Here is a 113,304-nt window from a genome sequence, read left to right as displayed (position 1 = left end):
GAAGACCTTGTGCCACGCGGAGAACACCTGCTTGGGGAGCGGCCCGGTGACGTACTCCAGCTCGTACTTCTCGAACAGCGCGCGCACCTTCACCGCGACCTCGGCGTACCGGTTGCTCGGCAGGTCCGGGAACAGGTGGTGCTCGATCTGGTGCGACAGGTTGCCGGTCATGAAGTGCATGGCCTTGCTGCCGCTGATGTTCGCCGAGCCCATCATCTGGCGCAGGTACCACTGGCCGCGCGTTTCGTTCTTGATCGACCGGCGTTCGAAGACCTGTACGCCTTCGGGGAAGTGCCCGCACATGATCACCGAGTGGGACCAGATGTTGCGGACGAGGTTCGCGGTGAACGTGGCGGCGAGCGTGGTGAGGAACGACGGGCCCGACAGCAGCGGGTGGATCACGTAGTCCTTGAGCACCTGCTTGCGGATCTTGCGGCCCACGGCCTTGGCCCGCGCGCGGAACTCCGGGTTCTTGCGGCGGCGTTTGTGCAGGTTCTTGCCGAGCTCCAGGTCGTACGCTGCGATGCCGTACTCGAAGAAGCAGGCGTTGAGGAAGTTCCACAGCGGCTGGCCGAGGTGGAACGGGTGCCACTTCTGGTCCTCGTCGACGCGCATGATGCCGTAGCCGAGGTCGTTGTCCTTGCCGATCACGTTGGTGTACGTGTGGTGCAGCTCGTTGTGCGAGTGCCTCCACTGCTCGGACGGCGAGACGTGATCCCACTCCCAGGTGGTGGAGTGGATCTTCGGGTCCCGCATCCAGTCCCACTGGCCGTGCAGGATGTTGTGGCCGATCTCCATGTTGTCCATGATCTTCGCCACGGACAGACCGGCGGTGCCGAGCAGCCACGCGGGCGGGAAGAACGAGAACAGCAGCACGCCCCTGCTGACGAGCTCGAGCTTGCGCTGCGCCGAGATGACCTTGCGGATGTAGGCGGCGTCCTTCTCGCCGCGGCCGGCGATCACCTCGTCGCGGATCGCGTCCAGCTCGCGGCCGAGCTCCTCGATCTGCTCCGCGGTCAGGTGGGCGGTGGGGTCGATGGCGGTCAAGGTGCTCCTACCGTTCGATGTCGCAGGGGCCCGCCGCGGCGGACACACAGGTCTGGATGAGGACGCCCGGCTCGGCCTCGGTGATCTCGCCGGTGCGCAGGTCGCGGACGGCGCCCGCCTTGAGCGGCGTGACGCAGCCGAAGCAGATGCCCATGCGGCACCCGGAGGGCATGAGCACGCCGGCCTCCTCGCCGACGTCCAGCAGCGGCGTGGCGCCGTCCGCGTCGACGGTCTTGCCGGTGGCGCTGAACGTGACCTCGCCGCCGTCGCCGGTGACGACGATGCCGGGGCGGAAACGTTCGGTGTGCAGGCGCTCCTGTACGCCGTGCCCGGTCCAGTGCTCTTCGGCGGCGTCCAGCAGGCCCCCGGGCCCGCAGGCCCAGGTCTCGCGCTCGGCCCAGTCGGGCACGAGCTCGTCGAGACGGGCGATGTCGAGCATGCCGTCCGTGTCGGTGTGCACCTCGGTGAGCCGCAGCTTCTTGTCCGCGACCAGGTCGTGCAGCTCGTTGCGGAAGATCACGTCCTGCGGCTGTGGCGCGCAGTGGACCATGACGACGTCGTCGAACTCGCTGTCGCGCAGCATGCCCATCACGGGCGTGATGCCGCTGCCGGCCGTCAGGTAGAGCACCTTGGCGGGCTTGGCCTGCGGCAGCACGAAGTCACCGGTCGGCTGGTCGAGCTGCACCAGCGTGCCCGGTTTCGCCCTGCGGACCAGATGGTTGCTGACCTTGCCGTCCGGGATCGCCTTCACGGTGATCGTGACGCGGCCGTCCCCCCGGTTCGTCGGCGAGGTGATGGAGTAGGCACGCCACAGGCGCACCCCGTCGACATCGACGCCGATCCGCACGTACTGGCCGGCTGTGTGGCCGCGCCAGCCCCGTCCCGGCCTGATCACGACCGTCGCGGCGTCGCCCGTCTCGGGGTGCACTGCCTCGATGCGCCCGCGCAGGTCAGCGCCCGCACGCAGCGGGCTGACCAGGTCCAGGTAGTCCGACGGCAGCAGCGGCGTCGTGACCATCTCCAGCAGTTTCCAGGCCCTGCTGCGAAGGGCTGCACTCGTCATGACTCCAGCTTGCTGCGCCGCGAGGCGTAAAGTCCTGACCACAGGACGTAAATTTGATCGACCGAATTGTTCGCAGGGAACAAAAACGTGAGCCATGCAATCCGGAGGGCCAGCGAACTGGCCCTCGATGAGACGACGGTCACCGCGCTTCGGGCCGTGCTGAAGACCACCGCCGACGAGGTGGTCCAGGCGATCATCGACGAGGTCCCTCCCTATGCGAACGCCCTTTCGGGCCGCATGGGCGCCACCATCCGCCGGGCCGTCCGTACTGCCCTGGGGCACTACCTGGACCTCGCCAGCGGGAAGGCCACAGGCGGCGACGCCGGTGACGCGGCCTACGAGCTGGGCCGCGGCGAGGTGCGCGACGGCCGTTCGATGGACGCCCTGCTCAGCGCCTACCGCGTCGGCGCCCGCGTGGCCTGGCGATGCCTGGCAGCGGGTGCCGTCCCCGTAGGTCTGCCCGCCGCCGAGGTCGCCAAGTTCGCCGAGCTGACCTTCGCCTACATCGACGAGCTGTCTGCCGCGAGCGCCGCGGGCCACGCCGACGAACTGGGCGCCCGGGGCAGGGCCCACGAGCGCCACCTGGAACACCTGGCCCGCGACCTCCTCGCCGGCGCGAGCCCGGAGGTGCTGCTGGCCTCCGTTCAACGGGCCGGGTGGCAGCCTCCGGTTTCGCTGACCGCGGTCCTACTGCCCGCCGCCCAGGCCCGGCCTGCCTACCGCGCGCTCGACCCGAGCACCCTCGTCCTCGACGATCTGCCGGACGCCACCGGTGTGCTGCTCGTCCCCGATGCCGACCGATCACATCTGTTGCGGCAGCTGACCGAACGCACCGCCGTGGTCGGCCCGGCCCGGCCATGGACCCGTGCGTCCGCCTCGTACGCACGAGCCGTACGGGCGCGCTCCCTCTCCTCCGATATCCGCGACACCGAGGACCACCTGCCCGAGCTGGTGCTGAGCGCCGACGTGGACGCGTTCGCAGACCTGCGTGCGCGAGCGCTCGCACCGCTGCGGGCCTTGCCTGTCGCCACGGCACGGCGGCTGGAGGAGACGTTGCGGGCGTGGCTGCTGCACCAGGGCAGGCGGGACGAGGTGGCGGCGGCGTTGTTCGTCCATCCCCAGACGGTCCGGTACCGGATGACGCAGCTGCGGGAGCTGTTTCCGGACCTCGCATCGCCACAGCGAGTCCTTGAACTGACACTGGCGGTCGGTCTTCGGGCCGGCTGACGCGTACGTCGACTGTCGCCTGTCGACTGCCCACGACCGCGTCCGCGAGCGTGTTCTCGGACGGGGCCCACGAGCTGTTCGCCGCGGTGATCGTTTCGCGGTCACTGGGGGAGCGGTGGGTCGTCACTGGTGGTGGGCGTGGATGTGAACCGGCCGTGGGCCGCCAGACGTACGCCCGTGCGGAGAGCGCCGAGGCGGCGCGTGACGCGGCCACAACGATGCTGGCAGGTGACGTCCTCGACATCACGGCGGCCGTCCTCGCGGTGCTTTTCGTTCGCAGGCTGACGGCCATGCAGCACGCCCGGGCCTTGCAGGGGCCCGTCGTCGCAGCGGTATGGCCCGGCACGGGACAGGCCAATGGTGAGGAAGTTGTTCCATTTGTATGGCCCAGGGCCGACCCGGCAGTCACCGGGTCGGCCTTACGACCCGTCCGTGTCAGTCCGCGAGCCTGAGGCCGAACCTTTCGAAGATGTCGCCCACTTCGATCCAGCCCACCTCGTAGCGGCAGACCCTGTCGTTGCCGAGGCCCTCGCAGCCCCACGCGTTGACGACCATGCCGTTCAGCTGCCGGGAGTCCTGGTCGTTGATGGTGATCACGGGGCCGCCGCTGTCGCCGGGCCGGGCGACGATGCCGCCGTTGTGCGGGACGCCGGCGCTTCCCCAGATGTACGCGCCTTCGGTCACCCAGGTGCCGCTGCCCGCGTACGTGGTGCGGATGTTGCAGACGACCTTGGAGTTGTAGCCGAGTTGGCAGGTGAAGTCGCCCACCGCCGCGTTGCGTACGCCGTTGAGGCGCCGGGTGTACCCCTGCGCGTCGAGGCCGTCCCACGTGTAGCGGCTCGTCGACGCCGCGATGAACGCCGAGTCGAGGTCGGGGATTTCGGCTTCGATCTGGCCGACGCGGAAGCCGCCGGCGGTGAAGACGGTCGCGCCGGGGCCGTAGCAGTGGCCCGCGGTGACGAGCCACGGGCGGTTGTCCACGGTGCTCACGGCAGGGATACCGCTGGTGCACGTGGCGAAAGAGCCGACCGCGGGTCCGAGCGCGGCCCCCGCGTAGAACGGCGCCCGGTCGTCCCAACGGCTCAGCGGCACCGAGGGAGCGGACTCGCGGATGCGGAGGGGAGTGGCCCGGGCTGCCGCGAGCTGCTGGGCGACGGCGGGCCCGGCGAGGTACTTCTGTGCGGCCTGCGCGTCGTCCACTGCGAGCTCGATCGCTCCGCCGTCGACGGTGCTGCCCGCCATCTCGATCTTGAAGGGCAGGTCCTTGCGGCTGCGGAAGTCCGTGATCTCCTTCCTGAGCTGCTGCAGCGTCTTCGCGCTCTTGCGTACGTTCAGCAGCTTCGTGTCGGCCTGCGGGTTGGCCTTGCGCACCGCGTCGAGGAAGGCCGGGCCCCGGTTCGGGTCGGTGAGGTAGACGTTGACCGAGCGGTAGTCGGCGGCCATCTCGACCTGCGTGTACACGTCCGCGTGCGGGCCCCGGCCGACCCGCGCGGCGGCGTCGGCCACGACCCGCAGGGGTTCCAGCACCTCGCCCTGCTGTTGTGGCGTCATGGCCGCCACGGCATCTGCGGACAGGGGCCCGGGCGGCTCCGCTTCGGCGGCGGTCGCTCCGAGCGGAAGGACGGCGAGCGCGGTCGCGAGCGCGAGCGAACGCCAAGCAGCCTTGTTCATGGATCCCCTTGCGGTAACTGTGTGTGCACGATGTGTACTCTGCGTGACCGTAGTGAGGGTCAGAAATGCCCGGCAAGGGCGTGCGGCTGCCCTTGGAGGCGAATTGGGGGCGTGCGGATGCTCATGCGCGCCCTGCGTTCGGCTGCCGCCAGCCCGCCGGTATGGGCGGGGGAGTCACAGACCTGCCGGTCCGGCCGGCGGCGCCCGAGTGCTGGCACTGGGCGCGGCGGGTCGTGGGGCAGTACGTCCCACCTCACGCCCGGCACCCCGTACTCGCCCTCGCGTCAAAGGAGTTCGGCTTCGCAGGCTCTCAGTCCCCCCGTGGCTGACGGCCGTGACCGCCTGGGCGCGTTCTGGTGGTTCCCGGCTCTCCCGGGACTGGCCATCGCCACCTCGGTCCCCGCCCTGCGTCATATCGCAAGGGCCTTCAGCCGGGGCCGGGTCGGGGGTGGGGGTGGGGGTGAGCTCGGCAACGGCGAGCGGGCCCAGGCATGCCTGGGCCCGACGCCGACGGTTCTCGTTCCCCGTCCGGGCACGGGGGTCGGGATCAGGTGGTGGCTCCGGCCGGTAGGTCGGGGAGTGCCTGCGGTGTCCCTTCCTTCAGGGGCAGGGTGAGGACCATCGTCAGGCCGCCGCCCGGGGTGTCCTCGGCGGTCAGCGTGCCGTCCATGGCTTCCAGGAAGCCCCTCGCCACGGCGAGGCCGAGGCCCACCCCCGCGCCGCCGGGGGCGTCCCCGTACCGCTGGAACGGCTCGAAGATCCGTTCCTTGGCCTCGTCGGGGACGCCGGGTCCGCGGTCGACGACGCGGACTTCGAGCCGGGTGGCGACGGCGCTGGCGGCCACCAGGACGCTCTCGCCGGCAGGGCTGTACTTGACGGCGTTCTCCACGATGTTGGCGACGGCCCGCTCCAGCAGACCGCGGTCGACGGCGACCATGGGCAGCGTCTCGGGGATGTCGAGGACCACGCTGTCGTCGGGTACGCCGGCCAGGGCCATCGGTACGACCTCGTCGAGGTCGGTCTCCCGGACGATCGGGACGACGGTCCGGGTCTGCAGGCGGGACATGTCGAGGAGGTTCCCGATCAGGTGGTCGAGGCGGTCGGCGCCGTCCTCGATGCCCTCCAGCAGCTCGGCCCGGTCCTCCTCGGACCACTCCACGTCGGTGGAACGGAGCGAGGTGACGGCGACCTTGACGGAGGCGAGCGGGGTGCGCAGGTCATGGCTGACGGCGGCCAGCAGCGCCGTGCGGATCTGGTTGCCCTCGATCAGGCGCCGTGCCTCCTCGGCCTCGTCGACCAGCCGCTGGCGGTCGAGCACGACGGCGGCCTGCGCGGCGAAGGCGCCGAGCACCCGGCGGTCCTCCGCGGGCAGGACCCGGCCGGTCAGGGCGAGCGCCATGTTCTCGCCGATGGGCATGTCGACGTCGGCGTCCTCGGGGCGGGTGACCGGACTGCGGCCGGTGCTGCCCGCACAGGTCCACGGATCGACCTCGCTCCCGCGCTCCAGCAGGGCGACGGACTCCATGGCGAAGGTCTCGCGGACCCGCTCCAGCAGGGCGTCGAGGGCGGTCTCGCCGCGCAGGATGCTGCCGGCGAGGAAGGAGAGGATCTCGGACTCGGCGCGGAGCCGGGCGGCCTGGTGGGTGCGGCGGGCGGCCAGGTCGACGACGGAGGCCACCGACACGGCCACGCCCACGAAGATCGCGATGGCGACGATGTTCTTGGGGTCGGAGATGGTGAGCCGGTGGAGCGGGGGCGTGAACCAGTAGTTCAGCAGCAGGGAGCCGAAGGCCGCCGAGGCGAGCGCGGGGAGCAGCCCGCCGAGGAGCGCGGCCGCCACGGTGCACGTGAGGAAGAGCAGCATGTCGTTGGCGAGCCCGAGCTCGGGGACGACCTGGCTCAGCAGCAGAGTGAGCAGCGCCGGGCCTCCGATGCCGGTCAGCCAGCCCCACACGATGCGGGGTCTGGCGAGTCGTCCGCCGCGTGCGACGGGCAGGGTGCGGCGGCCCTTGGCGGCCTCGTCGTGCGTGACGATGTGCACGTCGAGGTCGGGGCCGGACTCGCGTGCGACGGTGGCGCTGACGCCCGGGCTGAACACGGACTGCCAGGAGCGTCTGCGGCTGACACCGAGGACGATCTGGGTGGCGTTCACCCCGCGGGCGAACTCCAGCAGCGCGTCGGGGACATGGTCGCCTATGACGTGGTGGAACGTACCGCCGAGGTCCTCGACCAGGGTCCGCTGGAGGGCGAGCTCCTTCGGGGACGCGGCCGTCAGACCGTCGCTGCGGGCGATGTAGACGGCGAGCACCTCGCCGCCCGAGCCCTTCTCGGCGAGGCGGGCCGCCCGGCGGATGAGGGTACGGCCCTCCGGCCCGCCGGTGATGCCCACGACGATGCGTTCGCGTGCCTGCCAGGTGGTGCGGATGTTGTGCTCGCCGCGGTACTCGCGGAGGTACTCGTCCACGCGGTCGGCGACCCAGAGCAGGGCGAGCTCGCGCAGTGCGGTGAGGTTTCCGGGCCGGAAGTAGTTGGACAGGGCCGCGTCGACCTTGTCGGGCTTGTATATGTTCCCGTGGGCCATGCGGCGGCGCAGGGCCTGCGGGGACATGTCGACGAGCTCGATCTGGTCGGCCCGGCGGACCACTTCGTCCGGCACGGTCTCCCGCTGCCGCACTCCGGTGATCGTCTCGACGACGTCGCCGAGGGACTCCAGGTGCTGGATGTTGACGGTCGAGACGACGTCGATGCCGGCCTGGAGGAGCTCCTCCACGTCCTGCCAGCGCTTGGCGTTGCGCGAGCCCGGCACGTTGGAGTGCGCGAGTTCGTCCACGAGGGCGACGGAGGGACGGCGGGCGAGGACCGCGTCCACGTCCATCTCGGTGAACGTGGAACCGCGGTACTCCAGCTCGCGCCGGGAGATCTGCTCCAGCCCGTGGAGCATCACCTCGGTGCGCGGACGGTGGTGGTGCTCGACGAAGGCGACCACGGCATCGGTGCCCCGCTCCACCCGGCGGTGGCCCTCCGACAGCATCGCGTACGTCTTGCCGACGCCGGGGGCCGAGCCCAGGTAGATACGAAACGTGCCGCGTGCCATGACGTCATCCCTCGAAGCGGTAGCCCATGCCGGGCTCGGTGATCAGGTATCTGGGGTGCGAGGGGTCCGCTTCCAGTTTGCGCCGGAGCTGGGCCATGTAGACCCGCAGGTAGTTGGTGTGCTCGGAGTACGTCGGCCCCCAGACGTCGAGCAGCAGTTTGCGCTGGCTGATCAGCCGGCCCGGATGGGTGATGAGGATCTCCAGGAGATGCCACTCGGTGGGGGTCAGCCGCACACTGCGGTCGTTGCGCCGGACCTTCTTCGCGACCAGGTCGACGGTGAAGTCCTCGGTCGTGACCACGGCGATCTCGGGGGAGGCCACCGAAACCTCGCGGCGCCGGACGGCGGCCCGCAGCCGGGCCAGGAGCTCGTCCATGCTGAACGGCTTGGTGACGTAGTCGTCGGCCCCCGCGTCGAGGGCCCGGATCTTCTCCTCGGATGTGTGACGTGCGGAGAGGACGAGGATCGGCACCCCGCTCGTCTCCCGTACCTCCTTGATGACGTCGACGCCGTCCATGTCGGGCAGACCCAGGTCCAGCAGGATGACGTCCGGCGTGCGGACGGCCGCCAGGAGCAGGGCCCTGTGCCCGTCGGAAGCCGTTTCCACCTCGAACTTCCGCGCCTCAAGGTTGATCCTGAGTGCGCGGACGAGCTGGGCGTCGTCCTCCACCACCAGCACCTTGATCATCGGTGTGGGGCCCTTCCTCTCTCGGTGGATACGGGTCGGAGCCGGCGGGGCGCGGTGGGCACCTCCCAGCCGTGGCTGGGGGAGCTTCGCGCCACGCCGGCTCCAGGACCCCTGTTCGGGGGGAACGTCATCCCTTGGTCAGTGCCTTGAGCGCGGTGTTCAGCTCAAGGACGTTCACGCGGGGCTCGCCCATGAAGCCGAGGGCGCGTCCGTCCGTGTGGTCGGCGACGAGCTTCTCCACCTGCTTGACGTCGAGATGGTTCTGCTCGGCGACCCGGTGGACCTGGATCCCGGCGTACTCGGGGGAGATGTGCGGGTCGAGGCCGGAGCCGGAGGAGGTGACGGCGTCGGCCGGCACGTCCTCGGGCCTGACCTTGTAGGAGGCCGTGGAGTTGTCGGTGATGACCGAGTCCTTCGCGGCGACGACCTGGGCACACAGGGTGCCCTCCTCAGCGCCCGCCGTGCACAGGCCGCCCACGGCGCCGTTGTCGGCGGAGCGGTTGGTGGCGCCGGAGAGGATCAGCGCGTACTGGGTGTTCACGCTGTTGCTGCCGAGGCCGTTGGAGGGGCGCGGCTGGAACCACTTGAGGTCCGGCCGGGCGGCTTCCTCGGGGTCGTCGGGGTTCTGCTTCGGCAGGTTGTAGCTCTGCCCGATGAGGGAGGAGCCGACGACCCGGCCGCTCCCGTCCTTGATCTCGGAGCCGTTGGCCTTGTCGTTGAACAGGGCCTGGGCGATGCCGGTGACGGCGAGCGGGTAGATCACGCCGCAGATGACCGTCAGGACCAGCAGGGCCCGCAGGCCCGCGCCGATCAGGCGCGCGGTGTTGCCCACAGAGTTGTTCATGGCAGATCAGCACGTTCCTAGTTCAGGAGAGCCCGGGGATGAGGGAGATGAGGAGGTCGATGACCTTGATGCCGATGAACGGGGCGATCAGACCGCCCACGCCGTACAGGCCGAGGTTGCGCCGGAGCATCTTGTCGGCGCTCGTCGGCCGGTACTGCACGCCCTTGAGGGCGAGCGGCACGAGGGCGATGATGATCAGCGCGTTGAAGATGACGGCGGAGAGGATCGCCGACTCGGGCGAGGCCAGGCCCATGATGTTGAGCTTGTCCAGGCCCGGATAGACCACGGCGAACATCGCGGGGATGATCGCGAAGTACTTGGCGACGTCGTTGGCGATGGAGAACGTCGTCAGCGCGCCGCGCGTGATCAGCAACTGCTTGCCGATTTCGACGATTTCGATGAGCTTGGTGGGGTTGGAGTCCAGGTCCACCATGTTCCCGGCCTCCTTGGCGGCCGAGGTGCCCGTGTTCATCGCGACGCCGACGTCCGCCTGGGCGAGGGCCGGGGCGTCGTTGGTGCCGTCGCCGGTCATCGCGACGAGCTTGCCGCCCGCCTGCTCCCGCTTGATGAGGGCCATCTTGTCCTCGGGCGTCGCCTCCGCGAGGAAGTCGTCGACGCCCGCCTCCTCGGCGATGGCCTTGGCGGTCAGCGGGTTGTCGCCCGTGATCATGACGGTCTTGATGCCCATGCGGCGCAGCTCGTCGAACCGCTCGCGCATGCCTTCCTTGACCACGTCCTTGAGGTGGATGACGCCGAGGACGCGGGCCCCGCGCTCGTCCTTGACGGCCACGAGGAGCGGGGTGCCGCCGGCCTCGGAGATGCGGTTGGCCAGGGTGTCGGCATCATCGGAGACTCGGCCGCCCTGCTCCGTCACCCAGCTGATGACCGAACCGGCGGCGCCCTTGCGGGTCTGCTTGCCGTCCACATCCACACCGGACATGCGGGTCTGCGCGGTGAAGGTGATCCACTCGGCGCCGGTGAGCTCGCCCTGACTGCGCTCGCGCAGCCCGTACTTCTCCTTCGCCAGGACCACGATCGAGCGGCCCTCGGGGGTCTCGTCCGCGAGGGACGACAGCTGGGCGGCGTCGGCCAGCTCGGCGGCCGTCGTGCCCTTGACCGGCACGAACTCGGACGCCTGGCGGTTGCCCAGCGTGATGGTGCCCGTCTTGTCGAGCAGGAGGGTCGACACGTCGCCCGCGGCCTCGACGGCCCGGCCCGACATGGCCAGCACGTTGCGCTGGACCAGGCGGTCCATGCCCGCGATGCCGATGGCGGACAGGAGCGCACCGATCGTGGTCGGGATCAGGCAGACGAGCAGCGCCGTGAGGACGATCATGGACTGCTCGGCGCCCGCGTAGATGGCGAACGGCTGCAGGGTGACGACGGCCAGCAGGAAGACGATGGTCAGCGAGGCGAGCAGGATGTTGAGCGCGATCTCGTTGGGCGTCTTCTGCCTGGCCGCGCCCTCGACGAGCGCGATCATGCGGTCGATGAAGGTCTCGCCCGGCTTGGTCGTGATCTTGACGACGATCCGGTCGGAGAGCACCTTCGTGCCGCCGGTCACGGCCGAGCGGTCGCCGCCCGACTCGCGGATGACCGGGGCGGATTCGCCGGTGATGGCCGACTCGTCGACCGACGCGACGCCCTCGACGACGTCACCGTCGCCGGGGATGATGTCGCCGGCCTCGCAGACCACCAGGTCGCCGATCCGCAGCTCCGTGCCGGGGACCTGCTCCTCCACCGAGCCGTCGATGCGGCGGGCGACCGTGTCGGTCTTGGCCTTGCGGAGCGTGTCGGCCTGGGCCTTGCCGCGGCCCTCTGCGACGGCCTCGGCCAGGTTGGCGAAGATCGTGGTCAGCCACAGCCAGGCGGTGATCGCCCAGCCGAACCAGTCCGTCGGGTCCTTGACCGCCAGGACGGTGGTGACGACCGAGCCGATCAGGACCACGAACATGACGGGGGACTTGATCATGATGCGGGGGTCGAGCTTGCGCACCGCGTCCGGGAAGGACTTCAGCAGTGCCCTGGGATCGAACAACCCCCCGCCGACGCGGCCGGCCGCGGGCTTGTGCGCGGTGGGAATGTCCTCGTGCGGAGCACGGGTAGGAGTGATGGTGCTCATGAGGCGAGCCCTTCAGCGAGCGGACCCAGCGCGAGGGCGGGGAAGTAGGTCAGGCCGGTGATGATGACGATCGTGCCGACGAGCAGGCCGGCGTAGAGCGGCTTGTCGGTGCGCAGCGTGCCCGCGGTCTCGGGAACGGGCTTCTGCTCGGCGAGCGCACCGGCGAGCGCGAGGACGAACACCATGGGCAGGAAGCGGCCCAGCAGCATCGCTATGCCGATGGTCGAGTTGAACCATTGCGTGTCGGCGTTCAGACCCGCGAAGGCTGAGCCGTTGTTGTTGGCGCCCGACGTGTAGGCGTAGAGGATCTCCGAGAAGCCGTGCGCGCCGGAGTTCGTCATCGAGTTGCCCGGCGTGGGCAGGGCCATCGCCGCGGCGGTGAAGCACAGCACCAGGGCCGGGGTGACCAGGATGTAGCAGGCCGCCAGCTTGATCTCGCGGGTGCCGATTTTCTTGCCCAGGTACTCCGGGGTGCGGCCGACCATCAGACCCGCGATGAACACCGCGATGATCGCCATGATCAGCATGCCGTAGAGGCCGGAGCCCACACCGCCGGGCGCGATCTCACCGAGCTGCATGCCCAGCATCGTGATGCCGCCGCCGAAGCCCGTGTACGAGGAGTGGAAGGAGTTGACCGCGCCGGTCGACGTCAGCGTCGTGGCCACGGCGAAGATCGACGAACCGCCGATCCCGAAGCGCGTCTCCTTGCCCTCCATCGCGCCACCCGCGACGTCCGGCACCGGGCCGTGGTGGGCGAACTCGGTCCACATCATCAGGCCGGTGAACGCGATCCAGATGATGCCCATCGTGGCCAGGATCGCGTAGCCCTGGCGCAGGTTGCCGACCATCCGGCCGAAGGTCCGGGTCAGCGCGAACGGGATGACGAGGATGAGGAAGATCTCGAAGAGGTTCGAGAAGGGGGTCGGGTTCTCGAAGGGGTGCGCGGAATTGGCGTTGAAGTAACCGCCGCCGTTCGTGCCCAGCTCCTTGATGACCTCCTGCGAGGCGACCGCCCCGCCGCTCCACTGCTGGGTGCCGCCCATGAACTGGCCGACCTCGTGGATGCCCGCGAAGTTCTGGACGACACCGCAGGCGACCAGGACGACCGCGCCGATCACGGAGATCGGGAGCAGGATGCGGACGGTGCCGCGCACCAGGTCCGACCAGAAGTTGCCGAGTTCACCGGTGCGCGAGCGCGCGAAGCCCCGTACGAGGGCGACCGCGACGGCCATGCCCACGGCGGCGGAGACGAAGTTCTGCACCGCGAGGCCGCCGGTCTGCACGACGTGGCCCATGGCCTGCTCGCCGTAGTACGACTGCCAGTTGGTGTTGGCGACGAAGGACGCGGCGGTGTTGAAGGCCTGGTCCGGGTCGATCGACACGAAGCCGAGCGAACCGGGCAGGCTGCCCTGAAGGCGCTGCATGCCGTAGAGGAACAGGACGCTCACAGCGGAGAAGGCGAGGACGGCGCGCAGGTAGGCGGGCCAGCGCATCTCGGCCGACGGGTTGGCGCCGATGACCTTGTAGATCCACTTCTCCGGCTTGTAGTGCTTCTCGGAGGAGTAGACCCGGGCCATGTAGTCGCCGAGGGGACGGTAGGCCAGCGCGAGCGCGGCGATCAGCGCGAGCAGCTGGAGCACACCAGCGGTTACGGGGCTCATATCTGCTCAGAACCTCTCCGGGTACACAAGGGCGAGGACGAGGTATCCGAGCAGTGAGACGGCCACGACGAGGCCGACAACGTTCTCGACAGTCACAGCTTGGTCACCCCCCGGGCGATGAGAGCCACCAGCGCGAACACCGCGACCGTGGTGACGACGAAGGCCAGATCGGCCATCGCGAGCTCCTGAGTGAAGTGGGAAGAGATGAATCAGCCAGTTGGCCGATGACGAGACAACCGTGTCTTCACCCCGGTGTTAAGACGCCTTGACGGGGTCCATACGGGCGCCGGGGAACCCTTAACGCCGTCCTGACGGGAGGGCTGCCGACGACCGGTCCGGCCCCGGTGGGCAGGCCGGCCATGAGCGGATCAGAGCCGGTGGGGCAGGCCGGCCGTGTCCAGGGCGGCGCCGGCCCGCGCTACCAGCGTGACGGCCACCGAGCGCGCCTCCTCGGGGGCGTGCCGCGCGTGCGACCGGCAGATGGGTGACTGCGTCGTGTGCGGCCGTCGACGGCGCGGCGCCGGGCTCGGCCGAAGCGGCCGGTTCCACTGTGCCTCGTGCCGACCACGGCCCGTACGGCGACGCGGTGTCTGCGAGAACGCCCGGCCCGTCCACGTCACCTGGCCGCTCGGGCCGGTCTGCGGTCCCTGCTACGCCCACCGCCGCACCCATCCGGCTGCGTGCACCTCGTGCGGGCGGCCCGGCACCCTGGTCGGCCGCGCCGAGACTGGAGGCGAGGTGTGCGGGACCTGCTGCGGCATCGGCCCAGTCTTCACCCGCACCGGCTGCGGGAGCATCGAGGAGCCCTACGCGGACGGCCACTGCACCCGGTGCGTCCTCCAGGCCCGCGTGCTGGGCCTGCTATCCGAAGAGTCCGGCCTTCTACACCCGCGCCTGCAGCCGGTGGCCGACTGCGTGGCCGGCGCGGCACGCCCGAAATCGGTGATTCACTGGCTCAACGCCAGCGCCGCCGCCCGCCCTGACCCAGCTCGCCGCCACCCCCGCCGATGTGACGCATGAGCTCTTGTTGCGCGGCGACGGTGGTGAACTCCTTCACGAGCACGATCGGCACCCTCCCCTGCCACGAGGGTCACGAGTACGTCCACACACGGGCCGGTACCCACGGGGGCCCGCGCATGCCTTCCTCACCACCGCACGCACGCCGCAGTGCCTGGACGTCCACCGAGCGTGTCCAGCTGCTTGAGGGCCGCGCTTCGGGCAGAAGCGCAGCACGAAGGACACGAAGGACCTGGATCGAGCCTGGAAGGAGCCGATTCAGATGACGCGCACCCCACCCACCGAGCCCGGAAGGCAACCCAGCGCCCGAGTGGTGGTCGTCGGTGCCACCGGAAACGTCGGCACCAGCGTGGTGGAGGCCCTGACGGGCGACCCGGCCACGGGTTCACGCACGGGCCTGGCCCGCAGGATCCCACGATGGCGACCGCCGAAGACCACCTGGCACGCGGTGGACATCGAGCCCGGCGGCCCGGACCTGGTGGCGTACTTCGAGGGCGCCGCAGCCGTGGTCCACCTCGCCTGGAAGTTCCAGCCGACCCGCCACCCCGCCGAGACATGGCGGACCCAACGTCCTCGGCAGCATCCGCGTCTTCGAAGCGGCCGCAGCAGCCGGTGTACCCGCGCTGGTGTACGCCTCTTCGGTGGGCGCGTTTTCACCCGGACCTGAGGACGACCGCCTGATGGTGGACGAGTCCTGGCCGACGCACGGCTGGCCGCAGGCCTCCTACACCCGCGAGAAGGCGTACGTGGAACGCGTATTGGACTCCTACGAGCAGGCCCACCGGCCATCAGGGTCGTCCGGGTGCGCCCCGCGTTCCTCTTCAAACGGGCTTCCGCATCCGAACGGCGCCGCATCTTCGCCGGCCGGCTGCTTCCGGGCAGGCTCGTACGGCCGGCAGTCGTACCCGTCGCACCCGACCTGGCCGGCCTGCGCTTCCAGGCACCGCACACCGACGACGCCGCGGGCGCCCACCGCGAGGCTGTGCGCCGCCCGGTCCGGGGTTCCTTCAACCTTGCCGCCGGCCCGGTGCTCGACGCCGCCGCGCTGGCCGTGCTGTTGGAGGCACGGCCCCGGCGGGTACCCATCGCGCCCGTGCGCGCCGCGGCGTGGCGGATGCACCTGGTGCCCGCCTCCCCCGACCTGTTCGACGCCGTGCTGCGGATTCCCCTGCTCGACTGTGCACGAGCCAGGTCTGAACTCGCCTGGGAGCCCCGGCATACGGCGCTCGAGGCCGTCGGAGAATTCCTCGACGGCGTGAGGGAGGACGCCGGCCCGGCCACCGCGCCCCTGGCCGCCTGAGGCAACCCGATCGACAGTGGTGCTTTCGATGGGGCACGCCTCGACCCATTGAAGCGAGGTCCCGCTCGGTGCGGTCCACCGCGCGTGTTGCCGCCCGCGAACTCCGTTCGGCGTGTCAGCCGGTCTTCAGGAGGTCGTCGACGGCGTTCTTGGACAGTTCGGCCCTCACCAGGGCGGCTGCCAGCCGCGGCAGGGCTTCGGTGTCCACCAGGCGCGCCAAGCCATCGGGCGAAGACGGGAGGCCGAGCTCGGCGGCGGCTTCGCGGGCACGGTCGTCGAACGACGGGCACAGCTCCGGCCACACGCCTTGGGCTTCGCGGCAGAAGATGTCCGCTCCCACCGGTCCGATCCGCGGGACCTGTTGCAGCAGCTCGCGGATTCGGTCGGCGTCCCCCTCGGCTGCGTCGCGGAGCCGGCGCAGGTCTCCTCGGTAGCGGTCGAGGACGAGTTCCGCGCCGTCGCCCAGCGCGGTGGCCGTGCTCTCGTCGTAGCGGCGGTAGTGGGCGCGGCCGAGTGCGTCCACCCGCTCCTGCCAGGAAGCGTTGGCCATGGCCCTTGGTGTGCGCATTCCGGCGCCGAACAGCTCGCGGGCGGCGGCCACCGCGATGTCGGCCTTGATGCGTACCGAGAAGAGCACGCACAGCGCGAGCAGCTGATACAGGGGCGCGGGTGTGTTCCGCAGCTTGATGCCGGCTTCCTCGGCGTGGGTCTGCCCGTATGCGTCCATCAGCCGTCGTACGGTCGTGCGCTGCTGCTGTGTCATGGCGTCTGGCCTGCCTCGTCACGGATGAGTGCGGTGAGCACGCCGCGGCCATCGCGAGGGAGCGAGGCCGAGGCGGGGCCTGCCCTGGCTTGTCCCTTGAGCAGTCCGTCGACGGTGGCGAGGGTCCAGCGGCGGGCCGTGAGGTCCGGATCGTCGAGGTCGCTCCAGGCCGGCGGGGCCGTGACGGGGGCGCCGGGGCGGGCGCGGACGGCGTAGGGGGCGACGGCTGTCTGCGCGCACCCCCGCATCCCCGTCCACCGCATCCCGACCCGGCCGCGCAGCGGCGTGATGCTGCGGGTCCCCTCCATGTCAACGATCCGTGCACCCGGGCGACAGCCCCGAGCCGTCGCGGACAGCGCGAGCCGCTGGGCGACCTCGAGCGGGTGTCAGTCGGTCGGCTCCTGAGGCTTGGCGTTGCCCGGGCCGGCAGCGGGTTGCTCGCCCTCCTCGCGCGTGCCCTCGTGGCTGCGGCGCCGGGGTCTTTCGGCCGCGGCGTCCGGGAGGTCGGGGGCGGACGGGCCCACGGGCGGAAGGTCGGGAGTGACGGCGTCGCGCTTCTCCGGCACACGATCCGGAAGTTCAGGCTCCGGCGGGGCACTGTGCATGACAGGACTCCTTGGACACGGGCCCGGAGGAGCAGGGCACGACAGCGGGTAGCTACCTGTTGTCCTGCTCTCGTGGCCGGGCTCTGCCAGGTCCGCACTGGGGTGGTCCATGCCCGCAACCACGAAGTCCTGCAGACCCGGTTGTGCCCCGATCGAGAGCGGGTGTCTCCATTACCAGTAGTGCTTGCGTCCGCCGACGGAGTGCCCGACGGCGCCCAGGATCCAGAGGATGACTCCGATGACGACGAGGATGGCGCCGATGGTCCACAGGATGCTGATTCCCGCGACGAAGCCGATGACCAGGAGAATGATGCCGAGGATGATCATGGCCACCTCCGATTTCTGTGACTCTCTTTCCAGCCTAGGCGCGTTTGGCAGTGTCGGCGTGTTGTGCCTGGTAGGTGCCGCGCCGGTTCCGGCGCGCCGTTCGGCACGCAGTGGGAGCAGCGTGCCCGGGTACCGACCGGGACCGGGTTCGAGGCCTCCGGCGGCTTACGGGGCTCGGGCCCGGAGGACGACGCGGATGCCGGGGGGCCACCGTGCCGAGCCCCACCGTCCGGGCATCGGCCGTGAGGAGCAGATCCACCCCGACGACGAGTTGCGGAAGAATTCCGAGGACCGCTGACGTCAGCGTGAACAGGCACCACCCGGGCGGGCAGGGCCCCACCCCAGAGCACCCTCACCGACGAACGGCATGACGGCAGCGGCCGAGGGTTCTGTGAGCGTGCGGCACGATGCATCCGAGCATGGCTTGTTTCACGAGAACGGGCTCTGCACAACGTGGCCGAGCACCACGAGGGCGACGTCCTTCGCGCTGGAGCCGGGCGCTTGCGCCCAGAACCTCTTACGCCGTTCGCACCTGCGCGTATGGAACGCGTGAAGAGTGGCGGGGCGGGCGTATGGAACGCGCCAAGGGTGCTGGTGGCCGGATCGTGCGGCTCCGACGCTGTCCTCACTTTGCCCATTCGGAGGGACCGGCGACATGGCCATTCACGTAGGAAAACCGACCGAAGCCGCTCAGGGGCCGGACCAGGAACAGCCTCCCGACACCCGCGCGGACGGAGCGGGGGACCGGCACCGGCTGACCGCCCTCCAGGGCCTGGCCGCACTGTCGCTCGACGCGATGGCGTCGGTGGCGTACGGACCCGAGTCGATCGTGCTGGTCCTCGCGGCGGCCGGTGCCTACGGGATGGGCTTCACCCTCCCGGTCACCCTCGCCATCGCCGCGCTGCTGGCCGTGCTGGTGGCCTCCTACCGGCAGGTGATCGCGGCGTTCCCTGACGGCGGAGGCTCGTACGCGGTCGCCAAGCGGCATCTGGGCCGGCGTACGAGCCTCGTCGCGGCGGCCTCACTGATCCTCGACTACGTCCTGAACGTCGCCGTGTCCGTCACCGCCGGTGTCGCCGCGCTGACCTCGGCCTTCCCCGGCCTGCACGGCGAGCGCGTGTGGATCTGCCTCGGGGTCCTGGTCCTCGTCACCGCCGTGAACCTGCGCGGGGTCGTGGACTCGGCCAAGGCGTTCCTGGTCCCGACCGCGCTCTTCGTCGGGTCCATCCTGGCGATGATCGCCGTCGGGCTGTTCCGCGACGGCCCGGCCAGTACGGCGTCCGCCGCCGGGCACGCCTCCGCGCTCGGGGAAGGCGCCACCGCAGTGGGTGCGCTCCTGCTGCTGAAGGCCTTCGCGGCCGGCTGCTCCGCGCTGACCGGCGTCGAGGCCGTCGCCAACGCCGTACCGTCCTTCCGGGCGCCGGCCGCCCGCCGCGCCCAGCGCACCGAGGTGGCCCTCGGCGCCCTGCTCGGCGTGATGCTGATCGGGCTGTCGGTGCTGATCGGCCGTTTCCACCTCCAGCCGGTGGAGGGCGTGACCGTCCTCGCCCAGCTCGCGGACGCCTCCTTCGGGCACAACGCGGCCTTCTACATCGTCCAGTTCGCCACCATGGTGCTGCTGGCGCTCGCCGCGAACACCTCCTTCGGCGGGCTGCCGGTGCTGATGAGCCTGCTGGCCCGCGACAACCACCTGCCGCACTTCTTCGCCCTCAAGGCCGACCGCCAGGTCCACCGCCACGGCGTGGTCTGGCTGGCCCTCGTCTCCGCCCTCCTGCTCGGCCTCTCCGGCGGCGACACCAACACCCTCGTCCCGCTCTTCGCCATCGGCGTCTTCGTCGGCTTCACCATCTGCCAGGTCGGCATGGTCCGGCACTGGTACGGCGAACGCCCGCAGGGCTGGCAGGCCAAGGCCGCCCTCAACGCCTTCGGCGCCCTGCTGACGGGCATCTCAGCCGTCGTGGTCACCGCGACCAAGTTCACCGAAGGCGCCTGGCTGATCGTCCTGGCCCTGCCGCTGATCGTCCTCGGCTTCGAGAAGGTCAACCGGGCCTACGCGCAGATCGGCGATCGCCTCGAACTGGGCCGCGTACCGCAGCCCCCGCACCGCGCCCGCTCGCTCGTCGTCGTCCCCGTCTCCGGTCTGTCCCGCCTGACCTGCCAGGCCCTCACCGCCGCCCGCTCGCTGGGCGACGAGGTCCTCGCGGTCACCGTCACCCACCCCGCGGCCGAGGACCGGGCCGCCGCCGAAGCCCTGCGCCGGGACTGGGAGTTGTGGAACCCGGGCGTGGACCTCGTCGAAGTCGCCTCCGAGACGCGCTCCCTGGGCCGCCCGGTCTCCGGCTACGTACGGAAGCTGGCGCAGACCCACCCGGACACCCAGATCACCGTCCTCGTCCCGGAGGCCGAACCCGCACACCTCTGGCAGCGGATCCTCCAGAACCAGCGCGGCTCCGTCGTCGCCCACGCCGTCCGCCGCGACACCGACGCCGTCATCTGCCGCCTCCGCTTCCGACTCGGCGCCCCGACCGGACCCCAGGTCCCTGACGCATCCTTCACGAGGCCTTGACGGGATCAGGTGCACAGCCGTCAGGAAGGTGCAAACAGCTTGCCGGGTAGGGCCGTTGGGTGTGCACGACCCGGTAGGTTTCTGCCCGTTCCACCGCCGGGGACCCCAACGTCACACGACGAGCCGGAGGGGGTCCCACAGGGGACGGGTCCCCGGCGGTGCATCCCCCGTTCCGGCTGCGCCGATCCCACCAGAAGGTCTCTCCATGCTTCCCGCTGCCACCCGGCAGACACCTCCCGTCCCGTCGCCGTCACAGGCACCGTCACAGGCACCGGTCAACCGGCCGCCCAGAAGGCGCCCGGCGCCGCGCCCCCTGCTGGAGTCGATCCGGCCGGCGGCCTCCCTCCGCGAGGCCGTGCGTCAGCTCCGTCCCCGTGAACTCGTCCGCAAGCCAGTGCTGTTCGTGGTAGCGGTGGGTTCCGTACTGACCACCCTCTCGGCGCTCATCCACCCGTCGGTCTTCACCTGGGTGATCAGCGTCCGGCTCTGGCTGACGGTGATCTTCGCGAACTTCGCCGAGGCCGTCGCGGAAGGCCGCGGCCGGGCCCAGGCCGAGTCGCTGTGCAGGGCGCCGCCCGTGGGGGGTCGGGCCGGTGCGACCGCGTGCCGGTCAGCCGTCGCACACCACATGAGCCGTCCGGTCCCGGTTCCCGGCGGGGAACACCGGGGCCGGGCGGCTCGCGTGGTGGGGGCGGCCGGGTGGGCCCGGCTGCCGGAACCCGGTCGGACCTCCCGCCGCGAACCTGCCTTCTCGGACGGCTCCCCTGTGGGGGCGGCCTCCGTCCGGGCCGCCCCCGCGCTTCGTCTTCCATCCTGCGAGGAGGCACACCGGGTGATCGAGCTCGACCCTTCCGGCCTTCCTGCCCTCGCCCGCTGGTTTCCCGTCGGGCAGCCGGGTGTCGCGGCCCTCGCCGAGCACGTCCTGGCCACCGGGAACGGCCGCTGGTGGGCCGACCGGCCCGACGCGCCCCGGGTGGTCGCCGTCTCGTGCGGGAACCGTGCCGTCCTGCGGGGGGACGCGCAGGGGCTCCCCCCGGCAGCGAGTCGTGCCGTCTTCTCCCGGGTCGAGGCCCGGCACTGGATGGTCTACGTCAAGGGGAGCCCCCGCTGCCGGTGCGTGTGCCGCGAGGTGTGGCCGTACGGAGGCTGACGGCCGAGGACGCGCCCGCGCTGGCCGGTGTCGCGCCCGAGGCGTCATGGATCCACGCGACGTGGGGCGGGCCCCACGGGCTCGCGGAGTCGGGGGCCGCGTGGGGCGCCTTTCGGCGCGGGCGTCTGCTCGCGGTGGCGTGTACGTACCTCCTGGGCAGCCGGTACGAGGACGTGGCCGTCCACGCCGAGCCCGGCCACCGCGGTGAGCACCTGGCCCTGGCCTGCGTGGGCGCCCTGTGCGGGGACATCGCGTTCCGGACTCGGCACTCGCCGCTGGGTCAAGCTCGCCCCGTGCCTCAGCCGTTGCTGTGCAGGTGGAAGCCGCGGTCCTCGATCACCGGGAACGTTTCCTCCGCAGCGGCGAGCCACGCATCGATCTCGTCGTGGGAGGACTGGACGGCGCTGATCAGTGCCATGACGGCGTCGAGCTTCTGCCTGCCGACGTTCAGGCGCAGCTCCTCAAGCGAAACTTCCTGGTACGGCATGCACAGCTGCCAGAAGAAGCGCATCAGGTAGCGGCACTCCTGCGGATCCCGGTCATCCGCGAGGCGACTGTGAACGACTGCTTGGACGCACTTCCGCTGGCCATCATCGCGAAAGCCGTCCCTCAGGTCAGTCAAAGTCACGGTCGGACACTACCAACTGCGCGCACGCACCGGCTCTGTGGTGTTCCCGGTGAGGTCGGCGCCGGGCATCGCAGCCGGCCGTGGCGGGGGTGGTGGTGCACAGGCGGCTTGCCACGGTCCGCCGGTGGTGCGGCGGTTCGCTCGCGGGGTGCGGCGTGGCGGGCCGGTCGGCCGACAGCCGGGCGGTGAAGCGGGGCCAGGCGATCAGGACGATGGGGTAGATGGCGTAGCCGATACGGGTGGCCGGGGACAGCGCTATCGCCAGGAGCAGCCCCAGGGCCAGCCTGTCGGCGGCGGCGACGGTGCTCCGCGGCGGGCGGACCAGCAGCGACACCCCCACACCCACCGCGCTCAACGCGATCAGCGCCGTGGTCACCGCCTTGCCGTGAGGAAGCAGCAGAACGATCAGGTGCCCAAGCAGCGGACTCTGGGCGGAGGACGCCGTGGGGCCGAGGCCCAGCGGGTAGAGGACGACATTCTGGTAGAAGGCGCTGGTGTCGACCAGCACCGCGGGCACGATGGCCAGTGCGGCCGGCCCGGCGGCCGCTGCCGTGCACCTGAACGCGGCGCGCTTCCCGCCCCGCACCGCGAGTACGGCGACGATCACCGGGATGGCCGGCCAGGCCGTCCACTTCAGAACGGCGGCTACGCCCACGACCAGGCCCGCGCGCCCGGCACGACCCCGCTGTGTGAAGGCCAGGGCCAGGCAGAGCAGTCCGATGACCGGCGGGTCCACGCCGCCGATGCTCAGGGGCAGTGCGACGACAGGACAGGCGATCAGCCACAGGGCGCCCGTCAGCCCGGCGGTGGCGCCGCGCGCGGTGCCGCTCGACCCCGTGGCGAGGCCCCCGCGCCCGGTCAGCACCCGCACCGCTCCCGCCACGGCCGCGAGGAACCCGACGAGGAACCACACGCGGGCGCCGGCGAACGGGGTGTCTCCGAACAACAGGTGCGGTATCCCGAAGATCGCCATGCCGGGAAGGTAGGGATTGAAGTCCTGTACGGCGTGCGGCGCGGGGTTGTACGGAGTTCCGGTGGAGAACAGCAGGTCGGCCGCCCGTTCCACGACGCCGACCTCCATCTGCGCCCTGCCGATCACCGACAGGTACAGCAGCGGTACGGCCGCCGCACCGGTGACGGCGACCACGGCGGGAGTGCGGGCCCACGGCGTGGACGACCGCGCCGCGACCAGGGCCGCGCAGGCGTATCCCGCCGCGCCGACCAGGCCCCACACCTTCTGCGAGGTGTGGTCGGGAGACGCCAGCCCCACCACGAGTGCCGACACCGCGCACGCCAGCAGTACCAGCCGGTCCCACCTTCGTCCGCCGGCGAAAGGCTTGGCTGCGGACCGGGACCGGGACCGGGGCTCCTGTTTCCGAGCAGCTTGCGACATCAGGCATCAACCTTTGAAGAAGAGGCGAGGACATGAGGGCATGACGAAGTGAGGGTGGGGTGAGGGTGAGGGTTCCGGAGGGGTTCGCATCACGGCTTCGAGAGGCGTGGCAGGGGCCAGCGACAGCGACAGCGACGGTGACTGGCGGGAGCCGGGTTGCGGTGGACCGGCCCGTGACGGGGGTGCGCGTCCCCCGGTGTGGAGGACGCGCACCGCACCGCACGTAAGGGTCGTACTCCGGAGCCGGATACATGCCGCACGGGCCCCGCCTGGACCGGGAGTTCGTACCGGCCGCCGGTGCGCCGGTGCGTGGCGCGCCAGGGCGGGTGGGGACGGCGTGGACCGGCACTCATACGGCGCGGTGCTTACGAGGCAGCGCCTACGAGCCGCAGGGCGGCGGTCAGCCGGTGGTGCTTGCGCCGCGCGGGGTGCCGCCCGTACGGCTCTTCAGCACGCGGTACGAGGCGAAGACCAGTACGGCGACGATGGCGCAGGTGAGGGCCGTCGCCGTGAGCTGGAGGGGCCAGTAGTGGGCGAGGGGGTGGAAGTCGCGGTAGTAGCCGACGGCGTCGAGCTTGTCGTACGCGGCGCGGCAGTCGGGGAAGATGTCGCCGCCGCAGTAGGGGTTCGGCAGTCGGGCGCCGGTGGAGGTGAGGATGCCGTCGTCGACGGCGATCCCCGCGCCCGACGGAGCGTCCTGCGCCCGGCTGCGTACCTGGGTCACGCTGGGCCACAGGTAGGGCAGTGCCGTGTGGACGATGGCGAACACACCGGTCGTGGCGACGACGGAGGTGCCGAGGGCGGGCAGGGAGCGGCGCCAGAGCAGACCGACCAGGACTCCGACGGCGAGGCCCAGGAGGGCCAGGGCGACCGTGAGCGGCCCGCCCGAGTAGAAGGTCGTGAAGTCGGACCAGGACTTCGCGGTGTCTATGCGGCCCTTCCCGGCCGACCAGGCGAGGTGGTGCAGCGCGACCACCAGTGCGGTGCCTGCGACGACGAGGGTGGCCGGGAGGGCGAGTTTGGCGGTGAGCCAGCGCACCGGGGAGACCGACTGGGCCCAGGTGAGTTGAGCGGTGCCGGTCTCCAGTTCCCTGCTGGTCAGGGTGGCCCCGGCCCAGGCCGCTACGAGGAAGGGGAGGGCGAGGACGGCGAAGGTGGTGGCGGAGTAGACCTCCTTGTAGCGGATGATCGCGGGCTGGTCGTAGGCGCACTTCGATGCCCCGGCGCACGCGTTGTACTGCTCCCACGCCGCCGCGGAGGCGTCGGTGAGCGGGCCGCCCAGCCACAGCAGTGCGGCCGAGAGTACGACCACGATGCCGACCCAGACGCGCAGCGCCGGCCGGTGCAGGCGCAGCAGCCACCGGGCCAGACGGGGCGCGGGGGACGGATGCCGGGTGGCCGGGGGAGCGGTGGGGGCAACGGCGGTCATGCGGGCTCCTCCTGGGGCATGGCGGAGGCGGAAGTCGCTTCCTGGGGTGTGGGGGAAGCGGAGGCAGAGGCGGACGCGGGGCCGAGAGTGAGCGGGGGCGCCGCCGGGTTGCGCAGGTGGGCGAGGACCAGCGCCTCCAGGGACAGGTCGTTCGTCTGCCAGCCGACGGGCAGCGGGCCTGCGGGGCGGACGAGGGCGGTGACCTGGCGGCCGGTGATACGGGATTCCACCGTGGTGTGCGGGGCCAGGTCGAAGTCGGCGCCGGTGGCGGCCTCCCGTGCGGGCCCGGTGATCAGGGAGTGCACGGCGAGCAAGTCGTCGATGTCACCCGCCAGACGCACCCGGCCGTCGCCGATCAGCAGCAAGTGGTCGCAGGAATCTTCCAGTTCGGCTATGACGTGCGAGGACATCACGATGGTGGTGCCGTACCGCGCGGCCGTGGCCATGAGCGTGCCCATCAGCTCGTGCCGGGCCAGCGGGTCGAGGTCGGCCACCGGCTCGTCCAGCAGAAGCAGTTCCGGCCGCTTGGCGAGGGCGAGGGCGAGCGCCACGCGGGTGCGCTGGCCGCCGGACAGCGAGCGGACACGGGCGCCGAGGTCCAGGCCACCGCCCGCCGCGACCCGCTCCGCGGTGTCCGCGTCCCAGCTGTCGGGGTTGAGATCGGCGCCCATGCGGAGCGTCTCGGCGACGGTGAGCTGCGGGTACAGCGGCTTGTCCTGGGAGACGAAGCCGATCCGCGGCCGCACGTGGGCCGGGTGCCCGCCGAGCACCGTGATCGAGCCCTCGCCGGGGGCGATCAGCCCCGCCGCCAGGGCGAGCAGCGTCGACTTGCCCGCGCCGTTGGGCCCCACGAGCGCACTGACACGTCCGGCCGGCAGCTGAAACGTGCAGTCACGCAGGGCCCACCCGCCGCGCCGCGGGAACGCCTTCCCCAGCCCGGTTGCCTCGATGGCACTGCTCGTCATCGGTGATCCTGTTCCTTCTCGGTGGTATCGAAGTGCTCGTCCAGCACGGCAGCGAAGAGTGCCGCCACGTCATCCCGCTCCAGGCCGGCGGTCCGGGCGCGCGACGCCCACTCGGACAGCTCGCCCCGCAGCGGTGAGTCACTCGGTGTGGCACCGAGCGACCTGCGCACGAAGGTGCCGAGGCCTCGCCGGGCCTCGACCAGGCCCTCGCGTTCCAGTTCTCGGTAGGCCTTGAGCACAGTGTTCGGGTTGACTGCCGTGGCCTCCACGACCTCTCGGGCAGCCGGAAGCTTGTCGCCCGGCTCCAGCAGGCCCAGGCGCAAGGCCTGCTTGGTCTGCTGGACGATCTGCACGTAGGTGGCAACCCCGCTGCGCCGGTCGATCCGGTATTCGATCATCCCGGCAAACACCCTTTCACTATTTGAGTAGTGAATAGTGGATCGAGGGGGGTGCGGATGTCAAGGAGAGCGCCGTCCACCCCGTGCATACGACCCATGCACACGACCCATGCAGGCGTCCTCGGCAGGACGAACGAATTTGCTTCCTTCCGCGACCCGTAGGACGCTCAGCAGCAGCCGGACCGCCCGTAGCCCTCGCCGCAAGGGCCGCGGCTTGCCTCGCAAAGCCGCGCCGAGCCCGGTACGGGGCGGGGGGCCGCCGACGCCATGGGCCGCCGGCGCCGTGGCCCCGGTCGTGACCCGTTGGAGGAGCACATGGAAAACGCTGAGCCCCAGCGGCGATCGCACCCCGATGCGGGAGGGCCGGGGGAGGGCACGGACGGTCTGCGCGAGCGCGGGTTCGTCCGCTACGGCGCTGAGCAGCTCGGTATCCCGGCCGGGTCCGCCGCGGACGACTTGGCCAGGATCAAGGAGGTCTTCGCGGCTCTGCCGCCCGACCCGTACGCTCCGGGAACGAACCGGTTCCGCCGGTACTCCCATGCCGTGTACCTGCCGTGGAAGGACGAACTGTCCTGGATCCCCGGAACCCCCGACCCCGTGCACGGTACGGTCACCGACTTCTCCCAGGGCGACGGAGACCCCGAGCACCCGCGGACGCGGCGCGTGCTGCCCGACATCCCCGGGGAACTGTGCGGCAACGCCCTGCTGTTGCGACTCCTGCGCTGGGACATCGAGCAGGTCCTGTCCATGAGGGACCTGGGGAGACGGCCGCTGTGGGCCGGAGTCCACCTGATCAGACTCGGCGTCGACCGTCCCGGCCAGCTCGCCGTTTCCTCCCCGAACTGCTTGCACCAGGACGGAGGCTCGGCCAGCACGTTCACCTTCGCCCACCTGATCAGCCGTACCAACGTCACCGGCGGGCAGAACGTCATCGCGACACCGGGCAGCGCAGGCCTCCAGCCCGAGGACCCGTGGGCGGACATCCACGCCGACTTCACCCTCACCGACCCACTGGATGGCTACGCCGTCCACGACCACAGGGTCAGCCACTACGTCGGCCCGGTCCGCGCGGGCTCCGAGCCAGGTCCGGGCGAACGGTCCATCGTCATCGTCGGCCTCGCCCCGTACGTCCCCCAGCTGTGACACCGGCACCCGCCGAGCCCGCCGCCCGCGCGCCCAACGCCCGTACGGCACAACGGTCGTCGGGATACCGCCCGCCGATTTCTTGATCATTCCGGGCAACCGATCAGGCCCCCCGTCGGTCGTACAGGAGTCGGGCGTACTCGAACGTCCGACCCATGCGACACGAGGGGGACCATCTTGATGCGGTTGAACCGCACGCACAGCACTGCAGCGCAGCGGATCGGAGCGGCTCTGGCCGTGGGAACGGTGGTGTTGGGCGCCGCGACCAGTGCCCAGGCCGCGCCGGTGCCGAGCCCGGTGGCGCCGGCCACCGAGGTCGGCAAGCAGGGCCCGAACCAGCCCGAGGGCGACCCGGACCCGTTCGGCGGACTCGTCACCTCCGAGGAGCTCCTCGACACCACGGTCGAGAACGGCCAGAAGCAGAGCCTCCGGCTGGGCTTCAAAGTCACCGGCGACAAGCCCGTCCAGGGGGCGGAGCTGGGCGTCCACCTGCCGCCGGGCCTGGAACTGAATGCTCAGGAACGGCCGTCGAACTGCGAACACTTCAAGGTCGACCCGGTGCGGGAGTACCGTGACGAGTACCTGTTCTGCAGTTTCACCGGCACCTTCGAGCCGGGTAAGTACTACCGCCTCGACACGGGGCTGAACATCACCGCGACCCCGGAGCTCTGGCGGGACCTCTTCTACGTCACCTGGACCCCGGGCGGCAAGCCGGTCTACAAGCCGCAGCAGGGCGGGGTCAAGGGAACCGCCGCCGCTGTCAAGGTCATACCGTCCGAGGCGTTCAAGGAGTGGCGCTTCTGGGGTCGCGAGGTGCCGGTCGGAAACCCGGCGAACCAGGTCGACTTCACCGTGGACGGGGCGACCGGCAGCGGCCCGGCCGGCGGCCAGGTGCTGCTCAACCCGGGCTGGCAGATCAAGGGCACCGCTTCGGTCGCCACCACGGCCCTCGACGACACCGTGGTGGAAGCAGAGTTCGTGCTGCCGCCCGGCATCAGCTTCGTCGGTGGCCGCCCGGGCCCGGAGGGCCGCCGGGTGTTCGGCGGGACCGGCCGCTCGGTCAAGGGAACCTTCAAGATCGAGCCGTGGGTCAAGCCGGGCACCTACCACGGCGAGTACCGGTACAAGACCGACCGAGGTCCCGGCCGTCTCAACATCGCCGACATCGACCGTGACCTCGGCAACAACTCGGCCGGGCTCACCATCACCGTGACGCCGGCCGACGGGGCGCAGCCCGGCCCGTCGACGTCCGCCACGGCCTCGGCCTCCCCGAGCCCGTCCGCCTCGACCGCGCCCTCGGCCTCCGCCTCCGCGAGCACCGCCCCGGGCACCGGCAACACCCCGGCCCCGAACGGCGGTACCGGCGGCAACCTGGCCAACACCGGATCCGCCGCGCTGGCCGCGGGCGGACTCGCCGCCGCGGCCGTGACGCTCGGCGGAGCCCTGTACGCCATGGCCCGGCGGCGCCGTTCGGCGTAACGGCACACGCCGTACACGGCCCACACGCCGTGCACGGCGCCACGCCCGCGAGGGACGCCGGCGAGTCCCGTGCGGGGGCACTTCAACGCCCCCGCACGGGACGACTCGACACCGCTCACCGGTCCGGGGCCACGGCGGCAGCCGGTCGTTCCGCCGCTGGCTCGATCCGCTGGACGGCCCCTAGAGCAGGGAGAGTTCCCGCATCGCATCGCGCTCGATACGCGCGAGTTCACGAAGGACGGAGCCGGCCTCCACGAGATGGTTCGCGTCGCCGGATTCGCCTGCCGTCGCGATGAGCGCGGCCACCTGTGTCCAGAGGGCGGCGGCCTCGGCATACAGGCTGTGACCCGTGCGCAGGTGCCTGCTGTCGATGAGCTGGGCGCACTCGGCGAGGAAGTCCCGGTAGAGATTGCGGAACAGGGCGCCGCCGGTGCCGGCCCTCTCCATGAGGACGGCGGCCTGCGCCAGGTCCTGGCGCGGGTTGTCGCTGCGCTGAAGCCATTTCGGCACGTGCGCCGCGGTCTTCTCGATGCCGCGGTGGCCCAGGTTCGCGATGGGCGGGTGCAAGAAGGCGTCGGCGCAGGCCTTGATCGCGGGGATGATCCGGTCGTGCGGTGGCGTCAGGCCGATGGGTGCCGTGATGGTGAAGGAGCGGTTCTTGGCGGTCATGGGGCCGCGCTCGGCCCTGGCTCTGGCCAGGCTGGCGAGACTGGTCGAGACGGCTCCCCCCTGTGGGGCGGTGTCCACGAGGTGGGCGTCCTGCTCGTCGTAGCCGTACATGGCCACGACGTGCCCGCCGAAATGGACCTTGGTGCTGAAGTAGTCCAGGTGGTAGCTGTCGAGCTGAAGGCCGACCGGCCGACCGGCATCGATGGGCGCCGCCACGTTCTGCCACGCCTTGCGCGGGGAGGTGGTCTCCGCGACCAGAAGCTCGAGTCCGAGTACGCCGGTCAGGTTCTTGGTGAGCTCGAACGGCTTGACCCGGCCTCCCAGGAAGGGAAAGCCCATGCTTTTGCTGTCCCAGTAGATGAAGGACAACCCGGAGCCGAGCCCGAACAGCATGGGCTCGGACAGGTCGAGTCCCTCGTGCCGCAGCAGCACGCCCAGCGCCGTCGTCTCACAGTGCTGCATACCGCGGACATCAGTGTCCTTCACCATGGCCATGCCGTGCATTCTCCTCTTCACCGGAGACGACACGCAGGCAGTCGTGTCGGATCCCCGCCTGCCGAGCGGCCCGACCGGAGGATTCCGATGGGGCGGAGACCGTTGATCGACTGAAACGCCCACTGCTGGTTGGTCTGTCCGGAGCCGAGGCAGGACCACTGGAAGACGTTGACGCCGTCGCCGGTGGCGCCGGTACCGCCCTCGACGTCCAGGCACTTGCCGCTGTGCACGGCCCGGATGAAGTAGGGCCCGTACGTGACCTGCGCCCTGTTCTTGTCCACATCGTCGAAGGTGGTGAGCGGCCTCAGGCCCGGGGCCGGTACGCCCGCGGCGCCGGCCGTCGGTGCGAGCAGGAGACCGCTGAACAGCACAGCCGCCACAGCGGCTGACGCGCGTCGAAAGAACGTCATCTCGATCCCTACCGTGGCTGGCGGTGGAACGGGTTTGCCCGATCGCGCCCGGATGGTGGGCAACCGTCCGCCCCAGGGTCAACAGCGCCTCCCGGTGCGCTGGCCGGATCACCGCCCGCCCCCTTTTGCCCGTCACCTTCCGCTTGGTGCCCCGGCCGACGAAGGCGGGTCAGGGGGAGCGGAGCCCGCTCACGCAGCCGGCGATGAACGCCTTCTTCTCGGGGCCCTCGTCGTAGTCGGTCCGGGCGGCGAATTCGCACAGGACTTCAGCCCTGGCCTCGCCGACGTTCGGCCAGGCACCCTCCTCGTGGAGCAGGACCCCGGACTCCCGTCCGTCCCGGTACTCGGCCGTTTCCTCCGGCTGAGTGTGAGTGCTGGAGGAGCAGTTCACCAGGGCCGCGGCCAGTGCGGCCAGGACCCCGGCGCGCGCCAGGCAGCGTGCTGCGCCTGTGTCCCGTTGGTTCCACGACACGATTCCCCCACCCCACGAACTCTTTGAGTTTTCGCAGGTCAAGCTACAGGCCGCAGGGCCTGGGGCTGTCGGCGCCGGTTGGGGCGGTGGTGCCGGCCCGCCCGGACGGCGGGGCGTGCGGCCCGGCCGGGGTCAGCCGCCACCCTGGAAGGCCCACAGCACGATCGCCACCGTGTACAGCACGAAGGTGGCCAGGTGTGCGTAGACCAGGGAGATCAAGGCGCCGACCCCGCCCAGGACCAGGCCGCGGGTTCTCGTGTCCCGGTGGGCCGAAGGCCGCCAGGAAGCCGCCACCAGGGCCAGCGGAACGAGGTACGGCAGGGCCAGCCACGACGGGGCGTGGATGAGCGGGGAGGAGTGGTAGCCCCACGCACCGCCCAGCATCGCCGCCAGGGTGAACAGGGCCGGGGCCAGCCACCACGGCGAGTCCAGAGGGCGCTCGGCCGGAGGTACCAGGGCAGGAGTCTCTTTCACACCCCCATTGCACCGCCCGCCCCGCGGTCTCGGCATGGGGTCACGTACTCAGTTCGCCCGGTCCGCGTACCCAGCGGCCACTTGAGGGCGGCGCCGTGTACCCGACGAAACCAGCTGCTGCCAGAAGAGCGCGGCGTCGTGGAAGACGTGGACCGGTCCCGACGGGGTGTCGTGATGTGGCGTGCAGCGCCTGCGCCACTGGATGCGAGGCCCGGCGGCGTCAGGGGCGCGTCATGAAGTCCGGGGGCCGCGTCAGAAAGGCATCAGCATTCCGCCGCAGGTGCCGCCCCGGCCCTTTCATGGAGTCGGAGTCGGAGTCGGAGTCGTAGGAACCCTGGGGCTCGGGAGAGAGGAATGCGGCCGTGCGCAGAGTCGTGGTCGGTGTGAGCGGAACTCCGGGAAGCCTGTCCGCGCTGCACCGGGCTGCCGCGGAAGCGCGGGTGCGGGGCGCCGAGTTGTGGGCCGTCATGGCCTGGCAGGCTCCCGGAGGTGAGCTCGGAAGCCGCAGCTCCTGCAACGTCACGGCCCTGACGGACTGCCGGGCCGCGGCCGTGGAACGGCTGCGCGAGGTACTCGACGGCGCGTTCGGCGCTGCGGGACCCGGCGTCACCCTGGCGGGCCTCACCGTACGGGCGACACCCGGCGCAGCCCTCGTGGACACCGCGCGCCGCTCCGAAGACCTCCTGGTGGTGGGCACCGGCTCCCGCACCCCGCTCCGCCGCCTCGTCCGCCCCTCGGTGGCGCGCTACTGCCTCGCGCACGCCGCCTGCCCGGTCCTGACCGTTCCGCCGTCCCCGCTCCAGGCCGAGCTGGAGGCGGTACACCGCCGCAACTTCTGGCGGCTTCCGCTGGATGCGCGGGAACTGACGCCATGAGCTGCGGACTTCACGGCCGACTCGGCGCCTTGACCTGCGACGTATGCGTTGGTCGGCGCCGGATCGGCATCAGGCTGCGGGCGGACCCACCGCGGATGGTCCGAAGAGGCCGTCGACGGGAACCGTCCACACCGCGGAGGGGTCGAATGGTGCGCCCGGCATCCCTGACGGACCTCCGCGTAGGCGCGGTGGCCCATGCCCTCGGCCCCTACGAGTGGCGAGGGCTCACCCCCCACATGGTCAGCCGCCGCGCGCTCGCCGCGAGGGACGCCCCCGGGACGACGGACCCGGTTCCGGTGTCCCGCCACGACGCGCGGATCGAGCTGCGCCGGGTGTCGGACGGGGACGGCTGAGACGCGGTGTCCGGGCCGGCGTCAGCGGCGGACCGTGCCCGTGATCCGGGCGTACCCGATGATGTGGCGGGACATCATGAACGCGGCAATGGTCGGCGGCGTGGACGCGGGCAGGCCGAGGGTGGGTACGTCGAGTGCGTACACGGTGATCTCGTAGTGGTGGGTGAGGTCGCCGATGGGCGGGCAGGGCCCCAGATAGCCCGCATTTCCTGAGTCGTTGACGCCGCTCACCGCGCCGGCCGGCAGCCCGGTGTCCAGGCCGGTGTGGCCGGCGGGGACGTCCCGGACGAGCCAGTGCCAGAATCCGGCTCCGGTGGGCGCGTCGGGGTCGAACATGGTGATCGCGTAGCTGCGGGTGGCCTGCGGAGCGCCACTCCACGACAGCCGGGGCTGTCGGTTCTCGCCGGTGCAGCCGAAGGCGTCGGCCCAAGTCTCGGCCGGGAGCGCCTCGCCGTCGCGCACATCGGGGCTGGTCACCGTGAAGCGTTCCGCCGAGGCGGGCACACCGCTGCGGACCTTGCCGTATCCGTACTCCGAAGGGTCGATCGGGGGAGTGGCGGGCGCGGCTGCCTCGGGCACGGCCACGGCCACGGCTACCCCGGTGGTGGTGAGCGGGGACTTCTTCATCGGATCCTCCTGAAGATCGGTGGTGAACCGATGTTCCCGAGCGCGCGGGCAGGCGGGAAGGCCCTCCGGATGCTGGTACCCGCCGTACCACCTTCCGCAGTGGACAGGGAGCTGCGGTACGGGGCGATGATGGGGCGTGGTGCATATACGAACAGGGCGAAACGAGGAGCTGGCGCAGTTCCTGCGGGCCATGCGGGAGCGGCTGCGGCCGGAGCAGGTGGGACTGGCGGACCAGGGACGTCGCCGTACGCCGGGTCTGCGGCGGCAGGAGGTCGCCCAGCTCGCTGCCGTCAGCGTCGAGTGGTACATCCGGCTGGAGCAGGGGCGGGCGAGCGCGCCCGGCGCCGCGGTGCTCGACGGCCTCGCCCGGGCGCTGCGGCTGTCGCCCGCCGAACACCGGCACCTGCACGTGATCGCCCGGGGCGAGGCGCCGGTGGCCCGCCCCGAGTGCCTGCCGGTGAGCGAGTCGCTGCGCGTACTGATGGACGGAATGCCGCTCCTGCCCGCCTACCTCGTCGACTTCAGGTTCGACGTCCTGGCTCACAACAGCGCCGCGGCCGCGCTGTTCGGCGAGGGCTTCGGCTCCGGCGTCGCCGACAACACGGCCCGGATGCTGTTCCTGTCGCCCCGCATGCGGGAGATGCAATTGGACTGGGCCCGGGTCGCCCGCGAGACCGTGGGCAACCTGCGCGCCACGCTCGCACGCCACCCCGACGAACCACGGCTGCTCGAAGTGATCGGGGAACTGCGCTCGACGGTGGCGGAGTTCGCCCTCTGGTGGGACGACCACACGGTCAGGCAGCGCGCTCACGGCACCAAGCGCATCAGCCATCCCGCAGTCGGCGAGCTGACCGTCCACTACGACACACTGGCCACCCTGGACGGGGCCGGACAGTCCCTGATCGTCCTCACGCCGGCCGACACGGCGGCCGAGGCGTGTCTGCGCGCACTGATGGCCGATCGCGCCGGCACCCTCGGCGGCCCCGGTCTGCACGCTCTGCCTGCTGCCCGGGCCCGGCACCCCGAGGTGCCCGGTGGCAGCGCGCAGCCCGCCCCGGCTCCCCGCCGCCGACCAAGCCGGCGGTGACCGCCCCCGCGCCACCGTGGCGGGATCACGCACCATGGGGGCGCTGCACACGGCGGTGGGCTCCGGTAGGGCGCTGTACGCCGCAATCTCCAACTACCCGGCCGAGCAGCATCGTGAGGCGGTGGCGATCCTGCGCGAGCTCGGCGTACCGGTACTGCTGAACCAGGCCCGCTACTCGATCCTCGACCGCACGCCCGAGGACGGACTGCTGGACGCGGTGGGCGACACCGGAACCGGCCTGATCGCCTACTCGCCGCTCGCCCAGGGCCTTCTGACGGATCGCTACCTCGCCGGCGAGGTGCCCGCCGGTTCACGGATGTCGGTCGGGCACTTCCTCAAGGAAGAGGCGCTGACCGGCGCCAAACTTGCGCAACTGCGGGGCCTGGGCGAACTGGCCGAGCGGCGCGGACAGAGCCTTTCGCACCTGGCGATCTCGTGGGTGCTGCGCGACCCCCGAGTGGTGTCGGTGATCATCGGCGCGAGCAGCGTGGACCAACTGGACCAGAACCTCGACGCGCTGCACGGGGGACCGCTGTCCGAGGAGGACCTCGCGGAGATCGATGCGCTGAGCCGCTGAACCGAACGATCCACAGGGGTTCAAAAGGCGGCGCCGGCGCCCCCGGGCGGTCCCGGAGGCATACAGTGGGCCCGTTCGCAGCCGGTCAATTGTGGATGGGTTTCGGTCAACCCGGAGTGCGGTTTTCGGCCCCGTGGTCGGATGTTGCCCTCTGCGGGATCCGGCGAGTGCGAGGCGCAGCATGGCAGCGACGACCGAAGAGCCCTTCAGGGCCCTGTTGGAAGCGGCACCGGACGCGATGGTGATCGTGGACGACGCCGGGGTGATCCGCCTGGTCAATGCCCAGACCGAGGCCCTGTTCGGCTACCCGCGCCAGGAACTCCTGGGGCGCCCCATCGACGTGCTGGTGCCCGAGCGGTTCCGCGGTCAGCACCCGAGCCACCGGCTCGGCTACGCGGCCAGCCGCCAGGTCCGCCCGATGGGGGCGGGACTGGAGCTGTACGGCCTGCGCCGCGACGGGCGAGAGTTCCCCGTGGAGATCAGCCTGAGCCCGCTGGAGACCCCCGAAGGGCTGCTGATCTCGGCCGCCGTCCGGGACGTCAGCGAGCGCCGGGCGGCTGAGGAGCGCTTCCGGGCCCTGCTGGAGGCGGCCCCCGACGCGATGGTGATCGTCGACGAGAGGGGCATCATCCAGCTGGTCAACGCCCAGACCGAGGCACTCTTCGCGTACGCGCGCGAGGACCTGCTGGGGCGGCCCGTCGAGGTGCTCGTACCCCACCGGTTCCGCGGCAACCACTCCGACTTCCGCGCCGGCTACTTCGTCAACCGGCAGGTCAGACCCATGGGGGCGGGGCTGGAGCTGTACGGGCTGTGCCGGGACGGGCGCGAGTTCCCCGTGGAGATCAGCCTGAGTCCCCTGGAGACCCCCGACGGGACGCTCGTCTCCGCGGCCATCCGCGACGTCACCGAACGCAAGGCCGCCGAGGAGATGCTCGCCCGGCTCTACGAGCAGCAGCGCCACGTCGCTCTCACCCTCCAGCGCAGCCTCATGGGTTCACCGCCGGACGTGCCGGGAATGCCGACTGCGAGCCGCTACTTCCCGGCCCGCCAGGGCGCCGGGGTGGGCGGGGACTGGTTCGACCTGATCCCGCTGGGCGGCGGCCGGGTCGGCGTGATGATCGGCGACGTGATGGGGCGCGGACTGGACGCCGCCGCCGTCATGGGACAACTGCGCTCCGCCTCCCACGCGCTGGCGAAGACCGGGATGCCGCCCTGGCAGCTGATGCGTGCCCTCGACGCGGTGGTGAGTGAACTCCCGGACCAGTTCGTCACCTGCTGCTACCTCGTCGTGGACGCGGACGCGGCCGAGATCACGGTGTGTTCGGCCGGACACCTGCCGGTCCTGCTGGCCGATCCCGGCGGCGAGGTGAGCCGGTTGCCGGTCGAGGTGAGCGTGCCGCTCGGCGTCGGTGAGGTTCCCCACCACGAGAGCCGCCACGCGGTCGCACCGGGCTCGGTACTGGCGCTCTACACGGACGGGCTGGTGGAGACACCGGGCAGCGACATCGAACGGCAGGTCGACGGGCTCGCCGCGGCGCTGGAGAAGGCCCTCGCGTCGACCGGATCCCTGGAAGCCGCCGCGGACCGGTTGCTGACGGACCTGCTGCCGGACGCCGACGACAATGCGGACGACGTCACCCTGCTCCTCGTGCGCATCCCCTCGACCCCTGCCACCGCGCGGACCCTCGTCCTGGACGCCGCCCCGAGCAGCGTGGCCGCGGGCCGGCGCTTCCTGCGCGCCACCCTGGAGGAGTGGGGCAAGGACGACGAGCAGCTGCGCGAGACGGCCTGTCTGCTGGCCTCCGAGCTGCTCTCCAACGCGGTGCGCCACGGCAGCGGACCCGTACGGCTGCGGATGCGGCAGGCCGGCCGGGAGCTGGGTGTCGAGGTCTGTGACGCGAGCCCGGTGCTTCCGCAGGCCCGCTTCGCCGCCCCGGACGCGGAATCGGGCCGAGGCCTGCTCCTCGTCGACTCCCTCGCCAGTTCCTGGGGCACGCTACCGACGGCGGACGGCAAGGCGGTCTGGTTCTCCCTGCCGCTACCCGCCCCGCGCCGCTCACAGCCGGCGGGGTGAGGCGAGGTGCGGCCACTGCTGCGCGCGGCGCCGTCGCGACGGGGGTCAGTGCCAGGCGGGATGCCCCTCGGTGGCGGCGCCGGTGGTGAGCGTCCGTTCGCCGGTCTTGTCCGCGCGCACGGCCCAGATCGCGGGCTTCTCGTACGGGCCGCGGACGAAGGCCACCCAGGTGCCGTCGGCGGACCAGGAGGGGTCCATCTCATGGGCGTCGGTGGCGACCAGTTCACGATCGTCACTGCCGTCGGCGTCCACGAGGCGGATGTCGCCCTGAGTCTTCGTGCCGTAGGTCCCTGCCGTGTAGGCGAAGGTGGTGCCGTCGGGTGACCACACCGGGTCGAGTGCCGGATGGGGCAGCCGGGTCACCTGCTGCGGGGCCCGGTTCGGGTCGGCGGGGTCGACCAGGTGGATCTGCCAGTTCTCGGGCCCCGTCTGCAGGCAGACCGCGATGCTCTTGCCGTCCGGCGACCACGCGGGATCCTCGACCTGGCCCCCGCCGGAGGTGAGCTGGCGGGCCGAGCCGTCGGCGACGCCGACCACGAACAGCTGCTGTACGCCGTCCTTCATGCGCAGTACGGCCAGCCGGCTGCCGTCCGGCGACCAGGACACCCGGCCGCCGGCGACGGAGGTGATCCGCCGGGCGTTGGAGCCGTCGGCGTTGGCGGTCCAGACGGCCGTGCCCTCGGAGGTGCTGCGGGTGAACGCGAACGACCTGCGGTCGGGGGACCACTGGGGCAGGGTGTCGCATGCGCCCCCGGCGATGAGCTGCACGGGCTTCTCCGTGGCGGCGTCCCGACACCGCCTCGGGCAGCCAGGAGTCACCGTCCGGGTGGCGGACGGTGAGGGTACCGAGGAAGGCGGTCGGGGTGGGCCGTGCCGCCGGGTCCTTGGACAGGCAGGCACCGATGGCTGCGCGGAGTTCCTCGGGCACCGCGGTGAGGTCCGGCTCCTCGTACACCACCTTGAAGTGCCTGGCCGCGGACGGGCCGTCGCCGAAGGGGGCGCCGCCCGCCGCCTGGGTGAGCACCACCCCCAGAGCGAACATGTCGACCGCGGGGGTGAGCACGCCACCGCCGGTGAGCTGCTCGGGTGCCAGGAATCCCGGCGTGCCGACCTGGAGGCCGGTCTGTGTCAGCGACGTTCCGTCCAGGGCGCGCGCGATGCCGAAGTCGATGACGCGCGGTCCGTCCTCCGCGACGATGATGTTCGCGGGCTTGAGATCGCGGTGGATGACCCCTGCGCGGTGGATCGCCTCCAGGGCCTCGGCAAGGCCGGCGGCCAGTACGGTGAGCGTGTCCAGGGGCAGCGCTCCGACGCGCGCCAGTACCGCTTGCAGGGTGGGACCGGGCACGAAGGCCGTCACCAGCCAGGCCGGCTCCCCGTCCGGGTCGGCGTCGACCACCGGCGCGGTGTGGAAGCCGCCGACCCGCCGCGCGGCCGCGACCTCGTCGGCGAACCTGCGCCTGAACCCGGGCTCGGTGCTCAGCTCGGGGCGTACGACCTTGACGGCGACCGCACGGCCGGACTGGGAGCGCCCCAGGTAGACCACGCCCATGCCCCCCTGGCCGAGCCGTCCCACCAGCCGGTAGCGGCCGTCGCCGAGCGAGGTGGGATCGCCCGTTTCGAGCGGCTTCATATGTCCCCCATATTTCACACCTTGCGCAATGAACAGCCTCTCCCTACCTGTCGCGCCGACCACCAGTCAAGCGAGGCCCTTGCGGAGACCCGACAAGGGTGCCTCCGGCAACCTGTCCCCCCGGCCCGACGCGGTCCTGTCGCCCTTCACGTACCGGGCCGCCGAGGTCTCGTAGGATGATCGGCTGACATGATCACGATCAAGGAAACCCAATGACTCGCACCAGCGAAGTGACCCCCCTTCCGCAGCCGTTCGGGCAGGATTTCGAGGCCGATCCCCACGCCGTATACGCACGGCTCCGCGAGGAAGGGTCCGTGCACCGGGTCGCGCTCCCCGACGGCTCGCCCGTGTGGCTGGTCACCCGTGAGGCCGATGTCCGCAGCGGGCTTGCCGACTCCCGGCTGTCGGTCAACAAGCGCCATTCCGGGGCCGGTTTCAAGGGTTTCTCCCTTCCTCCGGCGCTCGATGAGAACCTCCTGAACATGGACGCGGAGGATCACCTGCGGCTTCGCCGGCTCGTCTCCCAGGGGTTCACCCCCCGACATGTCGAGGGACTGCGGGACAGCCTCCAGAGCGCGATCGATGCCCTCCTCGACCGGGTGGTGGAGCAGATCGACCGCGACGGCCGTGCCGATGTGGTCGCGGAATTCGCCAAGCCGTTGCCGCTGCAGGTCATCGGGGACCTCTTCGTCGTCCCGCAGGTCGAACAGGAGCGGTTCTCCGGCTGGGTCGCCACCATGCTGGCCCCGTCCGGCCACGAGAGCCTCAGGGATGCGATCGGGCACATCCACCGCTACCTCGTTGACCTCGTCGCCCGCCGGCGCGGCGATCCGGGCGACGACATCCTCTCCGGCCTGATCGCGGCGCGCGACGCGGAGGACCGGCTGACGGAGAACGAGCTGGTCTCCCTGGCCTTCCTCACCCTGATGGCCGGCAGCGAGAACGTCCAGCACATGATCAGCAACGGCCTGTTCACCCTCTTGACGCACCCCGACCAGCTGGCCGCTCTGCGAAGCCGCCCCGAGCTGCTCCCGCAGGCGGTCGAGGAACTGTTCCGGTACGCCCATCCCAACCAGACCGCCATCCGCCGTTTCGCCACGGAGGAGATGGAGATCGGCGGGGTGGGGATTCCGGCGGGGGACACCGTGCTCTTCCTGCTGGCCTCCGCCCACCGGGACCCCGCCCGGTACGCCGTCGCCGAGGAATTCGACATCACCCGTCCGGATCAGGGCCACCTCGCCCTCGGTCACGGGCTCCACTACTGTCTCGGCGCGCCCTTGGCCCGTATGCAGATCACCCTCGCCCTCGCCGCCCTGCTGCGCAGGCTTCCCGGACTCCGGCTTGCGGCTCCCGCCGAGCAGCTCGTGTGGACCACCACCTTCCGATTTCACGCCCTGCGTGAGCTCCCCGTCATGGCGGGTCCGGAGGGTCCGGGTCGACTCGGGAGCGCGGCGGATGCGTAGCCGGCGCTGACGGCCGCAGCCGGGAGCTGTGTGATCGGAAAAGTGGGAGATTCCCGATTCGGACAGTGAACGTCTGTTTCGCGCCGGTTGGGGCGATCCGGGTGTCGGGTTGTCCGGTAAGTGCTGTGCTGGAGGGGCTGTGCCCGTCGGGGGCAAGCGTCGGACAGCGCACACAGGGGGTCTTCAGCGATGGCTTCTCTGCACTACGAAATACTCACCGATCCGGCTCCGCTCCAGGTGCCGGTCGCGGGCGAGGAACGCCAGGGATCGGTCTGCATCGTCGTCTCCAATCCGACCATGGACGAGGTGATCTGGTACTCCATCGAGGTCCGCGTGCCCTGCGGCCAGGCGGACGGTGACCTGACCGCGAATCCGAAGACGATCAGCGCGCGGGTCGAGCGGAACACCGCGACGAAGCAGGGCGAGGAGCCGATCGTCGCCTGGGACGACAACACGGGTGTCCTCACCGTGACCGCCCGCCCGAACGCGCTGTTCCGGGAGGCCGGCTCCATGGCCCTGGTCCTGGACGGCTTCCCCGTCTCCGGCGCAGCGGGACTGGTGCTGCTGCACGTGCTGGAGCGGGCGGCCAACGGCGCCAGGGTGCAGAAGAACCCCGTGACCCTGAGCCTGCTGAAGCAGCTGCCCAAGGTTCCGCGCAACTTCCGCGCGAAGCAGTCCCTGGTGGCCACGGGCCAGGACGTGGTCCTGCAGTGGGACGGGCCCGACACCCTCGTCTACCGGATCCAGGGCCCGGACGGCCCTCCGGAGACGGTCGCGCCGACGCCGGGCGCAACCGGCTGGCAGTGGTCGCCGGCGGCGGGCCAGGAGCCGAAGCGGGACGCCACGTACACCCTGATCGCCACCTCCCCGGGTGGGCAGCAGTCCGGGTACTTCCTCACCACCACCGTCCACCTGCGCAGCCCCGAGTTCGAGGGCGTCACCGCGACGGACGGTATCCACAGCCCGTGGGTCGAGGGCACGACGGACCGGGGCCGGATCGTCTTCACCACGCAGGGTGCCCGGATCCGCGACGCCGCCGACGGCCTCGGCACCCTCTTCGCCGCCACGACCGACGTCGAGACCGTGACCGCGGCGTGGGTCCGCGGGCGCGGGAGCGACGCCGGGTGGATCGGCTTCCCGTCCGACGGAATCAGGGTCGGCCGCGGTGGTGGAAGCGACTTGGGAACCGTGACGGCCGACAGGATCAGCGTGACCGGCATCAACACCCAGTGGGTGGGGGACCGGGACGCGGGCAAGGGATGGGTCGAGTTCCCGCAGTCGGGAGTGAACGTCCGCAAGGACGGAAAGCAGGACTGGGGAACCGTCGCCGCCGACCTGGCGGACCTGAACGGCATCAACACCAAGTGGGTGCAGGGCCGCACGGCCGCCGACGGATGGATCGAGTTCCCGGCCTCCGGGATGAATGTGTTCCAGGGCGCCGGAAGCCGCCAGTGGGGGACCGTCGCCGCCGACAAGGCGGACCTCAACGACGTCGTCACCCACCGGGCCCAGGTCAAGGAACGTCTCACCCTCCAGGGCGGGCTGAGCGTCGACAACGTGCTGGAGACCCAGGACGGCCCGCCGCGGCTGATCGTCCACGGCCGCCTGGATGCCGAGGGCGAGGTGAAGGCCGACCACACGGTCACGGTCACCGGGGACCTCACCACCCTCGGCATGCTGCGCGTACAAGGAGAGTCGCGCTTGCAGGGGAAGGTGAACGCCGGCGCGCATCTGTCGGTCCGCAACGCAGGCGACTGGATCATGCACACGAACGACGGGAAGGTGGCGATCAACGGCGACCTCCGCGTCCACGGGGCCTTCCGCTCCGATTCCTGACCGGGTGTACTGCGCGCAGCGCCAACCCGTGTACGGATTCCCGCAGGGCGGGGGCACGGGTTGGCGCGGCAGGGTGGAGTCGGCGCGATCGGACGCGCCGAGGGGCTCAGGCCGTGGCCGGTGCAGGGGTCTCGGGGGCCTCCGGGGCCTCGGGCTCGGCCTCGGTCTCGGCCTCGGTCTCGGGGTGGGGGATGCGGTGCAGTCCCCTGCGGTCGTAGAGGTGGGTGATGGCGAAGCCGAAGGCCAGCGCTGCGGCGAGGGCGACGCCCATCGAGGCCCACGCCCGGGTCAGGCCCGCGTCGGCCTGGGCCCCGTAGTAGAGCAGCGAGCGGAGCCCCTCGGTGATCTGGCGCAGCGGCTCGAACTCGGCGAGGGCGCGGAAGAACCCGGGCAGTGCCTGGACGGGCACGGTGGCGCCGGAGGAGGGGACGGCCATCGCGACGAAGACGATGGTGGCGAGCAGCATGCCGGGGGTGCCGAAGGCGGCGAACAGGGCCAGGCTGCCGATGCCGACCACCGCGATGGTGGCGACCGAATAGAGCCACAGCAGGCCCAGGTGGGAGGCGTCCATGTCGAGGATGCCGACCGTCGCGACCTCGACCAGGGTGCCCATGACCAGTGACAGGCCGAGCATGAGCGCCATGCCGATGGCCAGGGTGCGGACGCGGCTGGTGTGCTGGACGGGTTCGCGCTTGCGGAAGGGACCGAAGTCGGTGTGCAGGTAGCCGAGCGCGGTGTCGACCTGGGAGTTGACCACGTTGGCGCCGAGCATGCCGCAGACGACCAGGACCAGCGCGTAGTAGAAGGCGCTCAGGCCCATGGCGCTGCGGGGTCCGACGGGGTGGCCGTCGGCGACGGTCACGGTCACCGGGTCGGCCAGCTTGAGCTGGGCGGCCGGCGGGAGGGGGCTCTTCTGGGCGCCGGCCTGCTTGAGGAGTTCCTGGCCGAGCTGGGCGGAGGCGGCGTGGGCGGCCTTCTGTACGGCCTGCGAGGCCATGGAGGAACCGATGCTGCCGGCGGCCTGGTTGGTCAGCACGGTCAGGGTCGGCGCGGCGGCCTTGCCCTGGGGTGCGGGCTGCGGGGCGGCGAGCCCGGTCACCGTGGCCGAGAAGTCGTCGGGTATGACGAGGGCGCCGAAGACCTTGCCCTTGCCCAGCCGCTTGTCGGCTTCCTCGCGGCTCACGAAATGCCAGTCGATGCTCTTGTCGCCCTTGGCCGCCTGCTGGATCCCGGAGACGACCTGCTCGCCCATGTTGACGTGGCGGCCGCCCGCGTCGGCGCCGCGGTCGGCGTTGACCACGGCCACGGGCAGGTCGCGCAGGTTCCCCCTGGGGTTGACGTTGCCGCCGACGTAGAGCAGGGCGAACAGCATCGAGACCACTGCGGCGATGAGCCCCGTACCGATCCACAGCTGGGGTCGGCGGAGCACGGAGGGGGGCGGCGTGGGCTGAGGCATCGATTCTCCGGTACGCGGCTGCATTCCTGGACTGGATACTTGAAGTATCCAGCTACTGGATACTGGCAGTATCTTGTTGTGGTGTCCAATCGCCGAAGCCGAGTACCGGGCCGTACGACCGGGAGGGGAGCCGCATGAAGATCTCGGAGCTCAGCCGGCGGACCGGCGTGCCGGTCGCCAGCATCAAGTACTTCCTGCGGCAGGGTCTGCTGCCCGCGGGGCGGGCGACGGCCGCGACCCTGGCCGAGTACGGGGAGGAGCACGCGCAGCGGCTGCGGCTCATCAAGGCGCTGACCACGCTCGGCGGCCTGTCCATCGCCGCCACACGTGACGTGCTCGGAGCCGTCGACCAGGCCCACAGCGCCGAGGGCGCCCTCGGCGCGGTCAGCTACGCCCTCCCGGTGCCGGTCGCGGCCCTGCACGACGCGGACCCCGCCGAGGAGGCCGACGGCGAGGCGGCCGCCGGCGCCGAGGTGGCGGAGCTGCTCGCGGCCCTGGACTGGCAGGCGCCGGGGACGTCACCGCACGTGAAGGGGCTGACGGCAGCGCTGAAGGAATTGCGGAGGCTGGACGCGCAGTACGCCCCGGGAGAGCTCGCCGCCTACGCGCGGCTGGCGGAGCGGGTGGCCGTGCTGGACCTGGAGCGCGCGGCCGGCATCGACGACCCGGTGTCGCTGGCCGAGCGGGCGGTCGTCGTCCTCGCGATCTGCGCCCCGGTGTTCGAACTGCTGCGGCGTCTCGCCCAGGAGGACCAGGTCAGGCGCCGGGTGGCGGGCGGTGGCGACGGCGGCGCTGGTGGCGGCGGTGGCGGTCGCGGTGGCGAGGAGTGCGCGGCGCCGCGTTGACGCCATGGCGGGCAGGTCGTGGCGGGGGTTCAGCGGCGATCGGCAGGGTAGGCGACGGCCACTTGTTCGATCTGGCGAAAGGCAATCACCCATGTTGATGGCTCACCCGGCCGTACTCCCCGGCCTCGTCGACCGCTACTGGGCCCTGTCCGTGCTCGACGCGGCGGACGGCGACTCGCCGGTACGCAGGGAGATCGAGGCCGTCGAGCGGGCCCTGTGCGTGGCCACCGGCACGACGGACGTGCACGCCGCCCTGATCGCCGCCCGCCACCACCTGCCCGGAACGGGCGCCCTCGACGACTCCGTACTCGCCTCGGGCTGATCGGCGGCGGGGCGGACAGGGGGCGTGACGACGCCGGTCCCGGCACCCGGGGTGGGTGTCGGGACCGGCGTCGTCGTGTGGGGGTGGGGTCAGGCGGGTCGGCCGCCGAAGGGGGCGCCGGTGCCGTAGTAGGTGCCCAGTTCCTCGCGGTAGCCGGTGTCGCCGAGGTGCTTGTCGCGGTGGAACTCGGGTGCGTTCTTGATCTGTTCCTTGGTGCCGGCGACGTAGATCTTCTGGTCGTCGGGGTCGATCCTGACGACCGTGCTGGCCGGCAGGAGGACCTCCTTGCCGAAGATCCAGGGGCCGGTGTCGACGACCAGGTAGGCGTCACCGACCTCGTCGGAGTGCTTGTCGACCTTGCCGATGCTGCCGTCGGTCGCCTCGACCTTGTATCCGGTCAGGTCGGTACCGGCGAGGTGGCCGGAGGTCGGCTGGTAGCTCCACACATGTTCAGTCACGCGAAAACAACTCCTCGGTCAATGGAGGGCGGCGGGGAAATGCTTCTCCGCCGCCCCTCCTTGTTCCGTTCCGTACGTCGTGCATGGCGGGGGTGCTGCGTTCCGCCTGGACTTCGCCTGCCCCGCATTCACCGCTTCACGCACCCGGGATCGATAGGGGGGCCGGGATGGTTCGTCGATTCGGCTACCAGCGGTACCAGCGGCCGCTACCGCCCTTCGGACGGGCGACGAAGCCGATGAGCCAAAGGATCAGGACGGCCAGAGCCACCCACCAGAGAATCTTCACCGCGAAACCCGCGCCGAAGAGAAGAAGGACCAGCAGAAGAACGAGAAGCAGGGGAACCATAGTTATCAACCTCCGCAGCACCGCCTGCCCGACCACATCCGGGACATGTATTCGATTTTTATTTGTTTCCTACCTGTGCGGCCGGGCAGGAGAGTCCGATTTTCGTGGAACCGGTGGCCGGACGGGATGTGTGGAGGAGGAAGGGGAAGACGCCTGATGTGAAAGGAGTGGCGATGTCAGGTACACCACGTCGAATGGCCGGTCTGCGGTGTGAGGACGCCCGGTTGATCGCCCGCGATGTCCTGGCGGCCCATGGCGTGGCGGAGCGTCTGGTGGACGACGTGCTGTTGGTGGTGTCGGAGCTGGTCTCCAATGCGGTCCGTCATGCCGGCGGTGTGACCGACTTCCAGGTCCGGCACCTTCGGGACTGCGTGGCGGTCGACGTGTCGGACGCGACTTCCCAGTGCCCCCGCATGCCCGGGACGCCGGTCGAGGTGCCGGGAGGGTTCGGCTGGCTGCTGGTCAACCGGATCGCCGACCGCACGGAGATCCGCTGCGGCCTCGGCGGTAAGACCATCACGGCGCTGATCCCGATCCCCGCCGTCGCCTGAGGGGATGGTGCTGCGCCCGGGATTCTGTTCCTGGGGCGGGTGTTGAGGCGATGACGGGGTAAGCGCGTCACGACCGCGGCACGCACATCCCAGGAGGAGGACCGGCCATGCAGGACTCGGTGAGCGTCTCGGTCCCGTACGGTTCCCGGCGGATCGCGGAGCCGGTCCGTACGGAGACGCAGCCGGCTCGCGCAGCGATGGACCGCAGGCGCTACCGCGTCGGCACAGCCGGTGTCCTCGGTCTCTTCGCGGCCCAGGTGCTGATGGCCACGTGCATAGCCGCGGTCGCGCTGTTCCTGCCGGTCGGGGTGGCAGCCCTGACCATCACCGGCGTGCTCGCCGCGGCGGCCGCCGCAGCGGGGCTGGCAGGACGGCAGCAGGTGGCCGACCTGGCCGAGCTCCACGACAGGGCGCACCGATGACCCCCCAGGGTTGCGCGAGAGCGTCGAACGGACCCGCGACGAACCCGGCCGGACCGTCGGGGCCCATGGCCGCCAAGGCCGACATCAAGACCCGAACCAAGGAGAGGACTGCCGTCATGAAGCAGGAAACCGCCGAGAAGGCCTCCCTGATCGCCGATCAGATCCGCGAGAAGGCCGGGCAGGCCGCCCAGTTGGTGCGGGACAGGACGCCCGACCCCGTCCTGGACAAGACGGCCCATGCAGCGGCGCAGGTGTGGGACAGCGCGACACGCGCCGGAAAGTACGCGGCGGACAAGACCCCCGACCCGCTGCTGGAACAGGCCGGCCGGGCCGCGACGGTCGCGCGCGTCAACCGCACCCCGCTCCTCGTGGCGGGCGCCGTGATCATCGCGCTCGTGCTGGTCCGTCGCAGCCGCGGTCGTCGCCGATGAAGGCTTCCAAGCTCGCCTACAAGCCCGTCGGCCTCGCTCTCGGCGCCGCGAGCGGCCTGGTCGCGAGTGCCGTGTTCAAACAGGCGTGGAAGATCGTCGAGGGTGAGGGCGACGCCCCGGACGCCACGGACGAGGACCGCTCCTGGCAGCAGATCCTGCTCGCGGCGGCCATCCAGGGCGCGATCTTCGCCGTGGTCAAGGCGTCCGTCGATCGATCGGGCGCCGTGGCCGTACGCCGCTTGACGGGTACCTGGCCGGGCTGACGCACGGCGGCGGAGACCGCAGGGGCGGTCTCCGCCGCGCGTACGGGTGCCCGCAGCGCGGATCCGCGCGCACGGAGCAGGAGCGTCGCCCATCCGGGTCGATCCCTCGTTGCGGACGAGCAACGCGATCGGCCGCCGGGTAGAGGGGCGTGGGGCGGCGGGCCGCGCCGCCCCGGTATCACGAAGCACAGGAGGCGTTGATGGACGGAATCGTCCTGCTGAAGGAAGACCACAAGACGGTCGAGAAGCTGTTCAAGCAGTTCGAGAAGGCCGGTGACAACGCCCACGCCGAGAAGCGGAAGATCGCCGACCGGGTGATCGACGAGTTGACCACGCACACGTGGATCGAGGAGAAGATCTTCTACCCGGCCGCGCGCGAGGCCGCCCCCGACACCAAGGACCACGTCCTGGAGAGCATCGAGGAGCACCACGTCGTGCTGTGGATGCTTTCCGAGCTGAAGGATCTGGACGCGGCCGACGAGCGGTTCGACGCCAAGATGAGCGTGCTGATGGAGAACGTCCGCCATCACGTCGAGGAGGAGGAGAAGGAGTGGTTCCCCGACGTTCGCAAGGCCATGGGCCGCAACCGCCTCACTGAACTCGGCGAACAGATGGAGGCGGCGAAGAAGAAGGCTCCGGGCGAACCCCTGGCCGTCCCCAGCGCCAAGCACTGACGACGACCCGTCCGCCGTGCCTGTCCACCCGCGGCCTGCGGGTGGACAGGCACGGCGGACGACTTGGAACCCGGCGCAGATGAATTCCTGATTGCTCCCTCAACCACTTCATTCGGGAATAGCCGCTCAGGGTCGTGGACGAATTCAGGAACGGCACCGAATTTTTGGTCTGATCCTCCGAAGATCGACCCTTTTCCGTATAGGGCGCGTCGCCCGGGGCAGGCGCAGTACGTCGTCCATTGCCGTCACTCGCTCGGCGGGTCGCGGTGAAACCGGAGGTACGGTGCCCAGTACTGCTTCTGCCCTGTCCTCGGCCACGCTGCCCGGCGGCCTCGTGGCTCTCCCGGGCGTCTACCAGCCGCAGGCGGACACCCGAATGCTCGCGGCGGCACTCGCCCACGAGGACCTCGGCCCCCGCACGGAGCTCCTGGAGATCGGTACGGGCACCGGCGCCCTGGCCCTGCACGCCGCGACCAGGGGAGCCCGGGTCACGGCCGTCGACGTGGCATGGCCCGCGGTGGTGACGGCCCGGCTGAACGCCTGGATCCACCGGCTGCCGTTGCGCGTCCTGCACGGGGATTTCGAGGCACGCACCACGGGACGGCGCTTCGACGTGGTCGTCTCGAACCCCCCGTACGTCCCCGCCCCCGACGGCCGCCTGCCGTCCCGGGGGCCGGAACGGGCCTGGGACGCCGGTCTCGACGGGCGCGCGGTCATCGACCGGATCTGCGGGGGCGCCCCCGCCCTGCTGCGGCCCGGCGGAATCCTGCTCATGGTGCACTCGGGGATGTGCGGTGCCGAGGAGACCCTCGACCGGCTGGCAGGGGCAGGGCTTGCCGCGCGGGTCACGGCGACGGCCTCCGTGCCCTGGGGCCCGGTCCTGCGGTCGCGGCGGTCCTGGCTGGAACAGCGGGGCCTGGCGGCCGAAGCCGAAGAACGGGAAGAGCTGGTGGTCATCCGTGCCCAGCGCACCTGAGCCGACCGCGAGCCCGGTTCCTGCCGTCCCCGGCAGGGCGGGCGCGGACGCCCGCCGGGTGACCCTGGAGTGCCAGGGCCCCGTCCTGATGGAGGGTCCCGTCGAAATCGTTCTCGACGACGGGACGGTCGCCCGGTCCGACCGCTTCATGGTCGCCGTGTGCACCTGCCGCCGCAGCCGTACGTATCCGTGGTGCGACACCAGCCACCGCCGCCGCGAACGAGCCGCATCGCCCACCGAGAACAGGAACCCGGAATGACCCCTCCCAGCCCGACCAGCACCATGACCGCCGCCGGCCCCCGCCTCGTCGAGGGACGGGGCGACCTGTCCGACGCCGTCGTCCGGGCCCTGCGGAAGGGCACCCCGCCCGTGTACGCGCCCGGCGCCGTACTCAAGGCCGACCCGTGGGGCGACGACCTCCAGCTCGCCCTCTACCTGATGTACGAGCTGCACTACCGCGGCTTCGAGGAGGTGGACGACGCACGGGAATGGGATCCGGACCTGCTGCGCCTGCGCCAGGCCGTCGAAGCCCGTTTCCTGCACGCCCTGCGCACCGAGCTGCCCGACGCGCCCCGGTCGGTCGAGGACGCCTTCGCCCCGCTGCTCGTCGAACCCGTCGACCTCTCCGACAGCCTCAGCCACCACCTCGAAACCGAGGGTGAGCTCTGGCAGTTGCGCGAGTACGCGGCCCTGCGCTCCCTCTACCACCTCAAGGAGGCCGACCCGCACATCTGGGTCGTCCCCCGCCTGACCGGCCGCGCGAAGGCGGCGATGGTGGCCATCGAGTACGACGAGTTCGGTGCCGGCCGCGCCGAACGCATCCACGCACGGCTCTTCGCCGACCTCATGACCGACCTCGGCCTGGATCCCGCCTACGGCCGCTACCTGGAGCAGGCACCGGCGCCGCTGCTCGCCACCGTGAACCTGATGTCCCTCTTCGGGCTGCACCGGGCCCTGCGCGGAGCGCTCGTCGGACACTTCGCGTGCGTCGAGGTCACCTCGTCACCCGGCTCCCGCCGCCTGGCCAAGGCCATGCGGCGTTGCGGGGCCGGTCCGGCCGCGGAGCACTTCTACGCCGAGCACGTCGAGGCCGACGCCGTCCACGAGCAGGTCGTACGCCACGAAGTGATCGGCGGCCTCCTCGCCGACGCACCGGACCTCGAGGAGGACATCGCGTTCGGCTGCGCCGCGACCGTCCTGCTCGAAGACCGTCTCGCCAGCCACATCCGCGAAGCCTGGGACCGCCAGGGCAGCGCACTGCGCACACCCCTGGCCTAGGGAGCGTCTCGCCCCTCAGGGGCGTGGGGTCATGCCTGGAAGTCCCAGTCGAGGCGGAGGACGGCGAGGTCGTCGGTGTGTCTTCCGGCGTTGAGCGCCCGGGTCTGGTGGATGAGGCTGTCCAGATGCGCCGCGGGGTCCTCGGAGGGTGTGGTGTTGATCAGGGGCAGGAGTCCCTCGATGCCGAGCCGGCCGGCGGCGTCACCGTTGTGGCCTTCGGTGAGGCCGTCGGTGTAGAGGGTGAGCGCCCCGGCGTCCGGGAGCGGGATGACCGTGGCGGGCCAGTCGTGGTGGCCGGGGACGATGCCGAGCGCGATGCCGTGCTCGGCGGCCACCTCCAGGGTCTTCTCCGAGGCGGTGAGCAGGGGTTCGTGGTGGCCCGCCAGGTAGAGGGTGGCGGTGGCGGCCTTCTGGTCGAGGGTGAGCAGCGTGCAGGTGGCGAACAGCGGCTGGGTGCCGCGCTCCGCCACCAGCAGGCGTTCCATGAGGTGCAGCAGTTCGGTGCCGTGGTGTCCGGCCAGGACGAGCGAGCGCCATGCGATGCGCAGGCAGACGCCGAGGGCGGCGGCGTCGGGGCCGTGTCCGCTGACGTCACCGACGACGGCGTGCAGCAGTCCGCCGTCCCCCTCCACGACGTCGAGGAAGTCGCCGCCGAGGAGGGCCTGTTCGGCGCCGGGCAGGTAGCGGGTGGTCACCGTCACGGTGGAGGTGTCCAGGAGGGGCCGGGGCAGCAGTCCGCGTTCCAGCCGGGCGTTCTCCTCCGCCCGCTGGCGGGCCGACTGGGCTTCGGCCGCCGCGCGTTCGGTGTGGCTGCGGTAGACGGCGTAGCGGACCGTGCGGCGCAGCAGGTCGGCTTCGACCTTGCCCTTGACGAGGTAGTCCTGGGCCCCGGCGGCCATCGCCTCGGAGCCCGCCTGCTTCTCGGACAGGCCGGTCAGGACGATCACGGCGGTGTGCGGGGCCATCGCGCGGACGGTGGTGACCGCATCGGTGCCCGACACGTCCGGCAGGTGCAGGTCGAGGAGGATGCAGTCGACGGTGCGGGTCGCGAGTTCCGAGCGGGCATCGGCCAGCGAGACGCTCGTGGTGAGCTCGAAGCGCAGCTCGGTGTCGTGGAGGAGCTCCTCGACGAGCAGGGCGTCGGCGGCGTCGTCCTCTATGAGCAGGATGCGGTAGACCGGTTCGTCCGCGCCGATGCCGCCCGTGTGGGTGAGGGTCGCGGTCATGGCGCCGGCTCCGCGGTGGCCCGGGTCGCTTCCGCGATGGTCGACGGGGCCGGGGGAGGTACGGGGGCGAGGGTGAAGCTGATGCGCGTCCCGTCCCGGTGGTCGGGGTCGACGGCGATGGTGCCGCCGTGGAACTCGACGATCTTCTTGCACATGGCCAGGCCGATTCCGCTTCCGGGATAGGCGTCCTTGGTGTGGAGCCGCTGGAAGATCACGAACACCTTGTCGGCGTACTCGGGTGCGATCCCGATGCCGTTGTCGGTCACGGTGAACCGCCACAGCTCGCCTTCCCGGGCGGCCGTGACACGGATTTCCGGTGCCCGGTCCGGACGGCGGAACTTGACCGCGTTGCCGATCAGGTTCTGCCAGAGCATGCCCATCTGCGTGGCATCGGCGACGAGGGTGGGCAGCGGATCGTGCGTGATCGACGCGCCCGCCTCCTCGATGCCGACGCTCATCGCGGACAGGGTCCGTTCCATGACCGAGTCGAGGTCGACCTCCACGGGATCGTGGTGGACGCGTCCCACCCGGGAGAAGTCGAGGAGGTCGTTGATGAGGCTCTGCATCCGGTTGGCGCCGTCGACCGCGATGCCGATGTACTGGTCCGCCTTGGCGTCGAGCTGCCCTCCGTAGCGCCGCTGCAGGAGCTGCGTGAAGCTGGACACCTTGCGCAACGGTTCCTGGAGGTCGTGGGAGGCGACGTACGCGAACTGCTCCAGCTCGGCGTTGGAACGCTGGAGGTCGGCGGTCTGTGCGTCCAGGCGCCGCCGCGCCTCCTCGCTGACGGCCAGCTCGCGCACCAGCCGGCGGCGCATGAAGTCGATCTCGCCGCTCAGGCGCCGCAGGTCCGCCGGACCGGCCGCGGAGATGGGGTGGTCGAAGTCACCACCGGCGACCGTGCGGGCGTCCGCCGCGAGCTGCTCCAGCGGCCGGTTGATGCCGCGGCGCAGGCCTTCGAACACCAGGCCGGCCAGGACGGCGATCACGGCCGCGATCGCCGCGAACACCCAGTTCCGAAGCCTCATGGTTTCGACAAGGTCGGCCCGGGTCCCGGCCCGCTCCGCGCGCAGCCGTTCCTGCTGGTCCGTCATGGCCCGGCGCAGGGCGTCGAATGCCGTCTTGGACTCGGCGGCGCGTTCGCCGGCCAGGGGAGAGGCCGACCCGGGGGGTGAGTCGGCGACGGGGCGGGCGATCCTCTCCTGCCACGTGGACAGTGCGTCCTGGACGGTCCTCAGGTCGTCGAGCGCGCGGGCGTTGCCGGCCAGGAGCTGCGTGAGCTGCGCCGTGTACGTCTTCTCGTCCGCGAGCCCCCGCCGGTACGGCTCCAGGAATTCCGGGGTCCCGGTGAGCCCGTAGCCGCGGATGCCGGTTTCCTGGTTGAGGAGGGCGGCCTCCAGGCGGAACGAGGTGGACAGTGCGGGGGACCGCACGTCCACGAGCTCGTCGCTGATCGTCGCCGTACGCCCCAGCACCCATGCCCCGGTCACACCGAGCACGGCCAGCACCACCAGGGACACGGCGACACCGACGCGGAGCCACCGCCGGGTCGTCCACGCGGAAAGGCTCCGCGCACGCGGCCTCATCATGCCGGTCATCCTCTGCTTTCCCCTCCCGAGACAGCCGCTTCGAACAGCAGGCGCAGCGCACACTGTAGAGGGCATCGGACAACCTTTGTTGTCGCAGGTCGGTTCGGGGGCCTAAGGTGCGGGGTATGCCAGGCAAGAACTTCCACCTGCGGACCACCTCGAAGGAGACGGCCTCCGTCGCCGACGCAGCTGTCGCCGACCTCGCCCGGCGCCTGGCTCTCCACCTGCAGACCGACCTCTCCCGCCCGACGTCGGACGACCGCGCCCAGGCCCTGGCACGCCTGCACGTACTGGACCACCTCCAACAGGCCGCAGAGCGGCTGCAACGCGCAGCGGCCATCGATGCCGCGCGTGCCGGAGCCGGATACCCCCAGATCGGCCGCGCATGCGGCATGACCCGCCAGGGCGCCCGGCGCCGCTGGCCGGGGCTTTTCAACCACACCGACGAAGCACCCACGGAGCAGCTGACGATGAACGCCCCCGCCCGCCCGTTCGATGTCCTGCTCGTGGAGGACGACATCGCCGACGCCATGCTCATCGAGGAGGCACTCGCCGAGCGCGGGGCCCGCAACCTGGTCCAGGCCACCGACGGTGTCGCCGCCCTGGAGCACCTGCGCAACCCCGACAGCCCGCGCCCCGACCTGATCGTGCTCGACCTGAACATGCCCCGCATGAACGGCCGCGACCTGCTCCGCATCCTGAAGAACGACGCCGACCTCCAGAGCATTCCGGTCGTCGTCCTCACCACGTCCTCCGCCCCGGACGACGTCGCCGGCGCCTACACCAGCCACGCCAACGCCTACGTGACGAAGCCCGTGAACCTGGAAGAGTTCGAGCAGGCCGTCCAGAGCATCGATTCCTTCTACCTGGACACCGCGACGCGCCCGCCCCGCGCCTGACCGTCGACGGGACTACTGGACCAGCTCCGCGTGGACGGTCTTGCCGTCGTGGCAGGGGACGACACGGACCCGGTGGGCGAGGGCCTGGACGATGGTCCACCCGCGTCCGCCGGTCCGGTCGGGGGTCCGGGAGTGCGGGGGACGCGGGCTCGTGTCCCGCACGGTGACCTCGATCCCGCCGGGAACCAGACCGAGCCCCAGGACGAAGGGGCCGGGAGCGTGGCGGACGGCGTTGGTCACCAGCTCGGAGACGACCAGCAGGACGTCATCGTGAAAGGTTCCGTGGGTGGGCGCGCAGTGGTGGCGGAGAAAGGCGTCGGCGGTGTCCCGTGCTTCGGCGATGCAGCCGGGTGCGCCGTCGAAATTCACGCGTTCCTGCGCGTGACGGGCGTCGTGCGAAATGGCCGACGAGAGCTCCATCCCCACGCCCCTTCCACTCCACTGCGCACCTCGCTGCTCGGGTGCCCCACTGGTGCCCCGGTCCCGCAGCCTTGTCGGGGCCCCGTCCCTCGGTGTGTTTCCCCCACAGCAGGGTACCCAGCCCGTTTGAAATGTTCACGGGTTCGCGCTCCCTGCTATCGTGCGATTTCGGGCCGATCCGCCCATCCAGTGGTGACCCGTCAGGAGAACGGGTTCTTTTCTGGTGCAGATTCACTACTCTTGACTGGTGCCCATTGCCCAGGCTTGGGGTTGCCGCATGAGAGAAGGCGCGACGTGACCGGCCCGGCGTTCCGGGTCAGCACCGAACCCGACGCGGCCGGGGCCGGTCTGCGGCTCGTCGGCGCGCTGGACCTGGACGGCACCGCGCAGCTGCTCGCCGCGGTCACCGAATGCTTCGCGCGACGGCCCGACCGTGTCGTGCTCGACCTGCGGGACCTGCGGTTCTGCGACTGCGCGGGGCTCAACGTGCTGGTGGAGGCCAAGGCCGCAGCGGATAGGATCGGCACCGAGCTGTGCGTCGAGGGCGCCCGCACGCAGGTGGCCCGACTGCTGACCCTCACCGGCGTCGACGAACTGTTCGCCGACGGCGTGCCGCGTCTACCACCGAGGACCCTGTGATGCCGTCGACACCGCGGACCGCACCGGACACGGTGCCGCGCACCGCCGGGGGACGCATCACCATCCTGCTCGTCGAGGACCACGACATGGTGGCCGAGGCGATCCGGCTCGCCCTGGACCGTACCGACGACCTGGAAGTGGTCGGCCGCAGCCTGTGCGTGAAGGACGCGCTGGCCGATGCGGCCCGGCTGCGCCCCGCCGTGGTGGTGCTGGATCGGCGGCTGCCCGACGGCGACGGCATCGCCGCCATCGCCGCGCTCAAGGCCGCCGCACCCGGCGCCCGGGTGCTGGTGCTGACCGGCGAAGGCACCCCGGCGGTGGCCGCCGACGTCGCCGAGGCCGGCGGCTCGGGACTGATCCTCAAGGTCGGCAACCTGCGTGAGCTCCAGGACGGCGTACGCCTGGTGGCGGCGGGGGAAGTGGCCTTCAGCAGGGGACTGCTCGGCGGAGCGCTGGACCGGCTGGCCGGCAGGACCGCCGGCGCGGGTACGACCCTCACCCCGCGCGAGCGCGAGACCCTCTCCCTGCTCGGCGACGGCCTGGGTACGGCCGAGATCAGCCGGCGGCTCGGCATCGCCCTCAACACCGCCAGGAACCACATCCAGCGGGTCCTGGTGAAACTCGGTGCCCGCTCCCAACTGGAGGCCGTCGCCGTGGCCCGCCGTGAGGGCCTCCTGCGATGACCGGAGACAGCCGCGCCGAACAGGGCACCGCCCTCGCCCCGACCGAGACGGCGTTCACCCTGCTGGTCTCGAGCGTCCTCGACTACGGCATCTTCATGCTCGACCCCCAGGGCCACGTGTCCAGCTGGAACGCCGGCGCCGAGCGGATCAAGGGCTTCCGTGCCGCGGACATCATCGGCCAGCACTTCTCGGTCTTCTACCCGCCCGAGGACATCGCCGCCCGCAAGCCCCACCGGGAGCTCGAAACGGCCATCGCCGAAGGCCGGCTGGAGGACGAGGGCTGGCGCATCCGCAAGGACGGCTCCCGATTCTGGGCCAATGTCGTGATCACCCCCCTCTTCGACGAGACCGGCGCACTGCGCGGCTTCGGCAAGGTGACGCGGGACATGACCGAGCGCCGCGCCGCCGAGCAGGCACTCACCGAGCGCCGCCGTCTGTTCACCCACCTCGTCCAGGCACAGGAGCTGGAACGCCGGCGCATCGCCTGGGACGTGCACGACGACTCCATCCAGGCCATGGTCGCTGTCGGCATGCGGCTCCAGCTTCTGGCCGACCGGACCGGCGAGCCCTACGCGCATGAAATCTCCCTGCTGGACGCCTCGGTGCGCGAGGCGGTGGGACGCCTGCGCAACCTCACCTTCCGGCTCCAGCCGCCCGGCATCGACCGGCACGGCCTGGTCGAGGCGCTCTCCCAGCACCTGCACGAAGTGGTGTCCGGGAGCTGGGGACTTGAACCGACCCTGGAACACGACCTGGAGAAGGAACCGGCCCCCGAGACCGCGATCACCGTCTTCCGCATCGTGCAGGAGGCGCTGCTGAACGTGCGCAAGCATGCCCGGGCGCGCACCGTACGGGTCGGCGTCACCGCCGAGAACGGGGGCCTGCGGGTCCACGTGGCCGACGACGGCACCGGCCACGTGGCCGTCGCCCGCAGGTCGCAGGAGCACTTCGGGCTGATGGAGATGCGGGAACGCGCCGAGACCGCCGGCGGCTGGTGGACGCTGAGCAGTGCACCCGGTGCCGGCACGACGGTGGAGTTCTGGGTGCCCGACCTGCCGGCCGGCGAGCTGGACGAACCGCTGCCCGGTGCACCCCTCGCGCGCTTCGACTCCCTGACCGCCCCGCAGGGGCCGTCGTGACCCCGCCCGCCACGGCCCGTAGCCCGCTGCAGGTGCTGATCTGCGACGACAACGACATGCTGCGCGCGGCGCTGGCAGACGTCGTCGGGGCCCAGCCCGACCTCACCGTGGCCGGCAGCGCCGCCGACGCCGACGAGGCGATCCGGCTCGCCGGCGCCCGAAGGCCGCACGTCGTGGTCCTCGACGTGCGTTTCCCGGGCGGTGGCCCGTACACCGCCGAGCAGATCCTGCGCGCCGTCCCCGGCGTCCGCATCCTGGCGTTCTCCGCCTACGGCGACCAGGGACCGCGCACCGCGATGGCGGCGGTCGGCGTCACCGGCTACCTCGTCAAGGGCGTCGCCAACGCACAGCTGCTGACCGAGATCCGGGCCCTGGGAGCCGAAGCCCGCCAGGCCACTGCATGCGCCGCCGGAGGGCGATCCGGCGCCTGACAGCTGTGCGGGCCGGCGGTCAGGCACACGTGCGCAGCCGGGGACCGCGGCCGAGCCCTCTGCGCGCCCGCCGCCCGCCCCTTCGGCGCGTCAGCCGCCGGGGCGGACGGAGGACTGCGGCGCGTCCTCGAGGAGTTCCCGTACGAGTGAGCCGACCTGGTCCGTCTCCAACAGGAAGCCGTCGTGCCCGTACGGAGAGCGGATGACCCGGACCCCGTCCGCGGACGGGATTCCGTCGGCCAGTTCCTCCTGCTGCGCGAGCGGGTAGAGGCGGTCGGAGTCCACCCCGGCGACGACCGTCCGGGCCCGTACCCGGGCGAGGGCCGTGCGCCGACCGTCACGGGCCCGCCCGATGTCGTGGGTGTTCATGGCCTCGACCAGGGTGACGTAGCTGGCCGCGTCGAACCGCCTCAGGAGCTTGGCGGCCTGGTGGTCGAGATAGGACTCGACCCGGTACCGGCCGCCGAGCCGGGGCTGCTCCCCCTCCTGGGCCTCGTGCCCGAAGCGGGCCTGCAACTCCGCGGCCGACCGGTAGGTGATGTGCGCGATGCGGCGGGCGATGCCCAGCCCCGCGCCCGGCCCCCGCCCCGGCCCGGCGTCGTGGTAGTCGCCGCCCCGCCAATGGGGGTCCGCACGGATCGCGTGCACCTGCGCGGTGGCCCAGGCGATCTGGTCCGCGCTCGCCGCCGCCGGGCAGGCGAGCAGCAACAGCGCGGCCACGCGGCGGGGTTCACCGACCGCCCACTCCAACGCCCGCATCCCGCCCATGGAGCCCCCGATCACCAGCGCCCAGCGCCCGATGCCGAGCGCGTCGGCGAGCCCGCTCTCGGCCCGCACCTGGTCGCGCTGGGTCAGCCGGGGGAACGCACCGCCCCAGGGACGCCCGCCGGGGCCCGCCGAGGCCGGCCCCGTGCTTCCCTGACAGCCGCCCAGTACGTTCGGCGCCACCACGAACCACCGGTCGGTGTCGAGCGCCCGGCCCGGGCCGACCAGCGCGTCCCACCATCCCGGGGTCGGGTGGCCGGGACCCGGGGCACCCGCGACGTGGCTGTCACCGGTCAGTGCGTGCAGGACGAGGACCGCGTTCGAACGGTCGGGTGCGAGCCGCCCCCAGGTCTCGAACGCCAGCCGCACCCCCGGCAGCACACCGCCCGCCTCCAGCGCCAGCGGCAGCGCCCGCCGGTGCCACTGACGGCGGCCGGGCGGGTCCCCTTCCCGCCACGCACCGGTGGCGGGAAGGGGGACCTCCGTGGCCGGGGCCGCTGTGGCGGGGTTCAGGACGCCTCCTTCGCCGCGCGGAAGCCGGCCTCCAGGTCGGCCTTCAGATCGGCCGGGTTCTCGATCCCGACCGACAGGCGCACCAGTCCGGGGGTGGTGCCGGTGGCGGCGAGCTGTGCCTCGTCGAGCTGGCTGTGGGTGGTGGATGCGGGGTGGATGACGAGGCTGCGCACGTCGCCGATGTTGGCGAGGTGGCTGAACAGCTCCAGCCCGTCCACGAACCGGCGCCCCGCCTCCACACCGCCCCGCAGCTCGAACGAGAGCACGGCCCCGGCGCCGCGCGGCAGGTACCGGCGCCCGGCCTCGTACCAGCGGTTGGACGGCAGGCCGGGGTAGTGAACCGCCGACACCTCGTCGCGCTGTTCGAGCCACTCCGCCAGTGCCTGAGCGTTCGACGAGTGCCGCTCCAGCCGCAGGCTCAGCGTCTCCACGCCCTGCAGGAGCAGGAACGCCGAGTGCGGTGCGATGGCGGGGCCGAGGTCGCGCAGCAGCTGCACGCGCAGCTTCACCGCGTACGCGCCCGCGCCGAGGGCGGGCCAGTAGCGCAGGCCGTGGTAGCTGGGGTCGGGTTCGGTGAAGTCGGGGAAGCGCTCGGGGTGCGCGCCGAAGTCGAAGGTGCCGGCGTCGACGACCACGCCGCCGAGTGTGGTGCCGTGCCCGCCGAGGAACTTGGTGGCCGAGTGGACGACGACGTCCGCCCCGTGCTCGATGGGGCGCAGCAGGTACGGCGTGGGCACGGTGTTGTCGACGATGAGCGGCAGACCCGCCGCGTGCGCGACGTCGGCCACGCCCCGGACGTCGAGGACGTTGCCGCGCGGGTTGCCGAGGGTCTCCGCGAACAGGGCCTTGGTGTGCGGCCGTACGGCGGCCCGCCAGGCGTCGAGGTCGTCGGGGTCCTCGACGAACGACACCTCGATGCCGAACTTGGGCAGGGTGTGGCGGAACAGGTTGTACGTGCCGCCGTAGAGGGAGGCGCTGGAGACGATGTGGTCGCCCGCCGAGGCCAGGTTCAGGATCGCCAGGGTCTCCGCGGCCTGCCCGGAGGCGAGTGCGACGGCGGCGACACCGCCCTCGAGGGCGGCGATGCGCTGCTCCAGGGCGTCCTGGGTGGGGTTGTGGATGCGGGTGTAGATATTGCCGGGTTCGGCGAGGGAGAAGAGATCGGAGGCGTGCTGGGTGTCGCGGAAGACGAACGAGGTGGTCTGGTAGATCGGGACCGCGCGGGCGCCGGTGGCCGGATCTGGGGCGGTGCCGGCGTGGAGCTGCTTGGTCTCGAAGGACCAGGCCGGCGTCGCGGATCGGGTGGGCTCGCTCTCGGGGGTGTGACCTGCGGTGACGGCGTCGATGGGCTGGCTCATGGGTCTCCTCGGAGGTGAGGGTGGACGGTGGGGAGGCAGACGGCCACGGGGAGGCGGAGGCACGGCACGGCGCACCTTGTGCGCGGGCGACGGCACGGGCGCGGAACGACGGCACGGGCGAGCCGGCGCGGGGCCGTGTCGGGGAAGGGACCGCGGAGCTGCGGCCCGGCCACCGCCCGGCTCCCGTCCCGACAGCAGCCGTGGCGGCGGCGGTCGGGTGGGACGGGACCGCCTGCGAACGACGGGTGCGCGGAGTGCGTGGCGGGAAGCGCGGAGCGATGCCGCGCGGCGCCGTGTCAGCCGGTGACGGGACAACCCGTGGTCGTGACACGCACGTAGTCGACGTGGCGACGGGTCACGAGAACGGTCATGGGCCCAGGTAACCACAGCCGGGGCCGGGGCGCCGGTGGCCGGGATCCTTCCTTGGCCGCCGGCCACAGCATGTTCATGCAGTTCACGCTCCCGCAGTAGACGGGCAACACTTCTCGGCTCAGCCGAGCATGATCTCGGCGAGGCGGCCGCGCAGCCGGGCGAACTCCGGCGAGGCCCGCAGCGCGGAGACGTCCGTGTCCGCCGCTCGGTCCAGGCCCACCGGCAGCTCCGCAACCACCCGCCCCGGCCCCGCGGCCATGACCAGCACCCGGGAGCCCAGCAGTACCGCTTCCTCCGCCGAGTGGGTCACGAACAGCACCGTCGTGCCGAGCCGCCCGGCCAGGGCCCGCACCTCCTCCTGGAGCCGTTCCCGGGTCAGCGCATCGAGCGCGGCGAACGGCTCGTCCATGAGCAGGAGTTCGGGCTCCGCCGCCAGCGCCCGGGCGAGGGCCACCCGCTGCTGCTGGCCGCCCGACAGCTCCCATGTCCGCCGGCCCGCCATACCCGCCAGCCCCACCCGCTCCAGCAGCTCGGCGATCCGGCCGGGCCGATCGGTGCGCGGCACTCCCAGGCGGGCCAGCGCGAAGCCGAGGTTCCCGCCGACCGTGCGCCAGGGGAACAGCCGGGGCTGCTGGAACACGACCCCTGCCCCCGAGCCCGGCCGGGGGAGTGCGCCCCGCACCCGGGCGTCACCCGAAGCGGGCCGCTCGAAGCCCGCCACCACGCGCAGCAGGCTCGTCTTCCCGCAGCCGGACGGCCCGACCAGGACGACGAACTCGCCCGCGTGGATCCGTAGGTCCACGCCTTCGAGCGCCGTCACCGGCTGCTTGGCGGAGCCGTACCTGACCGACACCCCCGCCAGGTCGACGACCGCGACTTCCTTGTCCGGAGCGTCAGTTCGCGGCACGGCCGAGCTCCTCCACCGCGAGCGCCCGCCCGAACACGGCCTCGTCCGGCACCGCGTCCACGGCCTTCTGCCCCTTCAGGAACACGGCCGCGTCGTGCAGGTTCGCCGCCAGCCTGCCCGGGGCGCCCGGCGTGCCCAGGTACTCGGGTCCGGTCTGCTCCTTCGCGCTCAGCAGCACCAGTTCCGACAGCTGCCGCTTCGCCTCGTCCGCCGGCAGCCCGAGCTCGGCGCCGATGGACCTGGCGGCCTCGTCCGGCGCGGTGCGCGCCTGGGCGACGGCCTGGTCCTGCGCCTTGATCCAGGCGGTCACCACCTCCGGGTGCTTGGCCGCGAACGCGTTCGTGACCACCCCCAGGTCGGCCGTGGGCTTGCCCTGCAAGGCCAGTTCACGGCTGCTCACGAGCACCTTGCCGTCCTTCGTCAGTTCGCCCAGCGTCGGCGTCCACACGTACGCGGCGTCGATGTCCCCGCGCTTCCACGCGGCGAGGGCGTCCTGCGGCTGGAGGTCGATGGTCTGCACGGCCGACGGCTCGACACCGGCAGCGGTGAGCGCGGCGAGCAGCGAGTAGTGGGCGGTCGACCCGAAGGGGGTGGCCACCTTCTTGCCCGCCAGCTCCTTCACCGAACCGATCCCGGGCTTGGCGACGAGTGCCTCGTTGTCCCCGATCAGGTCGTGGATCCACACCACCTTGTACGGGATGTTCAGCGGCGCGGACAGGCCCTTGGTGACCGGGCTCGACCCGGCCAGTCCCAGGTCGACCGCCCCGGCGATGACGGCCGTGTTGACGTCGCCCCCGGACTCGAACTTCACCCACTTCACGTCGACTTCGGGGAGGGACTTCTCCAGCAGCTTCTGGTTCTTCACCACCAGGTCGGCGTTGGGTATCGCCTGGTAGGCGATGCGTACGGTGGTCCGCCCGGCGGAGCCGCCGGCCGCATCCCCGCCACCTGCGCACGCGGCGGTGGCGGAGGCCGTCAGGGCGACGGCCGCGGCGAGCAGGAGGGTGCGGCGGGACAGGGGTGCGGGCATGGATGATCTCCGGTCTGAAGTCGGACGGCCACAGGGGGCAGAGGAGGAGTGGTGCGGGGACAGGAGGCGCAGAGGGGGAGCGCGGGGCAGAGCGAAGGGGGGCGAGGGGCGGGCGAGGGGGTCAGGCGCGGCCGCGCCACGGCACGGCGACCCGCTCGACGAGCCGGAGGAGCGCGTCCAGCACGATCCCGGACAGTCCGATGGCGAGGATGCCCGCGATCACCAGGGCGGTCTGGTTGTAGCGCTGCGCGTCGCGGATCATGCCGCCGATCCCGGGCACGCCGTTGATGGTCTCCGCCGCGACGACCGAGGTGTAGGCGACACCGACGGCGATCCGGATGCCCGTGAGGATCTCGGGGAGGGCGGAAGGCAGCCGCACGGACAGCAGCAGGGGGACCGGGCCCGAACCCAAGGCGCGTGCGGCCTCCACGAGGTGACCGGGGACCGTGCGGACGGCGGCCGCGGTGGCCGCCGCGATCGGCGGCAGCGCGGCGATCACCAGCAGCCAGATCTTGGGGGCCTCGTCGATGCCGAACCAGATGACGAGCAGTGAGAGGTAGGCGAGCGGCGGCAGGGTCCGCAGGAAGGTCACCGCCGGTTCCAGTACGACGGCCAGCGGCCGGACCGTACCGATCAGCAGGCCCAGGGGCACCCCGGCCAGCACGGCGTAGGCGGAGCCGGTGCCGATCCGGCCCAGGCTCACCCCCAGGTGCTCGATCAGCAGGTGGCCGCCGTAGCCGCGTACCCCGTCGTGCACGGTGGAGGCGAGGACGAACTGCCGCCAGACGTCACCGGGGGAGGGCACCAGAACCCGCGGCCACACCTCGGCGGACACCACGGCCTGCCACGCGGCGAGGAGCACCGCCAGGGCCACGATCCGCAGCACGCCCCAGCGGAACGCTTCGCGCAGCCGCCCCCGCCGGGGCGAGGCGGTCCCGGCCGGATCCGGGCCGGGCTGCGGGCGGCGATCCGGCCCGGCCGGCGCGGTCGACGCAGTCGTGAGCGCGGTCATGCGGCGGCCGCCCCGGTGAGGGCGCGCAGCCGCGGCGCCACTTCCTCGCCGACCCGGTACGCCTCTTCGAGGTGCGGATAGCCGGAGAGGACGAACTCGTCGATGCCCAGGGCCCGGTACTCGGCGAGTCGCGCGGCCACCTCGTCGTGCGAGCCGACCAGCGCGGTCCCGGCGCCCTCGCGGACCAGCCCGATGCCCGCCCACAGGTTCGGTGCGACCGTGAGACGGGCGGCGTCCGCGACCCCGCCGTGCAGTGCCGTCATCCGGGCCTGCCCGGTGGAGTCCATGGCGGCGAACCGCTCCTGACTCGCCCGTACGGCCGCGGGATCGATCCCGTCGAGGATCCGGTCGGCCTCCGACCAGGCCTCGGCGGCGGTGTCCCGGCTGATGATGTGCAGCCGCAGCCCGAACCGCACCCTGCGGCCGGCCGTCCGAGCCCGCTCCCTCACCCGGGCGACACGTGTGGCGACGGCGGCGGGCGGCTCGCCCCACAGCAGCTGTACGTCGGCCTGTCGCGCGGCGACCTCCTCGGCGGCGGGCGAGGCCCCGCCGAAGTACAGCGCCACCGGGTGACGCACGTCCGGATCGGTCAACCGGGCCCCCTCGATCCGCAGGTGGGCCCCGTCGTGGTCGGCCGTCCTGCCGTCCAGCAGCGTGCGGAGGACGGCCATCACCTCCTCGGTGCGGGCGTAGCGGGCATCGTGCTCCAACCGGTCTCCGTACGCGCGCTGTTCGGCGGGATCGCCGCCCGTCACCACGTTCAGCGCGAGCCGGCCTCCCGCGAACCGGCGGAAGGCGTCGGCCTGTTGGGCGAGCAGGGTCGGGCTGGCGAATCCGGCGCGGAACGCCACGAGGAACCCGATGCGGGTGGTGTGCTGCGCGAGGGCGGCGGTGAGGATCCAGGGATCCACGCAACCGAGCCCCACGGGAGTGAGCAGCGAGTGGAATCCGGCCTGCTCGGCGGCTCGGGCCACCTGGGCGAGGTACGGGATGTCCGCGGGCCGCCGGGTGGCGGCACCGGTACGGCCCTGGACGGCGGTGACGCCGCCGGGATCGCGGCCGTCCCCGCCGGTGGGCAGGAACCAGTGGAGGAGGAGAGGGCTTTCCGGCATGAGGGGACCTCGTCGAAGCAGCGGCATGCCACGTGCCGCCACCGAAGGAGGGTGACACGTGTACACGGGCAGGAGGGCAGGCGGAAGGAGGCGCGTGGGCGGCGCGCGGTCGTCCGTGCAGTGTCAGAAGCGGCGGATCAGCGGATCAACAGCCGCGCGCACGGGAGAAGTCGGCCCGACACAGCATGGTCGAGACACGCAGCAGATCTACGTGACGACGCGATACGAGTACGGGGGCCATGGCCGTATCCTGTCGGCGCGGCTCGGGCGCACGCAAGCAGGGTCCGAATGGTGGACCAAACTGTTTCGTACTTCGGGACGGCGGTCGGTTTCGTGCTCAGGCGGTCGGTTCGCCGGGCTCGAGGACGGCTTCGACGTCGACCACGACATCGACCGTGGGGCTGACCACCACTCCGCCGCGGCCGACCGCGTCGTTCCAACTCACCCCGAAGTCATGCCGATTGATGCGCGTCCTGGCGGTGAAGCCGGCGCGCCGCCTGGGCCCGAGGTCCCGCCCCTCCTCCCACCAAGGGGTGTCCCACTGCCCCAGGTAGGTGACGTCGAAGGTCACGGGCCGCGTCACGCCGCGTACGGTCAGATCGCCGGTGACCTCGAACTCGGTGCCGCTCACCTGATGGACGCGCGACCCGGCGAACGTCCAGGTCGGGTGGTGCTCGACGTCGAAGAAGTCGGCACTTCGGAGATGGGCGTCGCGCTGGGGCTGCCCGGTGTACACCCGGGTCGCGTCGGCCGCCGCCTCGATCCGCGCCCCTTCCGGCCGGTCCTCATCCACTTCCAGCGTGCCCGTCACGTTCTTGAGCTGCCCGCGCACGAAGGTGACCATCATGTGCCGGGCGCGGAACTCCGCCGCGGTGTGACCGGGCTCGAAGAACCACTTGGTCATGACCATGCGCGCTCCCGGCCGGCGTGTTCACGGCGTGCCACCCGGGCGTCCACCGGCGCCACCCTGGTGTTACTCGGTGTTACTCGGTGTCGCCCAAGGTCACCGGTGATGCCGGTGGCACCGGTGGTGTCGGTGCTCCGTGACGCCGTCGGCGAGGAGGGAGGCGCCGATGCCCAGCAGCCAGACGTCCTTGGCCAGGGCGATTCCCTGCTGGGTCGGGCGCAGGCTGCCTTCCTCCCGCATCCCGGGTGTGCGCAGGTAGAGCCCGATCGTGCCGACGGAGAAGGCGGTCAGTGCGGCCCCGGCGACAGCGGCGGGGACGACCGGCACGAGCAGCGCCGTGGCGATGGCGAGCTCTCCGACGGCGAGCACCCGGACGAACTTCTGGGCGTCCTGCTTGCCCAGGAACGGGTAGGTCGTGGCGGCGAACTGCTGCAGTCCCTGAGCGGTGCCCTCGTCCGCTCCGAGCTTCGACAGTCCGGAGTTCAGGAAGAAAGCGCCGCTCGTGAGCCTGAGCGGAAGTTGCCGCGCTGCGGAACGCCATACCGAACCAGATGCCATGCCGAGCCTCCAGGTGCTGCCGGCCCCTTCTACCACCCTGCCATCAGTCCGAAGGGTGTCAAACGGGGCAATCTCCCCTGACTGGTCCCGGGGACGAGCCGGCCGTCACCCGGGCCCCGCTTCACGTCGACGTGGCTGCTCAGCTCAGCTCTGCTCGGATGCGAGTCCGGCGGCCGCAGCGGTGTCCTTCTGCGCAGGGACGGCCGGCTGCATGGAACCGGGTGGGACGGGCCTGCCCTGCGGAGGTACGAGTGCGGATCCCGCCGCTGGGGCGGGACCGGGGTGCCACAGCCCGGTGCGCCGTACTGCGCGTCGCCACAGGTGAGGCAGGAAGGCGTAGAAGCGATCGGGAAGGAACACGGCGTCCGCAACGATCATCGCGCCGGAGAAGAGGGGCAACCCCAGGAGCACGGCGATTCCGAGGTGCATGCCCAGCAGCACGGTCAGAACGGGGTACTTGAGCCTGCCGAACAGCACGAACGGGAAGGCGACCTGCAAGAGCACCGTCACGTAGCCGGCGATCGCGACAGCCATCGGGTACGCGTCCACGAAGTGGGAGAGCGCGGGCCAGGGTTGGAAGAGTTCGAGGTTCAGCGCGTAGTGGAGAGCGGTGCCGCCGCCCCAGGTCGGGCCCTGGATCTTGTACAGGCCGGCCGATCCGTAGAGGAAGCAGACCTGTGCCGCGATGACGAGGATGCCGCAGTTGTGCACCACCGTCGTCAAGGTGGAACGCGCATCGTGGAGTTGTTGTGCGTACAAGCCCCGCACCGGCTCCGGCGCGTCGCTCGCACGGGCTGCCCTCCGCCGCTGCCGGCGTGCGTCCAGGGACCAGCGCCGACCGCACGCGGTGAGGACGAGGTAGAGGGACATCAGCAGGATCAGGTTGTCACCCCCGTCCGTCATGAAGATCGACCTGGCGTGGAACGAGGTCACCACGACGGCGAAGAGGACGGACATGGCACGGGTCCGCCAGCCCAGCATGAACAGCGCGGACGTGACGAGGGCCGCCACGTAGCAGAGTTCGAAGTAGGCGCGGCTGTCGGACAGGAGCAGGACGCTGTTCCAGCCCGTCTGCGCGAAGAGCTGCTGCGCCATCGCCGGCGTCCAGGGTGAGCCGGGGCCCCAGATTTCGTCACGGTGCGGGAACTCGCGCAGCAGGAAGACCAGGTAGAGCAGCCCGTAGCCGATGCGCAGAACGGACGCGGCGTACAGGGAGATCGGCCGGTCGGTGAGAAGCGTCCACAGTTCGCCGATCCGGTCGAGGAGCCAGCGGTGGGCCGTGCCGGTGACCGAGGCCTCCTGGCCCCCGGGTCGGTACGGCGCGGCTGCCGTGGAAGGGGGCTGCGGGATCTGCTCATTTCCCATGGGAGGTCACCTTCCACCAGGGCAGGAGCCGGTCCTCGGTGGGTGCCGGCGGACGGTTCCCGGCCGTTGTGCCGGGCGCAGCGACGGGCAGCGTGACGACCCGGAGCTGAATGAACTCGACAGCGCGGCCGTCGTCATGGTCGGTGACGCGGTCCACGGCGATATTGCGCAGATACGTCTGCAACATCACGGCCCGTTCCGAGCGTGGCGTATCGCTGGCTCCATGCGTCTCGACATAAGAGGTCCAGGCGCGGCGCAGGAGGTTCTGGGACGTATGGCTGGGAAATACATTGTGGTCGACTTCGGAATGGTCGACGGCAGCCAGGTCGAACCAGGAGGTCACCTGCATCGACCCTTTGGAGTCGGTGTGTGCGGTCCTCGCCAGGATTTTCCGGTTGAAGGAGTCGGGGTCCGGGGCGAAGAGCCGCCAGTTCTGTTCGAAGAGCGGATAGACCCATCCGTTGATCTGCGAGCTGTAGCGCTTCGATACGGGGTTGGCGGGAGCCACATGAAAGAACACCAGGACGACGTGGACCAGGGCCGTCACCAGACAGAGGACCACAGCGGCGTACAGCCCTGATCTCAGAAAACGAACGCCCATGGGCGACTTGCCCGGTCCGGCCACTTCCGCAGGGCACTCCTCGCGGGCCGGAGGGGAATCGGACCGATGAAGTTCCTTGACGCCCGCAGATTCAATTCCGCTCGACACCGCCCACCCGGTCTTTCTCATGTCTGCTGTTCGCCTGAGGTCTGCGCGACCCTCGAGCACGGCGCGCGGCGGATTCGACAGGAATTCCGCCGCGCGCCGTCATCCGATGAACGGGGTCAGTGCAGCCTGCTGCCTAGCCCTCGTGGCCTTCGTGACCCTCGTGGCCCGCGGGCTTGTTGCCGTAGCCGTAGTGGTCGCCGGGCTTGCCCCCGTGGTCGTGGTCGTGGCCCGGCTTACCGGGACCCTCCTCGTGCCCATGGCCCGGCCCGCCGTGCTCCGGCCCGTGGTGCTCCAGGCCGCCGTGGTGGTCGGGGCCGCCATTGTCCGGCCCGCCGTGGTCCGGTCCGCCGGGCTGACCGCCGTGGCCGCCGGTGACGTTGCCGCCGGTGATGGTCCCGCCCGTCGTGTTGCCACCGGTCGTGTTGCCGCCGGTGCTGTTACCGGCCGTGTTGCCCGCGGTGTTACCGGAGGTGTTTCCGGCGACGTTCCCCGAGGTACCGCCGGACACGAGGTCGACGATCGGTCCGCCCAGGAGGCCGCCACCGATCAGACCCACGGTCGTGCCGGTCGTCGTGCCCGCGGTCGGCGTTCCGGTCGTGCCGGTCGTCGCACCGGTCGTCGTACCGGTGGTCGTGCCGGTCGTCGTACCCGTGGTCGTGCCGGTCGTCGTTCCACCGGTGGGGCATCCGCCGAGGAAGATCCTGTTGTTGTTGAGCGTCACCTCGCCGTTACGAGCCAGCGCCCGGCCCTGGATGTTCGCCCCCTGGTTCACGAAGATGGAGGTCAGGGCCATGATGGTGCCCACGAAGGTGGACGTGGTGCCGAGGGTTGCCGAACTCCCGATCTGCCAGTAGACGTTGCACGGCGAAGCGCCGTTCGTCAGGAGGATCCGGCTGTTGGATGCCGTGGTCAGGGCTTCGGGAATCTGGAACACCCAGACCGAATTGGGGTTTCCTCCGGCGTTCAGGATCAGGTCGCCGGTGAGGCCGACACCGGCGGTTGCCCTGTGGACGCCGGGAAGCAGCTCCTGGCCCCCGCCGATTCCCGCCGCCAGCGGGAAGTCCGGTGCCTGGCCGCCCAATTGCCCCGCCGCGTTGTTGTAGGCCACGATCAGATCACTCTTGGCCTGGGCGGCCGCGGCGTCCGCGGGGTGCACGGCGCCGAGCACCAGACCGGGCGGGAATCCGGTGATGGCCGGGTTCGGGTGCGTCCCGAGATCGTGGTCGATCAGGGTGGGGCCGGTATTGGTGACTCCCTGACCTGCCAGGACCGAATAGCTGGCGGTGGTGCCCAGCGGCACGGGTGTCGCGATGGCCATGGCCTGCGACGGCAGTCCGGCAACCATGACGGCGGCGACCGTCACTGCGACGGCCGAGGACAGCCAACCGGACAGGGTGCGGCGCTGAGCCGCCGGGATTCTCAGCTTCATCAAGAGGCCATTTCCTGTGGGGGTCGTGGCATACCGGGCTCCTACCGATCGCCCGGGAAGCCTTTTCGTTGTCGCCGCATATTACGCAGCAACATTCATGCGTCAAAGGCGCACAGGAGAAGGCCGGGGAATGACAAGCATATTCAGTACCGGGCGGCGCGCTGAAAATAGCAGGACTTGCCGCGCCTATCATCCGATGTTCCCCCCGCCGGATGGGGCCGAATTAACTCGCACGAGGCGGTGTCGGTCATCCGGCAGTGAATTCAAATCTGCCGCACATGGGAAGTTCCGCCAGGCGGGTGATGTCATGAAGTTGTTGCGGGGCGGGCGCGCCGAATCGACTTCGCGTCTATCGATATGACTCCGGGCGGGAGCGTTTTGCTTCATTTCTCGCGCGAGTTCGAACACCGGCCGGTCGAATCGGTGAGCGATGCCTGTTTCGTCGGAGCGGGCGTATCCCATTCGCACGTGACTGCCGAGTGCCGACTGCCGACTGCCTTTTCGTCCCGTCCTGCCTGGCGGTCCGGCCGCACGCGCAGCGGGGCCGGCGGCCGACACCGGAGGGGACGACCCCGGAACCCGCACGCAACACCGGGCAGGTAAGCAGACTTTTCCGGTAGATGGGTGGGAGGGTGTGGCGTTCGGGTGAATTCCGCTCGGGCTGTGCACGCGGCTGCGTCCGCGCCCCACGACACTCGACGGCGAGCCCCTCGATCATCATTGCGCGGCGCATGTGTTCGCCCGGGCCCGGCCGCGGCACTTCTGCGGCGACTGGTGAACAGTTCCGAGCCGGAGGTAGACCGCCCGTGGCGGTGAATGGAAACCCGACCGTCAGGCGACGCAGGCTGGGCGCGGAGCTGCGCCGGCTCCGTCTGGCCCGTGGCCTGACCAGTACACAGGTGGCCGAACACCTGTTGATCTCCCAGCCCAAGGTCAGCCACTTGGAGAACGGCCGCCGCGCCATCAGCCCGCGCGATGTGCGGGACCTGTGCGGCCTCTACGACGTCACGGACCAACAGGTCGTCGACTCGTTGATGGAGATGGCCACGGAATCGAACCGGCAGGGCTGGTGGGTCGCCTACGGGGAAGTCCCGCACGCCGTCTACATCGGCCTGGAGACGGCAGCCGCTTCCGTCCGCTCCTACGAACCCCTGGTGATCCCCAGCCTGCTGCAAACGCCCGCCTATGCGGCCGCGGTCATCGCGGAAACGATCCCTCTGGCCGCGGAGGAACAGATCGCCGTGCGCCTCGGAGTGCGGCTGGGTCGCCAGTCCCGCGCCCACCACCCCGCCCGGCCTTTCCGTTTATGGGTCGTGCTGGACGAATCGGCACTGCGCCGCGTGGTCGGCAGCCGCGAGATCATGCGCGAACAACTCGACCACCTGAACCGCCTCGGCGAGCAGCCGCACATCACCGTGCAGGTCCTTCCGTACAGTGCGGGAGCCCACCCGGGCGTCTGCGGACAGTTCTCCATCCTCGACTTCCCGGACACCGCAACGGCCGCCACGGTGTATCTGGAGCGGTTCACCAGCGACCTCTACCTGGAGAAACGATCCGACGTGCGGCACTACGGCGCCATGTTCGACCACCTGCGGAGCCGGGCCCTGAGCCCGGAGCACACCCGCACCTTCATCACCCGCGCCGCCCAGGGGCTGCCGGACACCGCACCGCCGTCGGGCCGACCGTGATCGCCGTCGAAGGACGTGCCGCGAGGAAGCCCGACCCGACGCCGGGCGGTGTCCCTGCGTTCCGGCGTCGGGCGGTGGTCACAGGAACCGGCGAATGGGGGTGACAGCCAGTTCGCGCAGTCGTTGCGTCGTGGAGCGGCGGTTCCAGCGCGCTGCGACCATCCGCTCGCTGGCCTCCAGGTCCTCGTCGAAGTGGCGGTCCAGGGTTGCGGTGAAGTCCTCGTCCAGGACCGCGAGCATGACCTCTTCGTCGTGGTCCAGGGAGCGGCGGTTGAAATTGGTGGAGCCGATCAGGGCCGCGATCCCGTCGACGGTGATGACCTTGGCGTGCATCATCGTCGGCTGGTACTCGAAGATCTTCACCCCGCAGGCGAGGAGGTCCGCGTAGAAGTTCTGACCGGCCAGCCGGCAGACGCGCTTGTCGGTGTGGGGGCCGGGCAGGAGTATCTCGACCTCGATGCCCCGGCGGGCTGCTGCGCACAGCAGCTCGATGAAATAGGCGTCCGGGGCGAAGTAGGCGGTGGACAGGCGAAAGCGCTGCTGGGCGGATTCGATGGCCACGCGCATCAGGGTCTGCATGTCCTGCCAGCCGAAGCTGGCCGATCCCCGGACCACCTGGACCACTGCGTCGCCCTGGGGCGTGTGGTCGGTGAAACGGTCCCGGTCGTCGAAGAGGGTGTCGTGGCACTCGGCCCAGTTCTGGGCGAAGGCGGCGGCAACGCCGTCGACGGCCGGGCCGCGCAGCCGGACGTGGGTGTCGCGCCACTCGTTCTCGTTGCGGGCGTTGCCGCACCATTCCTCGGCGATACCGACTCCGCCGGTGTAGGCCGTCTGCTCGTCGACGACCAGCACCTTGCGGTGGCAGCGGTGGTTCTGCTTGAGCGGGGAGAGGTAGAGGGGCTTGCGGAACCACGCCACCTGGGCCCCGGCGTCCTCCATCAGGTCCAGCAGGTCCTGCTCGATGAGCCGGCTGCCGAAGCCGTCCAGCAGCAGTCGTACCCGGACGCCCGCACGGGCCCGGTCCGCCAGCGCCTGCGCGAACTGCCGGGCTATCTCGCCGCGCCAGTACACGAAGGTCATCATGTCGACGGTGTGTTCGGCGGCGCGGATGCTGTCCAGCATCGCCGTGAAGATCTCGTCCCCGTTGCGCAGGGGGAGCAGCGAGTTCCCCTCGGTGGCGGCGATGCCGATCAGCCGCTCCAGGCGGCGCCGCATGCGCTGTTTGCGCTCGGCCACCGGCAGCACGGTGGTGGTCGCCGCGTCGGGCAGTCGTGCCCCGCTCGTTGTACTCGTCATGACTCCACCCGACCGGTTGAGGACGCCGCCCCGCACGTCCGGCAACCGCCGGGGCGAGCCGACTGTACACAGCCGCAGACCGGGCGCAGGCGTCGGCCTCCCCACCCCCTCCCGTACCCCCGCCGCGGACTCGACGGAGAAGTGGTCGGCGGGCTGCCCATATCTGTCATCGCGGTATAAGGAATTAGTGGTCCAGGTGGAGAGGGTTTTTGGCCCGGCGGTGAGTTTTCATCATTTTCCGGGCGAGCCGCCACGGCGTGCTATTGTTGATCTCCGTTGCAGTCGCGGGCCCCAAAACTTCAAATTTCTCCCACCGGCCTTCATGCGTCGCCGGGGATGTGGGCCGCTTCGTATTCCCAGTGGCGGGTTCGATTTCGTATTGTATTCGGTCCGCTCTTTTGATTGCCTGCACTGTTCTTCCGTCAGCGGGAATTCCTCGGTGCGTGCCGTGGCGGCCGCCCGGGACCGAGTCCCGTCGGCCGCGGCACCCGACGCGCCGACCCCGCCTCTCTGCAAGGCATCAGCGCAGACCGCCCGATCCGGCAGCTGCGCCGATGCTCCAGGCCAATGACAGGATGACCGGATGGATATTCTCCGCAGGAACAACGTGAAGGTCAGCGGCTCACCCGGCAGGCCCGTGGTGATGCTGGCCCACGGGTTCGGCTGTGACCAGAACATGTGGAACCTGGTGACCCCGGCGCTGGCCGAGGACTACCAGGTGGTGCTGTTCGACTACGTCGGATCGGGCGGCTCCGACCCGTCCGCCTGGAGTGCCGAACGCTACGGGTCGCTGCACGGCTATGCCCGCGACGTGGTCGAGGTGTGCGAAGCCCTGGACCTGCGGGACGTGGCCTTCGTGGGGCATTCGGTCAGCGCGATGATCGGCGTCCACGCCGCGGCCGCCGCCCCCGAACGGTTTTCCTCCATGGTGATGGTCGGCCCTTCCCCCTGCTACATCGACGACGACACCTACCGCGGCGGCTTCAGTGCCGAAGACATCGAGGAACTGCTCCAGTCGCTCGAGTCGAACTACCTCGGCTGGTCGGCCGTGATGGCGCCGGTGATCATGGCCAACCCGGAACGTCCGGAACTGGGGGACCAGCTGGCCAACAGCTTCTGCGCCACCGATCCGGCCGTCGCCCGTGTCTTCGCCCGCACCACGTTCCTCTCCGACAGCCGCGCCGACCTGAAGTCGGTGACCGTGCCGACGCTGGTGCTGGAATGCTCCCAGGACGTGATCGCGCCGCGTGAGGTCGGCAGCTACGTCCACTCGGCCGTCGCCGGAAGCCGCCTGGTCACCCTGGACGCCACGGGTCACTGTCCTCAGCTGAGCGCTCCCGAGGCCACCGCGTCAGCCATCCGCACCTTCCTGCGGGAGCTGCGGTGATGGGCCGAACCGCCCACAATCCGGAGCGACCCGAGGACGAGGAGTCGGCCACCGACGCGGTGTTCTCCTCCCTGCTGGAGGACACCGCGGAGGAACTCTACGAATCCGCCCCCTGCGGCTACCTGTCCACCCTGATGGACGGCACCATCGCCAGGATCAACACGACGCTCCTGGACTGGGTCGGCCTCACACGCGAGCAGGTCGTGGGACGCAGACGCTTCACCGACCTGCTCACGATCGGTGGCAAGCTCTACCACGAGACGCACTTCGCGCCGCTCCTGCGGATGCAGGGAAAGATCAGCGAGATTGCGCTGGAGCTCAAGGCAGCGGGCGGCGGGCGCCTCCCGGTCCTGGTCACCTCCAGCGTGAAGAAGAGCGGCGACGGCGAGCCGATACTGATCCGCACCACCCTCTTCGACGCCCGCCAGCGCCGCGCCTACGAAGGCGAACTGCTCCGCGAGCGTCAGGTGGCGGAGGAAGCCCGCCGACAGGCCGAAGCGGACCGGGAGCGACTGCGGGAAGCACTCGTGGTGCTCCAGCAGAGCCTGCTCCCCGCCGCCCTGCCCGCGGTGCCCGGCATGGAAGCGGCCTCTTACTACCACACCGCCTCCGTCGACCGGCTCGGCGGAGATTTCTACGACCTGTTCCCGCTGGACGACAAGCGCTGGGCGTTCTTCCTCGGAGACGTGTGCGGCAAAGGACCCCAGGCTGCCGCCGTGACCTCCCTGACCCGGTACACCCTGCGCGCCGCAGCGCTCCACGACCCCGATCCCGTAGCCGCACTGTCCACCTTGAACACCGTGCTGCACCAGCGGTTCACGGGCGGGGACCCGCGCTACTGCACGGCGATCTTCGGTGTGATGGAACCCGACCCCGCCACCGCCACGGTGGCCGTGCGCCTGGCGTCCGGCGGCCATCCCCCCGCGCTCGTCGTCCGCGCGGACGGCCGGGCCGACTACCTCCCCACCCCCGGCGGCCTCCTCATCGGAATCCTGCCGGCCCCCCACTTCACCGCTGCCGAGACCACGCTCGGCCCCGGCGACTCCCTCCTCCTCTACACCGACGGCCTCACCGAGGCCCGCGTCGGCGAGAACCGCGAACTCTACGGCGAGGACGCCCTGCGCACCTTCATCGCCGGCCTCGCCCGCGGCGGGACGCACGAGCTGATCGCCGCCCTCACCGGACTCCTGGACGGCTTCGGCGAAGGCCTCGACGACGACACGGCCCTACTGGCCCTCGGCGTGCCGCATCCCATCCCTGTTGCGCGAGAGCACGATCTGACATGAGCACCTTGACGATCACGGCCCGAGACGCCGCCACCGGACCCGTACTGGAAATCGCGGGCGACCTCGACTACGACCAGGCCCCCCGCCTTCGACAGATCGTGACGACTCTCGCCCTGGAACCGGGACAGTGCCTGGTCCTGGACCTTTCCCGCATACAGTTCTGCGACTCCAGCGGTATCACCGCCCTCATCGTCGCCCGCAATCACGCCGTGGCCGCCCAGGCCGAGATCGCCCTGGTGGCCGTCCCCGACAACACGATCCGCATCCTGCGCATCGTCGGCCTCGACCGGGTCTTCACCATCCACCCCGACGTCGAGACGGCCACGGCGCAAGGACCGACCGCCGACGGCGCGCCGTAAGCCCGACGGCTTTCCTTCGGGTCCCGTGCCCGAGGCGAAACCCCTGGGCGTGGTCGGACGTTCCTTGCGCGATTCGGGGTAGGGGCCACACGGGCACTTCCGGCGCCGGCGCACGTCCTGCGTACGCGCCACCGCCCCTCCGTACGGAAAGCGACTTCTGATCATGAATCCCTCGCAGACGGTGCGTCCCCCTCCCGCACCGGCGGAGCAGGGCAGCGACTTCGCCCGGCTCTCGAAGAAGATCCAGGCGGCAGGCCTCATGAGCCGGCGCCCCGGCTACTACACCCTCCGCATCACCGCCGTCACAGCCCTCTACCTCGCCGGCTGGACGGCTTTCGCCATGATCGGCGACAGCTGGTGGACGCTCCTGGCCGCCGGATTCCTCGCCCTCGTGTTCGGCCAGGTGGCCCTCCTGGCGCACGACGTCGCGCACCGCCAGGTCTTCCGGCTCCGCAAGCCCAGTGAACTGTCCGGGCGCATCGCCGGGAACCTCGGCATCGGCATGGGCTACGGCTGGTGGCAGGACAAGCACACGCGCCACCACGCCAACCCCAACCACGAGGACCTCGACCCCGACCTCGATCCGGACATCCTGGTGTGGACCCAGGACCAGGCCCGGGCCGCCACGGGACTGCCGCGGATCCTGGGCCGCCACCAGGCGCTCCTGTTCTTCCCGCTGCTCACGCTCGAGGGCTTCAATCTGCACGTGGCCGGGGTGCGGTCACTGGCCGACCCGTCCCTCAAGAACCGTGCCTGGGAAGGCGCCCTGCTGCTCACGCACCTGGCGGCCTATCTCGGTGCGCTGTTCCTGGTGCTGTCGCCCGTCAGGGCCATCGTGGTTCTCGTCGTCCACCAATGCCTCTTCGGCGTCTACCTCGGCTCGATCTTCGCCCCGAACCACAAGGGCATGCCGGTGCTGCGGGGCACCGACCGCCCGGACTTCCTGCGCCGTCAAGTGCTGACCTCGCGCGACGTACGGGGCGGCCGTTTCACCGACATCGCTCTCGGCGGCCTGAACTACCAGATCGAGCACCACCTCTTCCCGAGCATGCCGAGCCCGCACCTGCGCCGGGCCCAGGCCATCGTCCGCAGCCACTGCCAGGAACTGGGTGTCAGCTACCTGGAGACCAGCCTGATCGGTTCCTACCGGCAGACGCTCGCCAGCCTTCACGACGCAGGCGCCCCCATCCGGCAGCGTCGTCGCCGGGCCGAGGAGGCGCAGAAACCCTCGTCCGAGGCCTGATCACCCGCCCGGTGGCGGGGCGGACAGGGGGCGTGACGACGCCGGTCCCGGCACCCGGGGTGGGTGTCGGGACCGGCGTCGTCGTGTGGGGGTGGGGTCAGGCGGGTCGGCCGCCGAAGGGGGCGCCGGTGCCGTAGTAGGTGCCCAGTTCCTCGCGGTAGCCGGTGTCGCCGAGGTGCTTGTCGCGGTGGAACTCGGGTGCGTTCTTGATCTGTTCCTTGGTGCCGGCGACGTAGATCTTCTGGTCGTCGGGGTCGATCCTGACGACCGTGCTGGCCGGCAGGAGGACCTCCTTGCCGAAGATCCAGGGGCCGGTGTCGACGACCAGGTAGGCGTCACCGACCTCGTCGGAGTGCTTGTCGACCTTGCCGATGCTGCCGTCGGTCGCCTCGACCTTGTATCCGGTCAGGTCGGTACCGGCGAGGTGGCCGGAGGTCGGCTGGTAGCTCCACACATGTTCAGTCACGCGAAAACAACTCCTCGGTCATTGAGAACGGCGGGGAAATGTTTCTCCGCCGGCCTGGACTTCGCCTGCCCCGCATTCACCGCTTCACGCATTCGGAATCGTTAGGGGGCCGGGATGGTTCGTCGATTCGGCTACCAGCGGTACCAGCGGCCGCTACCGCCCTTCGGACGGGCGACGAAGCCGATGAGCCAAAGGATCAGGACGGCCAGAGCCACCCACCAGAGAATCTTCACCGCGAAACCCGCGCCGAAGAGAAGAAGAACCAGCAGAAGAACGAGAAGCAGGGGAACCATAGTTATCAACCTCCGCAGCACCGCCTGCCCGACCGCACCCGGGACATGCACGCGATTCTTATGTGTTTCCTACTCGGACGGCCGGGCAGACGAGCCGGCCCGATTTCGACGGCGCCCGACCGCAGCTCATAGGCGCGAGCCCGGGGCCGGGCACGCATGGAATCGGGGTTTCGAAGCATGCGCGGTGTATGGAATGCGTGGTGTACGAGGAGCAGTCCGGCCGGTCCGAATTCGTCGAGTGCGGGCTGGACGACGAAGCCTGCCGACTGGTGCTGAAGCGGTTGCGCGGACTGGACGAAGGCGAGTTCGGCTGGGTGCGACTCGTGGATCCCGCCGAGGGCGAACTCGTGCAGTTGGCCGAGGAACTGGGCCTGCACCGCCTGGCGGTCGAGGACGCGGTCCAGGCACGCCAGCGGCCGAAGCGGGAGCGCTTCGGCGACGTACTGGCCGTCGCACTGAAGACCCTCTGGTACGTCGAGGAGGAAGCGGCGGTGGAGACGGGTGAGTTGATGCTCTTCGTCGGCCCCCGCTACGTACTCACCGTCCGGCACGGCGAGCTGGATCCGGCTGCCGAGGCAGCCCGCCGACTCGACGCCGACCCGGCCATGCTGCGCTTCGGCCCCCTGTCGGTCCTGCACGCCGTGCTCGACGTCGTGGTCGACGCCTACAGCGAGGCGGCCGAGACGGTGCGCGCCGCGCTCGACCGGCTGGAGGACCGCGTCTTCTCGTCCGCTCGCGTCGACCACACCGAGGACATCTACTCCCTGAAGCGGGAGGTCCGTGAGTTCCGGGACGCCGTGCAGCCACTGGTGCCCGTCCTGCCCGGTCTGCTGAGCGGTCCGGCCGAGGAGGAACTACCGGCCAAGGTCCTGCCCTATTTCCGGGACGTGGCCGATCACCTGCACCGCACCGACACCGAGGTGCGGACGCTGGACGAACTGCTCAACTCGGTGCTCGACGCACAGCAGGCCCGCGTCGGCACCTGGCAGAACGACGACATGCGGCGGATCTCCGCCTGGGCCGCGATCTTCGCGGTCCCCACCATGGTCGCCGGTGTCTACGGGATGAACTTCGAGCACATGCCCGAGCTCGGCTGGAGCTACGGCTACCCGCTCGCCGTCGGCCTCATGGCGCTGGCATCGGGCTGCCTGTACCGCGCCTTCCGCCGCAACGGCTGGCTCTAGGCGGCCGGCGGCCGGCGGCCGGTCGCTCGGCGGCCGGTCGCTCGGCGGTCAGCGGTGCGCGGCTCTGTGGCCGAACCAGTGGCCTCGACCGCGCGGCTGGTCGGACACCGGAGCGCTGGTCCCGTCGCGGGGAGCGTCGGCGACCGGCGTACCGCCTTCGACGCGGCCATCGCGCTCGCGGTCCACGGCGGCGGCCTCACGGCGCGACAGGTCGCGGTCCCGGCGGGCCTGCGCCGAGCGACGGGCCGACCGGCGGACGCCCATCATGACCAGGGCCAGACCCAGGAGCGCGACGGCTCCGACGATGATTCCGGTCAGGAACAGGGATCCGGTCGAACCGCTGGCGTGGTAGCCGAACACCGAGAAATCGCCGCCGGCGCCGAGCTCGTGCCCCGCACCGGTATTGCCGAAGACCCCGGCCAGGCCGACGACGATGGCGGCGATCAGAAGGATGAGTCCGAGGATGAGAAACATGGAATGGCTCCTTGGATCCGCGTCCGGACAGCCGCCGGACACGGCTTGCGCCTACCCCGGTTGTGAACCATCACGCCACAAAAGGGACATAAGGATTACCGGTCGCGCGGGCGGTGCCTTCAGGCGATGCGCAGGGCCAGTACGACGACGTCGTCCCCCGGAGCGGGGTCGGCCGATCGCTCGCTGATCCGCCGGAGCAGTTCCGCCGGCGGGAGGTCGCCGTGGCGGGCGAGCAGGTCCACGAGTCGTGCGATCGAGGCGTCGATGTCGTGGCCGCGGCGCTCGATGAGCCCGTCGGTATAGAGCAGCAGCGTCGAGCCCGCGGGGAGGTCGCGCCGGGCCTCGGTGCGCCGGTACGGCCCGAGGCCCCCGTGGAGGAGGATGTCGTGCTCGGCCAGGAGGGTCACCCGCCCGTCGGGGGTACGGAGCAGGGGCGGCGGGTGGCCGGCGTTCGACCAGGTCAGCCTCCAGCCGGGACCGCCGTCGACGAGGTCGAGTCGCGCGTGGACCAGCGTGCCGCCGGCCTCGATGGGCAGGACCGAGCATGCGGCGTCGAGCGCGGTCAGCGCCGTGGCGGGGCTGTACGGCGGGTGGTCGAGGGTGGCCTGGCGCAGCATGCTGCGGATCTGGCCCATGATCGTGGCTGCGTGCATGTCGTGCCCGGTGATGTCACCCACCGTGACCATGAGGGATCCGGGACCGCCGCCGCCGGGTGGGGCGGGCGGCAGGTGGTAGGCGTCGTACCAGTCCCCACCGATCATGTCGCCGGCCGCGGCCGGTTCGTACAGGGCGCTGATCTCGATGCGGTCGGTGACGGGGAGGTCGGTGAGCATGGCCTCCTGCAGCTGCCGGGCCACGGAGACGCGGTCGTCGAGGTACAGGGCGCGTTCCACCGCCTGCGCGACGTAACCGGATGCGGCGGTGAGCGTGGCACGCTCGGTGATGCCCACCTCGTGCCGCTTGGCCCAACAGACCGCGAGGACGCCCAGCAGGGCGCGGCTGCCCCAGAGCGGCAGGCACAGCACGGTGGTGAAGCCCATGCGGTCGAAGAAGCCGACCGCCTCGGGGCCGTACTCGGCGACGAGCGCCTCACGGTCGGGAACGAAGACCGGCCGCCCTTCCCGCATGGCCCGCGTGCTCGGGAACGCCGCGCTCACGGGGAGCGTGAGGACCTCCAGCTCCACCGAGTGCTCGATGTCGGGGTCGGCGACCCGGTGCAGTTCGTCCTTGTCGGCGACCAGCAGACCGACGTACGAGGGCTTCCCGACGCCGACGAAAAGGTCCCGCAGCCTGCGCCGGACGTCCTCCAGCCCGGACGTCTGTGCCAGCTCCTCCGAGGCTCTCAGCAGCAGCTCGGCATGGTCCATGCCGGCCTGGGCCTCGTGCTCCAGGAGCTCCGCGTGGCTGCGGGCGTGCTCGGCGGCGGCCCACGCGGTCTCCAGTACCTGCTGTGCGGAGCGGCTCTGCGCCGACAGGACGCGCAGGCACAGCTCGGCGGAGCAGGCCGCGGCCAGATCCTGCAGGTCGGCCAGCTCGCCGTCGCCCCACGTCCGTGGTGCGTGGTCGATGGCGCACAAGGAGCCCAGGACCAGCCCGGCGGCGTCGGTCAGCGGCATGCCCGCATAGGCGACGAGCCCGAGATCCTCGATGGCCGGGTCGGTACGGAGCCGGTCGTCGGCACGGACGTCGGCCACGACCAGGGGCTGCCCGGAGGTCGTCACGTACCGGCAGAGCGAATGCGACAGCGGCAGCGCCCGGCGCTCCGCCCAGGGCTCCGGCAGACCGATCATGCCGGGCAGGATCTGCCGGTCCTCCTCGACCAGCGACACGAGAGCGACCGGCACCCGCAGGGTTCGTGAAACCAGCCGGGCGAAGCGGTCCATCCCGGTGTCCGGGGCCGCCGAAAGACCGGCGGGCAGCAAGGCCCGCCGCCGTGCGCTGCCCGGGACCGCTCCGGGTTCCCGGCCCTGTTCCGGCATCTGCCCTCCGGTCGCGCTGTCCCGAGGCCCTCCACCGCATCCTAGATCAGTGGGGGGCCGCTCCGCCGGTCATACGGGGACAGGGGCAGCACGGCCGGTCGCCGGTCGCCGGACGTGGACGGGTCAGGCGGGCGGGACGCCGAACGACAGGCCGGAGAGGTAGTGCGTGCCCACGGCCTCGTGGTGGTCCGCGTTCCCGAGGTGTTCGTGCCGGTGGAACTCCGGGGCGGCCTTGATCTGTTTTTTCGTACGGTCCACGTAGACCTTCTCCGCCGCGTGGTCGACGCGGGTCACCAGGCCGGCCGGAAGCAGGACCTCCTTGCCGAGGATCCACACCCCGGTGTCGACGACCAGATAGGCGTCGGTGACCTCGTCGGAGTGCTTGTCGACGGTGCCGATGCTGCCGTCGACCGCCTCGACCTTGTAGCCGGTGAGGTCGGCCGCCAGATAGTCGACGCCGGCGCGGTAGGCCCACACGTTCTCCGTCATGCGGTACAACTCCTTCGCTCGGAACCCTTGCCGACGGCGCGTCTGCCCCGAGACCGGCGGCTCGATTCCCCTGCGGGCGGTCCCGAGCCGCATCAGAACGAGTGCGGCAGCCAGGGGGCCACCTCGCCGCCGAGGGCCAGGGAGGCTCGTGCGAGCGTTCCGCGCCTCAGCTCACGGGCCCGACCGGCCCGCGCGAGAGCGGTCAGCGAGACGCCGCCCAGGTAGGCGGAGGCCAGTGCCCCTGCGTGCAACGCCACATCGGCCGCTGCGCGGGTGCGCGTGCACGATGCGCCCCCGGCGTCCCCGGTGAGTTGCCAACGGCCCTCGTTCCAGGGGCAGAAGGGGTCCGTGACCTCGAGGACGATCTCGATCCGGGTGCGGTACGTGCGGGCTTCGAGCGCGGCGCCCACATCCACCAGCCGGACGAACAGGCCGTCCCGCAGCTGCCTTTCGCACCGGCGGACGTCGGAGACGAGGTGCTGCCACGCGTCGTCCACCGGGCGGTTCTGTGCCACGAGGGCCGACGTCAGATCGATCTCGAAGAGGAAGCGCCACAGTGCCGCGTACGCGGTGGGATCCCGGGCCTCGAGGTCGCGGAGCACGATCCTGCCGTGTGCGCCCGAGACGTCCCACTGCGGTGTGTTGTGGAAACGGGCGTATCCGACCGTCGCCCCGTCCCGTTCGGCGACGACGCACTGGAGGGGTGCGCCGCCGTCGCGGCCGCCGCCCTGGGGCGGCAGTACGGCCAGGCGCTCCCACCCGGGCCGGCGGGCCGGCATGCCCGGCCGCTCGGCCACCTGGTCCGCGTACACCGCCTCGCACGCCGGCAGCGCGGACACCGGATCGGCGTACCGCAGGCGCACCCCGTCCGTGCCCGTGCCGGCCGGGGCCTCCAGGCGTACGCGCGTCGTGTCGATGGTCGTCGACAGCTGCTGCGTGGCCAGGCCGTAGCCGAAGCGGCCGTAGATGGCCGGCTCGGACGCCACCAGTGCCGCCAGCGGTTCGCCCCGCTCGCGGATGTCGTCGAGCTGGCGCCGCATCATGGCCGTCATCAGCCCGCGCCTGCGGTGCGTGGCGGACACGCTCACCATCGTCACCCCGGCGGTGTCGACCAGGGCGCCGCCCGGCACCGAAAGGCGCAGCGAGAAGGCCCCGGCGGTGCCCACGCACTCGTCGCCGTCCCAGGCGCCGATGGACCGGTCGGGTTCGGTGAGGTCCTGCCACAGCTCCCGCGTCTGCGGGGGCGTGGGCGGCCCGCCGAACGCCCGCTCCAGGGTCCCGTACCAGGTGTCCCACGCGGGGGCCTCCAACGTCCGCAACTGTGGCGCCATGGGTCACCTCTACCAGGGATTCCGGCCGCGGAGGCGTACGGGGCGGGGGTGCCACCCGGGTGGGTCACCCGGAGGGGCTTGACGAGGCGCACCCAAAGACATGACACTCGGAGTGCAAGTTGTTTTGTGGCTGTTCGTGGCATTTATTCGCTGCCCGTAACGAAAGGCGAGACATGTCTGTCCACACCGCCCGAGCGTCTGCCGGGCCGAGCCGTGTCCATGCAGGTCAGGGCGGGACCGGGCGGCGCGGTCCGTCGGTCGCGCAGGTGTCCGCCTACGCCGCTGCGGGCGCGGCCGTGGCTGCCGTCTGGGTGCTCGGCGGGGACATGCCCGCGTGGGAGCACGCACTGCGCGTCCTCGTGGTGGTGCTCTGCGTCAGCGTGGCCGGCCGCTTCCTCGGCCGCCGCCTCGCCCGGGCCGGGAGGGCTCCGCTCGACCGCCGACTGTTCCTGGGCCTGGTGGCGGGGAAGGTGCTCCTGGTGGCCGTGGCCCTGCTCGTCGACCGGCTCGCCGGCCTGTGGTTCGCGGAGCCGACTCTGATCACCGCCGGGTTCCTGTTCGTCCTGGTGACCCTCGGCGGCCCCGCCCTGCACGGCCGGCTGTCGCACGGAACGCCGGCCCCGCAGGCTCTGGAAGAGACGGCCTAGGTACGGGCGGCGGTGGGCGGCCCGGGTGGCCATGACACCGTCCACGGGCGGGTGCCGCCGTGGCGCAGGCGCAGCAGGAAGTCGAGGATCCCCGCCGCGCCGTTGCCGTACTCGGAGCCGCTCGTGGCGTCGGCGACGAGGCGCAGCCCGTCGGACTCGCAGTGCTGGGCCTCGATGAGCGCGGCGATGCCCTCGGCCCGGGTGCGGTAGCGGGCCTCACCGGTGAAGTCGGCCATGTCCAGGAGGAAGTGGCCGGTCCCGGCGTTTCCGCAGCACGCGCCGGCGATCGCACGCCACGGGTCGCTGACGCCGGCCGCCGCGGCCTGTTCGGCGAGGTCCGCGAAGCGCTGCACGCCGGTCGCCGCCCACAGCCGGATCAGGAAGGTGCCGATGCCCGCAGGCCCGTTGCACCATTGGGTGCTCGGCCGGAACTGCGGCTCGCCGCCCACTTCGGCGGGCCAGGCCGCCCGGCCCTCCTGCACCCGCGCGGCCCGGACCAGGGTGTCGCCCGCGCCGAGGGCGGCGGCTGCGAACCGGCCCGCTTGCGCGGTGTGTCCGCGAGCCTCGGCCGCGGCCGAGGCGGCCAGCAGGAACGCCCCGACCCCTGCCGTCCCGTGGGCGAATCCGTACGTGTGCGCTCCCGCGAGTACGGAGTCCGTGTCGCGGGAGGTCGGCCAGGTCCAGTCGCCGCCCGTCCGGTCCGCGGCGTCCAGAACGGCATCGGCGCGGGCGAACGCCGCTTCGAGGAGGGACTCGTCGGCGGTGGCCTCCCACAGGTGCAGACACGCAGTACCCGCCCCGGAGAGGCCGTGGGTGACGTCGGGGCTCGGCCACCGGGTCGGGAGCTGCTCGACGAGCGCGATCGCCCGATCGGCCATGGCCGCGTCATCGAGCAGCCGGGCGGCGTCGAACAGCGCCCAGGCCGTGCCGGAACGGCCGAAGCACAGGCCGGGCAGCAGCCGGTCCGTGCTGAACAGGCGCTCGTCCAGCCAGCGGGCGGCCTCGGCCACGGTGGTGAGCGGGGAGGCGCCACCGCCGGCCCGTGCGGCGTGGGTGAGGGTGGCGAGTACGCCGGCCGCGCCGTTCCAGGTGTTGCAGGGATCGCTGCGCGGCACGTCCCATTCCGGCGCGGGCCACAGCGCTGCGCGCCACGGGGTCATGGTGCGTTGCAGGTGGGCGATGCCGTCGTCGAGCAGCCGGTCGATCGTGTCCGGCCGGTACGGGGGCAGCGCGGCCCGCGGCGCCGGGGCCGCCGCAGGCCCACCGGCCCGACGGGCGCTGTTCCCGTTCGGCCCGGTCGCCCCGTTCCGCCCCGCCAGCCAGGCCAGGGCGTGCGGGAGGGTCCACCGCGCGCCGGGGTCGGCCAGGGTCAGCCCGGCGATCAGTTCGCCGAACGGTGCCAGCGCGGGGTGCGAGAGGGCGATCAGCGGGAGCACCCGCTGCCCGTCCCGGCGGTGGTCGGCGCCATCGGTCCAGCCGGCCGCCCATCGGGGATCGAGGCCGGTCAGAAGGGAGAAGAGGACCACTCCCAGGCTGAAGCGGTCCGCCGCCGCTCCCGCGACCGCGGTGGACTCCGCAGCCGATGCGTGCAGCCCCAGGGCCCTGACCTCGGGTGCGGCGAAGCCCCGCGTGTAAGCCGGGGCGCACGGCCGCCCCGCTTCGGTCACGTACTCGGTGTCGATCAGACGCAGTTCCCCGGATGGGGTGACCATGACGTTGTGCGGCTTGAAGTCGCGGATCACGAATCCCGCCTCGTGAACCGTCCGCACCAGGGCCACCAGCCCCGCGACCATGGCGGCGGACTCGGCCGGTCCCGGTCCGCCCTCCCGGGCGCGCGCCGACTGCCACAGGTGCAGGGGCTCTCCGGGCACCAGCTCCTCGGCGAGGAACAAGTCGCCCTGCTCTTCGAACAGCCGGACCATCCCGGGGGTGATCCCCAGCGGTGCGAGCTGCTCCAGCGTCCTGGCCTCGTCGCGCAGCCGGTCGCGCACGTCGGTTCCGTCCAGGCGGGCGCCGACGTGTGCCCGCGCGTGCTTGACGACGACTTCGAGCCCCGTCCGTTCGTCCACCGCCCGGTAGACGCCCCCCTTGTTCGCGTGCCGGACGGCCCGCAGCACCTTGAACCGGCCCCCGAGCAGCACCGGTGCAGCCGTGTCGGACGCGTGGGATGCGTGGGATGCGTCTGGAAAGGGGTAGGCGGCCCAGGGCGGGAGGGTGAACCCCGCGGCGCGCTCGTCCTTGATCCTGCTGCCGTCCGGACCGGTCATCCACGGCTCGAGGACCCCGTCGTCGTTCAGGGCCGTGTCGCCGCTGAACTGCCCGTACCGGAAGAAGACGAGGCTGCCGGGCCGCACCGGCCTGTCGGACAGGATCCTGGGGCCGCTCAGCCCGGCCGTCGCGGCATCCAACTCACGGGCCAGGACGCGGAACCGCTCATCGTCGTCCGGGTACACGGTGATGAACTTTCCGCCCGTGCCCCGGTCGTGCCAGACGTCCCCGAGCCGTACGACCCGGTCCAGATCGACCGCGAACTTGAAGGAGGCCCCGCGGCGTGTGAGCACCTGCGCCGACCGGGCGAGAACGAGCGCCGCCGACAGCGGAGTTGCCGAGACGTGGAGCTTCCATCCGTGCTTGCGCCGTACGGCGGCGCCCGGAGGCCGTACGAAGCACCACGACTCCGTCGGCTGCAGGGTCCACCGCTGGCCTCCGCAGCGGCTCAGCACGGCGCGTGCGACATCGAGCAGCAGGAGCGAGTCGGCCGACGCGTCGTCCGGCGGGGCGGGGTGCGGATTCGCGGTCATGGGCGGTCAGCGCTCTCTCGGATCCTCGGCGGATCACGGTGCGTGTGCGCAGCTCACCAGTCTATGCCCGCCCCGCCGCGCCTTCCTGTCGGGCCGGGCCGGGCCGGCCGGGACGGGCCCGAAGGTAAGTATTTGCACTCAAAGTGCAAAGAAATCCCCAAGTCCGGTGTTCTGTCGATTTGTCGGGGTATCGACCATGTGCCGGGTCGAGGTGATCCGGGAGGTCCGAGGAGAGAGGCAAGGCGATGAACGAGACGACGACCGACCTGAACGCCCTGGAGCTGCTCCCGCAGGAGCAGGAACAGGAGATGTCCGAGCGCGACTGCACCGGTTGGTCCAGCTGCACCCTCACCCTGGCGGCCGATGAATGACCGCGTGGCCGCCGACCCGCGCCGCAAAGGCGCCCCGTCCGGCAGCCGATGGCTCGATCCCCGCCCCACAGGGCGGGGATCAGCCGTGTACCGGCGATTTCCCTGGCGCGCCCTAGGGGCGGTCGGTCGTGGCGAGCAGGGCGTGTACGGCCGTCTCCATGGTGCGGGCGGCCGATTCGGCGCTCAGGCCGCTGCTGCGCCAGTGGTACCAGGCGCCCCAGGTCGTCACCGCGTCCAGACCGTGGAGCACTTCGGACCTGCGTGACGCGGGCAGGCGTTCGAGTTCCTCCGCGAAGATCTCGGCCAGTCGCGCCCGGGCGAGGTCCAGTACCTCTCGGGTGACCTCGGCGACCCGGTCGCCCGGTGTCTCCAGGCGCATCAGGGTCAGCTGGGCCGGAGTGATCCACTCCAGGATCCGTGCGCGCTGTTCCGTGAGGGCAGCCACCCTGGTGTCGCGCGGACCGGTCGTCGGAAGCGGCCTGATCTGCTCGATCAGCTGCTCCAGCCGACGGGTGATCGCCGTCTCCACCAGCTCGGACAAGTCGGCGAAGTGGTGGAACACCAGGCGCCGCGACACGCCCGCACGCTCGGCCACCCGCTCGGCGGGGAAGCTCGATTCCCCGTCGTCGAGCAGGGACAGTACGGCCTCGGCGATCTTCACCCGGGACTGGCGGCCCCGCTCGGCGCGGCCGTCCGCGGCGCGCTCCTCGGTCCGTGGTCGTCGAGCCGACTGATTCACGGCGCCCCTCCCCACTCGCTGGGTGCCATTGTCGCAAACGAGCCGGCGGGGCGGCCGCGTCGGCGCGGCCGGAGCCGGAAGTCCCGGCGGGGGAGCGGTGCCCCGCGGGTGCCGACCGTACGGGTGGCAGACCGCGACCGTCCCGGGGAGCCGCAGGGCGCGCCTGTTTGGTTCGGTGCGTACGTGTCTACGAATCGCGGGCCGGTGTTCGAAGAACAGCCCGGCGTGCCCTCCGCTTCCGAAGGAGACCACCCCACCATGCCCAGAAACCCGCGATGGCTCGTCGCCCTGGCGGCCGGAGCCGCAGTACTGAGCGCGGGCCCGGCCGCAGCGTCGGCAGCGCCGCCGGCCGCGGTCAACCCGGCCCCCTTCTCCACCATCACCGTCGACCGCAACACCGTGGCGCACGGGGAGACCTTCACCGTGTCCGCGAGCCGGTACTGGCCGAACGAGGAGGTGTACGTCCGGCTGATCCCGGAGGGCCGGGCCGATGACACCCGAGCCGTGGAGGGGTCCGACGGGAACGGCGACCTGCGCGCCGGGCGGCGCATCGTTACCCTCGCCATCCTCCTCGCCAACGCCGACGGAGAGGTCTCCGGGACGATCACGGTGCCGGAGCGGCGCGCCGCCGCCCGTCACCGCCTCCGCGGCGAGTACCACCTGGAGCTCGCGGGGCACAGCTCCCAGCTGTGGCAGTCCATCCCCTTCAGGGTGCTCGCGCCCGAGTTCGGCCAGCACCACAGGCCCGGCCGCGGACCTGGCGAGGGCCCCCACGGCAGGCCCGTCGCGAAGCCCCACGACGAGCGCCGCGAGGACGCCCGCAAGGAGTCGCAGGAGGGCTCGCACGAGGGCTCGCACGAGGGCCCGCGCGGGGACGCGCCGCAGGCGTCCCCCCAGGCCTGACCGCGATACCACGGCGCTCCGCGGCGCGTGCGACGCTTCGCACTGGGCCGGGCGCCGTATGACAGTCACTCAAAAGACAGCAGAGCGGACGCGCGAGGGTCCCCAGAGGGTAACGATGCCGCGAACCGCTCGCTCCTCCCCCAGAAAGCAGAAGCTCCTTGATGCGCTCTGATCTCCCTCGGCGCGGCCGTTCGGGGCCGCGGACCAGTCGGCGGATCCCCCGGGCCTGCGGGGTTTTCGCCGTGCTCGCCGTGTCCCTGGCCGGGCTCTCGGGTACCGCGGCAGCGGGCCCGGTACCGGCAGCGGGTCACTCGGCCTTGGCGGAGGCGGACGATCCCGCCGACACCACCGCCCCGGCCGAGCCCGTGCCCACCTTCGAGACGGTCGGCGACCCCGTCACCCTGGTCCCCGGCGAGGAGGGCACCGTGTTCGCCACCTGCCCGGGCAGGAGCGTGCTCGTCAGCGGCGGTTACCTGATGAGCGGCTCGATGCAGGTCCTGCTGACCTCCCGGGCGGCGACCCCCAACACCTGGACCGTCACCGTCCTGAACGACTCGAGGACGAATGCCACCGTCGCGGCCGTCGCACAATGCGCGCCCTGACCGCACGCCGGGCCCGTCCGCCCGCCCCTGAAGGGAATTTCATGCTCAGATCGGAATGGGTCGTCAAGGCCCTGGGGACCGGCGCATGCCTGGCCTCCGTCCTGGCGCTCTCCGCACCGACCGCCTCGGCCACGACGACCGACATCTCGTGCGGAGAGATCCAGACCGCCGTGGTGTCCTGCCAGCTGCCGGACGGCCTCTCCTCGTACGACACCACGGCCCTGCTGGCGGCGGCGCAGGCCGCGACGCAGACCGCGCTGACCACGACCACGCCCATGGTCGTGACCGCGTACGGCGGTGCCGGACGGTACGGCAGCAACGGCGGCGGCCTCTACCGCGGCGGTGACGGCGGCTACGGCGGCAAGGCGCAGACCGTGACGTCGGTGGCGAGCTTCCGGACCGCGTTCGGACAGAACCTGTACTACTACGTCGGCCAGCTCGGCGCGACGTCCGCCGGCGGCCGCGGCGGTGCCTCCACCCTGGTCTCCGGCGTGGACCTGACCACGCAGAACCCGTGCATCGCGGGCTACGGCACGTGCACCACGACCACGCTGCTCGCCGATGCCGGCGGTGGCGGCGGAGGCGGCCAGGGCAACGCCAACGGCAACGGCGGCGCCGGCGGCAACGGCGGCACCGCGGTCTCGGGCCAGATCATCTCGGCCGGATCCACGGGCGGCAACGGCAAGGCCACCACCGGCACCTTGACGCGTACCGGTGCGGGCGGGGGCGGCGGCAGCAACGGTGACGGCGGCGGCGGTGGCCGCGGCGGCTCCGGCGTGGACAGCAAGAGCGGCACCGGCGGCATCGACGGCATCGGCGGTCTGGGCGGCCCCGTCCACACCGGCAACGGCCCCAACGCCGGTGCGACCTGGACGAACAACACCTCCCTCTTCTTCGGCAATGCCGGACAGGGCGGCGAGGGCGAGTGGCGGACCAACGGCACCAACTACGGCAGCGGGGGCGGTGGAGGCGGCGGCTGGGGCGGTGGCGGCGGCGGTGGAGGCGGCGGCGAAGCCATCACCGGTGGAGGCGGCGGCGGTGGCGGCAGCTGGGCGGCGGCGAACACCGACACCGTCGCGAGCGTCCCGGTGATCGCCAACGGCAACAGCGGTCAGAACGGCGCCGTGTACATCACGTTCGTCGGTTCGAGCTGATACCCGGCGGAAGCACGGCCGGGCGAAGCCCTGCGGCCCCGTCCCCTTCTCGGGGGCGGGGCCGCAGGCCGTCGGCGGGGGAGAGGTCAGCCGACGCAGGACGTCACGGGCGCCGGGCTGAAGCGGCAGTTGGTCGGTGTGTTGCCGGTGATCCTGGTGTTGGTGACCGAGGTGATCGCCGTGCTCGTCCAGATGCCGCCGGGCGCGGGGGCGTCGGGTGCGACGTTGAACCGCACCGAGGCGTCGGTCAGTTGGTAGGTGCCGGCCGCGTTGTAGATGCCGGCGCCCCGTGAACCGGTGCCGGAGACCTTGTTGCGGTCGATCGAGGACTTCTTCACCGTCACCGCCGGGGCGGCGGCGAGGAGGCCGGCCGTGTAGAGGCCGCCGCCCAGCGAGTAGCGGCCGGCGGCCAGGTTCCCGGAGACCTCCGACGCGTTCAGGATGTTCACGGTGCCCCCCAGCGCGCTGATCCCGGCACCGTGACCGGCTTCCCCGATGAGTTTGTTGCCCCTCACCTTGGTGAAGTCCAGGGTGAGCGCCCCGCCGAACGAGAAGATGCCGCCACCGCCGTCGTCCGCCGCCTGGACGGCCACGGTGTTCCCCTCGATGGTGGAGTTCCTGAACGCCTGGCTGCCACCGAAACCGATATGGACGCCGCCGCCGGTGCCCGTCCCGAGACCGCCGGTGGTGACGCGGTTGTCGGTGACGGCGGTCCGCGTCACGTGCAGGGCGCCGGATCCGTCGGAGGAGATGCCGCCGCCGGCGTCGAAGGCGGTGTTGTGGTTGATGGTGCTCCCGGTGATGGCGAGCGTCCCCGAAGGGTGCCCGATGCCGCCGCCGATCCGCGCACGGTTGCCCGTGATGCGGGTCTTGACGAGGGAGACCTGTCCTTCGGAGTACACCCCGCCCCCCGTGCTCGCCCCGCCGGTGGTGCGGTTGTCCGTGATGCGGCTGTCGGTGAGGGTGCCCGTGGCGCCGGGCAGGAACCTGATGCCGCCGCCGATGTTCGCCGTTCCGCCCTGGAAGGCGACGTTGGTCCCGGCGAAGGTGCTGTTGCGGTTGACCAGCACGGCGCCGCCGCCGACGGGGCCGGCGGGCTGACCGTTCATGACGGTCAGGTCGTTGAGGGTCAGTCTGCCCAGAACCGTCGCGGAGGTTCCGACCTCGAACAGGCGGAAGGGGGCGGCGCTCACGCGCTTGATGGTCGCGTGGTGACCGTTGATGGTCACGCCGTTGGTGTTGGTGATGGGCGGAAGCCCGTCGTCGGCCCCCGCCGTGTAGGGAGCCGTGACCTCGTAGAGGCAGTACGGCTCCAGATCGATGACCGTGTCCACGTTCAGGTTGGCGTTGTTGATCGCGGCGATCAAGGCCGCCGTGTTGCACGGCACCGCGACCGCATGGGCGGGAACCGCGGCGGAGGCCGCCGCCACGCCGGTCAGGGCCAGGGTGACAAGGGAGCTCAATCCCCGATGACGCGTGCTGCGCCGTCTCATCGTCGTGCCTTTCGTGAAGCCATTCGCGGAGCCCTCCGAGGTGCGGCGGCGGAGCCCGACGTGAACCGGTCGGGATCCGCCGCGCTCCTGTGCCGAGGACGCTGGGACCCGGGGAAGGGGTAACCGGGTGGGGCGCGGTTCATGCCCGGTACAGCGGCGTGGCCGGGGTCTGTCACACGTCCGGGCCCAGTCGGAGAGCCGGACGGCGGGTCCGGCGGCGGGTCGGCGGCGGGGTCGGACGGCAGGTCGAGGTCGGGCGGGCAGGTCGGGCGGCAGGCCGGGCGGTCGGTCCGCACGGGTCGGGGGTTCAGGCGGTCAGGAGTCCTTGATCCGGACGAGGCCGCCGACCACGCCGACATAGGCGGAGCCGTCCCTTCCCAGGGTCACCGGCGCGTAGTGGTTGTTGAACAGGGGTCCGGAGCCGACCAGACGGCTCCACACCCGTCGGCCGGTCCGTACGTCCAATGCCGTGAGGTACCAGGCGTCGGGCATCGCAGCGGTGCCCTTCGCGCCGGCGGAGCGCAGTTCGTCGGCGGTCGGGTGCGTGAAGGTGTAGAGGAGGCCCGTCGCCAGGGAGACCTTGCTGACGACGCTGGGAACCCGTTCGACGGTGTCCGACCAGGCGAGGGAGCACGTACGGGTGGTGTAGTCGACGTGCACCCGGGCCAGGCCGGGCTCGGTGTCGGCCTGGCGCCCTCCGAGCATCCCCCTCAGGAGGGCGTGGTCCCCGGCGACGTAGCCGTAGTTGTTCTCCACGATGAGGTCGCCGCCCACGGCGATGAGGCTGTTCTCGTCGGCGCCCCTTCCCGGGGCGAAGACCGGCTGTTCGCACACCTTCCCGGGGCCGGCCGTCCCGCGTGCCATCACGAGCACCTGCATCTGCGGGTCGGCGTTGTCGGTGATGGCGACGTACCCCCCGTCCGGGCCGGATGCGGGGCCGATGAGCGTGGGTGTGGTGCCGCTGCCCCGGCCGAGCTGGCCGGGCTTCTGCCGCGACCCCCTGTCGTACGCGGCCCGCCAGGTGACGGTGGGTCGGCCCTCGACGCGCGCGTCGAAGCGGTAGAGGGCGTGGTCGCTGACGACGAAGACGCCGCCGGATTCGTCGACCGCGATGCTGTTGGTGATCGTCTCCCCCGGCAGCACATGGGTGGAGACCGCGGCGGTGGCCGGATCGAGCACGCCGACCACCCCGCTGCCGGTCACGAACCACATCCGCCCCGACCAGTCGGGCAGGACGGACACGATGCCGCTGGTGCCGATCGCGGCCTTGAGGTCGTAGCGCGCCTGCGTGACGAGCGCGTCGCCGCGGACGGCCACGACCTGGATGGTGCCGTCCTTCGTGGGGACGACGGCCCGGTCGAGCCGGTCCAGGTAGAAGTAGCCGCCTCCGGAGACTTCCGTGGGGCTGGAGCCCGCCGTCCCGGGCAGCGTGAGCGACGCGACCGCTCCGAGGTCGTGCGGAGCGAGGAGCATCAGCCGGGGAGCGTGTCCGGGGGTCATGCAGACGGTGACGATCCGGCCCCTGGAGTCGAAGGTGACCGAGCCGCAGAGCCCGCCCTGGAGCCTGCTGCGCACGGCGAGGTCGCGGCCGGTGGGGCCGGGCCCCTCGTACGTGTCGCTCTGGTACGCGTCGCCGTGCACATTGCTGGAGCCGTTGGCGGCCATGAACGGGTGCTGCGGGACCGCGGGCACGGTGACCGGTCGCGGTGCGACGGGGTGACCGGTGAACGGGGCCAGTCCGGCTCCGCGCGGGTCCGAGGGGATGGACAGGGCGGGCGGGGTCACTGCGCCGGCCGGGGCCGCGGCGGTGAGGGGCGACAACAGGGCGGCTGCCACCAGGGCTGCCAGGACGACCGGTACGGCCGGTACACCCGGGAAGCGGAGGAAGGTGCGCATGCGTAGGCCTTTCATCCGTTGACCGTGCGAGGACGCGGAAGGGCGCGAGGGATGCGAGGGACACGTGGCAACATCATTGCACTGAGAGTGCAAGCATGATGATGCGGCAGAGGCCGCCGGGATGTCGAGGGGCCGGACCCGAGGTGAGCGATGACGGGACCGCCGCAAGAGCCTGACCTGTGGCTACGTCGCCCGGCAGGCGGCCGCAGGGGCCTCCGTGCATGCTGGGAAAACCGGACACGGAGGCGCCGGTCAGCGCACCCTCCCACGCCCCGATCCCGCGAGCCGCACGAGGACACGCCATGAGTCGAGCCATGCTCCGGCAGATCATCGACTACGCCAACCGCGCCGATCCGTACCCGTTGTACGAGGAACTGCGCAGGACGCCCGTGTTCCACGACGAGGACGGGCCGTACGTCGTCAGCACCTACCACGAGATCCAGGGCCTGCTGCACGATCCGCGCATCAGCTCCGACCCCCGCAACCTGACGCTGTCGTCGAGCGACCCGCTGGCGCAGGCCGAAGGGGACGACTCAGGGCTGCCGCCGGTCTTCCTCAAGCTGGATCCGCCCGACCACGACCGACTGCGCCGCATCGCCAACCGGCCCTTCGGGCCGCCGCACTCGCCGCACCGGGTCCATGACATGCGCGGCGAGCTCGACGGCATCGTCACCGGCCTCATCGACGGCATCGCCGGCGCGGACTCCCTGGAACGGATCGACCTGGTCGACCAGTTCTCGTACCCCTTCCCGGTGACGGTGATCTGCCGGCTGCTGGGCGTACCGCACGAGGACGAACCCCGCTTCCACGGCTGGGCCGACACCATCGCCGCCAGCCTCGACCCCGATCCGGACGCCGACCCCGGCGAGAGGCCCAAGGCCGCGACCGACGCGCAGATGGAGCTCGGCATGTACCTGGCCGGGCTGATCGAGGAGCGCCGCAAGAACCCGGGCGAGGACATGCTGTCCCAGCTGGCGGCCGCCGGCGAGGAACCGGACGGGTCCATGAGCACGCTGGAGGCCGTCAGCACCGCGGCGCTGCTGCTGATCGCGGGCCACGAGACCACGGTCAACCTGATCACGAACGGCATGCTGACCCTGCTGCGCCACCCGGACGTCCTCCAACGGCTGCGCGACGACCCGCAGTTGTCCGTACCGATCGTCGAGGAACTGCTGCGGTACGAGCCGCCCGTGCAGCTGCTGCCCCGGCGCAGCACCCTCGCCGACATCGAGGTGTGCGGGGTGAACATCCCCAAGGGCGCCACGGTTTCGCTGATCCTGGCGTCCGGCAACCGCGACCCGAAGCGGTTCGAGAACCCGGACCGCTTCGACCCCGACCGGGGGGACATCCAGCACCTCGGGCTCGGCAGCGGCATCCACAGCTGCTTCGGCGCCCCGCTGGCCCGGCAGGAGGCCCAGCTGGCACTGAGCGAACTGGCCCGCCGGCTGGAGAACCCCCGACTGCTGGAGGACCCGCCGCCGTACCGCCAGAACGCGGTGCTGCGCGGACCGCGTCACCTGCCGATCGCCTGCGACGGCATCCGCGCGGCCTGAACCGTCCGGCGGGGGGACGGCGGCCGGGGCGGGCCGTGGGCAGGGTTCAGCGCAACGGCGGGTGCGTGGCGAGCCAGTGACGCGCGATCCGTTCGCGGGTGGTGACCCACGCCCCGCCGCGCTGCGCGACGTGCCGCAGGAAGGCGTCGAGGGCGCGGATGCGGCCGGGCCGGCCGATGATCCGGCCGTGCAGGCCGATGCTCATCATGCGCGGGCGGTCGGCGCCCTCGGCGTGGAGGGTGTCGAAGGTGTCGACGAGGTAGGAGAGCATGTCGTCGGCGGTCGTGAACCCGTGCACCAGCAGGAACTTGAAGTCGTTCGCGTCGAGGCTGTAGGGCAGGACGAGATGCGGCCGGCCGGCGGCCTCGACGTAGAACGGCAGGTCGTCCGAGTAGTCGTCGGAGTCGTAGAGGAAGCCGCCCTCCTCGGCGACGAGGCGCCGCGTGTGCGGGCTCGTCCGACCGGTGTACCAGCCCACGGGCCGGCGGCCGACGAGCCGCTCGATCGTCGAGATCGAGCGCGCGATGTCGGCCCGCTCGGCCTCCTCGGACACGTGGCGGTAGTCGATCCAGCGCCAGCCGTGGCTCGCCACCTCCCACCCCGCGGCGGCCATCGCCCGTGCGGCGTCCGGATTGCGTTCGAGCGCCCGGGCCACCGCGTACACGGTGAGGGGCACGTGGTGGGCCGCGAGCGTGCGGTGGATGCGCCAGAAACCCGCGCGCGAACCGTACGCGAACATGCTTTCGACGTTGAGGTCCCGCCCGCCGACCACGGGTGGCGCACCGATGAGCTCGTGGAGGAAGCCCTCGGAGGCGGCGTCACCCTCCAGGACGTTCTGCTCCCCGCCCTCCTCGTAGTTGAGGACGAGGCTGACGGCGACACGGGCACCGCCGGGCCAGGCGGCGAGCGGCGGCTCGGCGCCGTAGCCGACGAGATCGCGCTGATGCTCCTGCACGGGCGGCACCCTACTCCGCGCGGGGGCCCGGGACCGGTAGGCGGCGGCGCCCGGCGAAAGCGCGCTGTGGGTCGCCGGGTCCCCTCCCGGGGTCGATACTGAAGGTCACGGTGCGTGGAGGCGACATGCGTGAACCGGAGCATCGTGGCCCGAGCCCGGCCTCGGTGCCCGTGAACGAAACCGCAGCGGTCGTACTGGACGACGCGGGCGTGGTCGTCGCCCTTTCGGAACGGGCTGCGACGCTGCTGGAATGCTCGCCGGGACAGATCTGCGCCCCCTTGCTGGCGCCGCTGGCGCGTGCCCGTACGGCGGCCGCACCGGCCGGTCCTCCCGTGCCCCTTCCCGGTGGTACGCACGCAGGTCACGAGGTCCCCGGAGTCAGCACGGTGGTCCCGCTCGCAGCGCGCACGCCCGGCGCCTGCGGTGCCGGCGCGCTCTGGCTCGTCCTGCTCGCCCCGGCGGACACCGCGGGGGAGCCGGCCGGGCCCGACTCGGAGCGGCGCCGGAGGGGGCTGGCCCACGCCGCCGCCGCGAGCATCGGGGTCTCCCTGGACGTGACGGACATGGCTCAGGTCCTCGTGAACCTGCTCGTCCCCGATTTCGCGGACCTGGCGACGGTGGACCTCGCCGAGCCGGTGCTGGTGGGCGACGAACCCCCGCACCTCGCCGCCACTGACGACGTCCGCCTGCGCCGGGCCGCTTCCGCGCAGAGCCCGGGGATCTCCGCGGAGGACCTCCTGCCGGCCGGAGAGGCGCTCCCGCCCGTACCGGACACGGAGCTGATGCGCCCCCTCATGGACGGACGGCCGGTACTCGTGTCCGACGTCGGCGCACTGCGAGGCGCACTCGGCATGGATCCCGAGACCCTGCGGCTGTTCGTCCCGAGCGGGGCCCACTCCTCCGTGGCGGTGCCGCTCTACGCCCGGGGCCTGATCCTGGGCTGCGTCACGGTCTGGCGCAGTCAGCTGCCCCGCCCGTTCGACGAGGCGGACGCGGCCCTCCTCCAGGACATCGCCTCCAGGGCCGCCCTCGGCGTGGACAACGCACGCCGCTACACGAAGGAACACCGGTCGGCGCTGGCCCTGCAACGAAGCCTGCTGCCGCACTCCGTCCTGAACACGGCGGCCGCGGACACCGCAGGTGTCTACCAGCCGGCCGGAGGCGGCATCGGCGTCGGCGGGGACTGGTTCGACGTGATTCCCCTGCCGTCGCTGCGCGTGGCGTTCGTCGTCGGGGACGTCGTCGGCCACGGACTCGAAGCCACCGCGGCGATGGCACGACTGCGGACCGCGGTGCAGACCCTGGCCGACCTCGATCTGGATCCGGGCGAGCTGCTCACGCACCTGGACGATCTGGTGCTCGGATTCTCCAGCGAGCACATGGCCGGAGACTCCCGCGCCGAGCCCGCGGTGCTCGGAGCGACCTGCCTCTACGCCGTCTACGATCCGGTGACCGGGCGGTGCGCGGCCGCCACCGCGGGACATCCGCCGCCGGCCCTGCTGCCCCCGGGGGAGGAGGCGTCCTTCCTGGGGATGGTGCCGGGGCCGCCGCTCGGAGTCGGCGGAATGCCCTTCGAGGTGACGGAGTTCGGCGTACGGCCCGGCAGCACGCTCGCGTTCTTCACGGACGGGCTCGTGGAGCGCCGCGGCGGCGACATCGAGCAGGGGATGGAAAGGCTGCGCAGATCGCTCTCCGGCGCCGCCGGCTCCACCGGCGCCGACGGACCGGACCGGCCGCTGGGCGAGATCAGCCAGACCCTCTGCGACGAGGTGCTGCCCCACGAGGCCACCGACGACATCGCCCTGCTGCTCGCCCGCACCCGCGCGCTCACGTCCGACCAGGTCGCCGAGTGGGAGCTCGAACCCGACCTGTCCCTCGTCGCGCACGCCCGTGAGCTGGTGGTGGGCAGGCTGTCCGACTGGCAGTTGGAGGACCTGAGCTTCGTGACGGAGCTCGTCGCCAGCGAGCTCGTCACGAACGCGATCCGCTACGCGGGCGGACCGGTCGGCCTCCGGCTGATCCGCGACCGGCTGCTCGTCTGCGAGGTGTCCGACCCCAGCAGTACCCAGCCGCGCCTGCGTCGCGCACGGGACACGGACGAAGGCGGGCGCGGCCTGTTCCTCGTGGCCCAGCTCGCCGACCGCTGGGGCAGCCGGTTCACCAGTACCGGCAAGACCATCTGGACGGAGCAGGCGATCGACTGACGCCGACCCGGGGCCACGGCCTCGGGCAGTGCCCGGCTCCCGGCCATACAGCGAAAGTGTCCCGAGCCGCGTCCTCCGCACCGTCCTTTAGTCAAAGTTGCGCAAACCGTTCGGCTCAGGGGCCGGCAGCACTATCGTCCACATCTCGTCATTCGTACCGGCCCTGCCGGAGTCCCTTCCGTCGCCCAGGTGATTCGTACCGTCCGACTGCCGTCCACACGATCGAGTTCCGGGCGGCGGTGCCGCCGCTGACGACCGCCACCCCGGAGACTGCCTCGTCATGCCCACTGGATCACCTCCCGCGCGGAGGTCGTCGATCGCCCTGGTGCTGGTCGCCGCCGTACTCGCCCTGGTCTTCGCGGGGGCGGGCCCCGCCTCCGCGCACGCGGGTCTGAGCGGCTCCGACCCCGCTGAAGCCTCCGTGCTCCAGACGGAACCGAAGCACGTCACGCTCACCTTCACCGAGTCGGTCAGCCTTTCCGACGAATCGCTGAAAGTGCTGTCCCCGGACAACGAGCGGGTCAACCCGCGCCCGGCGCAGCATGCGGACGGCAAGCAGAACACCGCACGGGTGGAACTGTCCGACAAGCTGCCCCAGGGCACCTACACGGTGGCCTGGCGGGTCGTCTCCGCCGACGGCCACCCGATCTCCGGTGCGTTCGTCTTCTCCGTCGGAAAGACGTCCGGGACCGTGGCCGTGGCGGCAACCGGCTCACCGGACGACACGGCGGCCGGGCGCCTGTACGGCACCTTCCGCTACGTCGCCTACACCGGCCTGGCCCTCCTCGTCGGAGCCGCCGCGTTCGTCCTCGTGTGCTGGCCCGCCGCAGCGGCGGTCCGTCCGGTGCGCAGACTGCTGGCCGTCGGCTGGCTGGCACTGGTGGCGTCCACCGTGGCCCTGCTGTTGCTGCGCGGCCCGTACGAGACGGGCGGCCAGGTGGCTTCGGCGTTCGACCCGGAGCACCTGGGCCGGACCGTCTCCGGTCGGCCCGGCGCCGCGCTGCTCGCCCGGCTCGTGCTGCTCGCCGTTGCTGCGGTGCTCCTGAAGAGGCGCGCCGTACGGATCGAGCGCCACGACGACGGTTCGCCGGCGGAGGCCGACGCCCGCTCCCGGCTGACCTGGGCGGGGCTCGCCCTGGCCCTGGCCTGCACCTGGGCCGCCGCGGAACACGCCTCCGCCGGCATCCAGGTGCCGCTGGCCGTGCCCGTCGCGGTCCTCCACCTGGTGGCCATGGGGGTCTGGCTGGGCGGCCTGCTCACGCTGGTGCTGCTGCTCCGGCGCCGGGGGAACGACCAGGAGGTACCGGCGTCCGCGGTGGGCCGCTTCTCGACACTGGCCTTCGCCGCCGTCGCCGTTCTGGTCGGCACGGGTGTGTACCAGTCCTGGCGGCAGGTCGGCTCCTGGGAGGCACTGTGGACCACGTCGTACGGCAGGACCCTCGTCGTGAAGATCGCCGCGGTCGTCCTCGTGCTGTGCGCGGCGGCCTTCTCCCGCCGGTGGACCGCCCGCCTCGTGCACGCGACGCTGCCGGGCGGTGAGACCCTGCCGGTGCCCGAGCGCGAACGGGTGCCCGCCCTGCACTTGGTGGGTGCGCCTGCGGCCCCCGCGGCGACGGATCCCGGCGCCACGCCCGAGGGGCCCGGCCGGGGTGGGGACGGCGACGACACCGCCCCGCCCGGTCCCCGGGGCGACGGCGGACACCGGCGGGCGCTGCGCCGCACGGTGACGCTGGAAGCCGTACTCGGTGTCGTGGTCCTGGCGATCACGACTTTGCTCACCGGTACCCAGCCCAGCCGCGCGGCCGCCGAGACGGTCGCGGTGGCCTCCGCGGAGGAACCGCAGGCGAAGGTGGTCACCGTCCCCTTCGACATGGGCAAGGCCGGCCGTCGCGGCTCGGTGCAGATCACGCTGGCGCCGGGGCGCGTCGGCGAGAACACCGTCGAAGCCGTCGTGTACACCGCCGACGCCGGCCTCGCCACCGTCCCCGAACTCCGCCTGACCCTCACCCAGGAGGAGCTCGGGATAGGCCCGCTCGATGCCAGGCTCAAGAATCAGAAGGGGTACTGGGCCGCCTACGACCTGCAGCTGCCCATGCCGGGGGTGTGGACGCTGAACATCACCGTCCGCACCACCGAGATCGACCAGGTCACCGTCCACGAGACCGTCCGCATCACATCGCCGCGGCGGCCATGACCTGTTGAGCGGGGCCGCTGCACGGCGTCCGCCGTGCAGCGGCCCCCACCGGTCCGGTCGGTCAGGCCCGGGCGCGGCCCCGGCGCACCCACCAGACGGTGCCGGCGGCCACGAGCAGCACGACGGCAGCGATCACGCCGACGACGGTTCCGGTGCCGGCGCCCGCAGCCTCCGCGCTCGCCGGCCGGGCGTTCGCCGACGCGACGGGCGCCGAGGGAGCCGCCGCCGAGGGCCGGCCGGAGGGGACTGCGGAGCTCTGGGCCGGCGTCGGCGAGGGGCTGGGGGCGATCGGCTTGGCCCCCGGGGCCGCTGCCTTCAGCTCGAGCACCGGGGCGGGGTTGTCGACCTTCTCGCCGTTGGTGGGCACCTCGATCCAGCGGGAGACCTTTCCGTCGCTGTAGGTCTCCAGCGTCTTGAAGGCCAGGGACTTCTCGTCCGGCAACTGGCGCACGGTGACGCTGTACTCGGCGTCCGTACCGGTCGCCAGAGCCGGGCCGCCGATGACGTATCCGTCCGGGGTGGCGGTCAGCTTCCACTCCTTCGGAGCGTCCTTCAGCGTCACGGCGTCCGGCCCGATGCCCGTCGGCAGCACCACCCGCAACTCCGCGATGCCCCCGGTCTCCGACTCGGCCTCGGAGGTGAAGGACAGCGTGACGTTCTCGGCGAGCGCGCGCGGGTCGGAGGCGGTGACCTCGGCGTGTGCGGCGGCCGGACCGGCCGCCACCCCCACGAGCACCAGACCGCCCACGGCGGCGATGCCCAGCCTGCGGAGCCGGCGGCCGGTGTGTGATCCGTTCATGATGGAGGAACCCTCTCGGTACGCGGGACGGGCCTCGACTGCCGCCGAACAGCCCGTCAGGGTCAGGGGAACGTCTCCTGCACCTCCGTCAGGAGGCCCCCGGCGCACCACCGCGTGGCAGAGCAGCGTCATCGCCGTCGGCCGTACGGCGAGGCCTTCGAGCGCGACGCGTACGGTCGGCGGGCCCGGCCGTACCCCTGGCCGGCAGCAGGCATCGCATGCCGCGACGGCCGCCGCGACCGCCGCCTGTACCCAGCGGCCCACCACCTCCGGCAGGCGGCTGAGCGCCATGTCCGCGCGGTGCATGAGCAGAGCCATCGCACACGCGGCCACGCAGTGGGCCGCTGTCATCGTCCACGCGCTGTGGTGTGCCGCGTGTCCGATCCCCGGCGCACCGCCGTGCGCCTCGCGGTGCCCGCCCCCTGCCACCTGCTGCACGGACAGGAGCCGGTGCAGCAGCAGTTGCGCGAGCCCGGTGGCCATGACCACGTGCCACCCGAGCCGGCAGGGCCGTCCCGCGAGCCACGAGAGGACGTAGACGAGCGCCGCACCGGCGGCCGCCCGCTGCCAGGACACCGGTTCCTCCGAGGCCAGATGATGGCCCACGACCGCCAACACGGAGCTGAGCAGCGTGAACGCGGCAGCCCGCAGCTCCCGCCCGCCCCGCCTCGACGGCTGCGGACACGAGCGCGTCCCTGCGGGGGCTTCGGCCATGTCGGGCCCATCATCCACCGCGCCCGATCACCATCGGCCCCAACTGTCATGTGCGGAGCAGTTTTGACGGTCGGCTCAGGACTTCGGCCCGGCGTCGATCTCGGCGATCAGAGCCTGGACGAGGCCCTTGATCTCGTCGCGGATGGGGCGGACGGCCTCGAAGCCCCGGCCGGCCGGGTCTTCCAACTGCCAGTCGAGGTAAGTCTTTCCGGGGAAGTACGGGCAGGCGTCGCCGCAGCCCATGGTGATGATGTAGTCGGACGCCCGCGCGGCCTCGGGGGTGAGGACCTTCGGCTTCCGGTCGGAGATGTCGATGCCCAGCTCGGCCATGGCGGCGACGGCGGAGGGGTTGATCCGCTCGCCGGGCAGGGAACCGGCGGAGCGGACCTCGACCCGGTCGCCGGCCAGGTGGCGCAGGAAGCCGGCCGCCATCTGGGAGCGGCCGGCGTTGTGGACGCAGACGAACAGGACGGAGGCGACAGGAGTGGAGGGCATCGGTTCTTCCCGAGTCGGTGTGGGCTGGTGTCAGTACCGGCCGATGTGAAAATATCAGCCCATGCTGACATCAGTCGACACTGATCTGGTTCGGGTTCTGGCCGACCCCCTCAGGCTCCGGATCGTCACCCTGCTCGCGCGCGAGGCGCTCTGCACCACACATCTGGCGGAGGAGACGGGCGCGAAGCAGACGAACCTCTCCAACCACATGAAGGTGCTGCGGGAGGCCGGGGTCGTGGACACCGAGCCGTGCGGCAGGTTCGTCTACTACCGCCTGCGCCCGGAGGTCCTCGAGGCTCTGGCCGGTCGGTTCGCCGACCTCGCCCGGGCCGCGCGAGCAACCGCCGACGCCGACCTCAAGCGGGCCTGTCCCTAGGCCGTCTCTTTCCCACCCACTCGAGGAGAACCTGCCGTGACCGCCGAAGTGCCCGCCGTAGCCGCCCCCGCGGCGCAGCCCGCCGTAGCCGCCGACCACGCGCCGCTGACCGCGTCCGGCGGTACTGCGCCCAGGGCTCCGTTGGCCGCCCGCGCCGCGGCCGAACTGGTCGGCACGGCCGCCCTCGTCGCGGTGGTGGTCGGCTCCGGTATCCAGGCCACCCGCCTCACCGGCGATGTCGCGCTGCAGCTGCTGGCCAACTCCACCGCCACCGTCTTCGGGCTCGGCGCGCTGATCGTCCTCCTCGGCCCGGTTTCCGGCGCCCACTTCAACCCGGCCGTCACGCTGGCCGAGTGGTGGACCGCCCGCCGCGGCGGCTCCGGCGTCACCGGCCGCGAGGTCGGCGTGTACGTGCCCTCGCAGATCGCCGGCGCCGTCGTGGGCGCGGTCCTGGCGGACGCGATGTTCGGCGAGCCCCTGGTGAAGTGGTCCACGCAGGACCGCTCCGCGGGAAACCTGCTGCTCGGCGAGGTGGTCGCCACCGCCGGGCTGATCCTGCTGATCCTCGGCCTGGCGCGGACGGACCGGCTGCGGTGTGCGCCGGCCGCGGTCGCCGCCTACATCGGTGCCGCCTACTGGTTCACCTCCTCCACCTCCTTCGCCAATCCGGCCGTGACCATCGGGCGGGCCTTCACCGACACCTTCGCCGGTATCGCCCCGGCCTCGGTACCGGGGTTCGTCGCCATGCAGCTGGTCGGCGCGGTGGTGGGCCTGGGCCTGGTGGCGGTCCTCTTCATGCGCGGCGAACCGGCCGGCGAGGCGCCTGATCGGCGCGGCCGTCACGCCGTCCTGGTGGCGCCGGCCAGCAGTGCGCCCATGGCGGCCAGTACGGACGGCTCGACCCGGTAGTACACCCACGTGCCGCGGCGCTCGGAGGACAGCAGTCCGGCCTCCTTGATCTGATTCGATGATTGTCTATGGTGACGCTCATCGAATCAGGTGTCATGGTGGGGAGGTGAGCATCGACGTATGTCGAAACAATGAGGAGTCCGCCGTGAACGCGCCTGCCGTCACCGACCTGCCCGTCGTCGTGATCGGGGCCGGCCCCGACGGGCTCGCGGCCGCCGCCCACCTGGTCGAACGCGGTATCGAACCCCTCGTCCTGGAGGCCGGTCCCGCAGCCGGAGCCGCCGTGCGCGAGTGGGCCCACGTACGGCTGTTCTCCACCTGGGGCGAGGTCGTCGACCCGGCCGCCGAGAGGCGGAGGCCCCGGAGCCGATGACCGCCGTAAGCCTGTCCGCGTACCGGGCCCGGACGGCAGGATCGACCTTCGGCGGCGGAGCCGCCGACCGGCTCCCGGCCCGTGGCGCGCTCGGCCTCGCCGCCGAGGCCGCCGTCCACCACGGCCACGCCGACGCCGTCACCGGATTCCGCACCGGCGCCGTCGAGCGCGACGGCGACCGGGTGGTCCTGGTCGCGGAGGACGGCCGCCGCCTGGAGCCGGTCGACGAGGTCATCGTTCTGACCGGCCTGCGCCCCGACCTCTCCTTCCTCGGTCTCTTCGACCGGCCCGAGCCCGCCGGGGCGAGCGGTGGCGGGGGCTGCTGCGCAGCACCCGCCACGCTCACGATCGGCGCCCCGTAGGGGAGTCAGGTGAGCCGGAGGAGGGGGGTGTTCGTGGCGAGGGCGGCCCGGAGGGCGGGGATGTCCGTCCAGGTGAGGCCGAGGACGCGGGCGGCGTGGCGCAGGGTGATGTGGTCGGCTCCGGCGGCCGCTTCGCGGAGGGCCTTCATGGCCACGTCCCGGTCGAGGAAGGCGATTCCTCCGGCGGGCGGTTCCCGGCGGGGCGTTCGGGTGCGTTCGCTCTCCAGCCCGTGAATGCCGGTCAGCCGGTGGGAGAGGTCGGCGGCGGCAGCCAGGGTTGCCGGCTGCTCGTCGACGAGGGCCCGGGCGACCGGGTTGTGGCCGATGGCCTCCTGGAGCGGCAGCGGGTACAGCCGCGGGGAGGCCTCCGTGAGGTGGATGACGTTGTTGACGGCGCGGACGGTGCCGCGTGCGCCGTGGATGGCGGCGGCCCACAGCGCGGAGGCCTCGGAGGGGTGCCAGGCCAGCGCGCGGGCGGCGGCTGCCGCCGCGTCCCGATCGGGGACGAGGGGGCGGCTTCCGGCGAGGCGTTCGAGGAGGGGCCCTTCGCCGATCTCTCCGTCGAGGCCGGGCCCCGCGATGTGGACGGTGGTGGGGATGCCGGTGAGGTGGCACGCGGCGAGGGTGAGGGCGTCCCCGAACGGGCTGCACAGGTCGGGCTCGTTGCCGTGGGTCAGGATGTCGCCGCCGATGTCGACGATGCGGATCCGGCCGCCCGCGGCCCCGGCCATGGAGGCGATCTGCCGTGCCAGGCAGGAGAGCCCCCGGGCGGGGTCGAGGAGCAGCAGCCGGGCGGGCAGATCCCTGGCGAGGGCGGGCAGGGTGGAGCCGGCCGGGGGGCGGGCGCGGGTGGCCGGGGTGAACGCGGCGAAGCCGCGGCCGCCGCTGCCCCCGCCCTCGTGGAGCAGACCGTCGAAGTCCCGCTCTCCGAGGGGGCCGGAGGTCGGGTCGACCTCGGGGCGCTCCCACGCGTAGGTGGCGATCAGCGGCTGATCGGCCGGGTCCGCCGAAGCCGCCCGATCCGACGGGTCGGCCGGGTCCGACGGGTCGGCCGGGTCCGACGGGTCGGCCGGGTTCGCCATGAAGGTGCGGGCGGCGATGAGGGTCCCGACGGGGTCCCCACCGCCGCCCGCCGCGATGTACAGATCGCTCACGCGGCTCCCTCGCGTTCGCGCAGGTCGACGCCGGTGATCCGGACCGGCGTCGCCCCCATGTTCTTCCGGGCGCGCTTGTTCGCCGCGTGGAGGTTCTCGTAGTACTCGCGGTCGAGGTCCTTGACGGCCCCGGAGTAGAACATCCAGGACAGCACGTCGCGGTACTTGAAGCCCTTGGGGGTCAACTGGACGCGCCGGCCGAGGCGGTGGACGAGCCCGTTGGACTCGGCCGCCTCGAGGACCGGTTCGAACTCGGCGGCGTGCTTCTGGTAGCCGAAGCGGTCGAGCTCCGTGAGGTCGAGGTCGAACGTGTCGAGGACGAGGCGCTTGCGGACGATCTCCTCGCCGGTCAGTTCGAAGCCGGTGACGGGCGCGAGCCGGTGGTTCCTGGCCCGCTCGATGTAGTCGGCGACCTCGGCCGTCGAGGGCTTCACACTGCCGCACATGTAGTCGAGCACGCTCGTGTAGGAGCGGGCGCCGACGCCGAGGCCGAGCAGGGGCACGCCGTGGAAGGTGAGCACCTTCTGCACGTAGCCGCCGCGACCGGGCTTCTTGTAGCGGACGGAGCCCTCCTGGACGTAGCCGTGGTCGAGGAAGACCTGGCGGGCGTAGTCGTAGCGCTCGTACAGCTCGGGCTGCCACATGTACTGGTAGGCGCCGGTCCTGGAGAACCAGGCGTCCGGCCGCACGGTCAGGAAGTAGGTGCTGATGGTGGTGGGTTGGAGTGCGGCCAGCTCGTCCACGCTCTGGCGCCAGGTCTCGGGGGTCTGTCCCGCGAAGCCCATGATCAGGTCGGTGGACAGGTCCGGCAGGCCGAGTTCGTGGGCGGTGCGGACCGCGCGGCGGATGACGTCCTCGTCCTCGCCGCCCCGGCCCGCTTCGCGGATCTCGCGGGGGACGAGGGACTGGATGCCGACGTTGGCGCGGGTGAGACCCATGTCGATGAGGGCCTTGAACTCGTCGGGCGCGTCGGCGATCGACGAGGGGGTGGCCTCCACGGCGACCTCCTCCGCCGTGGAGCGCCAGTTGGGGTAGATCTCGCCGATGGTGGTGAAGATCTGCTCGAAGTGCCGGGGCTTGAGCAGGGCGGGCGTGCCGCCGCCGATGTAGATCGTGCGTAAACGGCGGGCCTGGATGATCTCCGCGTGATCGCGGATCTGGGTACAGAGGGCGTCGGTGTAGGCGTCGTAGACGTCCTCGTCGGTGCTGATGATGGTGTAGAGGTTGCAGAAGCCGCATTTGCGGTCGCAGAAGGGGACGTGCAGGTAGAGGTTGAGCTCGGGGACCTGGTAGTTGGCGAGATCCATCGCCCACACGTCGGGGACGCTCCACTTGCCCTCCGGGAGGGGGCGGTAGGTGGAGCGGGGCGGGTACGAGTACTGGTAGGGCGGAATGACGCCCTGTGCGATGTGGTCGGCGAGCTGCTGGTGCAGGCTACTGGTCACGGTGCTGCCTTCCCGTACGGGTTTGCGGGCGCGGGTTTGCCCAGCCTGGCGATCCGATCACGCAACGCTTGTCCGGATCCATCGGGTGGGCGCACCAAATACCCCGTACCTACTGACCAGTTCGTTGTTGCATGCTCCAAAGGGCTGTGCCGCGAGGCGAGTTGTTTTCGTCGATCAGGCCCATAGCCGCGACGCGCGTCCCACGGCTTTGCTGGAGGAATGGAATTCGGGGCGGGTCCGCGCGGGCCGGGAGTGCTGGTGATCGAGCCGATGGGGAACGCGGGGCGTTTCCTCGTCGAGGCGGCCGAGCGGCTGGGAGTGCGCCTGTACGCGGCCACCCACAAGGAGGTCCACGCGGACTACCCGGACCGGCTGCGGGCCACCCTCGCGGGGGTGTGCGCGACGGACCTCACCGACACGCCGAGGGCCTTGGCGGACATGGAAGCCTTCTGCCGGCAGCACGCCGTCGCCGGTGTCGCCCCCTGCTTCGAGCTGTTCACACCGCTCGCCGCACTGCTCGCCGAACGGATCGGCCTGCCCGGCAACGATCCCCGGCTCGCGCGCGCCGCCAGGAACAAGATCCTGATGGGTGAGGCGTTCGCGGCCGCCGGGATCCCGGCCCCCCGCTGGGCGGTCGCGCACGACGCCGCCGGGGCGTACCGATCGGCGCAGGCGCACGAGCTGGGATGGCCGCTGGTGGTGAAGCCCGCGGAGCAGGGCGGCTCGTGGGGCGTGTCCGTGGTCGACGGCCCGGACCGGCTCGCCGACGCGGTCGCCGCGGCCCAGCAGTTCACGCACGCCCACCCGCACGGCCTGGAACTCGATACGCGGGCCCTGTTGCAGGAGTACATCCCGGGGGCGGAGTACTCCTGCGACACGGTGGTCGCTGGCGGAGTGGCCTACCCCCTGCCCGTCGTCGCGAAGGACACCACCGAGGGCCGGTACCGCATCGAGACCGGACACACCTGCCCCGCCGGCCTGCCCGCGCCGCTGGTCAGGGCGGTACAGCACACCGCGGCGCGGGCGGCGCTCGCCGTCGGCGTCCGCAACGGGATCGCGCACACGGAGGTGAAGATCCCGCCGGGCACGGAAACGCCGTACGTGATCGAGACCGGCGCCCGGCCGCCCGGGGACAACCTGTGCGAGGTCATCGAGGCCGCGACGGGCGTGAGCGAGGCCGTGGCCCATCTCCAGGCCGTGCTCGGGCTGGTGCCCGACACCGTTCCCTCCCGCACGGACGCGGCGTCGATCCGGTTCCTGCTGCCGGAGCACGGCGGCGTGCTGCGGCAGGTGGTCATCCCGGACCTGCCCGGTACGCACAGCGAGGTGCATCTTCGGCCGGGGGACGTGGTGCCGGAGCCGGCGGATTCGACCTGCCGGATCGGGCACGTGGTGGCCCGTGCGGAAACCGCGGATCAGGCGCGCGGGCTGGCCGACCGGGTGGCCGCCCGGTCCCGAGTGGAAGTGGGCTGACGCAGGTGCGGAAGATCGCGTTCTTACGGTCGGTACGCATCCAGCGCGCCGACCCCTACATCCAGCAGGCCGTACGCGGGCTGGCGGCCGACGGGATCGAGGCCGGGCTGTTCCACACCAGCGGCTCCGCCGGTGACGAAGACTTCCCCGGCCACCGGCAACGACTCGATCGGGGCGTGACGCCGCGGGAGCTCGCGGACGCGGTCGCCGCCTGGGGTGCGGACGCGGCGGTGTCGATCTCGCTGCCGTGCGAGAACGCGCTGCGCGACGCCGCGGCCAAGGCCCACCTGGACGCCGCCGGCATCCCGACGGTCATGACCCCGCTCGCGGCGACGATGCTGCTGGTGGACAAGTGGGAGACCAAGCAGCTCTGCAGGCAGGCCGGGCTGCTCGTGCCCGACGGATTCCGTGTCGACTCCGATCTGCTGGCGGGGCGGGGGCTCCGGGTACCCGGCTACCGGGATGCGCTGCGCGTGCAGGCCGAACGGATCGGCTATCCGCTGATGTGGAAGCCGGTATGGGAGTCGACCAGCATGGGCATCCGTACCCTGCGCTCACCCGCCGACCTCGACGACCACCTCGCACCGGGGCCCGGCCCGGGGCCCGGCCCGGGGCCCGGCTCGGAGCCGGCGTCGGAGCCGGTGTCGGCGGTGGTGGAACAGGTCGTGGAGGGCGACCTGTGCAGCGTGGACATCGTGGGGCGCCCCGGCGCCTACCAGGTCCTTCCGCTCTGCTGGACCGGACGCGCCGGGGCGGAGCCGGTGTTCACCTTCGCCGACCTGCGCTGGTGCGGCCCCCGCCCGGAAGCGGACGCCGCGTTCGCCGAAGTCGCACGCACCCTGGTGGGGCTCTGCGAAAGCCTGGGAGTGCACGGGTCGGTGAACATCGACATGGTCCACACCGGCGGCCGGTTCGTGATCCTGGAGGTCAACCCGCGCATCGGCGGCGCCACCACCCTCTCGTGCGCCGCCTCCGGCACCAACACGTTCGCCTCCCTCGCCCGTATGGCCCGCGGCCTCCCCGTCGCCGCAGGCCCGGCTCAACGGGTCGGCCGGGCGGTCGAATTCCTCGCCGGGGACGGCATCCCGCCGGCGGTGCTGGCCGAACTGCGCCACCGCGTCCGGGTGGTCACCGCCCACGAGCTGGTCATCGACGGAGCCTCCCACGGAGACATCGTCGTCATCGCCCTCGCCGAAGGCGAGGAGGACCGGACCGTGAAGGCCCTGACGGAGCTGCACGAGGCCACCGGCTTCCCCGCGGCCGATGTCATGGGCAAGATCAGTTCGCTGCTGACCCGGTGAGCGCGGCCACCGACACCCGCCGCTCGCGCACCGCGGCGGACCGCCTCGGCCTGCCCGTGCTGCGCGGGCACGGACTCTTCATCACCGGCAACCTGATCGACTCCCTCGGCAACGGCATGCTCCTGCCGCTGGGACTGCTGTACTTCACCGATGTCCAGGGCCTGCCGCCGGCGCAGGTGGGCGCGGCGATGACGGTGGGACAGGCCATCGCCCTGCCCGTCACGTTCCTCGCCGGACGACTCATGGACCGCGTCGGGCCGAAACGCGTCGTGGTGTGGGCGAACCTCCTCTCCGCCGCCGGGTTCGCCCTGTTCCTGCTCGCGCGCGAGCCGTGGCACATCGCCGGCGTGTACGTGCTCGTACAGGCGGGCATCAACATGTACTTCACCGCACAGCGCACCCTGATCACGCACGTCACCCGGGCCGAAGAACGCCGCTCCTGGTTCGCGTTCACCGGTTCGCTGCGCAACATCGGGCTCGCCGCCGGGTCCGCCGCCGCGGCGGGAGCCCTGACCGTGTTCGGGAACGGCTCGCTGCGCTGGATGATCGCGGTCGACGCCGCCACCTACCTCCTCGCCGCCGCCTGCTTCGCCGCCCTCGCCACCACCCCACCGGAGCCGGACGGCGCACCGCCGAGCGCCCTCGTGACCCGGTCCGACCACACCCGCCGCTACCTCCTGCTCGTCGCCGTCAACCTCCCCTACGTCCTCGCGCAGGCCGTCCTCGCCGTCCTCGTCGCCCTCTACACCACCCGCGCACTGGGGCTCCCCGCCTCGGCGGCGAGCCTGCTGTTCGTCATCAACACCGTGATCGTCTCCGCGTGTTCGACAGCCGTCACCGCGCACGTGGCGCCCAAGGTGCCCCGCCGCGCCGTGGCCGCCGGATACCTGATCATGGCCTTCGGGATGTGGGCGTTCGCGCTGCCCTCCCTGCCAGGACCGGCCTCGCCGTCCGGCGGCGCTTCCGCCGCCTGGTCGGCCCTCGTCGTGGCGATCGTCCTGTTCAGCGTGGCGGAGATCCTCCTCGGCCCGGCACTGAGCGAACTGTCGGTGAGCCTCACCCCCCAGGCGGCCGGGGGCTTCACACAGGGCCTGTACCAGTTCTCGTGGGCCATCGGCATGGTCGCGGCTCCCGCCCTGTTCACCCTGCTGCTGGAGGCCGGCCCCCTCCTCCCGTGGGGTGTCGAAGCCGCCGCCTGCCTGATCGCCGTACTCGCCGCGCCCGCCCTCAAAGCCCCCAACCGCCACCGCCGAAGGAATCCCCGTTGATCACGAGCATCGTCGAGTCCATCCAGGCGGTCCCCGCCGCCGAGTGGGAGCACCTCGCCCGGCCGGCCGGCCTCTACCTCTCCCACCGGTGGCTCGCCGGCGAAGAGGAGGACCCCACGGCCACCAGCACGTACGCGCTCGTACGGGACCTCGCCGGCACCCTGCTCGCCGCCGCCCCGCTGCATCTGGTGCGGGACGAACCGAACGACAGCTACCGGCCCGAAAACGTACTGCCCCCGCATCTGCGGCCCCGCGTGATCGCCGGGGCGCGGCGCGGCTACCACAACACCCCGCTCACCGCACCCGGCCTCGACCCCGGCCGGCAGGACCTGTGCCTCACCCTCCTCCGGGACGCCGCACGCGGCTTCGCCGACCGCCACGGCACGACGCACTGGTGGCCCTACCTCACCGCCCCGGCCGCCGCCCGGCTCGCCCCCCTCTACCCGGACCCCGCCCTCCACCTGGAGGACGACGCCCTCATCCCGCTCCCCGGCACGGGCATCGACGACTACATCTCCTCCCTGCCCTCGCAGCGCCGTGTCGGCGTGCGCCGCGAACGCCGCGCCTTCGCCGCGCACGCCCTCGACGTACGCCGCCAGGTCCTCGCGGACTGCTTCGAGGACGCCGGAGTCCTCCTCGCCGGACACCAGCAGGACCACGGGCACGATAGGGACGGCATCGACGCCATGACCGGCCTGCTGAAACGGCAGGCCACGGCGATGGGCAGCGAGGCGCGCGTGGTGGCCGCCTACGACCGAGACCGCATGATCGGCTTCTGCCTCTACTACCACTACGGCGCCACGACATGGATCCGTGCGGTCGCCCTCGACCGCGAGCACCCGGCGCCCCACCTGTACTTCAACCTCATGTACTACCTGCCCGTCGAGGACGCCTACGCCCACGGCACGACCGCCCTGCACGCGGGCATGACGACCATCGAGGCCAAACGCCGCCGCGGCGCGGAGGTCTCCGGCCTGTACGCCCTGACCGACACCCCCGCGCCCGACCCCACCGCGCCCGGCCCGCCCGGCGGCCCGGGCACGGCCTGACGGTGACTCAGGCGGTCAGGACACCACGGGAGTGGCGTCCGCTTCCGTCAGCCGGACCGTGCACAGGCCGCCGCGCTCGCTCTTCACGTCCGTCACCTTGAGCTGAGTGCCCGGCGCGAGGATGTACTCCTCCTCGCCGGTGAAGGCGGAGAAGCGCCTGATCCCGACCGCCTTGGCGGGTGTGACCTCGAAGAGCGTCCGCTTGCCGCGGCTCCCCAGGAACGACCGGGCCACGTTCAGCTCGGAGGTGCACGAGGACACGCCCCACCAGGTCACCGTCCGGCCCACCGGATACTGCGCCCGCAGGTCCAGCGACACACCGCGCCACAGCGGCTGCGTGTGGGCGGGCAGCCCCGAGACCGCCGAGAACAGCAGCCGCAGGTACGGCAGGTAGGGCGTGACCCTGGTGCGGTCCGGGGAGCGCAGGACCGCGTTGATCTCGCGGTAGAAGGCGGACTCGCAGGTGTAGAGGTAGAGCGCGGCGATCGCGTCGGCCGACAGGCCTGCGGACGTCTCGTCCGCCCGCCGCTTGCCGAAGTCCCGTGACCGGTCGATGTGCCCGGCGAGTCCGGACAGCATTGCGGCGACCGGTGCGACGGCGTCCTGGAAGTCCGTCAGCGGGGTGTCGAACACACCGGTGATCGACGGGAGGACCAGGCCCTCGTCCTTGACGCTGGTGAGCCGCTCCAGGTACAGCTGGTGCAGGTTCATCGTCGACTCGATGAAGGCGCCCATCCGGGCCGCGACGCCCCCGCCCGCACCGTCCGTACCGGCCGCCGCCTCGTTCCACCCCTTGCTGGGGAGCCAGTCGATCCCGTCGGAGCCCAGCGACGCCAGGGCCTCGTTCACCATGGCGAAGTGGTCGCCCTCGCAGAAGATGTCGCCCTGCGCGGCCGGGTTCGCGTGGTCGATGTGCCGGACCTCGACGTCCGGGTACTTCTCCTGGAGCCGCAGGACGACCTTCTTGAGGTTGCGGGCGTGCGCCCCCCACCAGGCGAAGACCACCCCGCGGTCCTCCTCGTCGGCGTCCTGCTTGGCCTTGAGGATCTCCTCGACGATCCGTTCGGCGACGGGCCGCCAGAACGCCGTGTGCCGGTCGGCCCCCATCGCTCCGTCGCCGCTGGCGGTGAGCGATGCGTTCAGCAGCAGGACGCCCTGCGTGAGCATCGCCTGGAACCACTCCGGCGGCTGGACCGTATCCCGCTCCTTCAACAGCGCGCGGACGTCGGCGATCGGAGTCTTCTTCGCTATCCCGTACTTCCACATCGCCGCCGCCTTGATGATGCAGCGGATGCTGACGACCCTTCCGAACTGACTGTCCTTCCAGTCGTTGAAGGTGTTGTCGAACATGGCGATACCGGTCGCGCTCTCCGGGCGCGGGTACGGGTTCTGACCGAAGACGACAACCTTCCACCGGTGCGGTGCGTGGGGCTTGAGGGCCTGGAAGGTCAGCTCGCGGACCGGGACCACCTCGGGGCTGCGCCCCTTCCCGATGAACCGGGCGGCGTCCGGCTGGGCCTCGATCACGGGCTTCAGGAGCGGAAGCCAGGGCTCACCGCCGCCGTCGAAGAGCTCGGTGAGAGCCAGGGGGTCGTGCGCGTCGGTCACGGGGGAGTTCCCTTCGGTGCTCGTGCTCGTGCTCGTGCTCGTGTTCGTGCTCGTGGCCGGGGCAGCGGGCTTCGGGGGCACGATGCGTATCCGCTCCTCGACCGGGCGCTTCTCGATGCCGTTCAGCTGCGTGATGATCGTGGCGCGCAGCTCGTCGTCGTCCTCGAACCAGTGGTCGTGGAAGAGCGTGTAGCCGGTCCACATCAGGTTGGCGCACACCCTGGCCGGCACCCGGCCGGTCTGCGCCCCCATCCCGACCAGCGCCACGGAGCGGATGCTGCCCG

General features: G+C 71.5%; 105 protein-coding genes and 3 pseudogenes (2 of these 108 only partly in view). 49 read left to right on the top strand and 59 right to left on the bottom strand.

All coding sequences use genetic code 11. The annotated features are described in order from the left end of the window. A protein-coding gene (locus B6R96_RS04745; RefSeq protein WP_053173478.1) for a fatty acid desaturase family protein crosses the window boundary here: on the bottom strand, positions 1-1,047 show its 5' portion. The gene continues 72 nt to the left of window position 1, outside the view; 1,047 of the gene's 1,119 nt are visible here — the first part of the coding sequence; the start codon lies at positions 1,045-1,047; its stop codon lies beyond the left edge, outside the window. A 7-nt stretch (positions 1,048-1,054) separates the two neighbouring features. Beyond that, positions 1,055-2,110, bottom strand: a complete 1,056-nt coding sequence (locus tag B6R96_RS04740; RefSeq protein WP_081521700.1) for a ferredoxin reductase — start codon at positions 2,108-2,110, stop codon at positions 1,055-1,057. 87 nt (positions 2,111-2,197) lie between these two features. On the opposite strand from B6R96_RS04740, the gene B6R96_RS04735 reads away from it, so the two are divergent. Next, positions 2,198-3,337 (top strand): PucR family transcriptional regulator, encoded by a 1,140-nt coding sequence (locus B6R96_RS04735; RefSeq protein ID WP_081521699.1) that lies wholly within the window; start codon positions 2,198-2,200, stop codon positions 3,335-3,337. A 435-nt stretch (positions 3,338-3,772) separates the two neighbouring features. Here the strand turns inward: B6R96_RS04735 and B6R96_RS04730 are convergent, their stop codons facing one another. The 7 genes from B6R96_RS04730 to kdpF form a co-directional block, all read right to left on the bottom strand. Beyond that, positions 3,773-5,008 carry a hypothetical protein gene (locus B6R96_RS04730; RefSeq protein ID WP_081521698.1) on the bottom strand — a complete coding sequence of 412 codons (1,236 nt, stop codon included), beginning with the start codon at positions 5,006-5,008 and terminating at the stop codon, positions 3,773-3,775. Positions 5,009-5,555: 547 nt separating this feature from the next. Continuing rightward, positions 5,556-8,102 carry an ATP-binding protein gene (locus B6R96_RS04725; RefSeq protein WP_081521697.1) on the bottom strand — a complete coding sequence of 849 codons (2,547 nt, stop codon included), beginning with the start codon at positions 8,100-8,102 and terminating at the stop codon, positions 5,556-5,558. Between the two features lie 4 nt (positions 8,103-8,106). Then, positions 8,107-8,790: a response regulator gene (locus B6R96_RS04720; RefSeq protein ID WP_081521696.1), complete on the bottom strand. Its 684-nt coding sequence runs from the start codon at positions 8,788-8,790 to the stop codon at positions 8,107-8,109. A 127-nt stretch (positions 8,791-8,917) separates the two neighbouring features. Continuing rightward, positions 8,918-9,634, bottom strand: coding sequence for a potassium-transporting ATPase subunit C (locus tag B6R96_RS04715; protein ID WP_081521695.1), 717 nt, complete (start codon positions 9,632-9,634; stop codon positions 8,918-8,920). Positions 9,635-9,656: 22 nt separating this feature from the next. Continuing rightward, positions 9,657-11,756, bottom strand: a complete 2,100-nt coding sequence (gene kdpB, locus B6R96_RS04710; protein WP_081521694.1) for a potassium-transporting ATPase subunit KdpB — start codon at positions 11,754-11,756, stop codon at positions 9,657-9,659. Further along, positions 11,753-13,417, bottom strand: coding sequence for a potassium-transporting ATPase subunit KdpA (kdpA, locus tag B6R96_RS04705; RefSeq protein WP_081521693.1), 1,665 nt, complete (start codon positions 13,415-13,417; stop codon positions 11,753-11,755). Before kdpA ends, kdpB begins: the two co-directional genes overlap by 4 nt. 6 nt (positions 13,418-13,423) lie before the next feature. Then, a complete protein-coding gene (gene kdpF / locus B6R96_RS04700) occupies positions 13,424-13,513 on the bottom strand; it encodes a K(+)-transporting ATPase subunit F (RefSeq protein WP_037860493.1) in 90 nt (29 codons plus the stop codon). A gap of 1,183 nt (positions 13,514-14,696) precedes the next feature. Between kdpF and B6R96_RS04695 the strand changes: the two are divergent. Beyond that, a pseudogene (locus B6R96_RS04695) lies at positions 14,697-15,734 on the top strand (NAD-dependent epimerase/dehydratase family protein). Between the two features lie 115 nt (positions 15,735-15,849). On the opposite strand, the gene B6R96_RS04690 reads toward B6R96_RS04695, so the two are convergent. From B6R96_RS04690 to B6R96_RS37175, 4 genes are all read right to left on the bottom strand, one after another. After that, positions 15,850-16,497, bottom strand: coding sequence for an endonuclease (locus tag B6R96_RS04690; RefSeq protein ID WP_081521692.1), 648 nt, complete (start codon positions 16,495-16,497; stop codon positions 15,850-15,852). Beyond that, entirely contained in the window at positions 16,494-16,805 is a 312-nt protein-coding gene (gene ligD / locus B6R96_RS04685; RefSeq protein ID WP_081521691.1) for a non-homologous end-joining DNA ligase LigD, read from the bottom strand. The genes B6R96_RS04690 and ligD overlap by 4 nt, the downstream gene beginning before the upstream one ends. Positions 16,806-16,883: 78 nt before the next feature. Next, a complete protein-coding gene (locus B6R96_RS04680; RefSeq protein WP_159396281.1) occupies positions 16,884-17,102 on the bottom strand; it encodes a hypothetical protein in 219 nt (72 codons plus the stop codon). A 171-nt stretch (positions 17,103-17,273) separates the two neighbouring features. After that, positions 17,274-17,429, bottom strand: a complete 156-nt coding sequence (locus B6R96_RS37175; RefSeq protein WP_237291637.1) for a DUF6131 family protein — start codon at positions 17,427-17,429, stop codon at positions 17,274-17,276. Between the two features lie 655 nt (positions 17,430-18,084). Here B6R96_RS37175 and B6R96_RS04675 point away from each other — a divergent pair. After that, positions 18,085-19,995 (top strand): APC family permease, encoded by a 1,911-nt coding sequence (locus B6R96_RS04675; RefSeq protein WP_081521689.1) that lies wholly within the window; start codon positions 18,085-18,087, stop codon positions 19,993-19,995. 355 nt (positions 19,996-20,350) lie between these two features. Continuing rightward, entirely contained in the window at positions 20,351-21,145 is a 795-nt protein-coding gene (locus tag B6R96_RS38945) for a hypothetical protein (protein WP_443069882.1), read from the top strand. Between the two features lie 298 nt (positions 21,146-21,443). Here B6R96_RS38945 and B6R96_RS04665 read toward each other — a convergent pair whose 3' ends face one another. The 5 genes from B6R96_RS04665 to B6R96_RS04645 all read right to left on the bottom strand — a co-directional run bounded on the left by B6R96_RS04665 (position 21,444) and on the right by B6R96_RS04645 (position 25,958). Continuing rightward, positions 21,444-21,656: a hypothetical protein gene (locus B6R96_RS04665; RefSeq protein WP_081521688.1), complete on the bottom strand. Its 213-nt coding sequence runs from the start codon at positions 21,654-21,656 to the stop codon at positions 21,444-21,446. Positions 21,657-21,759: 103 nt separating this feature from the next. Further along, a complete protein-coding gene (locus B6R96_RS04660) occupies positions 21,760-23,058 on the bottom strand; it encodes a glycosyltransferase family 87 protein (RefSeq protein ID WP_237291321.1) in 1,299 nt (432 codons plus the stop codon). A gap of 508 nt (positions 23,059-23,566) precedes the next feature. Further along, a complete protein-coding gene (locus B6R96_RS04655) occupies positions 23,567-24,595 on the bottom strand; it encodes an ABC transporter permease (protein ID WP_081521686.1) in 1,029 nt (342 codons plus the stop codon). Continuing rightward, positions 24,592-25,560: an ABC transporter ATP-binding protein gene (locus B6R96_RS04650; RefSeq protein ID WP_081521685.1), complete on the bottom strand. Its 969-nt coding sequence runs from the start codon at positions 25,558-25,560 to the stop codon at positions 24,592-24,594. Before B6R96_RS04650 ends, B6R96_RS04655 begins: the two co-directional genes overlap by 4 nt. Next, entirely contained in the window at positions 25,557-25,958 is a 402-nt protein-coding gene (locus tag B6R96_RS04645; protein WP_030387420.1) for a GntR family transcriptional regulator, read from the bottom strand. The genes B6R96_RS04650 and B6R96_RS04645 overlap by 4 nt, the downstream gene beginning before the upstream one ends. A gap of 315 nt (positions 25,959-26,273) precedes the next feature. Here B6R96_RS04645 and B6R96_RS04640 point away from each other — a divergent pair, with 315 nt between their 5' ends. Further along, positions 26,274-27,101, top strand: coding sequence for a 2OG-Fe dioxygenase family protein (locus B6R96_RS04640; protein ID WP_159396279.1), 828 nt, complete (start codon positions 26,274-26,276; stop codon positions 27,099-27,101). Between the two features lie 186 nt (positions 27,102-27,287). Beyond that, positions 27,288-28,580 (top strand): hypothetical protein, encoded by a 1,293-nt coding sequence (locus tag B6R96_RS04635; protein WP_159396278.1) that lies wholly within the window; start codon positions 27,288-27,290, stop codon positions 28,578-28,580. A 180-nt stretch (positions 28,581-28,760) separates the two neighbouring features. Here B6R96_RS04635 and B6R96_RS04630 read toward each other — a convergent pair whose 3' ends face one another. The 4 genes from B6R96_RS04630 to B6R96_RS04615 all read right to left on the bottom strand — a co-directional run bounded on the left by B6R96_RS04630 (position 28,761) and on the right by B6R96_RS04615 (position 31,100). Next, positions 28,761-29,744, bottom strand: a complete 984-nt coding sequence (locus tag B6R96_RS04630) for a BtrH N-terminal domain-containing protein (protein ID WP_081521682.1) — start codon at positions 29,742-29,744, stop codon at positions 28,761-28,763. A gap of 17 nt (positions 29,745-29,761) precedes the next feature. After that, positions 29,762-30,154 (bottom strand): RICIN domain-containing protein, encoded by a 393-nt coding sequence (locus tag B6R96_RS04625; RefSeq protein WP_081521681.1) that lies wholly within the window; start codon positions 30,152-30,154, stop codon positions 29,762-29,764. A gap of 169 nt (positions 30,155-30,323) precedes the next feature. Next, entirely contained in the window at positions 30,324-30,626 is a 303-nt protein-coding gene (locus tag B6R96_RS04620) for a hypothetical protein (RefSeq protein WP_081521680.1), read from the bottom strand. A 132-nt stretch (positions 30,627-30,758) separates the two neighbouring features. Next, complete coding sequence (locus tag B6R96_RS04615) at positions 30,759-31,100, bottom strand: hypothetical protein (protein WP_081521679.1); 342 nt, start codon at positions 31,098-31,100, stop codon at positions 30,759-30,761. 362 nt (positions 31,101-31,462) lie between these two features. Here B6R96_RS04615 and B6R96_RS04610 point away from each other — a divergent pair, with 362 nt between their 5' ends. Together B6R96_RS04610 and B6R96_RS04605 are read left to right on the top strand one after the other, a co-directional pair. Continuing rightward, positions 31,463-31,975, top strand: coding sequence for a universal stress protein (locus tag B6R96_RS04610; protein ID WP_237291320.1), 513 nt, complete (start codon positions 31,463-31,465; stop codon positions 31,973-31,975). Positions 31,976-32,121: 146 nt separating this feature from the next. After that, on the top strand, positions 32,122-32,328 hold the full coding sequence (locus B6R96_RS04605; protein WP_081521677.1) for a hypothetical protein: 207 nt from the start codon (positions 32,122-32,124) through the stop codon (positions 32,326-32,328). 21 nt (positions 32,329-32,349) lie between these two features. Here the strand turns inward: B6R96_RS04605 and B6R96_RS04600 are convergent, their stop codons facing one another. Next, positions 32,350-32,955 carry a YbhB/YbcL family Raf kinase inhibitor-like protein gene (locus B6R96_RS04600; RefSeq protein WP_081521676.1) on the bottom strand — a complete coding sequence of 202 codons (606 nt, stop codon included), beginning with the start codon at positions 32,953-32,955 and terminating at the stop codon, positions 32,350-32,352. Between the two features lie 139 nt (positions 32,956-33,094). Between B6R96_RS04600 and B6R96_RS04595 the strand changes: the two genes are divergently transcribed. The 3 genes from B6R96_RS04595 (at position 33,095) to B6R96_RS04580 (ending at position 36,693) form a co-directional block, all read left to right on the top strand. After that, positions 33,095-34,042 carry a helix-turn-helix transcriptional regulator gene (locus B6R96_RS04595; RefSeq protein ID WP_237291319.1) on the top strand — a complete coding sequence of 316 codons (948 nt, stop codon included), beginning with the start codon at positions 33,095-33,097 and terminating at the stop codon, positions 34,040-34,042. Continuing rightward, on the top strand, positions 33,990-34,619 hold the full coding sequence (locus B6R96_RS04590; RefSeq protein WP_237291318.1) for an aldo/keto reductase: 630 nt from the start codon (positions 33,990-33,992) through the stop codon (positions 34,617-34,619). The genes B6R96_RS04595 and B6R96_RS04590 overlap by 53 nt, the downstream gene beginning before the upstream one ends. A gap of 181 nt (positions 34,620-34,800) precedes the next feature. Beyond that, entirely contained in the window at positions 34,801-36,693 is a 1,893-nt protein-coding gene (locus B6R96_RS04580) for a PAS domain S-box protein (protein WP_107475461.1), read from the top strand. Positions 36,694-36,738: 45 nt separating this feature from the next. Here B6R96_RS04580 and B6R96_RS04575 read toward each other — a convergent pair whose 3' ends face one another. Next, the gene (locus B6R96_RS04575) at positions 36,739-37,461 is read right to left on the bottom strand and encodes a TolB family protein (protein WP_081521674.1); all 723 of its coding nucleotides are present in this window, start codon (positions 37,459-37,461) and stop codon (positions 36,739-36,741) included. Positions 37,462-37,600: 139 nt separating this feature from the next. Beyond that, positions 37,601-38,245, bottom strand: a pseudogene (locus B6R96_RS04570) (serine/threonine-protein kinase); the annotation flags it as partial. Between the two features lie 293 nt (positions 38,246-38,538). On the opposite strand from B6R96_RS04570, the gene B6R96_RS04565 reads away from it, so the two are divergent. Next, complete coding sequence (locus tag B6R96_RS04565; protein WP_081521673.1) at positions 38,539-39,789, top strand: cytochrome P450 family protein; 1,251 nt, start codon at positions 38,539-38,541, stop codon at positions 39,787-39,789. A 189-nt stretch (positions 39,790-39,978) separates the two neighbouring features. After that, on the top strand, positions 39,979-41,625 hold the full coding sequence (locus tag B6R96_RS04560) for a hypothetical protein (protein ID WP_081521672.1): 1,647 nt from the start codon (positions 39,979-39,981) through the stop codon (positions 41,623-41,625). Between the two features lie 106 nt (positions 41,626-41,731). Here B6R96_RS04560 and B6R96_RS04555 read toward each other — a convergent pair whose 3' ends face one another. Beyond that, positions 41,732-43,081: a YhgE/Pip domain-containing protein gene (locus tag B6R96_RS04555; protein ID WP_081521671.1), complete on the bottom strand. Its 1,350-nt coding sequence runs from the start codon at positions 43,079-43,081 to the stop codon at positions 41,732-41,734. Between the two features lie 134 nt (positions 43,082-43,215). On the opposite strand from B6R96_RS04555, the gene B6R96_RS04550 reads away from it, so the two are divergent. Continuing rightward, positions 43,216-43,926 carry a MerR family transcriptional regulator gene (locus B6R96_RS04550; protein ID WP_063785628.1) on the top strand — a complete coding sequence of 237 codons (711 nt, stop codon included), beginning with the start codon at positions 43,216-43,218 and terminating at the stop codon, positions 43,924-43,926. A 91-nt stretch (positions 43,927-44,017) separates the two neighbouring features. Next, positions 44,018-44,248: a DUF5133 domain-containing protein gene (locus B6R96_RS04545; protein ID WP_030389916.1), complete on the top strand. Its 231-nt coding sequence runs from the start codon at positions 44,018-44,020 to the stop codon at positions 44,246-44,248. An 89-nt stretch (positions 44,249-44,337) separates the two neighbouring features. Here B6R96_RS04545 and B6R96_RS04540 read toward each other — a convergent pair whose 3' ends face one another. Together B6R96_RS04540 and B6R96_RS04535 are read right to left on the bottom strand one after the other, a co-directional pair. After that, the gene (locus B6R96_RS04540; protein ID WP_030391049.1) at positions 44,338-44,706 is read right to left on the bottom strand and encodes a PRC-barrel domain-containing protein; all 369 of its coding nucleotides are present in this window, start codon (positions 44,704-44,706) and stop codon (positions 44,338-44,340) included. Positions 44,707-44,890: 184 nt separating this feature from the next. Further along, positions 44,891-45,052, bottom strand: a complete 162-nt coding sequence (locus tag B6R96_RS04535) for a hypothetical protein (protein ID WP_030385292.1) — start codon at positions 45,050-45,052, stop codon at positions 44,891-44,893. 173 nt (positions 45,053-45,225) lie between these two features. Here B6R96_RS04535 and B6R96_RS04530 point away from each other — a divergent pair, with 173 nt between their 5' ends. From B6R96_RS04530 to B6R96_RS04495, 8 genes are all read left to right on the top strand, one after another. Then, positions 45,226-45,603 carry an ATP-binding protein gene (locus tag B6R96_RS04530; RefSeq protein ID WP_081521670.1) on the top strand — a complete coding sequence of 126 codons (378 nt, stop codon included), beginning with the start codon at positions 45,226-45,228 and terminating at the stop codon, positions 45,601-45,603. Positions 45,604-45,710: 107 nt separating this feature from the next. Beyond that, the gene (locus tag B6R96_RS04525; protein ID WP_081521669.1) at positions 45,711-46,025 is read left to right on the top strand and encodes a phage holin family protein; all 315 of its coding nucleotides are present in this window, start codon (positions 45,711-45,713) and stop codon (positions 46,023-46,025) included. A gap of 116 nt (positions 46,026-46,141) precedes the next feature. Then, on the top strand, positions 46,142-46,456 hold the full coding sequence (locus B6R96_RS04520) for a hypothetical protein (RefSeq protein ID WP_053177165.1): 315 nt from the start codon (positions 46,142-46,144) through the stop codon (positions 46,454-46,456). Next, positions 46,453-46,719: a DUF4235 domain-containing protein gene (locus B6R96_RS04515; protein WP_081521668.1), complete on the top strand. Its 267-nt coding sequence runs from the start codon at positions 46,453-46,455 to the stop codon at positions 46,717-46,719. Before B6R96_RS04520 ends, B6R96_RS04515 begins: the two co-directional genes overlap by 4 nt. A 200-nt stretch (positions 46,720-46,919) precedes the next feature. Next, complete coding sequence (locus B6R96_RS04510; RefSeq protein ID WP_030390399.1) at positions 46,920-47,393, top strand: hemerythrin domain-containing protein; 474 nt, start codon at positions 46,920-46,922, stop codon at positions 47,391-47,393. A gap of 283 nt (positions 47,394-47,676) precedes the next feature. Next, the gene (locus B6R96_RS04505; RefSeq protein WP_081521667.1) at positions 47,677-48,369 is read left to right on the top strand and encodes a HemK2/MTQ2 family protein methyltransferase; all 693 of its coding nucleotides are present in this window, start codon (positions 47,677-47,679) and stop codon (positions 48,367-48,369) included. Beyond that, positions 48,353-48,628 (top strand): CDGSH iron-sulfur domain-containing protein, encoded by a 276-nt coding sequence (locus B6R96_RS04500; RefSeq protein ID WP_384511955.1) that lies wholly within the window; start codon positions 48,353-48,355, stop codon positions 48,626-48,628. The genes B6R96_RS04505 and B6R96_RS04500 overlap by 17 nt, the downstream gene beginning before the upstream one ends. Then, positions 48,625-49,647: an iron-containing redox enzyme family protein gene (locus B6R96_RS04495; RefSeq protein ID WP_107475459.1), complete on the top strand. Its 1,023-nt coding sequence runs from the start codon at positions 48,625-48,627 to the stop codon at positions 49,645-49,647. Before B6R96_RS04500 ends, B6R96_RS04495 begins: the two co-directional genes overlap by 4 nt. Before the next feature lie 29 nt (positions 49,648-49,676). Here B6R96_RS04495 and B6R96_RS04490 read toward each other — a convergent pair whose 3' ends face one another. Together B6R96_RS04490 and B6R96_RS04485 are read right to left on the bottom strand one after the other, a co-directional pair. Beyond that, positions 49,677-50,873 carry a PP2C family protein-serine/threonine phosphatase gene (locus B6R96_RS04490; RefSeq protein WP_081521665.1) on the bottom strand — a complete coding sequence of 399 codons (1,197 nt, stop codon included), beginning with the start codon at positions 50,871-50,873 and terminating at the stop codon, positions 49,677-49,679. Continuing rightward, complete coding sequence (locus B6R96_RS04485; protein ID WP_081521664.1) at positions 50,870-52,468, bottom strand: sensor histidine kinase; 1,599 nt, start codon at positions 52,466-52,468, stop codon at positions 50,870-50,872. Before B6R96_RS04485 ends, B6R96_RS04490 begins: the two co-directional genes overlap by 4 nt. Before the next feature lie 116 nt (positions 52,469-52,584). Between B6R96_RS04485 and B6R96_RS04480 the strand changes: the two genes are divergently transcribed. Beyond that, positions 52,585-53,358 (top strand): response regulator, encoded by a 774-nt coding sequence (locus tag B6R96_RS04480; protein WP_078938371.1) that lies wholly within the window; start codon positions 52,585-52,587, stop codon positions 53,356-53,358. Positions 53,359-53,370: 12 nt separating this feature from the next. Here B6R96_RS04480 and B6R96_RS04475 read toward each other — a convergent pair whose 3' ends face one another. Further along, the gene (locus tag B6R96_RS04475; protein WP_081521663.1) at positions 53,371-53,778 is read right to left on the bottom strand and encodes an ATP-binding protein; all 408 of its coding nucleotides are present in this window, start codon (positions 53,776-53,778) and stop codon (positions 53,371-53,373) included. A 294-nt stretch (positions 53,779-54,072) separates the two neighbouring features. Here B6R96_RS04475 and B6R96_RS37170 point away from each other — a divergent pair, with 294 nt between their 5' ends. From B6R96_RS37170 to B6R96_RS04455, 4 genes are read left to right on the top strand one after another with little or no spacing between them, the layout of a single operon-like run. Then, a complete protein-coding gene (locus B6R96_RS37170; protein ID WP_159396277.1) occupies positions 54,073-54,417 on the top strand; it encodes an STAS domain-containing protein in 345 nt (114 codons plus the stop codon). Beyond that, complete coding sequence (locus tag B6R96_RS04465) at positions 54,417-55,100, top strand: response regulator transcription factor (protein ID WP_081521662.1); 684 nt, start codon at positions 54,417-54,419, stop codon at positions 55,098-55,100. The genes B6R96_RS37170 and B6R96_RS04465 overlap by 1 nt, the downstream gene beginning before the upstream one ends. After that, complete coding sequence (locus B6R96_RS04460) at positions 55,097-56,239, top strand: PAS domain-containing sensor histidine kinase (protein ID WP_081521661.1); 1,143 nt, start codon at positions 55,097-55,099, stop codon at positions 56,237-56,239. Before B6R96_RS04465 ends, B6R96_RS04460 begins: the two co-directional genes overlap by 4 nt. Beyond that, positions 56,236-56,670, top strand: a complete 435-nt coding sequence (locus B6R96_RS04455) for a response regulator (protein WP_203351587.1) — start codon at positions 56,236-56,238, stop codon at positions 56,668-56,670. The genes B6R96_RS04460 and B6R96_RS04455 overlap by 4 nt, the downstream gene beginning before the upstream one ends. 90 nt (positions 56,671-56,760) lie before the next feature. Here the strand turns inward: B6R96_RS04455 and metX are convergent, their stop codons facing one another. The 11 genes from metX to B6R96_RS04400 form a co-directional block, all read right to left on the bottom strand. Further along, on the bottom strand, positions 56,761-57,948 hold the full coding sequence (gene metX, locus B6R96_RS04450) for a homoserine O-acetyltransferase MetX (protein ID WP_081524972.1): 1,188 nt from the start codon (positions 57,946-57,948) through the stop codon (positions 56,761-56,763). Beyond that, the gene (locus tag B6R96_RS04445) at positions 57,945-59,306 is read right to left on the bottom strand and encodes a bifunctional o-acetylhomoserine/o-acetylserine sulfhydrylase (RefSeq protein ID WP_081521660.1); all 1,362 of its coding nucleotides are present in this window, start codon (positions 59,304-59,306) and stop codon (positions 57,945-57,947) included. Before B6R96_RS04445 ends, metX begins: the two co-directional genes overlap by 4 nt. A gap of 490 nt (positions 59,307-59,796) precedes the next feature. Continuing rightward, the gene (locus B6R96_RS04440; protein WP_030390385.1) at positions 59,797-60,585 is read right to left on the bottom strand and encodes an ABC transporter ATP-binding protein; all 789 of its coding nucleotides are present in this window, start codon (positions 60,583-60,585) and stop codon (positions 59,797-59,799) included. Continuing rightward, positions 60,572-61,615 (bottom strand): taurine ABC transporter substrate-binding protein, encoded by a 1,044-nt coding sequence (locus B6R96_RS04435; RefSeq protein WP_081521659.1) that lies wholly within the window; start codon positions 61,613-61,615, stop codon positions 60,572-60,574. Before B6R96_RS04435 ends, B6R96_RS04440 begins: the two co-directional genes overlap by 14 nt. Before the next feature lie 121 nt (positions 61,616-61,736). After that, positions 61,737-62,627, bottom strand: a complete 891-nt coding sequence (locus B6R96_RS04430) for an ABC transporter permease (protein ID WP_081521658.1) — start codon at positions 62,625-62,627, stop codon at positions 61,737-61,739. Continuing rightward, positions 62,624-63,739: an LLM class flavin-dependent oxidoreductase gene (locus tag B6R96_RS04425; RefSeq protein ID WP_081521657.1), complete on the bottom strand. Its 1,116-nt coding sequence runs from the start codon at positions 63,737-63,739 to the stop codon at positions 62,624-62,626. The genes B6R96_RS04430 and B6R96_RS04425 overlap by 4 nt, the downstream gene beginning before the upstream one ends. A gap of 337 nt (positions 63,740-64,076) precedes the next feature. Further along, positions 64,077-64,649 carry a YceI family protein gene (locus B6R96_RS04420; protein WP_081521656.1) on the bottom strand — a complete coding sequence of 191 codons (573 nt, stop codon included), beginning with the start codon at positions 64,647-64,649 and terminating at the stop codon, positions 64,077-64,079. A gap of 93 nt (positions 64,650-64,742) precedes the next feature. Further along, the gene (locus B6R96_RS04415) at positions 64,743-65,204 is read right to left on the bottom strand and encodes a DoxX family membrane protein (protein ID WP_081521655.1); all 462 of its coding nucleotides are present in this window, start codon (positions 65,202-65,204) and stop codon (positions 64,743-64,745) included. 144 nt (positions 65,205-65,348) lie between these two features. Further along, complete coding sequence (locus B6R96_RS04410) at positions 65,349-66,569, bottom strand: HTTM domain-containing protein (protein WP_081521654.1); 1,221 nt, start codon at positions 66,567-66,569, stop codon at positions 65,349-65,351. Beyond that, a complete protein-coding gene (locus B6R96_RS04405; RefSeq protein ID WP_081521653.1) occupies positions 66,559-67,299 on the bottom strand; it encodes a DUF5819 family protein in 741 nt (246 codons plus the stop codon). Before B6R96_RS04405 ends, B6R96_RS04410 begins: the two co-directional genes overlap by 11 nt. A gap of 112 nt (positions 67,300-67,411) precedes the next feature. After that, positions 67,412-68,707, bottom strand: a complete 1,296-nt coding sequence (locus B6R96_RS04400) for an ice-binding family protein (protein ID WP_081521652.1) — start codon at positions 68,705-68,707, stop codon at positions 67,412-67,414. 806 nt (positions 68,708-69,513) lie between these two features. Between B6R96_RS04400 and B6R96_RS04395 the strand changes: the two genes are divergently transcribed. Beyond that, a complete protein-coding gene (locus tag B6R96_RS04395) occupies positions 69,514-70,395 on the top strand; it encodes a helix-turn-helix domain-containing protein (RefSeq protein WP_081521651.1) in 882 nt (293 codons plus the stop codon). Positions 70,396-70,473: 78 nt separating this feature from the next. Here B6R96_RS04395 and B6R96_RS04390 read toward each other — a convergent pair whose 3' ends face one another. Then, positions 70,474-71,691: a phospholipase D-like domain-containing protein gene (locus B6R96_RS04390; protein ID WP_081521650.1), complete on the bottom strand. Its 1,218-nt coding sequence runs from the start codon at positions 71,689-71,691 to the stop codon at positions 70,474-70,476. A gap of 583 nt (positions 71,692-72,274) precedes the next feature. Between B6R96_RS04390 and B6R96_RS04385 the strand changes: the two genes are divergently transcribed. The 4 genes from B6R96_RS04385 to B6R96_RS04370 all read left to right on the top strand — a co-directional run bounded on the left by B6R96_RS04385 (position 72,275) and on the right by B6R96_RS04370 (position 75,966). After that, positions 72,275-73,078 (top strand): alpha/beta fold hydrolase, encoded by an 804-nt coding sequence (locus tag B6R96_RS04385; RefSeq protein WP_030390374.1) that lies wholly within the window; start codon positions 72,275-72,277, stop codon positions 73,076-73,078. Then, a complete protein-coding gene (locus tag B6R96_RS04380; RefSeq protein ID WP_081521649.1) occupies positions 73,078-74,364 on the top strand; it encodes a PP2C family protein-serine/threonine phosphatase in 1,287 nt (428 codons plus the stop codon). The genes B6R96_RS04385 and B6R96_RS04380 overlap by 1 nt, the downstream gene beginning before the upstream one ends. Further along, positions 74,361-74,723, top strand: a complete 363-nt coding sequence (locus tag B6R96_RS04375) for an STAS domain-containing protein (protein WP_081521648.1) — start codon at positions 74,361-74,363, stop codon at positions 74,721-74,723. The genes B6R96_RS04380 and B6R96_RS04375 overlap by 4 nt, the downstream gene beginning before the upstream one ends. 163 nt (positions 74,724-74,886) lie before the next feature. Next, positions 74,887-75,966: a fatty acid desaturase family protein gene (locus B6R96_RS04370; RefSeq protein WP_081521647.1), complete on the top strand. Its 1,080-nt coding sequence runs from the start codon at positions 74,887-74,889 to the stop codon at positions 75,964-75,966. A gap of 97 nt (positions 75,967-76,063) precedes the next feature. Here the strand turns inward: B6R96_RS04370 and B6R96_RS04365 are convergent, their stop codons facing one another. Both B6R96_RS04365 and B6R96_RS04360 read right to left on the bottom strand, forming a co-directional pair. Further along, positions 76,064-76,432, bottom strand: coding sequence for a PRC-barrel domain-containing protein (locus tag B6R96_RS04365; protein WP_030391049.1), 369 nt, complete (start codon positions 76,430-76,432; stop codon positions 76,064-76,066). Between the two features lie 131 nt (positions 76,433-76,563). Beyond that, on the bottom strand, positions 76,564-76,725 hold the full coding sequence (locus tag B6R96_RS04360) for a hypothetical protein (protein ID WP_030385292.1): 162 nt from the start codon (positions 76,723-76,725) through the stop codon (positions 76,564-76,566). A 200-nt stretch (positions 76,726-76,925) separates the two neighbouring features. On the opposite strand from B6R96_RS04360, the gene B6R96_RS04355 reads away from it, so the two are divergent. Beyond that, positions 76,926-77,909: a magnesium and cobalt transport protein CorA gene (locus B6R96_RS04355; protein WP_237291317.1), complete on the top strand. Its 984-nt coding sequence runs from the start codon at positions 76,926-76,928 to the stop codon at positions 77,907-77,909. A gap of 48 nt (positions 77,910-77,957) precedes the next feature. Here B6R96_RS04355 and B6R96_RS04350 read toward each other — a convergent pair whose 3' ends face one another. The 4 genes from B6R96_RS04350 to B6R96_RS04335 all read right to left on the bottom strand — a co-directional run bounded on the left by B6R96_RS04350 (position 77,958) and on the right by B6R96_RS04335 (position 82,182). Beyond that, entirely contained in the window at positions 77,958-78,383 is a 426-nt protein-coding gene (locus B6R96_RS04350) for a hypothetical protein (RefSeq protein ID WP_081521645.1), read from the bottom strand. A gap of 119 nt (positions 78,384-78,502) precedes the next feature. Beyond that, positions 78,503-80,362, bottom strand: coding sequence for a SpoIIE family protein phosphatase (locus B6R96_RS04345; RefSeq protein ID WP_081521644.1), 1,860 nt, complete (start codon positions 80,360-80,362; stop codon positions 78,503-78,505). Positions 80,363-80,485: 123 nt separating this feature from the next. Then, positions 80,486-80,851 carry a PRC domain containing protein gene (locus B6R96_RS04340; protein ID WP_081521643.1) on the bottom strand — a complete coding sequence of 122 codons (366 nt, stop codon included), beginning with the start codon at positions 80,849-80,851 and terminating at the stop codon, positions 80,486-80,488. Positions 80,852-80,943: 92 nt separating this feature from the next. Then, entirely contained in the window at positions 80,944-82,182 is a 1,239-nt protein-coding gene (locus tag B6R96_RS04335; protein WP_081521642.1) for a GNAT family N-acetyltransferase, read from the bottom strand. Positions 82,183-82,448: 266 nt separating this feature from the next. Here B6R96_RS04335 and B6R96_RS04330 point away from each other — a divergent pair, with 266 nt between their 5' ends. Continuing rightward, on the top strand, positions 82,449-82,829 hold the full coding sequence (locus B6R96_RS04330; RefSeq protein ID WP_081521641.1) for a hypothetical protein: 381 nt from the start codon (positions 82,449-82,451) through the stop codon (positions 82,827-82,829). On the opposite strand, the gene lanL is transcribed toward B6R96_RS04330, so the two are convergent. Then, on the bottom strand, positions 82,826-85,630 hold the full coding sequence (gene lanL / locus B6R96_RS04325; RefSeq protein WP_081521640.1) for a class IV lanthionine synthetase LanL: 2,805 nt from the start codon (positions 85,628-85,630) through the stop codon (positions 82,826-82,828). The two genes, B6R96_RS04330 and lanL, sit on opposite strands and share 4 nt — an antisense overlap. 245 nt (positions 85,631-85,875) lie before the next feature. Here lanL and B6R96_RS38505 point away from each other — a divergent pair, with 245 nt between their 5' ends. Next, on the top strand, positions 85,876-86,001 hold the full coding sequence (locus tag B6R96_RS38505) for a hypothetical protein (protein WP_257789484.1): 126 nt from the start codon (positions 85,876-85,878) through the stop codon (positions 85,999-86,001). Positions 86,002-86,113: 112 nt separating this feature from the next. Here the strand turns inward: B6R96_RS38505 and B6R96_RS04320 are convergent, their stop codons facing one another. Then, complete coding sequence (locus B6R96_RS04320; RefSeq protein WP_237291316.1) at positions 86,114-86,740, bottom strand: TetR/AcrR family transcriptional regulator; 627 nt, start codon at positions 86,738-86,740, stop codon at positions 86,114-86,116. Between the two features lie 258 nt (positions 86,741-86,998). On the opposite strand from B6R96_RS04320, the gene B6R96_RS37165 reads away from it, so the two are divergent. The 3 genes from B6R96_RS37165 (at position 86,999) to B6R96_RS37620 (ending at position 89,399) form a co-directional block, all read left to right on the top strand. Continuing rightward, on the top strand, positions 86,999-87,643 hold the full coding sequence (locus B6R96_RS37165; RefSeq protein WP_081521637.1) for a hypothetical protein: 645 nt from the start codon (positions 86,999-87,001) through the stop codon (positions 87,641-87,643). A gap of 242 nt (positions 87,644-87,885) precedes the next feature. After that, the gene (locus tag B6R96_RS04305) at positions 87,886-88,245 is read left to right on the top strand and encodes a hypothetical protein (protein ID WP_081521636.1); all 360 of its coding nucleotides are present in this window, start codon (positions 87,886-87,888) and stop codon (positions 88,243-88,245) included. A 41-nt stretch (positions 88,246-88,286) separates the two neighbouring features. Continuing rightward, a complete protein-coding gene (locus B6R96_RS37620; protein ID WP_081521635.1) occupies positions 88,287-89,399 on the top strand; it encodes a hypothetical protein in 1,113 nt (370 codons plus the stop codon). An 86-nt stretch (positions 89,400-89,485) separates the two neighbouring features. Here the strand turns inward: B6R96_RS37620 and B6R96_RS36600 are convergent, their stop codons facing one another. After that, positions 89,486-90,862, bottom strand: a complete 1,377-nt coding sequence (locus tag B6R96_RS36600) for a hypothetical protein (RefSeq protein WP_107475457.1) — start codon at positions 90,860-90,862, stop codon at positions 89,486-89,488. Positions 90,863-91,207: 345 nt separating this feature from the next. Further along, a complete protein-coding gene (locus B6R96_RS04285) occupies positions 91,208-92,788 on the bottom strand; it encodes a hypothetical protein (RefSeq protein ID WP_081521632.1) in 1,581 nt (526 codons plus the stop codon). A gap of 302 nt (positions 92,789-93,090) precedes the next feature. On the opposite strand from B6R96_RS04285, the gene B6R96_RS04280 reads away from it, so the two are divergent. Next, on the top strand, positions 93,091-94,341 hold the full coding sequence (locus B6R96_RS04280) for a cytochrome P450 (protein WP_081521631.1): 1,251 nt from the start codon (positions 93,091-93,093) through the stop codon (positions 94,339-94,341). Between the two features lie 46 nt (positions 94,342-94,387). On the opposite strand, the gene puuE is transcribed toward B6R96_RS04280, so the two are convergent. Further along, entirely contained in the window at positions 94,388-95,296 is a 909-nt protein-coding gene (puuE, locus tag B6R96_RS04275; RefSeq protein WP_053175296.1) for an allantoinase PuuE, read from the bottom strand. A gap of 170 nt (positions 95,297-95,466) precedes the next feature. Here puuE and B6R96_RS04270 point away from each other — a divergent pair, with 170 nt between their 5' ends. Together B6R96_RS04270 and B6R96_RS04265 are read left to right on the top strand one after the other, a co-directional pair. Further along, on the top strand, positions 95,467-97,500 hold the full coding sequence (locus tag B6R96_RS04270) for an ATP-binding SpoIIE family protein phosphatase (RefSeq protein WP_159396276.1): 2,034 nt from the start codon (positions 95,467-95,469) through the stop codon (positions 97,498-97,500). Positions 97,501-97,780: 280 nt separating this feature from the next. Then, positions 97,781-99,694, top strand: a complete 1,914-nt coding sequence (locus B6R96_RS04265; RefSeq protein WP_081521629.1) for a copper resistance CopC/CopD family protein — start codon at positions 97,781-97,783, stop codon at positions 99,692-99,694. 61 nt (positions 99,695-99,755) lie between these two features. Here the strand turns inward: B6R96_RS04265 and B6R96_RS37915 are convergent, their stop codons facing one another. Further along, positions 99,756-101,099, bottom strand: coding sequence for a DUF1775 domain-containing protein (locus B6R96_RS37915; protein WP_237291315.1), 1,344 nt, complete (start codon positions 101,097-101,099; stop codon positions 99,756-99,758). Between the two features lie 183 nt (positions 101,100-101,282). After that, the gene (locus B6R96_RS04255) at positions 101,283-101,702 is read right to left on the bottom strand and encodes an arsenate reductase ArsC (protein ID WP_081521628.1); all 420 of its coding nucleotides are present in this window, start codon (positions 101,700-101,702) and stop codon (positions 101,283-101,285) included. Positions 101,703-101,763: 61 nt separating this feature from the next. Between B6R96_RS04255 and B6R96_RS04250 the strand changes: the two genes are divergently transcribed. The 3 genes and pseudogenes from B6R96_RS04250 to B6R96_RS04235 all read left to right on the top strand — a co-directional run. Beyond that, positions 101,764-102,078 carry an ArsR/SmtB family transcription factor gene (locus tag B6R96_RS04250; protein ID WP_081521627.1) on the top strand — a complete coding sequence of 105 codons (315 nt, stop codon included), beginning with the start codon at positions 101,764-101,766 and terminating at the stop codon, positions 102,076-102,078. 36 nt (positions 102,079-102,114) lie between these two features. Beyond that, positions 102,115-102,987 carry an aquaporin gene (locus B6R96_RS04245; RefSeq protein WP_081521626.1) on the top strand — a complete coding sequence of 291 codons (873 nt, stop codon included), beginning with the start codon at positions 102,115-102,117 and terminating at the stop codon, positions 102,985-102,987. A gap of 145 nt (positions 102,988-103,132) precedes the next feature. Beyond that, positions 103,133-103,632: pseudogene (locus tag B6R96_RS04235) on the top strand (NAD(P)-binding protein); the annotation flags it as partial. Between the two features lie 95 nt (positions 103,633-103,727). On the opposite strand, the gene B6R96_RS04230 reads toward B6R96_RS04235, so the two are convergent. Both B6R96_RS04230 and B6R96_RS04225 read right to left on the bottom strand, forming a co-directional pair. Beyond that, positions 103,728-104,876, bottom strand: a complete 1,149-nt coding sequence (locus B6R96_RS04230; protein WP_081521625.1) for a DUF1152 domain-containing protein — start codon at positions 104,874-104,876, stop codon at positions 103,728-103,730. Continuing rightward, positions 104,873-106,321 (bottom strand): coproporphyrinogen-III oxidase family protein, encoded by a 1,449-nt coding sequence (locus tag B6R96_RS04225; RefSeq protein WP_081521624.1) that lies wholly within the window; start codon positions 106,319-106,321, stop codon positions 104,873-104,875. Before B6R96_RS04225 ends, B6R96_RS04230 begins: the two co-directional genes overlap by 4 nt. 258 nt (positions 106,322-106,579) lie before the next feature. Here B6R96_RS04225 and B6R96_RS04220 point away from each other — a divergent pair, with 258 nt between their 5' ends. Genes B6R96_RS04220 through B6R96_RS04205 form a run of 4 tightly spaced genes read left to right on the top strand, consistent with a single transcriptional unit; the run spans position 106,580 to position 111,412 of the window. After that, positions 106,580-107,794, top strand: a complete 1,215-nt coding sequence (locus B6R96_RS04220) for an ATP-grasp domain-containing protein (protein WP_159396275.1) — start codon at positions 106,580-106,582, stop codon at positions 107,792-107,794. Positions 107,795-107,799: 5 nt separating this feature from the next. Further along, positions 107,800-109,095 carry an ATP-grasp domain-containing protein gene (locus B6R96_RS04215; RefSeq protein WP_081521622.1) on the top strand — a complete coding sequence of 432 codons (1,296 nt, stop codon included), beginning with the start codon at positions 107,800-107,802 and terminating at the stop codon, positions 109,093-109,095. After that, positions 109,092-110,363: an MFS transporter gene (locus tag B6R96_RS04210; RefSeq protein WP_081521621.1), complete on the top strand. Its 1,272-nt coding sequence runs from the start codon at positions 109,092-109,094 to the stop codon at positions 110,361-110,363. The genes B6R96_RS04215 and B6R96_RS04210 overlap by 4 nt, the downstream gene beginning before the upstream one ends. Beyond that, positions 110,360-111,412, top strand: coding sequence for a peptidogalycan biosysnthesis protein (locus tag B6R96_RS04205; protein ID WP_159396274.1), 1,053 nt, complete (start codon positions 110,360-110,362; stop codon positions 111,410-111,412). The genes B6R96_RS04210 and B6R96_RS04205 overlap by 4 nt, the downstream gene beginning before the upstream one ends. Positions 111,413-111,427: 15 nt before the next feature. On the opposite strand, the gene B6R96_RS04200 is transcribed toward B6R96_RS04205, so the two are convergent. Then, positions 111,428-113,304, bottom strand: partial view of an ADP-ribosyltransferase domain-containing protein gene (locus B6R96_RS04200; RefSeq protein WP_237291314.1) — the 3' portion only. The gene runs 442 nt beyond the window's last position; 1,877 of the gene's 2,319 nt are visible here — the last part of the coding sequence; its start codon lies beyond the right edge, outside the window — the gene reads right to left on this strand; its stop codon occupies positions 111,428-111,430.

Source organism: Streptomyces sp. Sge12 (genome assembly GCF_002080455.1).
Taxonomy (GTDB): Bacteria; Actinomycetota; Actinomycetes; order Streptomycetales; family Streptomycetaceae; genus Streptomyces.
This window is presented reverse-complemented; position numbering and strand designations above follow the sequence as displayed.

Coding starts and splice junctions, on each gene's coding strand:
- B6R96_RS04740 (WP_081521700.1), bottom strand. CDS start 2,110: ATGACGAGTGCAGCCCTTCGCAGCAGGGCCTGGAAACTGCTGGAGATG.
- B6R96_RS04730 (WP_081521698.1), bottom strand. CDS start 5,008: ATGAACAAGGCTGCTTGGCGTTCGCTCGCGCTCGCGACCGCGCTCGCC.
- B6R96_RS04725 (WP_081521697.1), bottom strand. CDS start 8,102: ATGGCACGCGGCACGTTTCGTATCTACCTGGGCTCGGCCCCCGGCGTC.
- B6R96_RS04720 (WP_081521696.1), bottom strand. CDS start 8,790: ATGATCAAGGTGCTGGTGGTGGAGGACGACGCCCAGCTCGTCCGCGCA.
- B6R96_RS04715 (WP_081521695.1), bottom strand. CDS start 9,634: ATGAACAACTCTGTGGGCAACACCGCGCGCCTGATCGGCGCGGGCCTG.
- kdpB (WP_081521694.1), bottom strand. CDS start 11,756: ATGAGCACCATCACTCCTACCCGTGCTCCGCACGAGGACATTCCCACC.
- kdpA (WP_081521693.1), bottom strand. CDS start 13,417: ATGAGCCCCGTAACCGCTGGTGTGCTCCAGCTGCTCGCGCTGATCGCC.
- B6R96_RS04690 (WP_081521692.1), bottom strand. CDS start 16,497: ATGACACAGCAGCAGCGCACGACCGTACGACGGCTGATGGACGCATAC.
- ligD (WP_081521691.1), bottom strand. CDS start 16,805: ATGGAGGGGACCCGCAGCATCACGCCGCTGCGCGGCCGGGTCGGGATG.
- B6R96_RS04680 (WP_159396281.1), bottom strand. CDS start 17,102: ATGCACAGTGCCCCGCCGGAGCCTGAACTTCCGGATCGTGTGCCGGAG.
- B6R96_RS37175 (WP_237291637.1), bottom strand. CDS start 17,429: ATGATCATCCTCGGCATCATTCTCCTGGTCATCGGCTTCGTCGCGGGA.
- B6R96_RS04675 (WP_081521689.1), top strand. CDS start 18,085: ATGGCCATTCACGTAGGAAAACCGACCGAAGCCGCTCAGGGGCCGGAC.
- B6R96_RS04665 (WP_081521688.1), bottom strand. CDS start 21,656: ATGCGCTTCTTCTGGCAGCTGTGCATGCCGTACCAGGAAGTTTCGCTT.
- B6R96_RS04655 (WP_081521686.1), bottom strand. CDS start 24,595: ATGACCGCCGTTGCCCCCACCGCTCCCCCGGCCACCCGGCATCCGTCC.
- B6R96_RS04650 (WP_081521685.1), bottom strand. CDS start 25,560: ATGACGAGCAGTGCCATCGAGGCAACCGGGCTGGGGAAGGCGTTCCCG.
- B6R96_RS04645 (WP_030387420.1), bottom strand. CDS start 25,958: ATGATCGAATACCGGATCGACCGGCGCAGCGGGGTTGCCACCTACGTG.
- B6R96_RS04640 (WP_159396279.1), top strand. CDS start 26,274: ATGGAAAACGCTGAGCCCCAGCGGCGATCGCACCCCGATGCGGGAGGG.
- B6R96_RS04630 (WP_081521682.1), bottom strand. CDS start 29,744: ATGGCCATGGTGAAGGACACTGATGTCCGCGGTATGCAGCACTGTGAG.
- B6R96_RS04625 (WP_081521681.1), bottom strand. CDS start 30,154: ATGACGTTCTTTCGACGCGCGTCAGCCGCTGTGGCGGCTGTGCTGTTC.
- B6R96_RS04605 (WP_081521677.1), top strand. CDS start 32,122: ATGGTGCGCCCGGCATCCCTGACGGACCTCCGCGTAGGCGCGGTGGCC.
- B6R96_RS04600 (WP_081521676.1), bottom strand. CDS start 32,955: ATGAAGAAGTCCCCGCTCACCACCACCGGGGTAGCCGTGGCCGTGGCC.
- B6R96_RS04580 (WP_107475461.1), top strand. CDS start 34,801: ATGGCAGCGACGACCGAAGAGCCCTTCAGGGCCCTGTTGGAAGCGGCA.
- B6R96_RS04565 (WP_081521673.1), top strand. CDS start 38,539: ATGACTCGCACCAGCGAAGTGACCCCCCTTCCGCAGCCGTTCGGGCAG.
- B6R96_RS04560 (WP_081521672.1), top strand. CDS start 39,979: ATGGCTTCTCTGCACTACGAAATACTCACCGATCCGGCTCCGCTCCAG.
- B6R96_RS04555 (WP_081521671.1), bottom strand. CDS start 43,081: ATGCCTCAGCCCACGCCGCCCCCCTCCGTGCTCCGCCGACCCCAGCTG.
- B6R96_RS04550 (WP_063785628.1), top strand. CDS start 43,216: ATGAAGATCTCGGAGCTCAGCCGGCGGACCGGCGTGCCGGTCGCCAGC.
- B6R96_RS04545 (WP_030389916.1), top strand. CDS start 44,018: ATGTTGATGGCTCACCCGGCCGTACTCCCCGGCCTCGTCGACCGCTAC.
- B6R96_RS04535 (WP_030385292.1), bottom strand. CDS start 45,052: ATGGTTCCCCTGCTTCTCGTTCTTCTGCTGGTCCTTCTTCTCTTCGGC.
- B6R96_RS04530 (WP_081521670.1), top strand. CDS start 45,226: ATGTCAGGTACACCACGTCGAATGGCCGGTCTGCGGTGTGAGGACGCC.
- B6R96_RS04525 (WP_081521669.1), top strand. CDS start 45,711: ATGCAGGACTCGGTGAGCGTCTCGGTCCCGTACGGTTCCCGGCGGATC.
- B6R96_RS04520 (WP_053177165.1), top strand. CDS start 46,142: ATGAAGCAGGAAACCGCCGAGAAGGCCTCCCTGATCGCCGATCAGATC.
- B6R96_RS04515 (WP_081521668.1), top strand. CDS start 46,453: ATGAAGGCTTCCAAGCTCGCCTACAAGCCCGTCGGCCTCGCTCTCGGC.
- B6R96_RS04510 (WP_030390399.1), top strand. CDS start 46,920: ATGGACGGAATCGTCCTGCTGAAGGAAGACCACAAGACGGTCGAGAAG.
- B6R96_RS04495 (WP_107475459.1), top strand. CDS start 48,625: ATGACCCCTCCCAGCCCGACCAGCACCATGACCGCCGCCGGCCCCCGC.
- B6R96_RS04490 (WP_081521665.1), bottom strand. CDS start 50,873: ATGACCGCGACCCTCACCCACACGGGCGGCATCGGCGCGGACGAACCG.
- B6R96_RS04485 (WP_081521664.1), bottom strand. CDS start 52,468: ATGACCGGCATGATGAGGCCGCGTGCGCGGAGCCTTTCCGCGTGGACG.
- B6R96_RS04480 (WP_078938371.1), top strand. CDS start 52,585: ATGCCAGGCAAGAACTTCCACCTGCGGACCACCTCGAAGGAGACGGCC.
- B6R96_RS04475 (WP_081521663.1), bottom strand. CDS start 53,778: ATGGAGCTCTCGTCGGCCATTTCGCACGACGCCCGTCACGCGCAGGAA.
- B6R96_RS04465 (WP_081521662.1), top strand. CDS start 54,417: ATGCCGTCGACACCGCGGACCGCACCGGACACGGTGCCGCGCACCGCC.
- B6R96_RS04460 (WP_081521661.1), top strand. CDS start 55,097: ATGACCGGAGACAGCCGCGCCGAACAGGGCACCGCCCTCGCCCCGACC.
- B6R96_RS04445 (WP_081521660.1), bottom strand. CDS start 59,306: ATGAGCCAGCCCATCGACGCCGTCACCGCAGGTCACACCCCCGAGAGC.
- B6R96_RS04435 (WP_081521659.1), bottom strand. CDS start 61,615: ATGCCCGCACCCCTGTCCCGCCGCACCCTCCTGCTCGCCGCGGCCGTC.
- B6R96_RS04430 (WP_081521658.1), bottom strand. CDS start 62,627: ATGACCGCGCTCACGACTGCGTCGACCGCGCCGGCCGGGCCGGATCGC.
- B6R96_RS04425 (WP_081521657.1), bottom strand. CDS start 63,739: ATGCCGGAAAGCCCTCTCCTCCTCCACTGGTTCCTGCCCACCGGCGGG.
- B6R96_RS04420 (WP_081521656.1), bottom strand. CDS start 64,649: ATGGTCATGACCAAGTGGTTCTTCGAGCCCGGTCACACCGCGGCGGAG.
- B6R96_RS04415 (WP_081521655.1), bottom strand. CDS start 65,204: ATGGCATCTGGTTCGGTATGGCGTTCCGCAGCGCGGCAACTTCCGCTC.
- B6R96_RS04410 (WP_081521654.1), bottom strand. CDS start 66,569: ATGGGAAATGAGCAGATCCCGCAGCCCCCTTCCACGGCAGCCGCGCCG.
- B6R96_RS04405 (WP_081521653.1), bottom strand. CDS start 67,299: ATGAGAAAGACCGGGTGGGCGGTGTCGAGCGGAATTGAATCTGCGGGC.
- B6R96_RS04400 (WP_081521652.1), bottom strand. CDS start 68,707: ATGAAGCTGAGAATCCCGGCGGCTCAGCGCCGCACCCTGTCCGGTTGG.
- B6R96_RS04390 (WP_081521650.1), bottom strand. CDS start 71,691: ATGACGAGTACAACGAGCGGGGCACGACTGCCCGACGCGGCGACCACC.
- B6R96_RS04385 (WP_030390374.1), top strand. CDS start 72,275: ATGGATATTCTCCGCAGGAACAACGTGAAGGTCAGCGGCTCACCCGGC.
- B6R96_RS04380 (WP_081521649.1), top strand. CDS start 73,078: ATGGGCCGAACCGCCCACAATCCGGAGCGACCCGAGGACGAGGAGTCG.
- B6R96_RS04375 (WP_081521648.1), top strand. CDS start 74,361: ATGAGCACCTTGACGATCACGGCCCGAGACGCCGCCACCGGACCCGTA.
- B6R96_RS04370 (WP_081521647.1), top strand. CDS start 74,887: ATGAATCCCTCGCAGACGGTGCGTCCCCCTCCCGCACCGGCGGAGCAG.
- B6R96_RS04360 (WP_030385292.1), bottom strand. CDS start 76,725: ATGGTTCCCCTGCTTCTCGTTCTTCTGCTGGTTCTTCTTCTCTTCGGC.
- B6R96_RS04350 (WP_081521645.1), bottom strand. CDS start 78,383: ATGTTTCTCATCCTCGGACTCATCCTTCTGATCGCCGCCATCGTCGTC.
- B6R96_RS04345 (WP_081521644.1), bottom strand. CDS start 80,362: ATGCCGGAACAGGGCCGGGAACCCGGAGCGGTCCCGGGCAGCGCACGG.
- B6R96_RS04340 (WP_081521643.1), bottom strand. CDS start 80,851: ATGACGGAGAACGTGTGGGCCTACCGCGCCGGCGTCGACTATCTGGCG.
- B6R96_RS04335 (WP_081521642.1), bottom strand. CDS start 82,182: ATGGCGCCACAGTTGCGGACGTTGGAGGCCCCCGCGTGGGACACCTGG.
- lanL (WP_081521640.1), bottom strand. CDS start 85,630: ATGACCGCGAATCCGCACCCCGCCCCGCCGGACGACGCGTCGGCCGAC.
- B6R96_RS38505 (WP_257789484.1), top strand. CDS start 85,876: ATGAACGAGACGACGACCGACCTGAACGCCCTGGAGCTGCTCCCGCAG.
- B6R96_RS37165 (WP_081521637.1), top strand. CDS start 86,999: ATGCCCAGAAACCCGCGATGGCTCGTCGCCCTGGCGGCCGGAGCCGCA.
- B6R96_RS37620 (WP_081521635.1), top strand. CDS start 88,287: ATGCTCAGATCGGAATGGGTCGTCAAGGCCCTGGGGACCGGCGCATGC.
- B6R96_RS04285 (WP_081521632.1), bottom strand. CDS start 92,788: ATGCGCACCTTCCTCCGCTTCCCGGGTGTACCGGCCGTACCGGTCGTC.
- B6R96_RS04280 (WP_081521631.1), top strand. CDS start 93,091: ATGAGTCGAGCCATGCTCCGGCAGATCATCGACTACGCCAACCGCGCC.
- B6R96_RS04265 (WP_081521629.1), top strand. CDS start 97,781: ATGCCCACTGGATCACCTCCCGCGCGGAGGTCGTCGATCGCCCTGGTG.
- B6R96_RS04255 (WP_081521628.1), bottom strand. CDS start 101,702: ATGCCCTCCACTCCTGTCGCCTCCGTCCTGTTCGTCTGCGTCCACAAC.
- B6R96_RS04250 (WP_081521627.1), top strand. CDS start 101,764: ATGCTGACATCAGTCGACACTGATCTGGTTCGGGTTCTGGCCGACCCC.